Genomic DNA, 112,400 nt, shown 5'->3' with positions numbered 1-112,400 from the left:
AACCCGGTCCTTGATGGCGTTGAGGTCCCGCTGTGCGCCCTTTGCGAAATCATGGAGGGCGTCGGGCATGTTGGTCAGATAGTCCGGGTCCATCCAGAAATCCCATTCGGATGCGCCGACATGGTAAGTGGCATTCGGATATCGCAGGCCGCCACTTTCGACCAATGTTGCCCAGATGTGGTCGGGATGCGCGTGGGTGAAGACCACCTTGGTGATAGTTGTAGGATCTATGCCGGCATTCTGGAGGTCCTCCGCGAGGCGGCCATCGGTTGCTTGGTATTTGTGACCTCCGCCGATATCGACGAGGATGAGGTCGTTCCCCCTACGCAGGAGCGGAATATTGGTCTTGGCGCGAACAACTCCGCCCGGAGCGTCGATGCGACTGAGGATGGCCGCTCTTTCCTCCGCCGGGACGTCGGGCACGAGGATCTCGCCGGGAACAGAGATGAAGCCGTCGCTGAGCATCGTGATCTGAAATTCGCCATGGGAAAAGCCGTAAGCGGGTGACGCGTGTGCCGCTTTCGGCAGAAGCGACGACATCGCCAATGCGCTGGCGGCACCGAGCACCTGCCGACGGGTGACGAGATCGAGGTCCATGGCAATCAATCCCCTTTTCGTTCCTTAACCCCGCCGCCGACCCCGGGCGCTACGGCGTGCCTGGCTTGGCCGGCACGTCGAAGCTGACAGCCTTGCTGTCGATGACGTGATGCGTCGGATCCGCCAGTTCGACAAGAACCTTATGCGCACCGGGCTTCAGCCCGACCACGATGATGGTCTCCCCGCTGGCGTCAACGAAATGCCAGGGCGCGTCATCAACGGTGATGTGCACATGGCCGATGCGCGGCGACACATCGAGCGCACCTTTGCCGAAAACCGGCACGATGCGCAGGTTTTCGGTTCGGTACTGGATGAAGACGAGTCCCCGCGACAGCGGCTCGGCCAAAGGCGGGTCGACGACGAGCTTCGGCGCTGGCTCGTTTTCGATGGCAACGAGCGGCGACGGACCGACGATGTCCTTCGCGCTTTGCGCAGAAGCGCCCGTGGCGCCGACTGCAGCGGATACGGCCATGGTGATCAGACCCTTGTGAAAGACATTCATCGGGAGTCTCCAGCCAGAGATGGCGACCTTCTAGACCTGCGCCGATCCGCCATCGACGAAAAGCTCGCTGCCGGTCACGAAGCTGCTGTCGCTCGAAGCAAGGAACAGTGCAGCGCCCGCCGTTTCGTCCGGATCGGCAAGGCGACCCAAGGGTGTCGCCGCCCTCAGGGCGCCGAACAATGCGTCCCTCGCTGCCCCGGCCGGGGCGAGTTCAGCTAGGCCGGGGGTGGAGGTGGAGCCAGGCGAAAGGACGTTCACGCGAATGTTGCGACCGGCGAGATCGAGGATCCAACTGCGGGCGAAGTTTCGGATTGCGGCCTTGGTGGCGCTATAGACGCTGAAGTTCGGCGTGCCTGTCGTTCCCGTGGTCGATCCGACGAGGATGACCGACGCATGAATATTCAAGAGCGGCAGCGCCTTCTGAACAGTGAAGAGCGTACCCTTTACGTTGGTCCGGAAGGTGTTGTCGAAATGCTCTTCCGTGATCGCCCCCAATACGGCGAACTCGCCGCTGCCTGCATTGGCGACGAGAACGTCGATCGATCCAGCGTCCTCGCGGACGATCGCATAGAGGCGGTCGAGATCGGCCATGTCGGCCACATCGCCCTGGATGCCGCGCGCACCATTGCCAACCGCCAGGACGGCGTCGTCGAGTTCCTTCTTCCGGCGCCCGGTGATGAAGACACGCGCTCCTTCGCGTGCGAAACGCGTGGCAATGGCTAGACCGATGCCGCTGGTGGCGCCGGTGATGACTGCGACCTTTCCGTCGAGCCTGCCCATCACACGCCCTCGTAGACCAGTCTGGTGAAGAACGCGGGGTCGATGACGAAATTGCCCCATATAGGGTCGAAAGCGGCCGTCGGCTTGGCCGCAACAGCCTCGTCGCGGGTGCGTCCTTCGCGTTTGAGTTTCGCGACGTTGTCCCTGATCCCGACCAGCATGTCGCGAAAAGCCTGGAGCTCGGCGCGGTTGCTGACCGGTTGGCCGTGGCCGGGGATGATGATTGTCTTGTCGGTCGTCGCCGCGAGATTAGCATCTGAGGCCGCGATCATGCCGTCAATGCTGCCGCCGGTCGAATAGTCGATAAAGGGGTAGACGCCATTCCAGAACGTGTCGGCGACATGGACAATGTCCGCCTCACCGAAGGTGACGGAGATGTCGCTGTCGGTGTGAGCCGCACCGAAGTGCTTGAGCACGATGGACGCGCCGTTGAGTTTCATGTCGAGGCTGTCGGCGAACACTTCCGTCGGCAGGCCGTCGGCGGCGAGCGGCAGGAAATTGTAGTCCCACTCCTCCACCCGCTGGACCTGCGACAGGTATTTCCGGGTGTTGTCCTGCGCGATGATCTTTGCACCCGCCGGCCCCAGCCAGGAATTGCCGTCGGCATGGTCGAAATGCCAGTGCGTGTTGATCAGGTGGGTGACAGGTTCCGCGGAGATGTCCTGCAGTGTCTTGGCCATTTGCGGCCGCGACATGCTGATCCCCGCATCCACAAGCACCTTGCCATCCGGGCCGGTCAGCACGGCGACGTTTCCGCCGGAACCTTCCAGCACACTGATGTTGTTACGCAGTTTGTGCACCGTGATGGGCGATGCGGCTGCACTGTCCTTGATCAGACTGACAATGCCCCTGGCCTCCGCATAGGCTTGGCGCGGGCTGAACCAGCCGCCGCCGGCGGCGATGGCCGAGGCGCCTATGCAGCAGAGGCAGAAGCCGCGGCGCGAAAGGAGATGCTGGCGGGGTGCGGGCATTGTCATAGTCCCAGGATGTGCGTGAAAAGTCATGGCCTTGCTTGTGTCGGGGTGCGCCTGACACGGGCGTTAGCCAAATGGACTCAGTTGGTGGCCACCTTGCGGTCCAGGAAATTCCGGATGAGGGGCACCATCTCGTCGAGCTTGTCCTCGAGCGCAAAATGTCCGGTGTCGATGAGATGGAGTTCAGCATCGGGCAGGTCGCGTAGATAGGGACCGGCCCCGTCCGCCGGAAAGATCTTGTCGTTCTTGCCCCAGACGATCAGCGTCGGCGGCTTCCGCTCCCGGAAGAACGCCTGGAATGCCGGGTAGAGCGGGACATTGCTGCCATAGTCGTGGAAGAGGTCGAGCTGGATGTCCTTGTTGCCCGGTCGATCGAGCAACGCCTGGTCATGCGCCCAATTGTCCGGATCGATCCGTGACAGGTCGGACACGCCGTCCGTGTACTGAAACTTAGTGGTCTCGGGCGCGACCAGGAAGCTCAGCGCCTCGCGATGGGCATCCGATCCGTCCGCCCAATACGCCTTGATCGGATCCCAGAACTCCCTGAGCCCTTCCTCGTAGGCGTTGCCGTTCTGGATGATGAGGCCGGTCACGCGCTCGGGGTGCTTGAGCGCGAGCCGGTAGCCGACCGGCGCGCCGTAATCCATGACGTACATCGCATAGCTCTTCGTCCCGAGGTGGCCGAGCAGGCCGTCGACCACGTCGGCGTAGTGGCCGAACGTGTAGGCGAATTCTTTGTGGTCGGGCGCGCCGCTCTGGCCGAACCCGGGATAGTCCGGCGCGATTACGTGGTAGCGATCGGCCAGCAGCGGGATCAGGTTGCGAAACATGTGCGACGATGTCGGAAAACCGTGCAGCAGCAGAACCACGGGCGCGTCGGCGGGGCCGGCTTCGCGGTAGAAGATGTCGACACCCTCGACCTTGGCGGTGCGATAGTGAACCGTTGGCGGAACAACCTGCTCTGCGGCGTATGCGGCTTGGGCGCCAATCTGCATCGATGCCGTCGACGAAAGCAGGACGGATGCGACAGCCAGGGCGGCAAGCCTCGAATTGAAGGTCAACATTTCTGCTCCTTTGCCGGCCAGCCGCCGGAGTTACGGGGAGGGAGCGCTACGCGGAGGGAGGGCCGCGTAGCGCGGCTTCGGACCAATGCCGGGCGGTGGCAAGTTCAGGCCGAAGCACGGATGAACGAGAGAAGCGCGGCGTTGATTTCGTCCTTGCGGGTGGTGCACATGCCGTGCGGCGCGCCCTTCAGGATCTTCAGCTCCGATCCCTTGACCAGCTTGGCCGTAAGCAGGGCAGAGTCGGCGATCGGCACAAGCTGGTCGTCCTCGCCGTGGACGATAAGCGTCGGAACGTCGATCTTCTTGAGGTCTGGCGTGAAGTCCGTTTCGGATTGGGCCTTGATGCCGAGATAGCACGCCGGCATGCCGGCCATCATGCATTGCAGGACGAACTGCTCGCGCACGCCCTCCGAGATCTTGGCGTCCGGCCGGTTGTAGCCGTAGAACGGCAGCGACAGTTCGTTCCAGAAGGCCGACCGATCCGCTTGAACCTGTTGGCGGAGCCCGTCAAAGGCTTCGATCGGCGCCCCGAGGGGATTCGCTTCAGTCTTCAGTCGAAGCGGCGGTATGGCACTGATCAGCACAACCTTGGCGACGCGCTTCGTCCCATGCCGGCCGACATAGCGCGCCACTTCACCGCCGCCGGTGGAATGGCCGACATGGACGGCATGCTTCAGGTCGAGCGCTGCGACCAGTTCGGCCAGATCGTCGGCATAGGTATCGATGTCGTTTCCCTGCCATGGCTGGCTCGAGCGTCCATGGCCGCGACGGTCGGCGGCTATCGCGCGATAGCCGTTCGAGGCGAGGAAGAACATCTGGTCTTCAAAGGCATCGGCGGACAGCGGCCAGCCATGGCTGAACACGACCGGCTGCCCGGAGCCCCAGTCCTTGTAATAGATCTGCGTGCCGTCGCTGGTCGTAAGGAAGCTGCCGGACAGCGCTCCCTTGCGGCGCCCTGTGGCGGCTTCGGCGTGGTCCGCACCGTCCAGGCCTGGCAGACCCAAGGCCGAGGCGGCAAGCAACCCAGTCGTTCCCATCAGAACGGTGCGGCGCGAAGCCATGCGATGAGGCGAGTACAAAGTAGTCTCGGTCACAGCTTTATCCTTTCGATTGTGTCGATCGCTTGGAACCGGTAGACCAGCACCCACAGCGCCGTCGTGCGAAGCGATCAGGATTTGATGAAGGCGAGCAGCTCGTCGTTAACGCGATCCTTAAGCGTGGTGCACATGCCGTGGGGGGCGCCCTCGTAGACGACGAGTTTCGCGTCTTTGACGATCTTGGAGGACAGGAGCGCGGAGTCGGCGATCGGCACGATCTGGTCATCGTCGCCGTGAAGCACCAGCGTCGGGACATCGATCCGCTTGAGGTCCTCCGTCAGGTCGGTTTCAGAAAACGCCTTGATGCAGAAATAGGAGGCCGGGAAGCCCGCCATGATGCTCTGCAGCCAGAACGACTGGCGGACTCCCTCGGAGACTTTCGCGCCGGGGCGGTTGTAACCGTAGAAGGGAAGGCTGAGGTCCTTCCAGAACTGGGAGCGATCAGCGACGACCGCAGCCCGCAACTGATCGAACGCCTCCATCGGCGTGCCGCCAGGGTTCTTTTCCGACTTGATCATGACCGGCGGGATTGCTCCGATCAGCGCAGCCTTGGCGACGCGCCCGGTGCCGTGCCGGCCGATATAGCGAGTTACCTCGCCGCCTCCGGTCGAATGGCCGATGTGGATCGCGTCCTTCAGATCGAGCGCCGCGGTCAGTTCGGCGAGATCGTCCGCATAGGTGTCGAGGTCGTTGCCTTGCCATGGCTGGCTTGAGCGGCCATGACCTCGACGGTCGTGTCCGATGCATCGGTAACCACGGGAGGCCAGGAAAAACATCTGGTCCTCGAAGGCGTCGGCGGTGAGCGGCCAGCCGTGGCTGAACACGATTGGCTGCCCGGATCCCCAGTCCTTGTAGTAAATTTCGGTACCGTCTTTGGTCTTGATCGTGCTCATGGCCTTGTCCTCTCATTTCCTGCAGCTTACGCAAGGGCATCGCGTCGATCGAACGAGAATCCGAGAGAGGGCGTTAGAAGGTGTGAGACGAAGCGGAACAAAGGTCGGGCGGCGTTCTGTTGCAACAACAGGTGCCTTAGTTTTGCAAAAGCATTGAAAGCCCAACGACGCCTTCCCAAACGCTCGGACAATGCCGTTAGATCTCAATGACAACGTGCTGTGGAAATTGGTCCGAAAGACAGGCGCTGAATCGCAGCATTACTTTCACCGTCACGAAGAAAGAACTGGTCGTCGGGGGCGTAAGCAGAAGTTTGTAGGGTTGGCAGTGGGCGGACGGCAGCTTTAGTCTGCTCCATGCCGATAGCCGACAGTCCGAAATCGGCCCCTGCGGTCATTCTGGAGCATGGCTCCGAACGTTCGCAAACGAGGTTAGCTATAGCGGACTGCGTGGCGTCACGGGAGCATACGGAACGATACGGGAAGATTTCTGATTTTTTGCCCACGAAAAAGTCAATAAAATCAAATTCTAATACGCCCTCCGGCTCCACCAAATTGTTACAAATCAGTGGCTTGCACTTAACTCATTGAGTTTGAATTGAGCGTCATCGGGTAAGTCTCTGCCTTTTGAGTGAAATGGTTTGGGCCCGTTCGTCAATTTTCTCCGTCTCGTCGATGGCACCCGTCACACGTAGCTCGACACTCCCGGCTTCGAAAGACCCTTCGGCGATGCATGCGGTATTCGGCGGCAACGACGTGGAATTAGGCGGGGTTCCGAACTCGGCCGTGCACGTCCCCCGCCAGTACTGGCCGTTGATGGCCAAAATCATCGGGGAAATCTTGGTACCTAGCGCGCAACGCTCGCTTGAGATCCTCATACTTGAGGGCTCGGCGAGAACTGACTATCCCGCCTTCGCAAAAAGGGCCATCGTTGCGCGGATGTCGACAGCTACACCTTCAGGCTGCGCGGCCGAAGCGATCGACCCTGAAATCGTCGAGCGGCGTTTCGCAACGGTCGGTCATGATGAGCTCGGCCATGGCATCGCCCACGCCCGGACCGAGCTGGAAGCCGTGTCCGCTGAAGCCGAAAGCGTGGAACAGGCCTGGCGTCGTCGCCGAGCGTCCCATGATCGGCAGCATGTCTCTGACATAACCCTCGCAGCCGGACCAAGTGCGAATGACCGTAGCCTGCGCGATCGCCGGCAGCAGCCGCGCGACGGCGCGCAACTGCAATGGAAGGCGCATGGGATCGGCGCTGGCGTGGCCTGGATCGAGATTCACCGCTACTCTTTCGGCCGCTCCGCCGAAGACGATGTTGCCCCGCTCGACCTGACGCAGATAGGCGCCATGGTCCTTGTTGCGCGTCCAGATGCCGACCACCGGCAAGATCTGATGCGGCAGCGGCTCGGTCACGCCCATCTGCGGGCCATAGGCGTCGAGCGGGACCTCTTCGCCGAACTGCGCTGCGATGCGCGCGCCCCAGGCTCCGGCGGTGTTGAGCAGGCAGCCGGCGGCGAATTTACCTTTCGAGCTGGCGACAAGGAAACCGGAGCCCATGTGAGTGATCTTCTCGACCTCCGCTCTTTCGATGATCTCCGCACCGAGCTTACGGGCTGCCTCGGCATAGGCAGGCGCGATGAGCCGCGGATTGCCGCTGCCATCTTGCGGAGAGAACGACGCCGCGATCGCTTCGGGACCGAGGCCGGGAAAGCGGGCACGAATCTCGCGTGGACTGAGTTCCTCCAGTTCAAGCCCCTCGGGGCGCGCCGCCTTGGCGTAGGCCCGCATGTCGGCGAGGCCATCTCCATCGAAGATCAGCCGGATATGGCCGGTAGCGCGGAATTCCACGTCGCGGCCAAGCATCTTCTCGGCCTCGCCCCACAGCCTGAGCGAGCGATGGGCCAGCGGAAGCTGGGACAGATGACGCCCCGTACGCCGGATGTTGCCAAAGGAAGCGACCGTTGCTCCGGTGCCGATCCGGTTGCGCTCGATAAGCGTCACGCGCGCCCCGCGCCTGGCGAGGAAATAGGCCGAAGCCGTCCCCATCAGGCCGCCGCCCAGCACGATCACATCCATAGTCGTTCCTTAGCGTAGAGCAGCTGATCCTTGGATGTATCCATCTTGTCGGTGCCCCGGCATTGCGTCAAAGATGGGTTTGGACAGAAGCCATAAGCTTTACCTATGGAGTGGCCATGCGGGCCCGGCAGCTCGAAGTGTTCATCGCCGTCATGCGCGCGGGCACCGTGACCGCCGCGGCGCGGATGCTGAACATCTCCCAGCCCGCGCTCAGCCAGATCCTGCTCCACACCGAAGACGAACTCGGCTTCACCCTGTTCGAGCGGGTGAAGGGTCGGTTACGACCGACCCCGGAGGCGCTCGAGATCTTCCCTGATGCCGAGAGGTTGTCGGCGGGGCTGGAGGGCCTGCGCCGCAAGACCACCGACCTGCGTCTGGGCCGGACCGGGCTGGTGCGGGTCGCGGCTTCACCGCCGCCGGCCATGGCTATCTTGCCGCGTGCGTTCACCAAATTCCGGGTCCAGCATCCCAACATAATGTTGCGTGCTCATAGCGCGCCGATCTCCGCCATCATCGACATGCTGCGCGCCGGCGATGCCAGCCTCGGCGTGGCCATGGACGACCGCCTGCCTCCCGACATCGAGGCGGAAGTGATCGGCAGCGTCGGCTTCTCATGCCTGCTGCCCGCCGGGCATGCGCTGCAAAAGAAAGCCGAACTGACGCTCGCCGACCTCGTCGGGGAGGAGTTGATATCGTATCGCGGCAACACCCGTCCCGCCGACGAACTGGCCCACGCTGCCCGCGCGCAAGGTGTGACGCTTTCGCCGTCGCTCGAGATCGACGTATCCATCTCCGCGGTCGGTTTTGTCCAGGTCGGTCTGGGCATCGCCCTGGTCGACGCGCTGCTGCCTTGGCATCAGTTTGCCGGGCTTGCGGTCAGGCCAATGACGGCAGGGCCGGAATTTCCGATCGCGCTTCTCACTTCGCGGACGCGGGCCCTTTCACGCGCCGATGAGACGATGCGCGATGAGATCCGCGCGGCCTGTGCCGCCGTCCTGAATGAGCATCGCGCGAAAGCATAAGCAAGACTTATATCCTTGCTCATCATACGTCTTGGACCCGCACCATCCGGCATGCCAATTTGCTTGGCAGACAGGAAGGGACGCATCATGGATGGTGTCATCACGGCGGATAAGGCGCAGAACAGAGCCGACTGGAAGGTTGGCGTCGATATCGGCGGGACATTCATCGATTTCTGTGCGCTCGAAGCAAATTCCGGACGCCTCGTCTCGCTAAAGGTGCTGACGACGCCAGAAGATCCGGGCGCCGAACTGATGACCGGTCTTACCCTTCTGGCCGAGCGCGAAGGTTTTGATCCTGCCCATATGACGCGCTTCGTCCACGGCACCACCGTCGGCATCAACACGATCATCCAGCGCAAGGGCGCGCCGCTGGCGCTGTTCACCAATGCCGGCTTCGAAGACGTGATCGAACTCGCGCGGCTGCGCATGCCGGACATGTATTCTCTGTTCTGCTCGCGTCCGGACCCGCTGATCTCGCGCGACATGGTGTTCGGCATTCCGGTCCGCATGCGCGCCGATGGAAGCGAATCCCAGGCGCCGGATATGGCGGTGGTGGCCAGCGCGGTGGCAGCGGCGAAAGCAAATGGAGCGCAGGGGATCATCGTCTCCTTCCTCCATTCCTGGCGCAACGCCGCGCAGGAGGCTGCCGTCAAGGCGACGATCGCGCGTCTCGCTCCCGACCTCTTCGTCTTCTCTTCGGCCGAGGTGTGGCCTGTCATCCGCGAATACGAGCGCAGCTCGACCGCCATTCTCAATGGTTATGTCCATCCGCGCGTTTCGGGCTATCTGACGGCGCTGGAAGAGCGGCTGAAGGACCGCGGCGTGCCGGCCCGCCCGATGCTGACGAAGTCGAACGGCGGGCTGATGAACGCCGCCGAAGGCAAGCACGCCTGCGTCAACATGTTGCTGTCGGGAACGGCCTCCGGTGTCATCGGCGCCTCGTGGCTGGCCCGTCAGGCTGGCGAAGACAAGATCCTTACCCTCGACATCGGCGGCACCTCAGCCGACTTCGCGCTCATCATCGACGGCGAGCCGCAGTTCGGCACCGGCGAACTGATCGGCGAATTTCCGCTCCATATCCCCTCCATCTCGGTGAGCTCTATCGGCGTCGGCGGCGGCTCGATCGCCAGCGTCGACGCGCAAGGGGTGCTGCGCGTCGGGCCGGAGTCGGCGGGTTCGACGCCGGGACCGGCATGCTACGGCCGTGGCGGCGAGCGGGCGACGGTGACGGACGCCATGGTGGTGTGCGGATGGCTCGGTCACAGCGAGATGGCCTACGGCCAGCTCAGGATCGATACCGGACTGGCGCATCGCGGGGTCGGCGAGCTTGCCGCCCGGCTCGACCGACCGGTCGAGCAGACCGCGCAGGCGATCCTCGACATTGCGGTGTCGGAGATGTTCGTCGAGGTCGAGAAACTCGCCTCGCGCGCCGGCGTCGACTTGCGCGATTTCACGCTGATGCCCTTCGGCGGCGGAGGCCCGATGCTCGGCGCCTTCCTGGCCCGCGAACTCGGGATGAAGCGCGTCATGGCGCCCCGCCGTCCCGGCGTGGTGTCGGCGCTGGGCGGGTTGGTGGCGGATCTGCGCGGGGACTTCATCCGCACCATCTTCAGCCCGCTGTCGAGCATGTCGCTTACCGGAATTCGCGAGGCCTTCGAGGCCCTGGCACGTGAGGGCCGCGACTGGCTCGCGGCGCAACGTCATGACGGGGAGGCGGAGCTCAATTTGTCCTGCGACATGCGCTATGTCGGACAGAGTTATGAGATCGAGGTCGTCCTTTCACCGGAATGGCTGACGGACGGCAATGCGGCCGCCATCGCGCAGGCCTTCCACCTCACCCATCAGCAGCTCTACGATTTCCACGACCCGGACGGCGAGATCGAACTTGTGAATGTCCGGCTATCCGCCGTAGGCGCGGGGCCGAAGCTCTCCTTCCTGGAGACAGACGAGATCCGTGCCGCCGCCGTTCCGGCGCGCCGGCTCCCGGTCTATACGGGCGCTGGCGTCGAGACCGTCGACCTCCACGACCGGCAGGCCCTGGTGCCGGGCAGCACGTTCCACGGGCCTGCGGTGGTCGTGCAGGAAGACACCACCTTCGCAATTCCCGCTGGAGCACAGGCACGAGTCGACCGTCACCTCAACCTTTTGCTGACCTTCCCGGAGTGATGCCATGTTTGACCGGACAAATCTGCAGGTTCTGGCGAACCATGCCCGCGCGGCGGCCGAGAACATGGCCCACACGCTGCACCGCACTGCGCACTCTGCCTTCGTCAAGGAGACGCAGGACTTCACCGTGATGCTGATGGATCGTTCGGGCGCGACCTTCGCCGTGCCGATGGACCTCGGCGCCACCTGGTATCCGGGGCTTTCGTATCACCGCGCCATCGCGATGGTCGACGACTACCGGCCGGGCGACGTTGCGTTCACCAACGATCCCTATTCGGGCCACGTCGCCACGCACGCGCCCGACACGCATCTGTGGAAGCCGGTCTTCGTCGATGGCGAGATCGTCGCCTGGACCGGAGGGCATATCCACAACACCGACATGGGTGGCGCGGTGCCGGCTTCGCTCAGCCGGGCGCTGACCGAGATCCATCAGGAAGGCATCCGCTTTCCGCCCATGAAGCTGGTGAACGAGGGCGTCTTCGATGAAACGATCCTTCGGATCATGAGCACCAATGTGCGCAAGCCCGACCTCAACATCGGCGACATCAAGGCGCTGGTCGGCGCGCTCAACACCGGCGAGCGCAAGATCCAGGCGATGGTGAAGAAGTTCGGCAAGGCCGGCTTCATCGAGGGCGTTTCCGCGCTTCTCGACCATGCGGAGGCGCAGGCGCGCGACGTACTACGCGCCATGCCCGACGGCACATGGCAGTTCGCCGATTATGCCGACGAGGATTCGGTCGAGGCCAATCCCTGCAGGCTGAAGCTGACGCTGACGATCAAAGGCGACGAGGCGGTGCTCGACTTCACCGGCTCCGATCCGCAGCTCGGCTCCTCGCTCAACGTGCCTTCAGGCGGCGACCCGCGACACACCATGCTGCTGGTGGGCGTCTACTACGTGCTCTACACGCTCAATCCGAAGATTCTGCTCAATACGGGCCTCACCCGGCCTTTTACCTGCATCGCACCCACGGGTTCGGTGCTGAATCCGGTATTCCCCGCTGCCGTGGGCATGCGCTCGCTCACCTGCGCCCGGCTGCGGTCGGTCATCTTCGGCGCCTTCTCGCAAGCCGTGCCGGAGCGCCTGCCAGCAGCACCTGCCGGCAACAACTGCATCGTCAACGTCATGACCACGGACGAGCGGACCAGCAAGACTGTCATCACGGCGGTGAATCCCGTGGTGGGCGGCGGCGGCGCCATGCCGCATCGCGACGGAACCAATGGATCGGGCGCCGACGCCGCCTATCTCAAGAACACGCCGATCGAGATCACCGAGACCGAGATCCCGGTCGAATTCGTGAAATACGGGCTCGCCAGGGACAGCGGCGGTGCGGGCCGCTGGCGCGGCGGGCTGGCGACCGAGATGGCCTTCCGTGTCTTCGCCCCCGACTCCAGGATCACGGCGCGCAACCGCGATCGCAGCTTCTTTCGTCCGTGGGGCGTGCTGGGCGGCAAGGCGGCCGGCCTATCGGACATGGTCGTCAATCCAGGGACCGAGCACGAGTGGCGGCTGGGCAACATCGACACGGCGGTGCTGCAGCCTGGGGACGTGCTCGATATCCGCTCCGCCGGAGGCGGCGGGCGCGGCGATCCGCGTACGCGCGAGCCCTGGCGCGTCGCACAGGACGTGCGGCGTGGCTATGTGTCGCCAACGGCTGCCGAGCGCGACTATGGGGTCGTCATCCGCGACGGCGAGGTCGACGTGCAGGCGACGGAAAGACTGCGCGCGCGGCAGGGGCCAGCCGCCGGCCATTTTCATTTCGGTCCGGAGCGCGATGGCTACGAAGCGCAGTGGACGCCGGCGGCCTATGACCTGCTCACAGCCATACTGAGGGACTTGCCGATCCACTGGCGGTTTTTCGCCAAGACGGAGATCTTCCGTCGCATGAAGGGGCGCTCGGGACCGGAAGGCGTCCAGGCGGCGTTCGATGCGGTCTGCGAACGGTTCCCCGAACTGCCCCGTCCTCGCAGCGTGCGAGAGGCAGCGGAATGATCACCGCCGGCCGCATCGTCCGGCTGGCCGAGCGCAACCGCGCAGTGGTGCATTTCTTTCTCGACGGTGAGATGCGCTCTGCACTTGCGGGCGACACCGTGCTGACCGCCATGCTGGCATCAGGGCATGCGTTGCGAAAGTCCGAGTTCGGACCGGAGCCGCGCGCCGGCTTCTGCCTGATGGGAGCCTGCCAGGATTGCTGGGTATGGCAGGACGAAGGACCGCGCCTGCGGGCGTGCTCGACATTTGTCAGCGAAGGCATACGGTTGCGCACGATGCCACCGGAGGGCTGGCCGTGAGCGGGACCATGCCGCCGCGGATCGTGATCGTGGGCGCCGGTCCGGCTGGCATAAGGGCCGCCGCGACGCTTGTGGAGGCCGGGCTCCACCCGGTGGTGATCGACGAAGGGCAGCGCGCAGGCGGACAGATCTATCGCCGCCCGCCCACCGGGTTCACCCGCACCGCGAAGCAGCTCTACGGGTCGGAGGCGGCGAAGGCGGACGCGCTGCATGCGCTGTTCGACCGGCTGGCCAAAGACGGGCGGCTCACCCATTGCGCGGCGAGTTCGGTTATCGCTGTGCAGGACGGGCGACAGCACGTCCTGGGGGAGGGCGGCGTGCAGGTAGTCTTCCATGACCGCCTGATCCTTGCCACCGGCGCGTCCGACCGTGTCGCCCCGGTGCCGGGCTGGCAAAGCGCCGGCGTCTACAGCCTTGGCGCTGCGCAGATCGCGCTCAAGGCGCAGGGCGTGGCGCTTGGGCGGCGCATTGTGCTGATCGGGTCGGGGCCTTTGCTGACGCTGGCCGGCGCCCAGCTCGTCAAAGCTGGAGCCGATGTGGCGGCGGTGCTGGACACTTCTCCCTGGCATCAGCAGATGCGGGGGCTCTGGCAGCTTGCCGCCCGGCCGCTCGTCACGCTGCGCGGTCTGGCCCTGCGAGCAAGGCTCGGCGGCCGCTACCATGCGGGCGTGACGCTCGAGCGGATCGAGGCTGACGAAAAAGGTGTCACGGCGATGCGTTGGCGCGACGCCGGCGGCCAGGAGCACCGCACCCCTTGCGACATGATAGGCATGGGCTGGCATCTGCGGGCAGAGACGCATCTGGCCGACCTTGTGGGGTGCGCCTTCACCTATGACGAGCAGTGGCGGCAATGGCTGCCGAAGACCGACGAGATGGGTCGGGCCGGCAACGGCGTTTATCTGGCGGGCGATGGGGCTCGTCTTCTGGGAGCGGACGGCGCGGAGATCGCGGGGCGTCTCGCGGCGGCGGCATGCCTTGCCGATCTCGGAATTCCGGCGCTGTCCACCGGCGGCGATCTGCGCAAGCTTGCGCGGCTCGAGCGCTTTGCCCGTGGCCTGGCTTGCGCCTTTCCCTGGCCGGCAGCGATGGCGCGGGCACTCCCCGACGACGCGGTCGTTTGCCGCTGCGAGAACGTGACTGCCGCAGCTGTACGCGAGAGCGCGGGTTTCGGCGGCGGCGAGGCCAACAGGGTGAAATCGCTGTCGCGCGTCGGCATGGGGCGATGCCAGGGGCGCTACTGCCAGTTGGCTGCCGTTGAACTTGTTGCGGCGCAAGCCGGCTGTGCGCCCGGCGCTGTCGGCCGGTTTCGCGGGCAGGCGCCTGTCCGCCCGGCACCTATCGGTGCCTTTCTCCGGGACGGTTGATGCAATTCCGGAGGCCACACCGGGATGGCATGGATCACATCCTAGAAGTCGGCGACCTTCCCCCAGGCCGAAGCGTCGAAGCGTCGGGGATCATAGGATGTCGCATCGACGACCGGTTCCGAGCCGGTCATCAGATCGGCGACGAGATGCCCGGCGCCGGGTCCGATGCCGAAGCCGTGTCCCGAAAATCCGGCGGCCAGGAAGAAACCCGGAACACTATGGATCTCGCCGATGGCAGGCACGCCGTCCGGCGTGCTGTCGATATAGCCGGCCCAGGCTGCGCTGATCCTGGTCTGGCGCAGTGCCGGCAGCAGCTCGAGTGCCCGGGCGTGGGTCAGGCGGATGGTCGCCTGGTCCGGGGCCGGATCGAGGATGCGCATCCGCTCCATTGGCGTCGGCTGGTCGAGCCGCCAGTGCCGGAGCGTTTCGTGGCCCGAGCGCACGCCCTGCAGACCGCCGGGCGCGAGGCTTCGCCACCGCTTCAGGAACATAGGCAGGAACTGCGACGAGAAGCGCAGCTGCTGCGGCGTGACGTCCACGCGGCCGCGTCCGCTTATGGCGAGCGTGTAGCCGCCGTCGCCGCGACGCGTGGCCGAGATCCGTGCCGTGTGCAGCGCATCCGGCAGGCCCTCAGCGCCGGGCGAGACGGACAGGATGGAGGATCGGACCGACGCCTGCGGAAAGCGGAAGCCGAACTGATGGCAGAAGGAGGACGCCCACGCGCCGCCGGCCAGGACCGCCAGCTTCGTCCGGATCGTTCCGCTTTCGGTGACCACGCCGCTCAGGCACCCGCCCTCGGTCTCGATACCGCGCGCGGCGCAATTCTGGTGCACGGAGCCCCCGAGCTTGAGGATAGCGCGGGCGACCGAGGGCGCGGCCCGCGACGGGTCGGCGGTGCCGTCGGTCGGCGAGAAGACGCCGCCTTTCCAGGTCCGGCCCGTGGCGCGGCCCCGTTCGCTGGCTTCGGCGCCGTCAAGCATGTGCGTGGTGATGCCGGCCGTTTTGGCGAAGTCACGCCAGCGCGCCCAGCCGGCCAGTTCCGCGTCGTCATTGCTGAGATAGAGCAGGCCGCAGCGCCGAAAGCCGGTGTCCTCGCCGGTTTCTGCCGCGAAGCTGTTCCACAGATCGAGGCTTCGGGTTGCCATCGGCAGCTCGCGGGCGTCGCGGTTCTGCTGGCGGCACCATCCCCAGTTCCTGGAGGATTGTTCGGCGCCGATGCGTCCCTTTTCGACGAGAGCGACCTGCATGCCGCGCCTGGCCAGATAATAGGCCGCGAAGACGCCGACGATGCCGCCGCCGATCACCACCGCGTCCGCGGACTGTGGCAGTTCGCCAGATGTCTCGATTTGCTGCAATTGAGCGCGCATGGTCTCTCTGCCTCGATACGCCAATCTAACGCGTTGCGCAGGCAGCCGCTGCTGCAGTTGAGGCCGATGCAGAATTTTATTCCGGCTGTTCGATTGAAATCGGGAGACGCTGCGTTTCAAAGCGGTATCCGCTTGGATGGACAGGCCGGCGGGCTGTGGTAGTGTCGATGGCTATGGGTATGGCAGCATTTTGTGCTGCGGCATACGATCTTCGGAGACGGCCGTGAAACTGGATCGGATCGACATCAAAATTCTGCACGAATTGCAGAAGAACGGCCGCATCACCAATGTGGAACTGGCCGATCTGGTGCATCTGTCGCCGAGCCCGTGCCTGATGCGGGTCAAGAAACTCCAGTCGGAAGGCTACATCGAAGGCTATTCGGCGCAGATCAATATCGGCAAGCTTGGCCAGACGCTGACCGTTTTCACCGAAATCACCTTGAAGAACCACCGTCAGATTGACTTCGCCCGCTTTCTCGCTGTCGTGGAGAAGATCGAGCAGGTCATCGAATGCCATCTTGTGTCGGGCGGCTACGACTATTTGATGAAATTCGTGACCTCCGGCATTAGTGAGTACCAGACGATCATGGAGCGACTGACCGACATGGATATCGGCATCGACAAGTATTTCAGCTTCGTGGTGCTGAAGTCTCCCATCGTCAAGGCGCACATGCCGTTGCCCAGCCTGTTTCCGATGTAGTCGGAGCAATTCCAGGAAAGGTGTGAACGGTTTTCCCGGGAAAAGCGCGCAGCGCTTTCCCTTGGGAATTGCCTCAAAAACAAAGAGATAGTGCGGTTCGCCGTTTCCTTGAAACGGTGAACCGCTCTATCGATGGCCGTACTGGCTGACGAGTTCGGGGTCGCGGACGAGGCCATCGAGCCACGTTGGGTCAAGCTTCGGCACGGAGGAAAACAGAAGCTTGGAATAGGGGTGGGTGGGCGCCGTCAGCTTGTCGGGCGTGATCTGCTCCACCCGCTCCCCGTTGTACATGACCATGATCTCGTCGCAGATGGCCTCGACGACGGAGAGGTCGTGGCTGATGAAGATGTAGGAGAGTCCCAGCTCGCGCTGTAGTTCCTTGAGCAGCTCGATCACGGCCGCCGCCACCACTGTATCGAGCGCCGAGGTGATTTCGTCGCAGATGATGAGCTTGGGGTTGGCCGCCAGCGCGCGTGCGAAGTTCACCCGCTGCTTTTGCCCACCAGACAGTTCCGATGGATGACGGTAGCGCAAGCCCCTCGGCAGGCGCACCATGTCGAGCAGTTCGTCGACGCGCTTCGAGCGCGCCTGCCTGTCGAGCCGATGATAGAAGGCCAGCGGGCGAGAGATGATGTCCTCCACGGGCTTGGCCGGATTGAGCGCGGTATCGGCATACTGGAACACGATCTGCATCTCGCGCAGCTGGTCCTGGCTGCGTTTCCTGGCGGCGCGCTGCAGTTCCTCACCGTCGAAGACGATGTCACCGGCAGCCGCCGGATGGATGCCGGCGATGACGCGCGCCAGCGTCGATTTTCCGCAGCCGGATTCGCCGATGACGCCGAGATTGCGCCCTTTCTCGACAACGAGGCTGACGGAATCGACGGCGCGGATAAGTGGCAGTCCGTCATCCCGCACCGCGCCATAGCCAGCCGTCACATTGTCGATACGCAGCAGCTGTTTCGTCCCGGTATCCGCGTCTGCATGTGCTTGCCGCGGCTTTGGTTCGAAGGCGGCCAGCAGTTCGCGCGTGTAGGGGTGCTGGGCGGCCGAAAGGATTTCCGCCGTGGTGCCGGTCTCCTGCACTTCGCCGCCTTTCAGCACCACGATGCGGTCGGCGATCTGGGCGACGACCGCGAGGTCGTGGGAAACATAGACACCCGCTATCCCGCCCGCCCGCATGACCGACTTGAATGCCTTCAGCACGTCGATCTGCGTCGTCACGTCGAGTGCTGTCGTCGGCTCGTCGAAGATCATCAGCTTGGGATCGCCGATGAGCGCCATGGCCGCCGCCAGCCGCTGCAACTGCCCGCCCGAAACCTGGTGCGGATAACGGGCGCCGATCCCTTCCGGGTCCGGCAGCGACAAGGCCTTGAACAGCTCGACCGCGCGCTGGCGCGCTTGCTCGGGTGGCATAAGCTGGTGGATGCGCGTGACCTCGATGACCTGCTCCATGATCGTCGACGAGGGGTTGAAGGCAGCGGCAGCACTTTGCGGGACATAGGCAATATCGGTGCCGCGCAGCCTGGCGCGTTCCTTCTCGGAGAGCGCAGCCATGTTCTTGCCGTTGACGTTGATCTCGCCGCCGGTGATCCGGCAGCCGGGCCGGGCATAGCCCATCAGCGAGAGCGCTACCGTCGTCTTGCCGGAGCCGCTCTCGCCGATCAGGGCAACGATCTCGCCGTCGGCGATGTCGAAGCTGACGCCCTTGATGATTTCGACAAGCCGTCCGGAGTCGGTCTTCGCCTCGATCCTCAGGTTTCTGACCTCGACGAGATTGCTCATGCGTCCCGGTCCCTGATCTTCTGCGGCAGGTTGTCGATCAGCAGGTTGACGCTGATGGTGAGGCTGGCGATTGCCAGCGACGGCACGATGACGGCGGGGGCCGCGAAGGGCAGGCCGCCGATGTTCTCGCGCACCAGCGCGCCCCAGTCGGCGAGCGGTGGCTGGAGGCCGAGTCCCAGGAAGGACAGGCCGGAGAGCAACAGCACGATGAAGACGAAGCGCAGGCCGAAGTCGGCCAGCACCGGGCGGATGATGTTGGGCAGGATCTCGGAGCCGATAAGGTAGGCGGTGCTCTCGCCACGGACACGGGCGACGGTGATGAAGTCCATGGTGTTGATGTTGACGGCGAGCGCGCGCGCGAAGCGGTAGGCGCCGGGGATATAGATGACGGCCAGCGTCAGGATCAGCACCGGGATCGACGAGCCGACCGCAGCGACGACAACAAGGCCGAACAGCTTGCTGGGGATGGAGTTCATGGCGTCCAGGAAGCGGCTGAGGCAGGTGTCGAGCCAGCCGCCGGTGACGGCCGCGATCATCCCCAGCACGACACCTGAAAAGCAGGCGATGGAGACGGCGGCGAGCGATATGCCGACGGTGTAGCGGGCGCCCATCAGAACCCGCGAGAGCATATCGCGCCCAAGATAATCCGAGCCGAGCCACAGTCCCTGGCGCATCGGGCCGAAATAGTCGTCGTCGACAATGTCGCCGATCGAATGGGGAATGACGTAGGGCGCCAGGATTGCGATGACCGTCCAGGCCAGGATGACCAGCGCAGCCACGACGCCGACGAGGCTGTAGCTGTGACCCAGGAAGGACCGTTGGGAGGTTGTCGCGCGCGCTATCGTCATCTGAGCCTCGGGTTGGACATGATGGCGACGATGTCGGCGGCGGTGATGAGGAAGAGGTAGCCGAGGCAGAAGATCATCGCGCAGCTCTGGATAAGCGGCAGGTCGCGGGTCGCGACGGCATCGACCATCAGCTTGGCGATGCCGGGATAGTTGAAGATCGTCTCGACGATGATGACGCCGCCGACCAGATAGGACAGTGAGAGCGCGACAGCGTTGACGATTGGCCCAAGAGCATTCGGAAGTGCGTGCCTCAGCACCATGCGGCCGCGCGAGGCGCCTTTCAGAAGTGCCATCTCGACATAAGGCGTAGAGAGCGTTTCGATCACCGCGGCGCGGGTCATGCGGATCATCTGGGCGGAGATGACGAAGGTGAGCGTGATCACCGGCATTGCATAGATGCGCACGAGGTCGGTCAGCGAATGCGCCTCGTTGACCGATGACAGCGCCGGCAGCCATTTGAGATAAACGGCGAAGAGCAGGACCGCGAGTGTCGCGACCATGAATTCCGGTACGGAGATGATGCCGATCGACAGGATGGTGATGGTGCGGTCATAGACGGAGCCTCGTAGCATGGCGGCGGTGATGCCGAGCGTCAGCGCCAATGGCACCGAGAGCAGCGTGGTGATGCCCGCGAGTTTCATCGTGTTGACCAGGCGTCCGCCGATCAGTGTCGCGACCGGCATCTCATTGGCATAGGAGGTGCCGAGGTCGCCGTGGAGCAGTCCCACAAGCCAGAGCAGGAAACGTAGGATCGCCGGATCGTTGAGATGCATGGCCTCGCGCAGGCCGGCGACCGCTTCCGGAGTCGCCGCCTGGCCGAGCAGGATCGATGCGGTGTCTCCTGGCAGCATGCTGGTGGCGAAGAACACAGCGAACAGCACGATCAAAAGCGTGACGGCCGCGATCCCCAGCCGCTTCAGCACGAGGTTGAGAACCCCAGACGTCATGGAAGCGCTCCCTGCGGTTGTTCGGCCAAGCAATCTTGCGTAATGAAGTGCCGGGGGCTGGCTGACCGGCCCCCGGCTGGCTTCTCTCAGGCTTCGAGCCAGAGATATTCCGCCATTGCATAGCCCATCATGCCACCGAGCGGGTTCGCTTCCAAACCCTTCACCTTGCTGGAGAGGGCGTCGACGTTGGAAATGTAGGCCGGGATGATGGTGCCGGCCTCCTCGGAGACCATAGCCTGCATCTGGCCGTAGATCTCCTTGCGCTTGGCCTGGTCGAGCGAGCCGCGCGCCTCGATGAGCATCTTGTCGAACTTCTCGGACTTGTACTGGCTTTCGTTCCACGGCGCGTTGGAAGCGTAGAGGAGCGAGAACAGGATGTCCGGCGTCGGGCGCGGATTGATGTTGCCGAAATGGATTGGCGCCTTGAGCCAGTAATTGTCCCAGTAGCCGTCGGCCGGGACGCGCTGGACGTCGAGCTTCATGCCGATATCCGCGCCGGCGGCCTGGATGATCACCGCCATGTCGATCGACGAGGTGGCGGCGTCGGAAGCGATCACCGGGATGGACTGGCCGAGCAGGCCGGCCTTCTGGAAGTGGAACTTCGCCTTGTCCGGGTCGAACGCCTTTGGCTTGACGTCGGGATTGTGGAAGATATTCGCCGGCGAGACAGGCTGGTCGTTGCCGATTTCGCCGAGGCCGCGCAATGCCGATTTGACGATCTGCTCGCGGTTGACGAGATACTTCATGCCCGCCACGAAGTCGGCCTTGCTGCCCGGATCCATGTCGAGCCGGATGTTGAGGTCGGTGTAGTTGCCCGAAGTCGTCTTCGACAATTCGAAGCCCTGCTGGCCGCCGATGAGCTTCATCGCACGCGGATTGATCGAGGCCGCAAAATTGATGTCGCCGGAAAGCAGGGCGTTGACGCGGGCGCTGTCGTCGCTGATGGCGATGAACTCGAAGGAGTCGAGATAGGGCTTGCCCGACTTCCAGTAGTTCTTGTTCTTGGTGACCACCGAACGCACGCCCGGTTCGAAAGTTTGCAGCACGAAGGCGCCGGTGCCTTTGCCCTTGGAGAAGTCCGTGGTGCCGTCCTGGACGATCATGAAATGGTGCAGCGCCAGGATGGTCGGCAGGTCGGCATTCGGGTCGGCGAGCGTGATTTCCACGGTCGACTTGTCGACCGCCTTGAAGCCGGTCATCTGTGCGGCGATCTTGGCGACCTTGGAGCCGACCGCCGGATCAAGATGACGCTTCAGCGAGAAGACGACGTCGTCGGCGGTGAGATCCTTGCCGTCGTGGAAGGTGACGCCCTTGCGCAGCTTCACGGTCCAGGTCTTGGCGTCCTTGCTGTCGAAGCTCTCGGCGAGCTCCATCTGCGTGACGCCCCCCTTGTCGAGGAAAGTCAGGCGGTTGTAGAGCGAGCAGCAGCGGACATAGTCGGTGGAGAGCGACGCCTTTGCAGGATCAAGCGTGTCGGCGGTCGATGACGACCAGCCGGCGGCTTTGAAATTTCCGCCGGAAACCGGCTCGGCGGCGACGGCTTGAGTGGCGCGGCCGAGCACCAGGCTGCCCGCGGCAACCGCGGCGCCGCCAGCCAACAGCATCTTGAGAAGTTCGCGGCGGCTCGCGCCCCGCCTAATGGCGCTTTCGACCATGGCATCGTCTGCGCTGGTCCAGTTCGTGATCTTGTCGGTCATGTTATTCCCCTTTCTGTTTGTCTGGTCGGGATGCTCGTCTTGCTGCGGCTTTCCGGGCTTGGGCTCAGGTTCGTTCCTTCAGGCTTTCCCGCACGGCCGCCGCCAACGCGGCCATTGAGGTGAAGTGGTGGTCAGGCACGGTGAAGCGCTCGGGTTCGATCGTGCCGCCATAACCCTTCTGCGCGTGCCGGCGCTCGATCCAGCAGTTGGTCATGCCAAGCGCCCGGGATATGCCGATGTCGTGGTACTGGCTTTGGGCGACGTGCAGAATGTCGTCCTTGCTGTCGCCGCGAGAGGCGACGTAAGCGAACACCATCTGGAAAAAGGCCGGGTCCGGTTTCTCCGTGCCGGTGTCGTCAGCGGTGAAGGTAGCGAAGAACGGCGATCCCAACTGCTTCTCGAAATGATCGAGCGCCCAGCGCCGGGCATTGGTCATGGCAATCAGCTTGTGGGATTTCGCAAGCTCGGCCAGTGCCGCCGCGCTGTCGGGAAAGCCTTGCCAGGCGCTGGCGGAGTCTCGCAGCCGGACGCCGTATTTCTCCTCGGTCGGCAGGCCGAGTTGCGGCGCGATAACCATGTAGACACGCACGAGATCGTCGGGAAACAGGGCCGCATCGGGCATGTAGCGGGCCTGCCGGTAATGGGCCAGCGCGGCTTCGCCATCGACGGAAACGCCAGCGTCGGCGGCAATCCCGGCCAGGCAGGTCGTGATGCCGCCTTCGAAGTCGATCAGCGTGCCGACGACATCGAAGGTCATGTATTTGAATTCGCTAAAGCCCCTGGCCAAGACTGGCTCTCCTCTGCGCGGCCGAATTGCATGGTGCTGAACAGAACAAAATTTCGTGCTGTCCGGGGCATCGGCCTTTTCAAGAGCCCGAAAATTCGAGCCCTCTGGCCTTGTCTTAAGGACAGTCTGGCACTTCCCCCGCGCTGGATTCGCCGAAAAGGCGCAGGGCTGCGGCACAAAATTGCGAAATCGTTTGCCCCGGCGCTATTTCGAAACACGTGGTATTCGTCGCCCGTCATGCCAGGGCCTGGCGGACATCCGCATCGTCCAGCGTCTGGTCAAGCGTCCGGCGCGTGCGCTCGATAATCGCATCGATGTCGTCGTCAGTGCAGCAGAGCGGGGGAGCGTAGCCGATAACCCCATGCGCAAACGCACGGACGATCAGGCCGTTGTCCCAAGCCCTGTCGAAGACGCGCCGCGCCGCCATGGCCGAAGCCGGAAGCGGTGTCTTCTTCTTTTTGTCGACCACCAGTTCGATCGCGGCAAGCATACCGCGACCGCGCACATCGCCGACAAGAGGGTGGTCGCTCAGGCCTGCCAGTCCCGCCATCAGGCGAGCGCCGGCCCTGATGCCATTCTCCAGAAGGCCGTCTTCGTAGAGCCTCAACACCTCGAGCGCGACGGCGGCGCTGACGGGATGGGCGGAATAGGTGTAGCCGTGGCCGACCGCAGAAGCGCCCGCGCCATCGGCGATGACGTTGTAGACATGATCGGCCATGAACACGGCACCCATAGGAACATAGCCCGAGGTCAGCCCCTTCGCGGTCGTCATGAAGTCGGGAACGATGTCCTCCTCCGTGCAGGCGAACAGGGGGCCGGTGCGGCCGAAGCCGGTGATCACCTCGTCGGCGATGAACAGGATGCCGTACTCCCGGCAGAGTTCGCGTATCGCCTTGATCCAGCCCTTCGGCGGGACGATGACGCCGCCTGAGCCCTGGATCGGTTCGGCATAGAAGGCGGCGACCCGCTCCGGTCCGAGATCCTCGATCTTGGCCTTCAATGCGGCGAGCGATGCGGCGATGATCGCGTTCCCGTCCTCGCCTACCGGGTTGCGATAGGGATAGGGGGAGGGGATCTTGTGTTGCCATTCGAAGGGAATGCCGAAACCGGCGTGAAAGGCGGGGAGCGCGGTCAAGCCGGCACCGACCACCGACGACCCGTGATAACCCTGCTCGATGGAAATGAACTGGTCGCGTTTCGCCTCGCCCTTGGCATTCCAGTAGTAGCGGACGAAACGGATCGTGCTGTCGACCGCGTCCGATCCGCCGAGCGTGAAATAGACGTGATTGAGATCCCCGGGCGCGCGCTCGGCCAGTTCCGAGGCGAGCCGTATGGCCGGCTCCGAGCCGAGGTCGAAATAGGCAGTGGCGTAGGGGAGCTCGCGCATCTGCCGGGCCGCCGCCTCGACGATGCTGTCATGGCCGTAGCCGGCATTGACGCACCACAGCCCCGCGAAACCGTCAACGAGTTGCTTGCCGGACGCATCGGTCACGGTCGCGCCCTTCGCCGATTTCAAGACGCGCACGCCGAGCGCCTCATGGCCGCGGTATGATGAGACCGGATGGATGAGATGGGCGCGGTCGAGTTCGATCAGGGAATTGGCGAGCATTGTTGTCCTCCTAGCCGAGCGCCTGGTTGGCGAGGGCGTAAACTTTTGGCCTGGCCTGTTCCGCGCCGTTCTTGGGTGGACGGTCCATGGCCACGCCGCCGCCGACATGGGCAAGGCCGATGTCTTCGAGCCAGCCGGCAAGGCCGGTCCTGCTGTCGGTATCCACGCGCAGAAAGGCGCCGGGGCGGCTCGCGGCGAAGAAGCCAATCAGGGCCTTCGCGGTGTCAGCGCTTTCCGCGATGACCGGTCCGATCACCTCACCGCGTCCAAACGGGCGGATCGCGGCATAGGCCTCGATGGTGCCGTTGCGGCGGATAACGGCGAATTGGCCGCGTTCGGCCAGCGCATCGATCAGGGCTTCCCGGTCGGCGCCATAGGCGTCGCGGTCCAGCGTCTTGATGTCAGGCAAATCGCCGGCGCCTGCTGCTTCCACGCCATCGGGTGCGCCGAGCGCTGCAACCGTACCTTGATGCTGCCGGATCGTGCCGGAGGATACAAAGCCGAGCTTCTCATAGAGAGGCATGCCGTCAGTCGTCGCGACGAGCCGCAGCGGACGGTCGCCGGCAAGGGCGAGGGCCTGATCCATGAGCCGGCGCCCGAGCCCCTTTCCACGCACGTTCCTGTCGACGATCACCATGTTGATCATGGCGCAATCCGTGCCGTAGGGCGTCACCAGGATGGTTCCGGTGACACGGCCCTGGTCGTCGAGCGCGACCACGCCCCTTGAGAGCCGCAGCGCCATCTGCCAGTCCTGCGGGCGATGCGGCCAATTCTCCTGGCGAGAAAGCGCCACTGCTCCCTCGATATGGTCCGGCCCGAAGTCCTGAATCTCGATCTCGCCCTGGTGCATGAGGCATCCTTCCATCTGAGCTCAAGTCTCGACCATTGGCGCGTCGCAAATCGTCTGAAGGCTTCGGCTTCGGCGGTATCTTTCGCCGTAGCGCGAGGGGTACGCCGCATCTTGTGCTGGCGCCTGCCACGGCGGACGCGCGTCACGTCACGCGCGGCGCCGCGTTCGGCACACCAGATGCTACAGCGTGCCAAACCGGATGGTGGATACGGAACTTTCTGCTTTCGGGAGGGCGATTTCGGTCAGGTGGGTCGCCGCCACCCGTCCTATGATGAAATTCATCCCAACGCGGATGTGGTTCCACTGGAGATCGACGGACATGGCTTCTTTCAGGCCCAAATACATCACCTTCGACTGCTATGGCACGTTGACCAATTTCCAGATGGCGGAAGCGGCGCGAGACCTTTACGGCATCCGGCTCGACGAACCGCGTATGCAGGAGTTCATCAAGAACTTCGCCGCCTATCGGCTCGACGAGATCATGGGCGACTGGAAGCCCTATGCCGACGTCGTCCACAACGCGCTCGAGCGCGCCTGCAAGCGCAACGGCGTCGCCTTCAGCCCTGACGACGCAAATATGGTCTACGAGCGTGTCCCGACCTGGGGACCTCACGCAGATGTTCCGGCCGGCCTGGCGAAGGTGGCCAAGGAAATTCCGCTGGTCATCCTGTCCAACGCCATGAACGCGCAGATCATGTCCAATGTCGAGAAGCTCGGCGCGCCGTTCCATGCCGTCTATACGGCCGAGCAGGCGCAAGCCTACAAGCCCCGGTTCAAGGGGTTCGAATACATGCTCGACATGCTGGGCTGCGGTCCGGAAGATATTCTTCACTGCTCGTCCTCGTTCCGCTACGACCTGATGTCGGCCCACGATCTCGGCATCAAGAACAAGGTCTGGGTCAATCGCGGTCACGAACCGGCCAACCCGTACTATGGCTATGTCGAGATATCAGACATTTCCGGTCTTCCGGGAGTGGTCGGGCTTTGAAGCAGGCGGATCGTCGATGAAACTGATCTCCTACTGGCACGACACGGCCCCTGTCTTTACCGGCGGGGCGCTAGACCCGGTCGAGGGGCACTACGATGCCGCCATCGTCGGTGGCGGCTTCACAGGTCTTGCGGCCGCGCGCCAACTGGCGAAGGCCGGCGCGAAGGTGGCTGTGCTGGAGGCGGAGCGGGTGGGCTGGGGCGCTTCCGGGCGCAATGGCGGGCACCTGAACAACGGTCTTGCTCACAGCTACCTCTCTGCCAAGGCGGAACTCGGCAAGGAACGCGCGATCGCGCTCTACCGGGCGCTGGACTCCTCGGTCGACACCATCGAGGCGCTGGTCGCAGAGGAAGGCATCGACTGCAACTTCCGCCGCGCCGGCAAGCTGAAGCTCGCCTCCAAGCCGCAGCATTTCGAAGCGATCGCCCGCAACTTCGAAGCCCTCCATGCCGAAGTGGATCCGGATACCGCACTGCTGTCTGCGGCCGATCTCAAGTCCGAGATCGGCTCGCCCTTTCACGGCGCGATGCTGTCGAAGAAGAGCGCCATGATGCATATGGGCCGCTACGTGGCAGGCCTGGCCACGGCCGCCGCCCGTCATGGCGCCGCCATCCATGAGAACGCGGCGGTGACGGATCGAAGGCAGGTCGGCAGCAAGCATGAGATCACCACCTCCCGCGGCCGGATCAGCGCCGACAATGTGCTGGTGGCGACCGGTGCCTACACGACGCCGAATTTCAGCTATTTCCGCCGCAGGATCATCTCCGTCGGCAGCTTCATCATCGCCACGCGGCCGTTGAGCGACGCCGAGATCACTGCCACCATGCCCGGCAACCGGACATGCGTGACATCAATGAACATCGGCAACTACTTCCGGCTTTCGCCGGACCGGCGTTTGATCTTCGGCGGCCGCGCCCGCTTTTCGGCGACATCGGACCAGCGCTCCGATGCCAGGAGCGGACAGATATTGCAGGCGGGCCTCGCGGCGATCTTCCCGCAGCTCGCCAAGGTCGAGATCGACTATTGCTGGGGCGGGCTGGTCGACATGACCAAGGACCGTTTTCCGCGGGCCGGCTACCATGACGGTGTCTGGTACGCGATGGGCTATTCCGGTCACGGCGCGCAGCTTTCCACCCATCTCGGCATGATCATGGCCGATGCCATGCTCGGCCGCGAGGATCGCAATCCGATGAAGGGGTTCGAGTGGCCTGCCATTCCCGGCTATTCCGGCAAGCCGTGGTTCCTGCCGATGGTCGGCCTCTACTACAAGGCGCTCGATCGGATTCAGTGATCGTCGATCCGTTGTAGTCGGGCTTCAGCCATTTGCCTCAACTGAGCCCGCCCATGTGGAAGCTCTTCATCTCGAGATATTCCTCGATACCGGCCTGCGCACCCTCACGGCCGAGGCCCGACTGCTTGACGCCGCCGAAGGGGGCGACTTCCATCGAGACCGAGCCGGTGTTGAGCCCCACCATGCCGAACTCCAACGCCTCGCCGACGCGCCAGGCGCGCTTCAGGTTCTCTGTGTAGAAGTAGGAGGCAAGGCCGTAGGGTGTGCCGTTGGCGAGCGCGATCGCCTCCTCTTCCGTCTCGAAGCGGAAAAGCGGCGCGACCGGACCGAAGGTTTCCTCACCGGCGAGCTGCATGTCTTTTGTGGCGCCGGTCAGCACCAGCGGCGCGACATACTGAGGACCCTCCGGCAGCGCCGGCTTTTCGGTGATGATCGCCGCGCCTTTGGCGAGCGCATCCTCGACGTGGCGGTTGATCTTCTCGACCGCCGCCATGTTGATCATCGGCCCGATGGCGACACCGGGTTCTGTGCCCGGCCCCACCTTCATGGCGTTGACGCGGGCGGAAAGCTTCGCGGCGAAGGTTTCGTAGACTCCGGCCTGGACGAGGATGCGGTTGGCGCAGACGCAGGTCTGGCCGCCGTTGCGGAACTTCGAGACAAGCGCGCCCTCGACGGCGAGATCGAGATCGGCGTCGTCGAAGACGATGAGGGGCGCGTTGCCTCCGAGTTCGAGGCTGAGCCGTTTGACGGTATCGGCCGCTCCACGCATCAGCAGCGACCCGACCCGCGTCGAGCCGGTGAAAGAGATCTTGCAAACGGTCTCGTTCGCCATGATCTCGTTGCCGATCTCGGCCGGCATGCCGGTCACGATGTTGATGACGCCGGCGGGGATGCCCGCGCGTTCGGCAAGCACGCCGAGGGCCAGCGCCGAATAGGGGGTGAACTCGGATGGCTTGATCACCACCGTGCAGCCGGCGGCCAGCGCCGGCGCGACCTTGCGGGTGATCATCGCGTTGGGGAAGTTCCACGGCGTGATGATGCCGCACACCCCGACCGGTTCCTTCAGCACGATGATGCGCCGGTCCGGCGTGGGCGAGGGGATGGTGTGGCCATTGATGCGGCGTGCCTCCTCTGCGAACCATTTGACGAAGGACGCGCCGTAACGGATCTCGCCTTTGGCCTCGTCCAGGGGCTTGCCCTGTTCGGTCGTCAAGATCAGCGCGAGATCGTCCAGATGCGCGAGCATCAGGCCATGCCAGGTCTCCAGGAGGCCAGCGCGCTCGGCGTTGGTCTTCTTCTTCCAATCGCCATAGGCGGAAGCTGCGGCGTCTATCGCAGCGCGGGTCTCCGGACCGGCCATGTCGGGCACCGTGCCGATCGTTGCCTGGGTCGCCGGATCGACGACATCGACCGTCTTTCCGGAAGAGGCCGCGACCCATTTGCCGCCGATCAGGCCGGCCTCGCGGAACAGACTTTTGTCTTTCAGATTTTTCATCGAAAACGACCTTGCAATCAGGTGAGCGCCGCGACGACGGCGGCGGTGATGGCGTCCGTGCGGTCTTTGCCGGGAACGGTGCCTATGCCTGTGGCGGTTGCGGCCTCGACCGCCTGCATGACGCGGCCGGCCGCAGCCTTTTCGCCGAGATGGTCGAGCATCATGGCGCCGGACCAGATGGTGGCGATCGGATTGGCGATGCCCAGATGCGCGATATCGGGCGCGGAGCCGTGCACAGGCTCGAACATCGACGGCGCCGAGCGGTTGGGATTGATGTTGGCGGAGGCGGCGTAGCCGAGCCCGCCCTGGATCGCTGCGCCGATGTCGGTCAGGATGTCGCCGAACAGGTTGGAGGCGACGACCACGTCGAGGCTCTCCGGCGCCATGATCATGCGCGCGGCGAGCGCGTCGACATGATAGCTGGTCACTTCGACGTCCGGATAATCCGCAGCCAGCTTTCGCGTGATGTCGTCCCAGAACACCATCGAGTATTTCTGCGCGTTGGACTTGGTGACCGAGGCGAGCTTCCGCCGCCGCGACCGCGCCTGCTCGAAGCCGAAGCGCAGGATGCGCTCGACGCCAGCGCGGGTGAAGATCGAGGTCTCTACGGCCACCTCGTCCAGAGTTCCCTGATGCACGCGCCCGCCGGCGCCCGAATATTCGCCCTCGGTGTTCTCGCGGATGCATAGGATGTCGAAGCCCTCGGCCCGCAGCGGGCCCTTCACGCCCGGCAGCAGACGGTGCGGCCTGATGTTGGCATATTGCACGAACGCCTTGCGGATCGGCAGCAGCAGGCCGTGCAGCGAGACCGAATCCGGCACCTCCGCCGGCCAGCCGACCGCGCCGAGAAGGATGGCGTCGAAGCCGCGCAAGGTGTCGATGCCGTCCTGCGGCATCATGCGGCCGGTTTCCTTGAAGAAGCGGCAGGACCAGGGGAACTCGGTTCCCGTCAGCGCAAAGCCGAAGTTTTTGGCCGCGGTTTCCAGCACCGTCCAGGTGGCGGCGGTCACATCGCGGCCGATGCCGTCACCTGGGATCAGGGCGATCGAATAGGACTTCATCGGCTTCTCTTCACAGGCTGATCAGGACGCTCTTGGTCCTGCGGTTGGCGAGATAGGCCTCGCGGCCGAGATCCTTGCCGATGCCGGAGCGCTTGTAGCCGCCGGTTGGCAGAATATGGTCGCGCGAGCGGCTGTAGCGGTTGACCCAGACGGTGCCCGCTTCGAGCTTGCGCGCGAAGCGGATGGTACGGGACAGGTCGGAGGTGAACAGGCCGGAAGCCAGCCCGTAGGTCGGATGGCTCGACAGCGTCAGCGCTTCTTCCTCGGTCTCGAACGTCTGGACGGTCAGGACCGGGCCGAAGATTTCCTCGATGATTGCAGGATTGGCCTGATCGACATTGGCAATCAGCGTCGGCTCGTAGAAATAGCCGGGGCTGTCCATGGCGGCGCCGCCGGTCAGGCATTCGCCGCCGGCCTGGATTGCGGTCCGCACGATGCTATCGACACGCGCCCGCTGCCGTTCAGAGATGATCGGCGAATAGTGGGTTGCCTCATCCCAGGTCGGGCCGGGCCGCACCGCCTTCATCTTCTCCAGGATGGCGGCCGTCAGCCTGTCGGCTACGCTCCACTCGACGATCAAGCGTGTGCCGGCCACACAGGCCTGGCCGGCATTGAAGGTGACGCTGCCGGCGATCGCCGTCGCCGCCTTCTCCAGGTCGGCATCGGCAAAGACGATCTGCGGGCTCTTGCCGCCGAGTTCCAGTGTCATCGGCTTGACGCCGGCGCGGGCAACGTTCTCCATGATGGCCGAGCCGGCGCGGGTCGAGCCGGTGAAGCTGACCTTGGCGATCTCGGGATGACCGGTCAGCGCCGTGCCGGTCGTCGGACCGTCGCCGAGCACCACGTTGATCAGCCCGGCAGGCAGGCCGGCCTTGACGGCGAGCTCTGCCATATAGACGGCCGAGAAGGGTGTCATTTCCGACGGCTTCAGCACCACCGCATTGCCCGCGGCCAGTGCCGGACCAAGTTTCCAGCCGGCCATGGAGATGGGAAAATTCCAGGGCGTGATCGCGCCGACCACGCCATAAGGTTCGCTCATAATCATGCCAAGGGTGGCATCGTCCGTGGGCACGAGCTCGCTGCCTTCCTTGTCGGCGAATTCGGCAAAGAAGCGGATCTGCTCGGCGGTCACGGCGATGTCGCCGGCGACGAGCTGGCCGACGGGCCGCGTCGAGCACAGCGCCTCGATTTTTGCCAGCGTTTCGGCTTCCGCCTCGATCAGGTCGGCCCAGGCCTGGAGTGCCCGGGTGCGCTCGCGTGGCCGGACGCCGCCCCAGTTGCTGGCCTTCAACGCCGCCTTGGCGCTCTCCACCGCACGGTCGACCATATCGACATCGGCTATGGGGCTGGCGGCGTATGCCTTGCCATCCGACGGTCGGCGCATCTCGATCGCACCCTCGGCCACGATCAGTTCCCCGCCGACAAAATGGCCGACGGGAAGGGAGACGGTATCCGGGTCGAAGCTCAGGCCCATGGGCGCCCACTCTCAGCTGTTCTGGAGGAGCCTAGCGCGAGCAACAGCGCAGCAGGCACCGTTCGAGGATCGGTCGCGGTTGATTGTTGCGTGCTGGCGATGAGGGACGGCAAAATCTGTTGCGGGGCCAGCGCCTCACCCGGACGCCATTACCCTACGGTCACGTAGATCTTGCGCACCGTTTCAATGGTCTTCCAGACGCCGGTGAAGCCAGGCTTCATCACGAAGCTGTCGCCGGCGCGGTAGGTCACCGCCTTGCCGCCATCGGGCGTGATTTCAATCACGCCGGTGAGGATATGGCAGAACTCGAAAGTTTCGCCCTTGATCGAGCGCGTCTCGCCGGGCGTCGCTTCCCAGACGCCGGTATGGGCGAGATCGTCCTTGGCGGCGTCCTGCGCCCAGGTCTTGAAGGCGGGATTGCCCGCAATCAGCCGTTCGGGCAGAGCCCTGGATTCGCGCGGCGGGGAGGCAGGGCTGGTGTCGACGGTCTTGAGCAGGGACAAGGGATGGCCTTTCAGGTTGGACTTCAATAGCCGCGCGACCGGTCGACGAGCCCGATGGGGTCGAGCCCGGCGCGGTGGCGCCTGATGTTTTCGATGACGGCCCGCGCGGCTGTCGCCGGCTGGGTGACGCTTGCGACATGCGGGGTCAGGATGATCTTCGGATGCGACCAGAACGGATGGCCTGCGGGCAGCGGTTCGGGATCGGTCACATCGATCATTGCCGCCGAAAGGTGGCCGCTGTTCAGTGCGGCGACAAGGGCTTCATGATCGAGCTGCGACCCCCGGCCCGCGTGGACGAGCGCCGCGCCCTTGGGCAGCTTCGCCAACAGGTCGGCATTCAGAAAACCGCGCGTATCCTCGGTCAGTGGCAGCAGGCAGATCAATATGTCACTGGCCGCGAGCATCTCCTCCAGCCCAAGCTCGCCATGATAACAGGCCACGCCCGCGATCTGTCGAGGCGAGCGGCTCCAGCCGGCGAGCGGAAAGTCGAAGGGCTTCAGCCGGTCGAGGACGGCCTGGCCGAGTTGCCCGAGGCCAAGCATGCCGAGCCGGCGCGACCCGGCCTGGAGTTGTGCGATATCGCTCCATTCGCCGGCGCGCTGCTGCGCCAGATAGGCAGGTAGGTTGCGGTGCAGCGCGAGCACGGCCAGCGTCACATACTCCTGCATCATGCGCACGATGCCTTCCTCGACCGTACGCACGATCTTCACCTGTTCCGGCACGGTATCGAAGCGGAACTGGTCCACGCCAGCGCCCATCGAAAACAGGATCTCCAGGCTCCTGTAGCGCGCGAGGTCTTCTGGCGCGGTCCAGGTGATGAGATAGCGTACCGCGTGGGGATCGACCGCTGCAGCATCCATCGTGAAGGGGACGTCTGGCAATTCTCTAGCGAATGCATCGGCGAAGACCGCCCCGCGCCCCGCATCGGAATTGAACAGGAACGTCATCCGGTTTCCTTCAAGCCGCGCAGCGGGCGCCCAGCGCCTCGATCAATCGCTGGCAGGCTGCGAGTTCGCTGGTGAGAATGTACTCATCCGGCTTGTGGGCGCGGTCGATGTCGCCCGGTCCACAGATGATCGCATCGAACCCAGCGGCCTGGTAAAGTCCGGCCTCCGTACCGTAGCTGACGGCGGCGAGCGGCGCTTCGCCTGTCAGTTCGCGCAGCAGTCCCGCCAGCCCAGAGTCTTGCGGCAGCGACAGCGCCGGATAGGCACTCATCGGCGTCCACTCGACCAGAAAGCCATCGCCTGCGAGGGCCTCGGCCCGCGCCTTTACCGGCGCCAGCAGGCTCGCCGGGTCGATCCCTGGGATGGCGCGTGCCTCCAGGTCAAGCCTGCAGCTGTCGGGGATGATGTTGACCTGATGTCCGCCCGCGATCACCCCGGCCTGCAGCGAGGAATAGGCAGGCTCGAAGGCAGGGTCGAACGGACCGTGCGTCAGCCGTTCGGCCTCGTTCACGGCCGCCCTCAGCGCATAGGCCATGGCATGGATGGCGTTGAGTCCGAGATCGGGCCGCGAGGAATGGCCCGATCGCCCATTGATGATCACGCGGGCGGCCGCCTTGCCCTTGTGGCCGCGCACGGCGCGCATACCGCTCGGCTCGCCGACAATGACGCCGAGCGGCTTTGCGCAAAGCTCAGGAAGGCGGGCGATCAAATGCGGCACGCCGCGGCATCCCACCTCCTCGTCATAGGAGAAGGCGAGGTGGATTGGCCTGGCGAGGCGCAGTCCCGCCAGCGTAGGCACGGCCGCGAGTGCCGCGGCAAGAAACCCTTTCATGTCCGTGGTGCCGCGTCCGTAGAGCCGTTCACCCTCCCGGCGTAGCGCGAAAGGGCTCGAACTCCATTGCGGCTCACTGGCGGGGACGACGTCCATATGGCCGGACAGTATGTAGCCCGGGACATCGGCAGGGCCCATCGTTGCGAAAAGATTGGAACGATCGCCTTCCGGCCCTGGAAGCACGGTGACCTGGGTTCCGTGTTCCGCGAGATAGGTCTCGATCCAGCCGGCGATATCGCCGTTCGGTCTGCCGGCGACCGATGGAAAGGCGACGAGACGATCGAGGATGTCGAAGACGTCCATTCCAGCCCTCAAAACATTTCGGGTTCGCCGGATCGATGCCGTCGACCATATGCTGCTAGATTTCCAGAGAGAGTGTGCGCGTTCTTTCGCGATTGCGTGCCGAAAGCGGAAGTGTTTCAGTCGAATCTTGCGTTGGCGCGCGGCTTTCGAGCAAATCGTACCGGGCTGCTTGTTTAGCGTTGGCGGGACAGTAGGCGGTCGCCAATAGGTCGCCCTCCCTCGTGGTAATCTTTCAGGGGCATGGACTTGAAGCCGTCCGAGAGCTTGAAAATCGATACTTTCTCGATGCGCATCGACGACATCGAAGGCGTCGATCTTGACCGGTTGCACGCACTCTCGCTCTCCGTGGGATGGCCGCATCGCGCCGAGGATTGGCAATTCCTGCGCCAATCGGGAGAGGGGTTCGTAGCGCTCGACGAGATCGGCCGGGTTCTCGGCTCGGCCATGTGGTTCGCGCATGGCACGGATTTCGCCACCGTGGGGATGGTCATCACCTCGCCGCGACTCCAGACGCTGGGGGCGGGGCAATGGCTGATGAAGCGGGTCTTCGACAGGGTAGCCGGCCGCGACTTGCGCCTCAATGCGACCAGGGCGGCAAGGCGGCTCTATCTTTCGCTCGACTTCCAGCCGGAGAAGACTGTCTATCAATGCCAGGGCATCGCCCGCCTGGAGACGACGGGTAGCCCGGGAGACATACGCGATGTCAGGACCTTGGGCGCAGGGGACATTCCCGCAGCTATCGCGCTCGACGCGGCAGGATTTGGCGTGAGGCGGGCGGCACTCATCGAAAGGCTTTTCGCACACTCGGCCGGCTATGGTCTTTTCAAGGATGGCAGGCTGAACGCATTCGCGCTCTGCCGGCCGTTCGGGCGAGGCCACGTCGTGGGGCCGGTCGTGGCGGAAAGCGATGCCGACGCCGTGGCGATCGTGCGGCCGCATGTGGACGACCATTCGGGGTCTTTCCTGCGGATCGACACCCACATGGACAATGGCGAGTTCGCCGCCTTTCTGTCGCACAGCGGCATGCCGGTTTTCGACACGGTGCTCACCATGTCGATGGGCAAACGCCTCACCGATTTTGCCGTCGGCGCCTCAGCTGAACCGGTGACCTATGCGCTTGCCAGTCAAACTCTCGGGTAGTTCAGTCCATGACGCGGGCAGCTGCGGCTATCCGTAACTCGCCGGCACCCTTGCGGCGCTTTCCGCACTCTTTCAGGCGCCGTTGGTTCCTACAAAAACCTCATCAGCCACCGAACGGTGGCGCTGGAGGATGCGACAGAGGCTGGCGAGATGCTGGTCCTAGCCAGCCACCTGCTGCGCATCGTTGAGGCGAGAAATACCAAGCGCCTACGCCGGGAGGTGGAAGCAAGCGGCGCACCCAAAGGTGACAGCCTGCGAAACTGCTGTTCACCAACGGCGACAATCCAACATGAACGCATACGTCGAGACATCGTGCCGCCTTCAGAGGATGGCCGGCTGGGGCGACCCCTGCCGAAGCATTGCCCCATCGCTAGCGCGGTCATGCGCGGCGATTCAGTGTCGGCGGGCGAGGCCGACGGCACAGTTTTCCTCTACGGCCGACATTTGCGGCACCCAAGGAGACGCATAGCCATGTGAAGGCGCAGGCATTGATGCACTCTCAATGTTTCGTCGAAGAGCTCTGCCATACAGGGCCGTTGTTTAGCCGAGTTTAGGCTTCTTCTTTAGCCGCCAGTTTAGGCTTCGAAAACAGCGTCAGACTGGATATAGATCGCGCTTTGCCGCCCCGCTAACAGTTTTGAAGCTGGGAGGACCCGCCGCATCAGGCAGGACACCGTTTCATCTACCGTTATTTTTGTTCCCTCAGATTTTCGATATCGCGCCTCGGCGTTCCGCGTCGTCGCCCTCAGATACCGATCCCACCGCGCGCAGGTAGGCTTCGTTGCGCTTCACCGGATCCACGATTGACTGGATATCGCGAGCGATTTTCCAATCGGACGCGGCCTGTGCTGCCGCGCGGTGGGAGGTGTCCCGTCTTCCTGCCGCCAGTGTATTGCCTGGGCAATGCTGGGTTCGCGCAGATGCGGCCTCTTTCCCAAGCCTCTTCCCTGATTTCGGGACCGACTCATTCCCCCGTGAGGTTCTTTCGGACGGTTCTTTCGGAAGGTTTGTTCCGCCATCTGGCGAACATCATTTTCGCCGATTGGCGAACCGTGACTTCGCCGTTTGGCGAAATTGTTAGGCCCCGTGGCGTGAGGTGGCGCGAGGTTTCGCATTCGAGCGTTCCAGTCGGGGACAATCGACCGAAATTTGACGAAATTGGGGATATATGCAGCGGTATGATGCCGGCCGCCGTGGCTTATCTTGGTGACTAAGCCAGCTTTGCTTGGCGCAGTTGTCGCTTCGCTGACTGTCGTCCTGGCGAGCCCTAGCAACGTGGCGAGGCGATCCAGACTTGGGTCACAGCGGCCCGTCTTTTTATTGTAGTGATCGAGAATACCACCTGCGACCTGACAGTAGCCGAACGATGTTTGCCGCCTGCTGGTCGTCCAACTCCGCCAATGCCGAGGTCAGCTTGGCCAGTTCGGCAGGGGACAGATAGCGATGCCGCTTTTCCTCTTGATTGCGTTCGACGCCCGTGGCTGGATTGTTGGTGGTATCTGAAAGCTTAGCTGGCATGATCAGGAGCGCTCCCCCGTGTCCACACTGTGTCCGTCAAATCAAAGGTCCCTTGTGCGCGGTCAGAGTCGCACGATGTCCTGATTTGTCCAAACATGTCCCTTTCGAATCAACCACTTATTAGTGGATATGGTCAATTGTTAAACGAAAGCAAGGGCTTGGGTAAGTGGCGGGAAAACGACTTTTAATCAGTAGGTCATGGGTTCGAATCCCATCGCGCTCACCAACAAAATGTAGGTACACGAGGTCAACCGGTCAGTTGTTGTATCCGCAAATCTGTGGCCGCACAGTGGCTTTCGCAGAGGAACGGAAGGCCGGAAAACTACGGCGCAAACTCCCCTTCACGCGATGAAACTCGGGCAAAACTGAAATCAGATCTGGACAGCAGTGCGTCTGCCGGTGCCCGCGTACATGGATATCAGCCCATCATTGACGAGACGCCACAATGCTCGCGCTGTTGGATATCGCGAGCAAAGCAGGAGCCCATGGCCGATCAAGCGAGCGGTGGCGCGTTTAAGTGCCGTCAGTGTGGGTATGAGCCACCCTTAAAAAGCCCGTCACCGAGGCAGCGGGCCAGACTTAGCAACGTGATAAATTACAGGCCTTGCAGGCCCGTGATGGTGCACCAGTGGTCTGCCTATTTTGCCGGGGATTTGTAGGAAGAAGCGATTTTTCCCGCCTTCTCTTGGGCCGCCTTGAACTCTGCGCCCGTGTATGCTCGCACGGTTTTGACATTCGATACTGCTCCCGATGCGCCGACGACGAGAAGTGCGGGGATCAGGTCAGCACCGTCGCCGAATTCCGTGATTGCCATCCAGTCAGTTTCGCCCGTCGTGACGTAGAAAGAATGCAGTTTCCCGCCCGCTGCTTCAAAGATGGCACGGGCCGCCTTTTCTCGGTTCGACGGATTGTCAATCATTCCACTCGCTGCCGTGGCTGAATAGGACCCTGTGACTATGAACGTTGGCATGTGACATCCTCCCTCGATAGTCGGCAGATCTGGTGATCTGCCGAATTTTCAATTTATGGATACAAGGGTCGGTTCCTTGCGGGAACATAGCCCGTTGCTGAACATTCAGTGCGGGGCTTCTTCTGTTGGACTAAGGTCTGACGTTATCCTTTTGATTCCGGAAGCGTCGATTGGACGTTCCGCATTTTAACCAATCGACATGTAACGTTAATCTAAATCATTTTCGGCGCTAACTCAGCCGCAACTCCTTCATCGCCTCGATGCGATACCTACTCAGCATAGGTCCCCAGAAAGTAGAAATGGCCGGTGCGGGGGGTGCTTGGGCAAGCGAGGCGCACCGGCCATTGCGGGTTTGGAATTCGGGGGTCCCCCGCACTGCCTAAGTTATAGGCATATTAGGAATGACTCAATTACGACTGAAGTCCCTGGGACTTGGCCCGCTTCTACAAGCGGTTGCGCAACGCGTTTTCCTCGAAAATGACTGAGAGGTCTATCTCATCATGAAACTGGGCATGAGGGTCGAAAGCCAGCCAAGACGCATGAGATCGAAGCTCTCGGAGCCGTGCGCTCTTTGCGAGTCGGGCTTGGTGTTGTTCCTCCTCAAACGGAGAAACAGCGTTGTCACGAGGGTTCATGGGCACTCCCGATTGGCGCCATACCCTAGTTCAACGATTGAGTTTTGAATTGGTTTCCTGTGGCCCGCCAGAGCGCGCTGCCGTTGGCCGTTGCCTGGCACCCGTACGCCGCCCGTGCGTCCCCAGCCTTTCGTATCGTGGTCACCCGGACCTTGTCCAACCCTTGCCAGGGCGTTCAATAGGTTCGTTGTCACGCATTGGGGCGCGGCTAGTGCGGCAAGACGCTGAAGACGATGGCCGCCAGCGCCACGGCCATCACTGCGACCACGATCGCCGCAAGCCGAAAACGCTTCGCCCACACTTTGCGCCCAGGGCGAGCCACTGTCGCGGCATCGTAAGCGCTGTAAATGCGCCGACCATCCTCCTCAAAACGGTCGCTGTTGGGGTATGCCTTTTTGGGCTTTGGCCTAGGACGAAGAAAGCTCACCGGTCCCTCCCAAGAAACCGCTTCCAGCCCGTGTCTATTAGCACATACTTGTATTTATATTGAAGCGGGAGCATGCTTGCAGAGGCGCGCGGAGGAGGCCGCCAGGATAACGGTGGAAAGGGGTAGTTCATGGAAACAGTTTGCTCCGTCCCCGGCGGGATCTGTCTCTTGTCGGTTTTCGTCAGTGTCGTGATGGCGTTTATCGCCATGGCGCCATTCGCGGCCACGCGCCTGCTGGTGTTGAGGATGCGCGAGCGCTCGGTCGGGCACCTTCAACCCGCCTGAATGTGTCGGCAGCGTCCCTCTCGTCTGCCGCGAGCCGCTTGAACCTTGCGTTTTGCTCCCGGATCTCGGCATCGGCCCATGGCTGGCGAGGGATAGCCTTGCCGTTCGCCGCGTCGAAGTCGTAGTGCTTGCATTCGTTTGGCGTTGAGACCCTGACTTTAATCAGCAGGTCATGGGTTCGAATCCCATCGCGCTCACCACCACCACTCGCAAAATGACAGGACGACCTTGGGGCCTGCATCGGCGCGGGCGCGGCTCCAACCTTGTCGCTACGTCCGCGGCTGGCTAAACTCAACCTTCCCAGGGGAGGGTTCGAACATGGCACTTCAGCTTTCGGCGGATGCTGTAGCTCCTAAGGCGGCGACACCTCAGAAGTATCTCTTCGGCCCGGTCGCAGATTTCCTGATGCTGGGCGGCAGCGCTTTTCTCATCCTGCCGGTGCTGTTTCTCGTTCCGCTCGAGTATGAGGGTCCGGTAGCCGCGACGATGGTCTTCGTGGCCTATCTCGTGAACTATCCTCACTTCGCCCACTCCTACCAGCTTTTCTATCGCAATTTCACGCGCAAGGTGTCCGGCGACGGCTACGACCGGAGCCTGCAACTCCGCTACATCTTCGCGGGCATCGTCGTGCCCCTGGTCATGGCCGGGTTCTTCGCCTATGGCGCGGCGGCGGCGAACACGCGGCTGCTCGGCTATGCAACCAACGCCATGTTCTTTTTTGTCGGCTGGCACTACGTCAAGCAGGGCTACGGCATGCTGATGGTGGACGCGGTGCTCAAGCGCAAATTCTTCGACGACCGCGACAAGAAGGTGTTGCTGGTCAATTCCTACGCCGTGTGGATCCTGGCGTGGCTGCAGACCAACACCGCGGTCACCCGGGGCAAATATTACGGGCTGGACTATTACACATTCGCCGCCCCTTCCTGGATTGCCGACATTGCCCTGCTGGCGGCCGTTGCGTCGACGGCGGCCACGCTTTTGATGTTGGTCAATCGCTGGCGAAAGAACGGTGGCGGTCTGCCCTATAACGGCCTGGTGGCCTATGTCGCGTCGCTCTATCTCTGGATCCTGATTGCCAGAATAAACCCGCTCTGGCTGCTGATCGTGCCTGCGCTCCACTCGCTGCAGTATCTCGCCGTGGTCTGGCGCTACCAGACGAACGTCGAGCGTGACAGCTCCGATGCCGAAAGCGATCCGCAGCCGAAGGTCCTGTCCTTTCTCGGCCCTCTCTACAGGTTCCGGCTCCTCGGCTTTATCGTCGGCGGCACCGCCCTTGGCTATCTCGGTTTCTGGCTGATCCCGTCCGCGCTGACGGCTTTGATCCCCTATGACAGGCAAGTCCTGGGATCATCGCTGTTCTTCTTCATCGTGCTGATCTTCATCAACGTGCATCATTATTTTCTGGACAATGTGATGTGGCGCCGTGGCAATCCGGAGGTGTCGCGGTATCTGTTCCGCTAGCCGTCAGGAGCCGCCGAACACCAGCGAGACATTGCCGCCGGCGTGGCGCTCGATGCGGCCGGCAAGGTCGAGTTCAAGCAGCACCATCGACACCTGGGCGGCGTTGAGGCCGGTGTGGCGGATGATTTCATCCACCGCCACCGGAGTCGGCCCCAACACTTCGAGCACGCCGCTGCGCTCGTCCTCGCCGGGCGGCGGCGTTGCCGAAAAGTCGGGCGCCTTTTCCGAGGACGCCGCCCTGGGCGGCCGCGTGCCGGCCAAGGGCGCGATCGCGCCGGAAACATCGGATGCCTCGGTCACCAGCGTGGCGCCGTCCTTGAGCAGGCCGTTCGAGCCGGCGCAGCGTGGATCGAGTGGTGAACCCGGCACGGCAAAGACCAGCCGGCCCATTTCGCCGGCCAGGCGCGCGCTGATCAGCGAGCCCGAGCGTTGCGCCGCCTCGATCACCACAAGTCCGAGGGCCGCACCCGCGACAAGCCGGTTGCGGCGCGGAAAATCCTGCGCCCGCGGCTGCCAGCCGAACGGCTTCTCCGAAACAACGGCACCGCCACGTTCGGCAATGTCGTCGCACAAGCCGGCATTTTCGGGCGGGTAGGGGACGTCGAGCCCGCCGGCCAGCACCCCAATCGTGCCTGTCGAGAGACTGCCCTGATGTGCCGCCGTGTCGATGCCGCGCGCCAGGCCCGAGACAATGGCATAGCCGTCGCGGCCAAGATCCGCCGCCAGCATGCGCGCCATCTTGATCCCGGCCAGCGAAGCGTTGCGGGCGCCGACAATGGCAACGGCCGGCAGGCGAAACACCGCGGCTTCGCCCTTCATGGCGATCAGCGGCGGCGGATTGTCCATGTTTTTCAGCATCGGCGGGTAGTCGGCCTCGCCGATGCCGACGAAGCGGGCGCCGTTCTCGCCGGCCGCCTCCAGTTCCGCTTCGGCCTCGGCGATGGAGGGAATGCGGACGATTTTTCTGGCGCCGCCCGAAATCATCAGCTCGGGCAGCATCTCGAGCGCTGTCTCGGCCGAGCCGAAGCGGTTGATCAATTCGCGAAACGAGGCCGGGCCGACATTTTGCGTGCGGATCAGCCGCAGCCAGCTCAGCCGCTGCCGGTCGCTGAGGCGCGGCCCGGCGGCAGGCTTGCTCATCCCTTGGCTCCAATCTTACCCTCGGTGCCGGCAAGCAGGCGCGAAATGTTGGCGCGGTGTTTTACAATGACGATCAGGCTCATCACCACGAACAGCCCGGCGACCTCAGGCGTGCTCCAGAAATAAAGCGCGATCGGCACGACGACCGCCGCCGTCAGCGCTGCCAGCGAGGAGTAGCGAAACACGAAAGCCATCACCAACCAGACGACGATGAAGATCAACGCCACATGCCAGCCGAGCGCGATCAGCACGCCGAGATAGGTCGCCACGCCCTTGCCGCCCTTGAAACCAAGCCAGACGGGAAACAGATGGCCAAGGAAGGCGCCGAGGCCTGCCCAGAGTCCAAGGCCGGCCCACGGTCCGAAGTCGTGCCCGTAATGGCGCGCGATCATCACCGCCGCCGTGCCCTTCAGCGCGTCGAGCACCAGCGTCGCGGCGGCCAGGCCCTTATTGCCGGTGCGCAGCACATTGGTGGCGCCGATATTGCCGGAGCCGATCTTGCGCACGTCGCCGAGACCGGCGGTGCGGGTGATCAGCAGGCCAAAGGGAATCGAGCCGAGGAGATAGGCGAACAGCAATGCCAGGATGACGTTGTAACTCATTGTTTCCCCCCGCATTTCCCTGGCAGCAAATCGACGTGCAATGGGCCGCGATCGCCCTAGGCTGAAAACACTGTGCGGCCCGCCACCAGCGTTTGCAAGACCATGCCCTGCAGCCGCGCACCTTCGAAACAGGTGTTTTTCGAGCGCGAACGGATACCGCTTTCGCTGACGATCCAGGGTTCTTCCAGATCGACGACTGCAAGATCAGCCGGAGCGCCCGGCTTCAGCGTGCCGCCCGGCAGGCCAAACAGTTTGGCCGGTGCCGTGGACAGCGTCTCGACCAGCCTGAGCAGCGGCACATCGCCATTGTGGTAGAGCCGCAGTGCTGCGCCCAGCAACGTCTCCAGCCCGATGGCGCCGGCAGCGGCATCGGCGAAGGGCAGGCGTTTGGTGTCGACATCCTGCGGGTCGTGCGAGGAGACGATGATGTCGATCGTGCCGTCCTTGACCGCTTCGATCATCGCCAGCCGGTCCTCCTCGGCGCGCAGCGGCGGCGTCAGCCGGAAGAAGGTGCGGTATTCCCCGACATCGTTCTCGTTGAGTGACAGATTGTGGATCGCGACGCCTGCCGTGACATTGGCTTGGTCGGCTTTCGCCCGCCTTACGGCTTGCGCTGCCATTTCCGTCGAAATCTTGGCCGCGTGATAGGCGCCGTGCGTCAGCCGCGCCAGGGCCAGGTCGCGTTCCAGCGGGATGGACTCGGCCTCGCGTGGAATGCCGGCTAGGCCGAGCCAACTGGCATAGAGGCCTTCATTCATCACGCCTGCCGAGGCCAGATCGCCATCCTGCGTCTCATGCGCGATGACGCCGCCGAAATCGCGGGCATAGGTCAGTGCCCGGCGCATCACCAGCGCGCTGGGTATGGTATGCCGGCCGTCGGTAAAGGCGACCGCGCCGGCCTCGCGCAGCAGGCCGAACTCGGTCATTTCGCGACCGGCAAGGCCCTTGGTGATCGCCGCCGCCGGGAAGATATTGACGATTGCGGTGTCCCTGGCGGTGCGCAGCACGAATTCGACCAGTGCGACATTGTCGATCACCGGGTCGGTGTCGGGCATCATGACGGCGGAGGTGACGCCGCCGGCCGCCGCCGCAACGCTTGCCGATGCAATCGTCTCGCGGTGTTCGCCACCGGGCTCGCCGATAAAGACGCGCGCATCGATCAGGCCGGGGATGATCGTCTTCCCGGCGCAGTCGACGACTGTGGCTCCCGCCGGCACCCCCTGGTTCAGGGCAGCCTTGCCGGCAGCAACGATCTTGCGGCCCTCGACGATGACGGTGCCGACTTCATCGATGCCCCGCGACGGGTCGACGATACGGGCGCGCTCAAAGACCGTCGTGCTCATGCGCCACGGCCCTCTGCGTTGCGGCGGGGATCAAGCAGCGCTTCCATCACCGCCATGCGCACGGCGACACCCATTTCGACCTGTTCCTGGATGACGCTTTGCGGGCCGTCAGCGATTTCGGACGCGATCTCGACGCCGCGGTTCATCGGTCCGGGATGCATGACCAGTGCGCCGTCCTTGGCCGCCTTCAGTTTTTCGGCATCGAGGCCGAAATAGCGGAAATATTCGCGCACCGACGGCACGAAGGCGCCTTCCATGCGCTCGCGCTGCAGGCGCAGCATCATCACCACGTCGGCGCCTTTCAGCCCTTCAGCCATCGAGCGCGAGACGATGACCCCCATTTTCTCGATGCCGGACGGCAACAGCGTGGACGGCGCGACGACCCGCACCTGCGCGCCGAGCGCGTTCAAGAGCATGATGTTGGAGCGCGCCACGCGCGAATGCAGGATGTCGCCGCAGATCGCCACGATCAGCTTCGACAGCTGTCCCTTGGCGCGGCGGATGGTCAGCGCGTCGAGCAGCGCCTGCGTTGGGTGCTCATGTGCGCCGTCGCCCGCATTGACCACCGAGCAGCCGACTTTCTGTGCCAGAAGCGCGGCGGCGCCCGCCGACTGGTGGCGGATGATGAGGATGTCAGGGCGCATGGCGTTCAGCGTCATCGCCGTGTCGATCAGCGTTTCGCCCTTCTTCACCGAAGAACTCGCCACCGACATGTTCATGACGTCGGCGCCAAGCCGTTTACCGGCCAGCTCGAACGACGATTGCGTGCGGGTCGAGGCTTCGTAAAAGAGGTTGATCTGGGTACGGCCGCGCAGCGTCGAGGTTTTCTTCTCGGATTGCCGGGAAATGGCGACGGCGCGATCGGCCCGGTCGAGCAAAAGCTCGATATCGGCGGGGGAAAGATCGCGGATGCCCAGAAGATGGCGATGAGGATAAAGCGGCAGGGACGAAACGTCGGTCATCTCAAGGCGCTGCTATAGGGGGGAGAATTCCTTGCCGCAAGCGCCAGCTTGGGATTGCGGCCTTTCTCCCCGGTATTTTCGTCGCGCGCTCCGGCAAGCTTGGGCTATATCTAGCCGATGGCTTCGGATTCGAAGCCTTCGTAACGTAAGGACTGTCCGTGACCGACGACGTGACCAACCAGCCGCCGCCGCTGACGGGCGGCAACGCCTGGCGGGGCGATCCGTTGCTGATCCAACTCGCCGAACGCTTTTCCGATCCGGTGCGCAAGGATCTCGACGGGCTTGGCCGCTTCGTCCTGACACAGGAAGCGCAGGAGCTGGCGCGTCTTGCCAATGTCGAGACGCCCAAGCTCCGCACGCATGACCGCCAGGGCCGGCGGATCGACCAGGTCGAATTCCATCCGGCCTATCATGCGCTGATGCGGCGCTCGGTCGCCGGCGGGCTGCATTCCTCGATCTGGGAAAACGGTGACAACGAGATCGGCCGCCGCCATCAGGTCCGCGCCGCGCGTTTCTACCTGACAGCCGAGCTCGAAACCGGGCACCTGTGCCCCATCACCATGACTAGCGCTTCGCTGGCCGCGTTGATGGCCAGCCCAAAGCTGTTTCGCGAATGGGCGCCGCGCGTGACGACGCGCAAATACGACCAGAGCCAGAAGCCGCCGGTCGAAAAGACCGGGCTGACGCTCGGCATGGGCATGACCGAAAAGCAGGGTGGCACCGACGTGCGCGCCAACACCACAAGGGCCGAGCGCGCCGGCAGCGGTTTTTATCGCCTCACCGGCCACAAATGGTTCATGTCGGCGCCGATGTCGGACGCTTTTCTCGTGCTTGGACAGGCGCCGGAAGGGCTTTCCTGCTTTCTCGTCCCGCGCATCCTCGGTGACGGCTCCGGCAACGGCTTCCGTTTCCAGCGGCTGAAGGACAAGCTCGGCAACCGCTCCAACGCCTCCTCGGAAGTGGAGTTCGTCAATGCCATCGGCGAGATGGTCGGCGAGCCCGGCGCCGGCGTGAAGACGATCATGGACATGGTCACCTTGACCCGGCTCGACTGTGCCGTCGCATCGTCGGCGATCATGCGCGCCGGGCTGGCCGAGGCCGTCCATCATACCCGCCACCGCCAGGTGTTCGGTTCGACGCTGATCGAACAGCCGCTGATGCAGCGTGTGCTGGCCGACATGGCGCTCGATGTCGCCGCCGCCACAGCGCTCTCGTTCCGGCTGGCGCGTTCTTTCGACGAGGCGGCCAGCGACCGCGGCGAGGCGGCTTTTGCCCGCGCCATGACGCCGGTGGTCAAATACTGGGTCTGCAAGATCGCGCCGCCGCTGCTCTACGAGGCGATGGAATGCCTCGGCGGCAATGGCTATGTCGAGGAAGCGCCGCTCGCCCGCTACTATCGTGAAGCCCCGGTCAACGCGATCTGGGAGGGCTCCGGCAATGTCATGGCACTCGACGTGCTGCGCGTGCTTGGCCGCGCGCCCGGCCTGTTCGAGGAGGTGCTGGCCGGCATCGATCGCGATCTCGGCGCCGGCGGACGCGGCACCATCGGCGTGCTCAAGGCCGCCATGCAGGTCGCAGGCACCGATGAGGGGTCGGCCCGCCTGCTCACCGAGCAACTGGCGCTGTCGGCGGCAGCGGCGGAATTGCGCCGGCTGGGGGCAGGGCGGATTGCCGATGCCTTTGTCGAGACGCGGCTCGCCGGTCAATGGCGCAACACCTATGGCATGCTCGATTCACGCCATGACGCGCGCATGATCATCGACACGCTCTATCCGCCGGTCAACTGAGGTCGGCTGCACAGCCTGTCACCGCGAATTTACCGCGGCCTGTGGATGGACGTTAACCTTAACAAATGGTTTCCATTGCAGCGGCGGGCCGCAAAGCCCACTGTCTTTGTCACCAAAGCAGGAATGCCATGCGTGCCATTTTGACCTCTTTTCTGGCCTTGCACTGGGCAGTGGTTTTCGCCCTGCTGGCGTTCATCTGTATGGATGGAAACCGCGGCGTTGCGGGCGCTCTGGCGGTGCTCGGCGTCGTCGTGGAAAACACCCGTCTGGTCGATCTCGACAACGCTGCCGTCGTGGCGCCGCTGGCCATTGCACTGCTGGTCGTCGCGGTGTTGTTTTGCTGGGTCTTCGTCGAGAGTTTGGTTAACGCCTCAGCGAGCCCCGACGGAGCCGATAGCGTGGCGCGGACCGCCTTTATTTCCGCATCCGCCGTCCTGTCGCTGATACTGATCGGCGGCGCCGCGCAAGGCATCAACGGCCTGTTCATGGTTGTGGCAGTGCAACTGGCGGCACTTCTGGCCTCTTACGTCGCCATGCATGCCGAGCGGAGGTCGGTTTTGGCCGTCGCAGTTTCGCGCGAGGCCGAGAGCCGCGCCACTGCGCACGCTATGGCACAAGGCGCCGCGCACGGCTCCTTGCTGTCGCGCATTTCCGGCCGGCCGGACATTGGTCTCAGGGATGGCGGTCACAGGGATGGCGGCCATAGAGGCGGCTCCAGCCGCAGGGACGGTCACTGATGCGCACGCTGTTCGCATTGTGGGCCGCCCCACTTGCTCTGTTCTGGGGCTGGTTCTTCCTATCGCTCAACGACATCAATTTCGGCTACGTCATGCTCAGCCGCCAGCTGCACGACGTCGTGTTTCAGCTCTACGGCCAGATGCTGGGCATCGACCCGGCAATCATTCCGGGCATGGTGGCAAGAGCCTGCGTCTTTGACGGATTCCTGTTGATGGCATTGTGGGCGTTCCGGCGCCGCCGCAACATCGCCGCCTGGATCAGGCGCCAGACGGGAAGTCCGGTTCCGTCCGATCGGATGAGCCAAGCGACTGGAGTCGATCTAAAGCTCCCTGCAGAATAAAGGCGGCGGCCGCCGAATCGATCTTGCCGGCGCGCTTGGCGCGCGAGAAATCCATTTCGATCAACGTCCGCTCGGCGGCGACCGTCGACAGCCGCTCGTCCCACAGCACGAAGGGCAGGTCGGTCACGCCTGCCATGTTGCGCACGAAGGCGCGCGATTTCTGGGCGCGGGGACCTTCCGACCCGTCCATGTTGATGGGAAGGCCGAGCACGAACGCGCCGATATTGTCCTTCTGCAGTTGGGCAAGCAGCGCCGCCGCATCCAGCGAAAACTTCTTGCGCAGGATCACCGGGCGCGGATGGGCGAAGGACAGGCCCCGGTCGGAAACGGCGACGCCGATCGTCTTGTCGCCTAGATCCAGCCCGGCCAGCGTCCTACCGCCTTCCAGGCGTGCCGGCAGATCCTCGATCGCTATGATGCCCAACGGCTTTCCCCAAACCAGTTCTACCGTGACAAAGCACCTGACACGTTCTTTTGAACCAGGACCACACTATGTCACTTTAATTTCGCAGCCGGCGTTCTATCTTCCGGCGCAACCAAAATCGAGGAAAACGATTGATGAAATTGACCTGGTACGGACATTCGGCCTTTCGCATCGAGACATCAGGTGCGACCATCCTGATCGACCCCTATCTCATCGGCAATCCGTCATGGACGGGCGGCTGGGAGGGGCCGGCGGAGGGCGTCACCCATGTGCTTTTGACCCACGGCCACAATGACCATGTCAGCGGCGCGGTGGAGGTGCTGAAGAAGAGCGGTGCCCAGCTGGTCGCCAACTACGAGATCTGCATGTACCTGGTCGGCGAGGGCGTCGACGGCAACAAGATCAATCCCGGCAATCTCGGCGGCACCGTCGATTGTGGCGCGTTCACCACCACCTTCGTGCAGGCGCTGCATTCCTCGTCGTTTGGCCTCGATGGTGGCCAGAACGTCTATCTCGGCAATCCGGGCGGGCTGGTCCTGCACTTTCCGGAAGACAAGACGCTCTACCACATGGGCGACACCGACATCTTCTCCGACATGGCGCTGATCAACGAATTGCACGAGCCGAAGATCGGCATCGTGCCGGTCGGCGACCGCTTCACCATGGGCGGTGCGGTGGCGGCCCTTGCCTGCCGGCGCTTCTTCCACTTCGACACGGTCGTGCCCTGTCACTTCGGCACGTTCCCGATCATCGACCCAACGGCGGAAAAGTTCGTTGCGGGCCTCGAAGGATCGGGTGTTGACGTGGCCTTGCCAGCAATCGGCCAAACGATCACACTGTAGAGCGATCGCTTGGACGATCCCTTGTCGCAAAAGGGAATGAAACCATGGGTTTGAGAAGGACTCTTTGCGTGTCGATGCTGGTTGCGGCGTCACCCGCATCGGCCGCCGAGGACTTCATCAAGGGCGTCTATCTCCAAACCCAGGAGCTGTGTGCGCAAGCAAAAAAGGATACGCTGCAGACGCTGATCGACGCCGGCAATGTCATCCTGTCGGCGGACGGACTGCAAAGCGTCGAGTACAATTGCGAGTTCGTCCAGGTCACCAAGGCGACGCGCTCGCCGAGCTGGGCGGTCACCGCCATCTGCCAGGAGCCGGGCTTTCTTTTTCCCGACGTGCTTTCGATCACGCAGATGAACGCGACGCAAATCGACATCGTCTCGGTGCGCCCGACCGCCGACGAAGGCGAGCAGGCCGGCAATGGCGGCAGCTATTACCTGTGCGAAGGTGTGTCCCTGCCTTAGAGCAATTCCAGGAAAAGTGTGGAGCGGTTTTCCCGGGAAAGCGCATAGCGCTTTCCCTTGGGAATTGCGTAAAACAAAGAGCTGAAATTTGCCCTCGGCGGCAGATGCACCGCACACATCCGCATGCTAGCGTGACCCTATGGGGATGCTGAAACGGATGGGATTGCTTTTGCGGGGAGAGCAGCCGGTGTTCCGGAAGCTCGAAGTGCATGTCGCACATGGCTGCAATCTGGCCTGCGAAAGCTGCTCGCACTATTCCAACCATGCCCATTCCGGCACGGTGTCGCTCAAGGATGCCGACCGCTGGATGGGGCTGTGGAGCCGGCGCGTCTCGGTCACCCGGTTTTCCCTGCTTGGCGGCGAACCCACCATCCATCCGCACTTGCCGCAATTTGTCGGTCTGGTGCGGCGGCATTGGCCGCACACACAGATCGAGATCGTCTCCAACGGCTTCTTCCTGCATCGCCACCCGACGCTGCCAACCATCCCTGCGGCTGACCCGGACGCCCGCCTTGTCATATCCGTGCATCATGATTCCGAAGAGTACCGCGACCGGTTGAAACCGGTCTTCGCCTTGCTGGAGCAATGGCGGCAGGAACACGGATTCGTCGCCAGAGTGCGTCCAGCGCACAAGAACTGGACCCGGCGCTACGAAGGTTTTGGCGACACTATGCTGCCGTTCGAGGATGGCGACCCGCGCGCCAGCTGGGAGGCCTGTCCGGCTCGTCACTGCAAGCAGCTTCTCGATGGGCGCATCTGGAAATGTGCTCCCTTGGCTTATCTGCCGATGCAGAAGGCAAAATACCGGCTTTCCGACAAATGGAATGGCTATCTCGCCTATCGCCCGCTCGAACCGGATTGCTCCAACGCCGAGCTGAAAGACTTTGCCGCGCTCGAAGATGAGGCCGCCTGCGGTATGTGTCCGGCGAAGGAGCGGCTGTTCGAATTGCCGCTTCCGCTGCGTCAGAGGAGGTCCGGGCCGGCACTGCAGCGCAGCCCTGAGCACGATCGATGTTGCGCGGCACGCGCCGCGCCGCTATAGCGCCATCTGGTTTTCCCAAAGGCTAAAGACATGTCCGTTGATCTGCAGACAGTGAAGCGCGTCGCGCGTCTCGCCCGCATTGCGGTGAGCGAGGAGGATGCCGAGCGCATGACCGGCGAGTTGAACGCCATTCTGGGCTTCGTCGAGCAGCTGAACGAGGTCGATGTCTCCGGCGTCGAGCCAATGACCTCGGTGACGCCGATGGAGATGAAGAAGCGCGAAGACATCGTCACCGACGGCAACAAAGCCGCCGATATCGTCGCCAACGCGCCGGCCACCGAAGAGAATTTCTTCCTCGTGCCGAAGGTCGTGGAGTAGGCGGCCGATGGCAATCGAGATCGCCATCGAAACGCCGTTGCAGGATGATGTCCGCGCCTTGGTCGAGGAGCTCAACGCGACGCTGCTCGAACTGACGCCGCCGGAGCACTGTTATCACCTGACGGTCGAGCAGATGGCCGGCGCAGACACCACCGTCTTCATAGCCCGCGACGACGGGCAGGCCATCGGCTGTGGCGCGCTGAAGCGCCATGATGCGACCGTCGGCGAGGTGAAGCGCATGTATACGCGGCCCTCGCATCGCGGCAGGAAGATCGGCGCCAAAATCGTCGAGCGGGTCGAGACGCTGGCGCGTCAAGAAGGATTGACGCGCCTGGTGCTGGAAACCGGCGACCGCCATCCCGCGGCATGGACCGTCTACGAACGCGCCGGCTTCTCGCGCTGCGGTCCGGTGCTGGATTATCCCGATTCCGAGTGGTCGGTGTTTTACGAAAAGAGCCTTTGATGAGCGAACTGACCCATCTGACGATTTCGCAGGCCCGCGCCAAGCTGCGCGGCAAGGAGATTTCCGCCGCCGAGATCACCGAGGCCTATCTCTCGGCCATCGAGCGCGCCAATTCGGTGCTCAACGCCTACATCGTCGTCACCGGCGACAAGGCGCGCGATATGGCCAAGGCCTCCGACGCCAGGCTGGCCAAGAGCGAGGGCGGTGCGCTGGAAGGCATCCCGCTCGGCATCAAGGACCTGTTCGGAACCGAGGGCGTCCACACCCAGGCCTGCAGCCATGTGCTTGATGGCTTCAAGCCGCGCTACGAATCGACCGTTACCGCCAATCTGTGGGCCGATGGCGCCGTCATGCTGGGCAAGCTCAACATGGACGAGTTCGCCATGGGCTCGTCCAACGAGACCTCCTATTACGGCCCGGTCGTCAATCCGTGGCGGCGCTCGCGCCTCGACACGGTGGTGATGCCGACCACGCATCAGGGCGATGGTGGTTTTGTTTCGGCCGGCGGCACCAAGACCGCGCGCACACTGGACAACGCGCAGCTGGTGCCCGGCGGCTCGTCGGGCGGCTCGGCTTCGGCCGTCTCGGCCTTTCTGTGCGCCGGCGCCACCGCCACCGACACCGGTGGCTCGATCCGCCAGCCCGCCGCCTTCACCGGCACCGTCGGCATCAAGCCGACCTATGGCCGCTGCTCGCGCTGGGGCATCGTCGCTTTCGCTTCGTCGCTCGACCAGGCCGGCCCGATCGCCCGCGACGTGCGCGACGCCGCGATCCTGTTGAAGTCGATGGCCTCGGTCGATGCCAAGGATACCACTTCGGTCGACCGTCCGGTGCCGGATTACGAGGCGGCGATCGGCAAGCCGATCAAGGGCATGAAGGTCGGCATTCCTAGGGAATACCGCGTCGACGGCATGCCGGAAGAGATCGAGGCGCTGTGGCAGAAGGGCATTGCCTGGCTGAAGGATGCCGGCGCCGAGATCGTCGACATTTCACTGCCGCACACCAAATATGCTTTGCCGGCTTATTATATCGTCGCGCCCGCCGAAGCGTCGTCCAACCTCGCCCGCTACGACGGTGTCCGCTACGGCCTGCGCGTGCCAGGCAAGGACATCGTCGACATGTATGAAAAGACCCGCGCCGCCGGTTTCGGCCGCGAGGTCAAGCGCCGCATCATGATCGGCACCTATGTGCTGTCGGCCGGCTATTACGACGCATACTATTTGCAGGCGCAGAAGGTGCGCAATCTGATCAAGCGCGACTTCGAGACCGTCTTTGCCGCCGGCGTCGACGTCATCCTGACGCCAGCAACGCCGTCCGCCGCCTTTGGCATCGCCGACGAGGACATGGCCGCCGATCCGGTGAAGATGTATCTCAACGACATTTTCACGGTGACCGTGAACATGGCCGGCCTGCCGGGCATCGCGGTACCAGCCGGCCTCGACGCCAAGGGCCTGCCGCTCGGCCTGCAGCTGATCGGCCGTCCCTTCGATGAGGAAACCCTGTTCCAGACGGCTGCCGTCATCGAGCAGGCGGCGGGAACCTTCCAGCCGGAGAAGTGGTGGTAGCATGCCGCCGCCGTCTCGCATTTCCATCGTCGAGACGGGAAACGAATTGCTGATCACAAACCCACCACGCACCTCGGATTTCAGGACGGGCTTTGTCCTGATCGGGGCCGCGATCGTAGCCTACACCGGCTATATGGGATTGAGAGACACGTCGCCCGCAACGCTCACCAGCGGCACTCTCGGCCTGCTGTCGTTCGTGGCGATCATTGCCCTGTTCACCTATTTCCTCGGCAAGGATTTCACCTGGCTGGTCTTCGGCAAGGAAACGCTGCGGCTGACCGCAGCCGCCGGAGCACGCGACATCAGGGGGTCTCTAGGAAATCGTTCGTCATTGCCTTTGAAGGGGCACCTTAACGTCGAAATCTTCGATCATACCTATCCGACGGACGAAGTCGGGCTGTTGGAAGTCATCCGTTTGACCAACACGAACGGCACCCTTGTTTTCGGCAGGGAGTTGAGCCGTGAGGAGGCGGAGGTTGTGGCGAATGCGATCCAGGATTTCATCGGCCGTCAAAAATTCATGCTGGCGATAGGCAGGTAATGTTCTTCTATCTTTCCAAGATCTTCTGGTTCTTCGTGCAGCCGCTCAACCTGGCGATCTTCCTGCTGCTGGCTGGTTTGCTCGCGGCGCTGATCGGCCGTCGGCGGCTCGCAGCCACCGGCAGTGTGCCCGCCTTCCTGATTCTCGCGCTGTCGGCATGGACGTCGCTCGGCGCTATGATGCTCAATCCGCTGGAGGAGCGCTTCCCGAGGCCACCGCTGCCGCAGAAGGTCGATGGCATCGTCGTGCTCGGCGGCGGTTTCGAAGGCGCCATCAATCTGGTGCGCGGCGGCTATGAGCTGAATTCCGGCGGCGACCGCATGGTCGAGACCGCAATCCTTGCCCGGCGCTTTCCTGAGGCAAAGGTGGTTGTCTCCGGTGGCACCGGCGAATTGTTGCTGGAAGGCGAGGGCGATGCGGCCACCGCACCACGCCTGCGCGACGCGCTCGGCGTCAGCGCCGATCGGCTGGTGCTCGAGAACAAATCCCGCAACACCTATGAGAACACAGTCTTCAGCAAGGAATTGGTGACCCCGAAGCCGGGCGAGACCTGGCTGCTGGTGACCTCGGCCTTCCATATGCCGCGCTCCAAGGCGCTGTTCGACAAAGCCGGCTTTCCGACGATCCCGTGGCCTGTCGACTATCGCACCTCGGGAAAGGAAGGCTTTGGCCTGTTTCGCGACAACGCACCGGATTCGCTGCAGACCACCACCACGGCGATCCGCGAATGGATCGGGCTTGCCGCCTATTGGCTGTCGGGCCGGATCGACCAGCTTTTCCCTGGCCCGGGCGGCTGACCGATGACTGCTTGTCTGGCGGCCGAGAAGAACTGGCGCCGCACCAGAACCGCCAGAAGCAGCAGCGTTGACAAAACGAACACGACCGGGTCGACGAACCAGCCGAGATAGCCGATCGAGAAGAACACGGCGCGCAGGCCTGAGTTGAAATGCTTGCCTGCCAACATGTTCATACGCGCCGCGCGCCACACCGCCGTTTCGCTGACCGGGTTGCGCGAGGCCTCGCCATGCGCGATCGGCACCGCGCCGATCAGGATCGTGCAGTAATTGAAGAGACGATAGGCCCAGCCGAACTTGAAGAAGGCGAAAGCCAGGATCAGCACCAGGCCGAAGACCTTCATCTGGAAGGCCGAGCGCGACGAGGTCGCGTTCAACGGCAGGTCGTTCAGCACGTCAAGCACCCGGTCGGAGGCGCCGAGCAGCGCGAAGCAGCCACCGAGCGCAATCAGCGACGAGGAAGCGAAAAAGGCGGTGCCTTGCTGCAGGCCGCTCATGATGGCGGTGTCGACGATGCGGATCTCGCGCTCGGCCATGGTCCGCATCCAGGCCTCGCGCTGCACATTCATCGCCATCGTCAGCGACACCCGGCTGACGAGCTTCCCGTCGGACGCCAGCGTATGCAGCACCCATGCAAGGAGGAAGAAGGCCAGCGCCGCGAGATCGGCCGTCGAAAGATGGAAGGAATCGCCCATGCAGTCCTTTTACCACAGGCCAGGCGCCCGTTTCGACGGCTGACTCAGGCCGGTAAAGGCGCAGCCATGTGCAACGCCTCGATGACGCTGTCAGTCCTCGTGATCCATCCGAAAGCGTGTTCGAAGTTCCACAGCGTCGACTGGCGGTTGAAATCGGGGCCCGAATGGTTCATCGCGTCCTCGACCAGGATCGGCCAGAATTCCAGCATGTAGGCGTCGCGCGCGATTCAACGAAAGCACGGTTCTCTCCCTCGGCAGACGAGAAACAAACGCTGCGGGCGCACCCCCCGGGGCGCGATGTTCAGAATAGCCGCGCCGTCATGGTCGAGCAATCAATGTCGCTGCCGGAGCAAACAAGGTCGGCGGGTGCAGCGCTGCGTTTGTCAAAACAGCACAAACATCGTGGAAGTCCTATATGTAGGTCTTGATCCCACTCCCGGAGACGGCGCAGCGTGTTCCTTTCGGTTTTCGACCTGTTCAAGATCGGCATCGGGCCGTCGAGTTCGCACACGATGGGGCCGATGACGGCGGCGCGGCGGTTTCTCGACGAGGTCGCCGGCGATGACTGGCCACGCCCGGCCGGCGTCAAGGTCGATCGGATCGGCGCCAGCCTGCACGGCTCGCTCGCCTATACCGGCATCGGCCATGGCTCGGACCGCGCTGTTGTTCTCGGCCTTGCCGGCCTGACACCGCAGACAGTCGACCCCGATCAGGCCGATACCATCGCCACGCGCATCGCCGCCGAGAAGCGGATTTCGCCGTCCGGCCATCCCTCTTATCGCTTCGATCCGGCGACGGATCTGGTGCTCGACAGGAAGACGCCGCTCACCGGCCATGCCAACGGCATGGCGTTCTACGCCTACGACGCCGGCGACCGGTTGCTGCTCAAGCGCATCTATTATTCGATCGGCGGCGGCTTCGTCGTCTCGGAAGAAGAGCTGCAGCGGATGAAGGTGAAGGGCTCGGTGACGACCGAGGGCAAAAAGGTGCCTTACCCCTTCAAGAACGCTGTCGAGATGCTGAAGATGGCCGGCAAAAGCGGGCTGTCGATTGCCGACATGAAGCGCGTCAACGAAGAGGCGCATATGTCGCGCGAGGAGCTCGACAGCGGCCTCGACGCCATCTGGGGCGCCATGAAGGGCTGTATCGACCGCGGCCTGTCGCAGGACGGCATCATGCCGGGCGGCTTGAAAGTGCGCCGCCGCGCCCGCATGCTGCACGACAAGCTGCAGGAGCAGTGGCAGCAGAACAAGCCCAACCCGTTGCTCGCCAATGACTGGCTGTCGATCTACGCCATGGCGGTGAACGAGGAGAATGCCGCCGGCGGCCGCGTCGTCACCGCGCCGACCAATGGCGCGGCCGGTACGCTGCCGGCCGTGCTGCGCTACTGGCTGCATTTCCATCCCGAGGCCGACCAGCCCAGCATCCGCGACTTCCTGCTGACCGCCGCCGCCGTCGGCGGCATCATCAAGACCAACGCTTCGATCTCCGGCGCCGAAGTCGGCTGCCAGGGCGAGGTGGGTTCGGCCTCGGCAATGGCCGCGGCAGGCCTCTGCGCCGTCATGGGCGGCACGCCCGAGCAGGTCGAGAACGCCGCCGAAATCGCGCTCGAACACCATCTCGGCATGACCTGCGATCCGGTCGGCGGCCTTGTGCAGGTGCCTTGCATCGAGCGCAATGCGCTTGGCGCCGTCAAGGCGGTGACCGCCGCCTCGCTCGCCATCAAGGGCGACGGCATCCATTTCGTGCCGCTCGACGCCGCGATCGAGACCATGCGCCAGACCGGCCTCGACATGAACGAGAAATACAAGGAAACCAGCCTTGGCGGCCTCGCCGTCAATGTCGTGGAATGTTGAAGGCTCAACGCCACTGGCACTGTGGAGAAGTCGGGCAGGGCCGTTGACGCAACCGCGCGCCGGACTAAACCTTAAGCGATGGCACTCAATCTCCTAAAACTCTGCGTCGGCTGCGACAGCGTCGAGGATCTCGAAGAGTGGATCGCCTTTCGCCTCGACGAGCGGCGGCGCGCCGGCGAGCCGGCGGAACACTGGCACACCACGCGCATGGTGCCGACGCGTGGCGCCGAGATTACCGATGGCGGTTCGCTCTATTGGGTGATCAAGGGCAGCGTCCAGTGCCGCCAGCTGATCACTGATATCAGGCCCTTCACCGATGACGAAGGCATTGGTCGCTGCCGCCTGATGCTCGGTCTCGAAGTCGTGCGCACCGACTGGCAGCCGCGCCGCGCCTTCCAGGGCTGGCGCTACCTGAAACCGTCGGATGCGCCGGCCGATATCGGCAAGGGCAAGGCCGTCGAGATGCCGCCGAAGCTAAAGCGCGAGCTCGCCGATCTCGGTCTGCTCTAGCGCCTGGGCCGGGCGTCCTGCCCACTGTGCGATCGCTGGCCCTTTATCTTGTCCGAGACTGGACTTGCAAGCGGCCCGGCAACGCCACATCTTGCTTCTTATGAGCGACAAGAAGCAGCCAGTGCCCGCAAAGGCCAGTTCTGCGCCGGTCAAGCCTCAATCCAATGCCGGCGAGATCGACGCCTTTATCCGCCAGGCGCGGTCGCTTACCGCGTCCGCGACCGGCTCCGGGCGGCTGATCCTGGCGCTCGACGCGACGATGAGCCGCCAGCCGACCTGGGATCTCGCCACCAAGCTGCAAGGCGAAATGTTCGATGCCGCCGGCAAGGCCGGAACCCTCAGCGTCCAACTTGCCTATTTTCGCGGGCTGGGCGAATGCCGGTCATCGGCCTTCGTTGCCGATACCGATGCCTTGAAGACGCTGATGACGCGCATCGTGTGCCGAAGCGGCACCACCCAGATCGGAAAGGTCCTCACCCATGCGCTGAAGGAGACGGCGAAGGCGAAGGTCAATGCGCTGGTCTATATCGGCGACGCCATGGAAGAGAATATCGACGACCTGGCGCAGAAGGCCGGCAGCCTAGGCCTGCACGGCGTTCCCGTCTTCGTCTTCCAGGAAGGTCATGATTCCGGCGCAGAAAAGGCGTTCAAGGAGATCGCGCGGCTGTCCAAAGGGGCCCGGTTCCGGTTCGACCGGCGGGCTGCCGCGACCCTGGCCGGACTGCTTTCAGCCGTCGCCGTCTATGCGACCGGCGGATTGAAGGCGCTCGAGGCAAGGGACCGGCCGGGAGACCGGCTGTTGATCGAGCATCTGCGGGGCGGCGGGAATTGATGGGCGCTATCATTGCACTTGTTGCACTGTTTCTGGTGCTGCTTGGCGCGGTGACGATCTTCGTCCGCGCCGACCCGCAAAAACTGGCGAGCGGCATGCGCACGCTCGGACCGGTGCTTCTGGCGCTGGTTGGCCTCGCCGTGCTGGTGGTCGGCCGCGAAGGCATTGCCGGCCTCATCCTGGCCGCGGCCCTTGCCTGGTATGGTTCGGTGCGGATGAAGCGGCCCACGGTCAGGCCGGCGCGCGGCAAGCGCTCAACGGTGCGCACAGCGGCGCTGGAGATGGAACTTGATCACGATACGGGCGGACTTGAAGGCCTGGTTCTGGCGGGCCGCCATGAAGGCAAGATGTTGGGCGCGATGGGCCTGCCCGAACTGCAGCAGCTTTACCGCGAACTCCCCGGCGATCCGGAGAGCCGCCAGTTGCTAGAGACGTATCTTGACGGCCGTTTTCCCGTCTGGCGCAAAGACGCTGAGGCGAACGGTGGCGAAGGGCTGGGTGTTGCGCCAGGTGCGGGCGCCATGACTAAGGAGGAGGCCTACAAGGTCCTTGGTCTTGAAGCGGGGGCCGCCGCGGCGGATGTCCGCAAGGCGCACCGCCGCCTGATGCAGCGCCTGCACCCCGACATCGGCGGCACGTCTTTCCTGGCGGCGCGGATCAACGAAGCCAAGGACGTCTTGCTCTCCAATCACAACTAGTTCTCCTTCGACGCAGTAAATTTCCGGGAGATGGTCCCTCGACGCCGCCCTACTGTTGGACGGCGTAGCAGGTAATTTTCTTCTTCTTCAAAGCGTTGCAGGCATTCCAGGCCGCATCCTTCGAACCGAAACCGCCGAAGCGGGCGCGGTAATAGGTCTCGCCATCCTTGTCGAAAGCGACCGTAAAACCGGAGGCAGATGCAAGGATCTTCGGCGCCTGCTTGGCGGTCTTGTCGAGCAAAGCCTGGGCTTCGGACTGTTTGGGCGAAGACGCCACCTGTACCGCCCAACCGGACGGCACCGAGGCGGTGTTGACCGGATCGACCGCCGGAGGCGATGCCGGCATGGGCTCGGCGTAGGCCGCGACCATTTGTGCCGTTTCGACCTTGGGCGCCGTCACGATGACGGTCTTGACCTTCCTGGTCTTGACGACGGGTGCGGGTTCTTCGACCGCGGCCACCGTTTGTTCGTCAGCAGACTGCTCGTCAGCAGATGTCGGATCGTCGTTGGACGCTACGGCATCGTCTTCAACCATCGGCTTGTCGTCGGGCGTCGGCGCGTCATGCTTGGGCAACAGCACCTTGGCCAACGCTTTGATCGGATTGTCGCCACCAGACTTGGCGATCAGGGCGCCGCCGCCGCGGGTGGAGGCGCGCGGCATATAGGCGTTGATCAGCCCGGCCATCTGATTGTCGCGGCTGCGGCCCGAGGTCCCGCCCATGACGACGGCAACGAGGCGGCGGTTGCCGTCCGAAACCGATGAGACGAGGTTGAAGCCGGAGGCGCGGGTATAGCCGGTCTTGATGCCGTCGACGCCCTTGATGCGTCCTAGCAGGCGGTTGTGTCCGTTGATACGCTGGCGTCCGTAGAGAAAAGAGCGCTGCGAGAAATAGCCGTAATACTGCGGGTAATGTTCCCGGAGCGCGATGCCGAGCATCGCCATGTCGTGGGCGGTGGTGAACTGGCCGGGATCGGGCAGGCCGTTGGCATTGCGAAACACGGTGCCGTCCATGCCGAGCTGCCGCGCCTTGGCCGTCATCATTCGGGCGAAATTGCTCTCGCTGCCGCCGAGCAGTTCGCCGAGCGCGGTCGCCGAATCATTGGCTGACTTGGTCACCATCGACAGGATGGCGGTCTCGACCGAAACCGCTCCGCCGGCCTTGACGCCGAGCTTGGTCGGTGGCTCGGCCGCCGCTTTTGCCGAAAACGGCACCGGCGTGTTCTTGCTGATCCTGCCCTTCGCCATGGCTTCGAAGGTCAGATAGAGCGTCATCATCTTGGTCAGCGACGCCGGGTAGCGCCGGCCATTGGCATCGGACGAATAGAGCACCTTGCCGGTCTTGGCGTCGACGACGATCGCCGACGATCTGGCGGCCATCGACGATGCGGCATCCGCAACGACAAATGACATCGCCAAGGCGAGGATCATGATCGTTTTGAGGGGAGATGCGGATTTTGAACCGAAGACCGACAACGCCTGACGCACTGATAGTTCCTTTGAAACTCATTGCCCTGGAGGCGGCAAAGGGATCCGGCCTCACTTGCCGTCAAACTATCGCGGCCTGCGTTACCAATCCGTTTATGGTAACCGGCGCGTTCACCATTTTCCTCGGGCTTGAGGCTTTCTTTATTCGAATTTTAGTCGTTGCCGACGCAGCGCGGCCCCGACGCCGCGGAAATCTTGACTTTTGTGCAGCGCACAATATACTCTCCTGCATTGCACAACGCGCTCAGGCAAGGGCGCTTCAAAACCGTCAAGGGAAACGTGAAATGACCCAGACCTATGAGGACTTCTCGAAATACGGCAAAGAGTTTGCCGACACCGGATTGAAGAGCTTCGCTTCGCTCTCCAAGGGCGCTCAGGCGATCGCCACCGAAGCTGGCGAATACACCAAGAAGAGCTTCGAAGCCGGCAGCGCCGCTGTCGAAAAGCTGATCTCCGCCAAGTCGCTGGAGAAGGCGATCGAGATCCAGTCCGACTTCGCCAAGCAGAGCTATGAGAGCTTCGTTGCCGAAGCCACCAAGTTCGGCGATCTCTATGCCGAGCTCGCCAAGGAGGCCTACAAGCCCTTCGAATCGATTGTCGCCAAAGCGAAGTAATTTCGCTCCAAAATACCAGGCACGGCCTTTCGGGCTTGCAAAACAGACCCGGTCGCGGATCCGCGGCCGGGTTTTTTCATGCCGGTTTCAATTCCGGGGCTTTGGCGGTTCACGATTTTGAAAATCGCCTCGGTTTGCCCACCTAGCCATATTGTCAGCTAACAAGAAGGGCTTAAAATCGTCCATCGAACACCTACATGTCGAACTCGCATGGGGATTCGAAAGAGGCAGGATTACGTGACGATCGGTTTGACTGCCACGGCAAGCGTGGTGCGGATGCAAAGTGACGGCGACGGCAATGAGGTCGGTCGCGGCACGGCCGTCATTACGCGCACGAAAACCAAGACCAAGAAGCCCAGCCTTTATCGGGTCCTTATCCTCAACGACGACTACACGCCCATGGAGTTCGTGGTTCACGTCCTGGAGCGTTTTTTTCAAAAGGACCGCGAAGCCGCCACACGCATCATGCTTCATGTTCATAATCATGGAGTGGGCGAGTGCGGGGTCTATACATTCGAGGTGGCCGAGACCAAAGTGTCCCAGGTCATGGATTTCGCCCGACAGAATCAGCATCCGCTGCAATGCGTGATGGAGAAGAAGTGAGGTAACATGCCGGCTTTCTCCCAAGGCCTGGAAAAGGCGCTTCACCAGGCGCTGACGCTCGCCAATGAGCGGCACCATGAATATGCAACCCTTGAACATCTGCTGCTCGCGCTCATCGACGACACCGAGGCGGCCGCCGTTATGCGCGCCTGCAACGTCGATCTCGACGAGCTGAAGCATACCGTTCTCACCTATATCGACACCGAGCTCGACAATCTCGTCACCGGTTACGATGAGGATTCCAAGCCGACCGCCGGCTTCCAGCGCGTCATCCAGCGCGCCGTCATCCATGTGCAGTCATCCGGCCGCGAGGAAGTGTCCGGCGCCAACGTGCTCGTCGCCATCTTTGCCGAGCGCGAGAGCCATGCCGCCTATTTCCTGCAGGAACAGCAGATGACCCGTTACGACGCGGTCAACTACATCTCGCACGGCATCGCCAAGCGCCCCGGCGCTTCGGAGACGCGCTCGCCGCGCGGCGCCGATGACGAGCAGGGCGGCCAGAACGGCGCCGAGCCGCAGGAGGAAGGCGGCAAGAAGAAGCAGCAGCAGGATGCGCTGACGGCTTATTGCGTCAACCTCAACAACAAGGCCAAGGCCGGCAAGATCGATCCGCTGATCGGCCGCGAGAGCGAGATCAACCGCACGATCCAGGTGCTGTGCCGCCGCTCCAAGAACAACCCGCTCTATGTCGGTGACCCCGGCGTCGGCAAGACGGCGATTGCCGAAGGTCTGGCCAAGCGCATCGTCGAAGGCGATGTGCCGGAAGTGCTGCAGGACGCCACCATCTTCGCGCTCGACATGGGCACGCTTTTGGCCGGCACCCGCTATCGCGGCGATTTCGAGGAGCGGCTGAAGCAGGTCGTCAAGGAGCTCGAGGACTATCCGGGCGCCGTGCTGTTCATCGACGAGATCCACACTGTCATCGGGGCCGGCGCCACCTCAGGCGGCGCCATGGATGCGTCTAACCTGCTGAAGCCGGCGCTGTCTTCGGGTGCGATCCGTTGCATCGGCTCAACCACCTACAAGGAGTTCCGCCAGTTCTTCGAGAAGGACCGCGCTCTGGTGCGGCGCTTCCAGAAGATCGACGTCAACGAGCCGACCATCGAGGACGCCATCGAAATCATGAAGGGCCTCAAGCCCTATTATGAGGAGTTCCACAAGGTGAGGTTCACCAACGAGGCGATCAAGGCCTCGGTGGAGCTGTCGGCGCGCTACATCAACGACCGCAAGCTGCCGGACAAGGCGATCGACGTGATCGACGAGACAGGCGCCTCGCAGATGCTGGTGCCGGAGGCCAAGCGCAAGAAGACGATCGGCATCAAGGAGATCGAAGCCACGATCGCCACCATGGCGCGCATCCCGCCGAAGACGGTCTCGGCCGACGACGAGAAGGTGCTGCAGGGTCTCGATATCGAGCTGAAGCGTGTCGTCTACGGTCAGGATACCGCGATCACCGCGCTGACCTCGGCGATCAAGCTGGCGCGTGCCGGCCTGCGCGAACCGGAAAAGCCGATCGGCTCTTACCTGTTCTCGGGTCCGACCGGCGTCGGCAAGACCGAAGTCGCCAAGCAGTTGGCTGCCTCGCTCGGCGTTGAACTGATCCGCTTCGACATGTCGGAATATATGGAACGCCACACCGTTTCGCGGCTGATCGGCGCGCCTCCCGGCTATGTCGGCTTCGACCAAGGCGGTTTGCTCACCGACGGCGTCGACCAGCATCCGCACTGCGTGCTGCTGTTGGACGAGGTCGAGAAGGCGCATCCCGACCTGTTCAACATCCTTCTGCAGGTCATGGACCACGGCAAGCTGACCGACCACAACGGCAAGCAGATCGACTTCCGCAATGTCATCCTGATCATGACCACCAATGCGGGCGCATCCGATGCGCAGCGCGCGGCGATCGGTTTCGGGTCGACCAAGCGTGAAGGCGACGATGTCGAGGCGATCAACCGGCTGTTCACGCCGGAATTCCGCAACCGTCTCGATGCGATCATTCCGTTCGGCTCGCTGCCGGTCCCGGTCATCCATCAGGTGGTGCAGAAGTTCGTCATGCAGCTCGAAGCCCAGCTTTCCGAGCGTGGCGTCACCTTCGACCTGTCGCCCGACGCGATCGCCTGGCTCGCCGACAAGGGCTATGACGAGCGCATGGGTGCGCGGCCGCTCGGCCGGGTCATCCAGGAGCACATCAAGAAGCCGTTGGCCGACGAGGTGCTGTTCGGCAAGCTCAAGAAGGGCGGCACCGTGCGCGTCACCGTCGAGAAGAAGGAAACCGGCGAAACCGGCCTGAAGCTCGAATCGCTGGCCGACGAAGCCCCGGTGCAGCCGAAGCAGGAGCCGGAAGAGGCGCCGAAAGCCCGCAAGGCGGTAGCCAAGAAGCCCGTCGCCAAGAAGGCGGTGGCGCAAAAGCCGAAGGGCAAGGACGAGCCTGAGCCCAAGGGCAAGGACGGCGGCAAGCGCAGCCTGGTGCCGCAACTGCCACGCAAGGGCTAAAAAGTTCGCCAATGAAAAGGCCCCGGTGACGGGGCCTTTTTTCATGGCTGGCCGGTTTGCCGAAACAGCACCCCTGCTTTTCAGGGTCAGATGCTGTCAGGTCAGGCGGCGACGCCGTCGGGTGCGAAGCGGGCCAGGAAATGACCGCATACCTTCCAGATGGCGATCGAGATCAGCACGCTCGCATAGCCGTCGACAGCATAGTGCCAGCCAAGGACAACCGAGCCGACCATGATGATTGCGGCGAATGCCCACATCAACAGGCCAACCAACCGTGAGCGGCGTGCTGCATAAAGAGCGAAAAGCACCGCCATCGCCACATGCATGGACGGGAAGGCGGATATGCCGAGACTGCCTGGGGTCGCCCCGATGTAGCCGCTCCACAAAATGTCCTGCGTGCTCAGCGCCCAGATCGGATAGATGCGATCGGCAGCAGCGAGTGCTTGCAGTAGGGGATGGTAGTCGCTGCCCAGCCCCAGTCGCTCGTAAAAGCACGGCCCTGCCGAAGACAGGCCCATCGCCAGGAAGACCCCCCCCAGTATCCATACGAGCATGAAGCTCATCAGGAACTGGTGGCGCAACCTCGTGTCCTTGCGCGTGATGCAAGCGATGAAGACCGAGGCGATAAGGACGACGAACCAGGAATTGTAAGCCAGGTTGAACAGTCTTACGGCGAGCGGCGACTGCACGATAAACCAAAGCCATTCATGGGGGGCTCGACCGAAATGCAGCGCCCGGTCGGCCTGGGCCAATGCGTGGTCCCATGCGAATGGCGAAAGGATCGCGACCGCGCCTTTCAAGACACCGAAAGCGGATATGAGCGCAATGCTCGCAGCCAGGCCATTGAGGCTGTTGGCGTTGCGCTCGGCGTCGCCGAAGAAGCCACCCATCGATCTCAGAAAAGTTCCGAGCGGTCTAGGATCCCGCTTGATGAGCGCAAGGTGAAAAAAACTGCCGAGTGCGAAGGCACAGCCGCCCATCCAGAAAGTGAAGAGAAGATATAGGGCGTAGTCTTCCAGCACGCTGAAATCCGGCATGTTTCCGGTACGCAGGCCGACCGCGGCTGCCAAGAGCAAGGCGGCGATGGCCATCACGTGCAGCAGCCGGTGTCGCCGGTATGCGTCCGCCAAGATGCTCAGAAAGACCCGCCCGGCACCTGCTTTTGCCAACGGTTCTGATGCCGCAACCGAATTTCCCACGATTTTTGAAAACCCAAACGCACCACGGTACGGCAAGTTACCATGGCGTGGTTTGATACTTTCCTAACCGACGCGGTGGAATTTGCCCAAGCGCATCGCCTTGAGGCACCCCGGCTTCAACCGTTCAGCACTGCCCGGATCTTGGCCGCGTTCTCAGCCAGCACTTCGGGCTTCTCCATCTGTCCCGTATGCGGCTTGAGCGCGATGCCTTCGAAACGCGGGATGACATGGACATGCAGGTGATAGACGGTCTGGCCAGAGGCCGGTTCGTTGAACTGCAGGACGGTGACGCCGTCGGCGCCGAATGCGTTTTTGACCGCCAGCGCCACCTGCTTAACGACCGTGAACAGCGGGCCGAGCGTCGACGGATCGGTATCGAGCAGATTGCGCGACGGCGCCTTCGGCACAACCAGCGTGTGCCCGGGCCCCTGCGGCATTACATCCATGAAGGCAACCACCGCGTCATCCTCGTAGACGCGGTGCGAGGGGATTTCGCCGCGCAGAATTTTTGCGAAGATATTGCTGGGGTCGTAGCTGGCTTCAGCCATGGCGGTGCTCCGGAATTGTGCCTCCCCGTGTAGCGAAGCCTCCCCAAACCGGCAAGTCAGTCAGGTGAGATCGGCCATGCCGGCTTGGAACCAGCGCGCGACGGAAACGCCGTCCTTTGTCGACGCGATGTCGAAACAGGCAGCTGGATCGTCAAGGCGGCACGGTTGGCGAGACCGGATCGAGACCGCTATTCCTCGAGGTCCTTGCGGAAAGGCGTGTGCTCTTCCAGAATTTCGCCCATTCGCTCGACCTCGCGCCGCTCACGCCGGAGATAATCTGCCACCGCATTGCGCAGGCCGGGATGCGCAATGTAATGCGCCGAATGCATGGTCACGGGACGGTAGCCGCGGGCCAGCTTGTGCTCACCCTGCGCACCCGCCTCGACCACCTTCAGCTTGCGTTCAATGGCGAAGTCGATGGCCTGGTGGTAGCAGACCTCGAAATGCAGGAAGGGGTGGTCCTCGATGCAGCCCCAATTGCGCCCGTAGAGCGCATCGGAGCCGATGAAGTTGATGGCGCCGGCGATATAGCGGCCGTTGCGTTTGGCCATCACCAGCAGGATGTCGTCGGCCATGCGCTCGCCGATCAGCGAGAAGAACTGGCGGTTGAGATAGGGCCGGCCCCATTTGCGGCTGCCGGTATCCATGTAGAAGGCAAAGAAATCGTCCCAGGCCTTTTCGGTCAGGTCCTTGCCGGTCAGCCGGTCGATCGAGATGTCGTTGGCGAGCGCCTCGCGGCGCTCCTTCTTCATCGCCTTGCGCTTGCGCGATGCCAGCGTGGCGAGGAAATCGTCATAGGTCGAAAAGCCTTCGTTGAAGAAATGGAACTGCTGGTCGGTGCGGTGCAGGAAGCCGGCTGCTTCGAGGGTGGCGACGTCGCTTTCCTGCGCGAAGGTGACGTGCGCTGAGGACACACCGAGCTTTTCCGTCACCGCCTTCAGGCCTGCCGCGAGACCAGCTTTAACAGTCGCGCTATCCTCGCCCCTGCTGACCAGCAGGCGAGGGCCGGTGACAGGGGAGAACGGCACGGCGCACTGCAATTTTGGATAGTAGCGGCCCCCGGCGCGCTCGAATGCATCCGACCAGCCATGGTCGAAGACATATTCGCCCTGGCTGTGCGATTTGAGATAGCAAGGCATCGCACCCAGCAGCCGGCCTTGCGCATTTTCCAGCCTGAGATGATGGCCCTGCCAGCCGGTGCGCCGCACGGCGCAGCCGGAATCCTCAAGCGCGCTCAGAAAATCGTATGAAATCAGAGGGTTATAGCCGTTCTCTGTGCCGCCGCGCGTGGTGCCGGCAAAGCCGTTCCACTCATCGCATGTGAAGGCATTAATTCCGGCGGCGATGCGGATGGAAAACTCCGCATTCGCCGTTTGTCCATCGCCTTCGTCACCCTGATCCATGAGACTTATTTAAGCTCTGTGCGGGCCGCTACAAGTCACGTTTGAGGCACTTGGCTCAAGCGACTTTGACCAGATCGGGTTCGAACCCTTCGAAGGTCATCTGGTCTGCGTATTTGAAGGTGAGATCGACTGCCGGCTGGTCATGCACCGTCCAGGTGATGACAGGCATTTTCAGCTTTTCACGCACGAAGCTGACGAACGGGTTCGGCAAATCGCCCGCGGCATAGGAGGCGAAGGCAAGGTCGTGCGCCAGCATGGCGAAATGCGCCTCGATCAACTGGTTGTCCCGGCCATAGGCCGTGAGCCCGCCCGGAATGCCAGGTGCGTCTTTGGGGAAATCGCGGACCAGCCAATGATCGAACGACATGATCGCGGCCTTGCCCCTGTAGCGCTTAAGCATCTTGCCGACGCTGGCCACCAGGCCTTCGTCATAGCCGGGCACGCCCTTCAGTTCGACGACCAGCGGCACGCGGCCGTCGACCAGGTCGAGCACTTCCTGCAACGTCGGCACATGGTCCTTGGTGCCGCCGATCCTGAGCGCCGCCAGTTCCGCCGCCGTGCGTTGCCAGACGAAGCCGTCCTGACCGGTCAGCCGCTTGATGTCGCCGTCATGCATGATGACGGGAACGCGGTCGGACGACAGATGCACGTCGCATTCGATCGCATAACCGCGCTCGGCGGCTGCCGCGAAGGCCGACAGCGTGTTTTCCCAGCGCGTCTTGTTCATGTCGTGGAGGCCGCGATGCGCGACGGGGCGGGCGGTCAGCCAGGAAAGGTCGGTCATGGTCGTGGCTCTGCTCATACGACTTCGAAGACGGCTTCGATTTCCACTGCGGCATTAAGCGGCAGCGAGGCGGTGCCAACGGCAGAGCGGGCATGCTTGCCGCGTTCGCCAAGGACGGCGACCATGAAATCGGAGGCGCCGTTGGCGACCAGATGCTGCTCGACGAAATCCGGCACTGATGCGACGAAGACGGTGATCTTGACCAGACGCTGGATCTTTTCGAGATCGCCAAGCGCCGCCTTGGCCTGCGCCAAGATGTTGACTGCGCAGTATTTTGCACCTTCCTTGCCGGCTGCCGTGTCGATGTCGCGGCCGAGCAGGCCGCTTGCCTGCAGCTTGCCGTCCTTGAGCGGCAACTGCCCGGCGGTGAACAAGAGATTGCCAGACCTGCAATAGGGCACATAGTTCGCGGCGGGTGCTGCGGCGGCCGGTAACGTCACGCCGAGATCGCTTAGCCGCTTTTCGATTGTTTCACTCATCGTATTTCCCTATTGCTTGGAGACGCTGCGCTGGCCGGGGCCGAAATTGCTATTTTTGCCTCGCTTCCGCCACGACTTTTTTTAAGCTGGACCATCTTTCCCTGCGGCCTGCCACCAGCCGCGACGATCGGAGCCCCCTATGCGCGCAACGCGCCTTGCCTTCCACGCCGTTCTTGTCCCGGCGCTGTTCTCGATGGCTCCCGCCTTTGCCGTGCCGGCATTGCAGGCGCATCGCGCCGTCTACGATCTTACGCTCAGCAAGGCGTCGGATCGTTCGGGGATCACCGGCATCTCCGGCCGCATGGTCTATGAGTTCAATGGCTCTCCCTGCGAGGGCTATACGGTAAAATTCCGTTTCGTCACCCAGATCGTCACCGGCGACAACACCAGGCTGACCGACCAGCAGACCACTACTTTCGAGGATGCGGAAGGCAAGACCTTCTCGTTCGTGACCAAATCCTTCGTCGACCAGAATCTCGACAAGGAGGTCAAGGGCACCGCCACCAAGGAGACCAAGGGCCTCAAGGTCGACATCGACAAGCCCGAGAAGAACAGCCTCGAACTTGCCGCCACCCAGTTCCCGACCCAGCATCTGGTCGAACTGATCGGCAAGGCCGAGAAGGGCGAGAATTTCTACGAAACCAGCCTGTTCGACGGTTCGGAAGACGCCAACAAGGTGATGACGACCACCGTCATCGTCGGCAAGAAGACCGAGGGCGACAAGGCCGATCCCGAAGCGCCGGCGCTGGCCAAGCTTGCCGGCGACAAATACTGGCCGGTTGACATCGCCTATTTCGACGAGACTGACAAATCCGGCGAAGAAGTGCCGGAATACCGCATCAGCTTCAAGCTGCATGAGAACGGCATCACCCGCGACCTCACCATGGACTATGGCGAGTTCTCGATGACCGGCAAGCTGGTCAACCTGTCGCTGTTCTCCCAGACAAAGCCTTGCCCGGTCTCGAAATAACAACAGTGCGGAGCTGGCTACGGCAGGCTTGATGGCGGTGTATGTCGATGCGGCGATCTGGAAGTGGGCCGGCCATCGCTGGTGCCACCTGATGGCAGACGATACCGACGAGCTGCATCGTTTCGCCGCCGTGCTTGGCGTCAAGCGTTCGTCCTACCAGGGTCCGCCCAGGACATCGGCGCCGCACTATGACATAACCGGGTTCGAGCGCGACCGCGCGGTGCGGCTCGGCGCCATCGAATGCAGCCGCGAGGAGATCGTCGCGATCTTCCGGCGCGTGCGGGTACCCAACGGAAAGGGCCGATCGTGACTTTAACGGCATTCCTGGCCTACTGCCTTGCCATCACGCTTGCCGCCGCAACGCCGGGTCCGGCGATGTTCACGGTTATCACCAACGGCGTTTCGCGTGGGTTCCTGCGGGCCTTCGTCGCCGGAGTTGGTATCGCTGCCGGGGACGCCGTGTTGGTCACCCTGGCCCTGCTCGGACTGGTGGCGCTGGCCCAGACTTTCGAATGGGTGTTTCTCGCCTTGAAATATGCCGGTGCGGCTTACCTGATCTTTCTTGGCGTCAAGATGTGGCGTGCCGCCGCAGCGCAATCGATCGCGCAGGAGATGCCTCAAACCAGATTGTCGCGGTCGTTCCTGCTCGGCGCCTCCGTGGCGCTCGGCAATCCGAAGGCGATTCTGTTCCATGCTTCGATCATGCCGCTGATCCTCAACCTCGACACCATGACATTTGCCGATGGCCTGCTGGTGGTGGCCGTCGTCGTCAGCGTCAACATCCTCACCATGGGCACCTACGCCGCGCTGGCGGGCAGGGCATCCGGCTGGTTCAGGACGCCCAAACGCATGCGGCTGATGAACCGGTTCGCCGGTAGCGCCATGATCGGCACCGGAGCGCTGATTGCCGCACGCTGAGCGGTGAAGTGCCATACGGCTTGCGTTTGCAGCACTTCCCCTCTATATGCGCGCTCATTCCACACACGGACTTTGGTGTCTGCCCGGGAGAAATCCGGCTGAAACCTCCGGTGGCGTTCGAGGACAAAGTCCAAAAATGCCTGTGTCCGTGGAGGCTAACCGGAAAGGAAATGAGAATGGCACTGCCTGATTTCAGCATGCGCCAGCTTTTGGAAGCTGGCATTCACTTCGGCCACCAGACCCACCGCTGGAACCCGAAGATGGCGCCCTACATCTACGGCGCCCGCAACAACATCCACATCATCGACCTCTCGCAGACGGTGCCTTTGCTGCACCAGGCGCTGAAGCAGGTTTCGGACACCGTCGCCAAGGGCGGCCGCGTGCTGTTCGTCGGCACCAAGCGCCAGGCGTCGGACATCGTCGCTGACGCGGCGCAGCGTTCGGCCCAGTACTACGTCAACTCGCGTTGGCTCGGCGGCATGCTGACCAACTGGAAGACGATCTCGAACTCGATCCAGCGCCTGCGCAAGCTCGACGAGATGCTGGCCGGCGAAGCTCAGGGCCTGACCAAGAAGGAGCGCCTCAACCTCGACCGCGAGCGCGAGAAGCTCGACAAGGCGCTGGGCGGCATCAAGGACATGGGCTCGACGCCCGACCTGATGTTCGTCATCGACACCAACAAGGAAGCGATCGCCATCCTCGAGGCCAAGCGCCTCGGCATCCCGGTCGTCGCCATCATCGATTCGAACTGCGATCCGGACAAGATCGACTTCCCGATCCCCGGCAATGACGACGCGGCGCGCGCCATCCAGCTCTATTGCGACCTGATCGCCAAGGCTGCCATCGACGGCATCGCTCGCCAGCAGGGCGCGCTCGGTGTCGACATCGGCGCCTCGGTCGAAGCTCCGGTCGAGCCGGCGCTCGATCCGACCCCGGCGGCCGAGACCCCGGAAGCCTGATAGCGGAGGCCGGTCCCGGCCTTCATCTTTCTAATATTTTGGCACGCTAAACGGACGCATCACCGAGTACCGGTGGTGCGTCGGTGCATTTAAAACAAAGAGGCGACAATGAGCATTTCGGCTGCACAGGTCAAAGAACTCCGTGACTTGACGGGCGCGGGCATGATGGACTGCAAGGCGGCGTTGACCGAGACCAACGGCAACATGGAAGAGGCCGTCGACTGGCTGCGCAAGAAGGGCATCTCCAAGGCCGACAAGAAGGCCGGCCGTACTGCTGCCGAAGGCTTGATCGGCGTTGATGCCGGCGTGCGCGAGGCCGCGATCGTCGAGGTCAATTCCGAGACCGATTTTGTCGCCCGCAACGAGCAATTCCAGGAACTCGTCCGCAACATCGCCAAGGTGGCGCTTGCCTACGGCACGACAGAGGCGGTGGCTGCCGCCAAATATCCTGGTTCAGACAAGTCTGTCACCGAGGTGATCAAGGACGCTGTCGGGACCATCGGCGAGAATATCAGCTTCCGCCGCTCGGCGAAGCTCACGGTGCCGCATGGTGCCGTGGCGACCTATGTCCACAACGCGGTCGCCGACGGCCTTGGCAAGCTCGGCGTGCTGGTTGCGATCGAAACCACGGGCAATGAGCATGCCGCCAACGCCTTTGGCCGCCAGGTCGCCATGCATGTCGCCGCCACCAACCCAATGGCGCTGACGGCCGAGCAGATCGATCCGGCTGCGGTGGAACGCGAAAAGGCGATCTTCTCCGACCAGGCACGCCAGTCCGGCAAGCCGGAAGCGATTATCGAAAAGATGGTCGAGGGCCGCCTGCGCAAGTTCTACGAGGAAGTCGTGCTCTTGAAGCAGGCCTTCGTGCTCAATCCCGACATCACTGTCGAGAAGGCGCTCAAGGATGCCGAGAAGGAAATCGGCGCTCCGGCGAAGATCTCCGCCTATCTGCGCTTTGCGTTGGGCGAAGGCATCGAAAAGGAAGAGACCGATTTCGCGGCGGAAGTCGCGGCTGCGGTGAAGAAATAATCCTTGGAAATAGTCCCTGAAAAGGGGCTTCTCAGCTCAGGCAACTCGGCCGGGTGTCCGCAAGGATGCTCGGCCGATTTCTTGTGCGGTATCGATGAAGGCCCTGAGCTTCGGCGCCATCGACGCCCGGCGCGGGAAGTAAAGGAAGAGGCCGGGCTCTTCGATCGCCGTTTGCGGCAGGATCTGCACGAGGCGCCCAGCGGCCAATTCCGCGCACACCAGCGGCTCGAACACATAGGTCAGCCCGACGCCGGCAAGCGCAAGGTCGATCGCGGCGAGCGAATCCGTAACGATGACATTGCCCTTCGCCTCAACCACGACATCCTTGCCGTCTTCAGTCAGGTCCCAGCGGTAGAGCGCGCCGGAGCGGACGAGCCGGTAGCCGATGCAATTGTGATTGGCGAGATCGGCCACGCTGCGCGGGCGGCCATGCCGGCCGACATAGGCGGGAGAGGCAACGATGACGGCCTTGAATGGTGGCGTCAGCCGGACCGTCACCATGTCTTGCGCGATCATCTCGCCCAGCCGGATGCCGGCATCGAAACCTTCGCCGACAATGTCGATGAGTCCCTGGTCAGTGAGCAATTCGACAGTCACGTCCGGATAGCGCTCCGCCATCGCAGCGACCACAGGCGTGACGGCAAGCGGAATAGCGATGTTGGGGACGTTGAGCCTGAGCAGACCCGAGGGTCGGCCCTTGATGGCGCGGATGCGGTCCATCCGTTCGGCAATGTCCTGAAGGGCAGGGGCCGCCGTCTCCACCAGCGCCTTGCCGGCTTCCGTCAATGAAACGCTGCGCGTCGTGCGTGCAAACAACGGCTGACCGATGCGCTCCTCGACGAGGCGCACGGCATGGCTGACCGCGGATGGGGACATGCCGAGTTCGGCCGCGGCAAGCGCGAAGCCGCCGCGCCGGGCAACGGCGACGATGACAGGCAGATGAGTGAGCAGGTCGCGGTCCATTCATGAATGATATCGCATAGTCCTTGCGAACAATTCAATCTTCTCGGTGTCGGCTGCACGGCCCACATTGTCGCCAACAGGTCGGCGGTGGCCGATACACCAAGGAAAAGAAGCATGAACGCCCTGAAACACATGACCTTCGCCGCGGGCCTTGCTTTGGCGCCGGCCGATGCCGGCGGCGCCGAGCCGTCCGGCTGGCGCGCGCTCGCCGACGAACGCGCCGTCATCCGCATCGCCGACGCCATTGACCGTGCCGTCGATGCGCAGGACTGGAAGCTTGCCCGTTCCTATTTCGCCGACCGTGTCACTGTCGACTTCAGCAGCCTGTCGGGGCAGCCCGCGGCCACCATCGCCTCCGACCATCTGATCGGCACCTGGGCCGGCAACCTCCGCGGCAGCAAGACCAGCCTGCACCTGCGCACCAACCACCAGGTGGCTCTCGAGGCGGATGCGGCCACCGTCTCCTCGAACGGCTATGCCTGGAACCGGATGGAAGGCAATGGCGACCCACTATGGGAAGTCTGGGGCACCTACGAGCATCATCTGGTCCGCTCAGGCGCCGGCTGGAAAGTCGACGGCTTCATTTTCCGCGCCACGCATGAGCGCGGCAATCCCTGGGTCAAGGCAACCCCCGGCCAGTAAGTCGGCAGCATTCAGATCAGCATCGGAAGAAACATCATGACCATGACCTATTACACGCTCGGCAACAGCGGCCTGCGCGTCAGCCGGCTGGCGCTGGGCACCATGACCTTCGGCACCGAATGGGGCTGGGGCGCGGACAGGGAAACGGCGCGCGCCATGGTCGACGCCTATGTCGAGGCCGGCGGCAATTTCTTCGACACTGCCGACCTTTACACCGGGGGCACCGCCGAAACCTGGCTCGGTGAATTCATCGCCGAACGAGGCTTGCGCGACAGGGCGGTGATCGCCACAAAATTCACCTTCAACGCGGAACCCGGCAACCCGAACGCAGGCGGCAATGGGCGCAAGAACATTTTGCGCGCCGTCGATGCTTCGCTGAAGCGGCTAGGCACCGACTATATCGACCTTTATCTCATGCACGTCTGGGACGGCTTGACGCCGGCCGAGGAGGTCATGCGCACGATGGATGATCTCGTGCGCGCAGGCAAAATTCGCCATGTCGGCCTGTCCGATGTGCCGGCCTGGTATGCGGGTCGCGCGCAAACGATCGCCGAATGGCGCGGCTACGAACCGGTGTCGGCCCTGCAGCTCGAATATTCGCTGGCCGAGCGTTCGATCGAGCATGAATTCGTGCCCTTCGGCACTCGCCATGGCGCCGGCATCATGGTGTGGAGCCCGCTGGCCAGCGGCCTGCTCAGCGGCAAATACCGGCCGACGCAGGATGGCAATGCCGGCCGGCTCGACGGCTTTCGCAACACCACCCATCCGGGATTCCAGAAATTCACCGACCGCAATTGGGCGATCGTGGCGGAACTCGAAAAGGTCGCCGCCGAGCTCGGGCGCAGCATGCCCCAGGTCGCTGTCAACTGGGCGGCAACGCAGCCGGGCATTGCCACCGTGATCCTTGGCGCCACCAAACTGGGGCAGTTGCAGGACAATCTGGCTGCGCTGGATTTCGAGATCCCCGCCGAGTTGCGCGCGCGACTGGATACGGTCAGCAAGATGCCGCCGCCATTCCCCTATTCCTTTTTCGGTTCCGAGATTCAGGCCCGGGTTACCGGCGGCGCCGTGACCGGCGATAAGCCGTCTGGCTATGCGCCGCCGTTGGTGGTCGAAGGCGCCGCCGTCAGCATCACCAGCAACTGACAGGCCGCGACGATACGGGCGGAATTGGCGAGGGGCGCCGCGTGACATCGCGGCGCCCTTCGTGTATCGGAACTCGGCATCGCGCCAGCGGCGGCGCCCGCATTAGGGCGGCCTGCCCAGGCGCGCCACACGCAACAATGACGAGGTCCAGATGACGGCAAAGCCCCTCTATCGACGTGTCTTGCTGAAAGCGTCGGGCGAAGCGTTGATGGGCGAGCAGCATTTCGGCATCGACGTCTCGGTCGTCGACCGCATCGCCGCCGATATCGCCGAAGCCCGCGCGCTCGGCATCGAGGTCGGCGTTGTGATCGGCGGCGGCAACATTTTTCGCGGTGTGGCGGTAGCGTCCAAGGGTGGCGACCGCGTCACCGGCGACCATATGGGCATGCTAGCCACGGTCATCAACTCGCTGGCGCTGCGCACCTCGCTGAACAAGATCGGCGTCGAAGCCGTCGTGCTGTCGGCGATCGCCATGCCAGAACTGTGCGAGAGTTTTTCCCAGCGCCAGGCCACCGCCTATATGAACCAGGGCAAGGTCGTCATTTTCGCCGGCGGTACCGGCAATCCGTTTTTCACCACCGATTCGGCCGCAGCCTTGCGCGCCGCCGAGATCGGCGCCGACGCTCTGTTCAAGGGCACCCAGGTCGACGGTGTTTATTCCGCCGATCCTAAGAAGGATCCGAATGCGACCCGCTTCGAGCGCATCAGCCACGCCGAAGTCATCAACAAGGGCCTTTCGATCATGGATACCGCCGCAATTGCACTTGCGCGCGAAAACAACATCCCGATAATCGTCTATTCGATCCACGAAAAAGGTGGTTTCGGCGATATTCTGAGGGGCGGCGGCCGTTGCACGATCGTCGCCGACGAGTGATCCGGAGTATACTCTCCGGAAAGGGGATCAGTTTTTCGAAAGCGGGCTATTCGGGCCCTAAGCAGTGAACCCGGGTCAAACGGGTCGAGGAGACTAAGATGAGTGGTGAGTTCGACGACCTCAAGCGGCGCATGGATGGCGCGATCGCAGCCTTCAAGCACGACCTGGCTTCGCTGCGCACCGGCCGCGCCTCCAGCAATCTGCTCGACGCCATCCAGGTCCAGGCCTATGGCACCACCATGCCGATCAACCAGGTGGCGAACGTGTCGGTGCCGGAGCCGCGCATGATTTCGGTCTCAGTCTGGGATAAGTCGATGGTCGGCGCCGTCGACCGCGCTATCAGAGAATCCAATCTCGGCTTCAATCCGATCGTCGATGGCACCAATCTCAGGATTCCGCTGCCTGAGCTCAACGAGCAGCGCCGCAAGGAACTGGTCAAGATTTCGCACGGCTACGCCGAGAACGCCCGCGTTGCGGCGCGCCATGTCCGCCGCGACGGCATGGACTTCTTGAAGAAGGCGGAAAAGGACGGCGATATCAGCGAGGACGATCAGCGCAAGCGCTCCGATCAGGTCCAGAAGCTGACCGACGAGACGATCAGCACCATCGATCACCTGCTTTCCGATAAGGAAGCTGAAATCATGCAGGTTTAGGGTCGGCCCACACCGGCCCGAAAGCGAGACCATGGCAACGCCCGCGCATGTCGCGATCATCATGGATGGAAACGGACGCTGGGCCAAGGCGCGCGGCATGCCGCGGCTTGCCGGCCATCGCGCCGGCGTCGAGGCGTTGCGCAAGACGGTGCGCGCTGCGCCCGGTCTCGGCATTTCCTTCCTGACCGTCTACGCCTTTTCGTCGGAGAACTGGTCGCGTCCAAAATCCGAAGTCAGCGACCTGATGGGGCTGTTGAAGCTGTTCATCCGCCGCGATCTGGCCGAACTGCACCAGAGCGGCGTGCGCGTCAGGATCATCGGCGACAGGGCAGGGCTGCAGCCGGACATCAGAGGCCTGCTCGAAGAGGCCGAATCGCTGACCGCCCGCAATGAGGCGCTGACGCTTATCATCGCCTTCAACTATGGCGGGCGCGACGAGATCGTGCGCACGGCGCGCAAGCTCGCAGCCGCCGTGGCGCGCGGCGAGATCGACAGCGAGGCGATCACGGCGGAATCTTTTGCCGGCGCCCTCGATACCGCGGGCATTCCCGACCCGGAGCTGGTCATCCGCACCAGCGGCGAGCTTCGGCTGTCGAACTTCCTTTTGTGGCAGGCAGCCTACAGCGAACTGGTCTTCCTGCCCTGCTATTGGCCCGATTTCAGCCGCGAACACCTGGCCGACGCACTGCGCGACTTCGCCGGCCGCGAGCGCCGCTTCGGCGGGCTCGCCGCCCAAGATGTCGCCGCCTCGTGACCGGCGGGATGAACAATCTTCAGCTTCGCATCGTCTCGGCACTGGTGCTGGCTGCAATAGCACTTGGCCTGACCTGGTTGGGCGGGCTGTGGTTCCGCTTGCTTTGCGCCGGCATGGCGGCAGTCATCTTCTATGAATGGGCGCGCATGTCGCGCCCTGCGGCCGGTGCGGCCCTCGGATTCGTTCCAGAGGCGTTGCTTCTGGTTTTCGTCGGCGCCCTGATCGCCGGCGTGCCGGCGTCGTGGCTGCTGTCTCTTGTCCTGGCCATGGTTGTCGTTGCGGCGGTCGGCGCACGCATGCGCGGAACCGCGCAATGGGATGCCGCCGGCCTTGCCTACGCAGCGCTGTCCGGCCTGTCGCTGGCGCTATTGCGCGACGGCGACCGTTCCGGCCTGATCGCGATCCTGTTTTTGTTCGCCGTGGTCTGGGCGACCGACATCTTTGCGTATTTCGTCGGCCGCGCCGTCGGCGGGCCTAAGCTTGCGCCATCGATTTCACCCGGTAAGACGCAAAGCGGCGCGCTTGGCGGTGCGGTCGGCGGCGTGGTCGCCGGCGTGCTTCTGGCCGCCGCCGCCGGGGCCGGCAATCTTGGCGTCCTCGCTTTGGTCGCGTTAGTGTTGTCTATTGTCGCCCAGGCTGGCGACCTCTTCGAATCCTGGGTCAAGCGCCGGCACGGCCGCAAGGATTCCAGCGCGTTGATACCAGGGCACGGCGGCGTCATGGACAGGGTGGATGGGCTTGTCGCGGCGGCTTTTGCCCTATACGTCATCGGTTGGATTTCGGCGGGCGCCGATCATCCGGCGCAGGGGCTTTTTCCGGCTTGAGCGGCATTTGATGGCGAAGAAATGGCGCGTGCCACGGATTCGCCTGGATTGATGTCACAGTCGCGGCGTCACCTTTTCGCCGTGGGTGAATTTGAGGGCACGACTTGAACGAGATACTTCACGCGTTTTTCAGCACGCAAGGCTTTGTCCTCGGCACGCTGGTGCCGTTTCTGTTCGTGCTGACCGTCGTCGTCTTCGTTCACGAAATGGGCCACTACCTCGTCGGCCGTTGGTGCGGCATCGGCGTAAAAGCCTTCTCGATCGGCTTCGGCCCTGAGCTTTTCGGCTTCAACGACAGCCACGGCACGCGCTGGAAGCTCTGCGCCATACCGCTCGGTGGCTATGTCAAATTCGTCGGCGACATGAGCGCCACATCGAGCCAGCCCGGCACGGAAGAGCTGGAGAAGCTGACCGATGCCGAACGCGAAGTTGCCTTCCACACACGGCCGATCTGGAAGCGCGCGGCCACGGTGGTTGCCGGGCCGCTGTTCAACTTCCTTTTGACCATCGCCGTCTTCACCGTGATGTTTTCTCTCTATGGCCGCCCGGTGCTGGAGCCGATGGTGGCTCAAGTCACCGCCGGTAGCCCGGCGGAAAAGGCCGGCATTTTGCCCGGCGATCGATTCGTCGCCGTCAACGGCAGCAAGGTTGAGACCTTCGCCGACGTCCAGCGCCTTGTGCAGGGTCGCGCCGGCGACTCGCTCACCTTTACGATGCTGCGCGATGGCAAGGAGATCACCGTCACCGCAACGCCGGAGTTGATGGAACAGCAGGACGCGCTGGGCAACAAAACCAAGGTGGCCGTCATCGGCGTCGTCAACAACAAGGAGCTCGGTCAGCCGAGGGTGATCACCTACAGTCCGATTGGCGCGCTCGGAGCGGCGGTAGAGCAGACGGGGCAGGCCATTCAGGGCACTGGCAACTTCCTGCAACGTTTCGTCGTCGGCCGCGAAGACAAATGCCAGCTGGGCGGTCCGATCAAGATCGCCAAGATGTCGGGCCAGGCGGCCAAACTCGGCTTCGAATGGCTGGTGCAACTTGTTGCATTGCTGTCAGTCGGGATCGGAATTCTGAACCTTTTGCCGATTCCCCCCCTCGACGGCGGCCATCTCCTGTTCTACGCCATCGAAGCCGTTTTCCGGCGTCCGGTATCGGAGCGGATGATGGAAATGGGGTACCGGGCCGGCCTCTTTCTGGTGCTGGGATTTATGGGCTTCGTTTTCTGGAATGATCTGTTTGGGTGCTGAAATCATGAAGAAATTCGGCTTCGGCACCGGCAATGTTGAGACGCCGTTTACCATGCGCGGGGGTATGCGTGACGCGAAAGCCACGCATCAGGGTTAAGTAATTACAAATTAACCAGAAGCCTTGCGTGTAGGGAAAATCCGGTTAATACGGTAGGGGAAATTACCGCACGTCCGGTTTTCTCGCCGTGGGGACTTCGAGAAAAGGTACAAAAGCCCGATGAAGGCAGCATCCAAGTTTTTGAGCGCCGCGTCCGCGGTGGCTATGTCCGCCGCTCTGGTTGTGCCAGGCGCGCTCGCCGTGCAGTTCGTTGCCACATCTGCTGCGCAGGCGGCCGTTGTCTCGAGAGTCGAGGTCAGTGGCAACCAGCGTGTCGACGCCGACACCATCCGCAATTACATCACCATCAAGCCGGGCAAGGCGTTTTCCAGCGCCGATATCGACGATGCGGTCAAGGCGCTGTTCGGCACCGGGCTGTTCTCGGACGTCCAGATCAACCAGGTCGGCTCGGCGCTGGTCGTCAAGGTGTCTGAATATCAGGTGGTCAACCAGGTCCTGTTCCAGGGCAACAAGAAGCTCAAGGACAACGCGCTGGCAATTGCGGTGCAGTTGAAGCCGCGCAGCACCTTCTCGCAGGCAACGCTCGATTCCGACGTCGAGGCGGTAAAGGCCGCCTACAGGCGCATCGGCCGTGACGATGCCGCCGTGACGACGCAGATCATGGATCTCGGCGACAACCGCGTGAACGTGGTCTTCAACATCAACGAAGGCGGCCGCACCAAGATCGCTGCGGTCAATTTCGTCGGCAACAGCGCTTATTCGAGCCGCCGCCTGTCCGACGTCATCGCCACCAAGCGCTCAAGCATCCTGTCCTTTGTGCTGCGCGACGACGTCTATGACGAGGACAAGCTGCGCGCCGACCAGGAGGCGCTGCGTCGCTTCTACTACAATCACGGCTATGCCGACTTCCAGGTGGTTTCCGCTGTCGGTGAGCTCGACGACACCACCAACCAGTATACTGTTACCATCACTGTGCAGGAAGGCGATCGCTACACGTTCGGCGATGTCAGCGTCGAGAGCACCATTCCGGAAGTCGATTCGAAGTCGCTGGAATCGGTGGTCCAGACCCACAAGGGCGATGTCTACAACGCCAAGGATGTCGAGGACACGATCATCGCTCTGACCGAGAAGGTCGCGGGTTCGGGCTATGCCTTCGCCCAGGTCACGCCGCGCGGCGACCGCAACTTCGAGAACCACACCATTTCGGTCGTTTATACGATCGACCAAGGTACCAAGGCCTATATCGAGCGCATCGAGATCCGCGGCAACGATCGCACGCGCGACTATGTCATTCGCCGTGAGTTCGACGTCAGCGAAGGCGACGCCTTCAACCAGGTCCTCATTCAGCGCGCGAAGAAGCGGCTGGAAGCGCTGGATTATTTTGAGAAAGTCGACATTTCGACTATTCCCGGCTCCGAGCCTGACCAGGTCGTACTCGTGGTTGACGTGGTCGAGAAGTCGACCGGCGAATTCTCGGTCGGCGCCGGCTATTCGACCGGTGGCGAGACCGCAGGTCCGTCCGTCGAAGCATCGATCGCGGAGCGCAACTTCCTCGGTCGCGGCCAGTTCATCAAGGTCGGCGCCGGCGGTGGTAAGAACTCGCGCGACTACAGCCTCTCCTTCACCGAGCCCTATTTCCTCGGACGCCGTATCGCCGCTGGGTTTGATATCTTCCAGCAGACGCGCAACTACGACCACTATGACAGCGAGACGCTCGGTGCAACGGTCCGCTTCGGCCTGCCGATCACCGACAATATCTCGACGCAGCTGGCGTACAATATCGCCCAGGAGAAGTACAAGCTCGACGACGGTTGCGATAACAATCCTCCTATCCCGGGCAACGCACCTGGCGACGGGATTCCGGATGCCGACTGCAATATATCTCCGGCGATCGTCGAGGGAATTGACGAAAGCCCGTGGATCAAGTCGTCGGTCAGCCTTGGGCTGGTCTACAACACCATCGACGACATGAAGAGCCCGCATGAAGGCATCTACGCCACCTCGACGGTGGAAGTGGCCGGCCTTGGTGGCGATGCTAAATTCGTCAAGGTTACCGGTCGTGGCACCGTCTACCAGACCTTGTCCGAACAGCTGGATCTGGTCGGCCTAATTTCAGGCGGCGCTGGCCATATTGCGGGCTATGGTGATAACGGCCTGCGTATCTTCGATCAGTTTCAGAGCAGCGACCGCATGATCCGCGGTTTCGAGTATGGTGGCATTGGCCCTGCGGACATCAATACGGGTGACCATCTCGGCGGTACCACCTATTTCAATGCGTCGGCGGAAGCCCAGTTCCCGGTACCGGTCATTCCGGAAAGCTTCGGCCTGCGTGGCGCAGTGTTTGCAGATGCCGCCACATTGTATGGCAGCAATATTGACACCGCTGGTGTCACCCAAACCTCAACTGACATGAAGCTGCGCGCCTCGGTTGGTGTCGGCTTGTTGTGGTCGTCGCCTTTCGGCCCGATCCGCATCGACTACGCGATCCCGGTCAAGAAAGAGTCGACCGACGACGTGCAGGAATTCAACTTCGGCATGTCGAGCCGCTTCTGACGTTCGGGTAACGATGCTTCCGGGCCGTTGGGGTCCGGAAGAAACTGATCCGACCTAGCTGGATATTGCTTCTGGAATGACCGATCCGGTGTTCTTCGCGCCATCACGCCGGTATACGGCCGGCGAAGTCGCGAATCTGACCGGCGCTGCGCTAGTCGATTCCGACCTTGCCCACATATCGATCGACGCCTTGGCGCCAGCCAGTGAAGGCGGCGAGGGTGCGCTCGTCTTCGTCGACGGCAAGCGAAATTTCGCGCTGATGCAGTCGCTGAAGGCGGCGGCGGTGCTTTGTCCCACCGAATTCGCCGCCAAGGCGCCGGCCGGCATCGCGGTTCTGGTCCATCCTCGGCCGCAACAGGCTTTCGCCATGGTCGGCCGGCTGCTGTTCCCGATGGCGGCCACCCCTGGACCGATGACCAGCGAAACCGGGGTCTCCCCGCAGGCTCATGTCGATGCCTCGGCGCATATCGAGGCCGGCGCGATCATCGAAGCCGGAGCGGTCATCGGCCCACGCGCTTCCATCGGCGGCGGAACGGTCATTGCGCCCCACGCCGTTATCGGCCCCTCCTGCCAGATCGGTCGCGATGGCTATATTGGTCCAGGCGTCAGCGTCCAGTATGCGCTGATCGGCAACCGCGTCATCATCCATGGTGGCGCCCGCATCGGCCAGGACGGGTTTGGCTTCGTCGGCGGTGCCAAAGGGCCCGAGCGTGTGCCGCAGATCGGCCGCGTCATCATCCAGGACGATGTTGAAATCGGCTCGAACACGACAGTCGATCGCGGCGCCATGTCGGATACAATCATCGGCCAGGGCACCAAGATCGACAATCTGGTGCAGATCGCCCATAACGTTCGCATCGGCCGCAATTGCATTATAGCAGGGCTTTCGGGTATCTCCGGCTCCGTCGTCGTCGGCGATGGTGTCACCATGGGCGGTGGCGTTGGCCTTGCCGATCATTTGACCATAGGATCGGGGGCCAAGCTTGCGGCGAGAAGCGGGTTCATGAGCAACGTGCCGGCCGGCGAGATCTGGGGAGGCTATCCGGCACAGCCGATGGCGGAAGCTATGCGCGAGATCGCCATGCTGCGCAAGCTCGCCAGGACGCGCAAGCAGGGCGAGGGGGGAAGTAGCTGAGATGGTGCCGGCGACGCTCGAAGCGGTCGATATATTGGGGTTGATGAAGCTTTTGCCGCATCGCTATCCCTTCCTGATGATCGACCGCATTGTCGAGATCGATGGCAACGACTCGGCCATCGGTATCAAGAACGTGACCATCAATGAGCCGCATTTCCAGGGCCATTTCCCGGACCAGCCGGTGATGCCGGGCGTGCTGATCGTCGAGGCCATGGCACAGACGGCCGGGGCGATCTGCATTCGCAGTCTCAACACGGAAAAGCCGTCACTGGTCTATTTCCTGACCATCGACAACGCGAAATTCCGCAAACCGGTCGTTCCGGGCGACCAGTTGAAGATTCACGTCAAGAAAATCAAGATGCGCGGCAACCTGCTCAAATTCGCCTGCGAGGCCATGGTGGAAGGCGCAAAGGCCGCCGAAGCCGAGATCTCGGCCATGATGGTTACCGGCTGACGGTTCGACATGCTCATGAAAATACAGACTTCAATCCATCCCTCGGCCGTTATCGAGGCCGGTGCCCAAATTGGCGAAGGCGCCTCTATCGGACCTTTCTGCTTTGTCGGCGCTGACGCCGTGATCGGTGACCGGGTCGAACTGGTCAGCCATGTCTCGGTGCTGGGTGCGACCACCATCGGCGTCGGGACCAAGGTCTATCCGATGGCGATACTGGGCGGGCCGCCACAAAACACCAAGCACAAGGGTGGCCGCACCACATTGGTTATCGGCCAGAACTGCACGATCCGCGAAGGCGTGACCATGCATCTCGGCACCGATTCCAGCCGTGGCGAGACGACCGTCGGCGACAATGGCAATTTCCTTGCCTATGCCCACATTGCCCATGACTGCGTCGTCGGCAACAACGCTACCTTCGCCAACGGGGCCACGCTGGGCGGCCATTGCGAGGTCGGCAACAATGTCTATATAGGCGGCCTGACGGCCGTTCATCAGTTTGTCCGTATCGGCGACAACGCCTTTCTCGGCGGCTGCTCGGCGATTGTCGGCGATGTCATCCCCTACGCCATTGCCGTCGGCAACCGCGCCAGCCTGCGCGGCCTCAACATCATCGGCCTGAAGCGCTCAGGCCTGTCGCGCGCCGAAATCCAGGTGCTGCGCAAGACTTACAAGACGATCTTCGACCGCTCCCGCACCGTCGGCGAAAACATTGAATTCGCCAAGGCCGAGTTCGCCTCGTCGCCGACCGCAATGAAAATCATCGATTTCATCACCAGTCGCGGCAAACGGCACTATGCCGTCCCGTCGCTTAAAGGTGGCGCCGGCGACGATGCCGATGACGAAGACTGAGGCCAGGACAACGGGCCTCGATCTCGCGCCGGACGCCAGGGTCGGCATCATCGCCGGCGGCGGCAGCCTGCCGGTCGAAGTTGCCGCCGGCCTGGCAGAGGCCGGACATCCGCCGGTCATGATCTTGGTCGAAGGCCAGGCCGACCGTCAGTCCGAGCTCACCATCTATGAGCATGAAAGCCTCGCCCTGGAAGACATTGGCTCGCTGGTTGCGTTGCTGAGGCGACGACGGATCACCCATCTTGTGCTTGCCGGCGAGATCAGGCGCAGGCCGCGGCTGGTCGACATGCGCCCGAGCCTTGGCCTGCTGGCGCTGATACCCTCGGTGGCGATGGCGCTTGCGCGCGGCGATGACGGCCTGTTGAAGATATTGACCCGCGGCCTGGAGGCGCGCGGCATCAAAGTTGTCGGCGCGCATGAGGTCGTGCCGAAACTTGTCGCGGCCGAAGGGCCGCTGACCAAGGCAGTGCCGCGAAAGTCTGACTGGCGCGATATCGAAGCGGCGCATGCGGCGGCAAAGGCCATCGGCGCGCTCGACATTGGTCAGGCGGCCATCGCCATCGGTGGCCGCACTATTGCCCTGGAAGGCGTCGAGGGCACTCATGGACTGCTCGAGCGGACGCAGCAGCTGCGAGGCCATGGCAGGCTCGCCGGCAAGACGCGCGGTGTCCTAGTCAAATGTGCAAAGCCCGGCCAGGAACTGCGCGCCGATCTGCCGTCCATCGGCCCGCAGACGGTCGAGGCAGCACACGCCGCAGGGCTTGCCGGCATTGCCGTCGAGGCCGGCCGTTCGCTGATCCTCGAAGGTCCCGTCGTTGTCGCGCGCGCCAACGCGCTTGGACTGTTCGTGTATGGCCTGCCGGCCGCGGGGCCTGGCCATGGCAACTGAGAAGCCGCTGAAGATCGCCATCGTCGCCGGCGAAGAGTCCGGTGACTTGTTGGGCGCCGACATCGTCCAGTCGCTAAAGCGCATGACCGGGCGCGATATCAGGCTGGTCGGCATTGGCGGGCGGCATCTGCAGGCGCTCGGGCTGGTGCCGCTGTTCGACGGGACCGAGATCGCGCTGATGGGACTCAGCGCCATTCTACGCGACCTGCCGCGCCTGATGCGGCGCATCAGCCAGACGGCTAGTGCGGTCGCTGCTGAGAAACCCGACTGTCTGATCACCATCGACAGCCCTGACTTTTCTTTGCGCGTGGCCAAAAAGGTCCGCGCCGCCGATCCTTCCATCCCGATCGTCCATTATGTCTGCCCGAGTGTCTGGGCATGGCGGCCGGGCAGGGCGGTGGCGATGAAGCCCTATGTCGACCACATACTGTGCATCCTGCCTTTCGAGGTGAAGGAGCTCAGCCGTCTCGGCGGCCCGCCCGGCACCTATGTCGGACACCGCCTCACGCGTGATCCGGGTGTGCTCAGCGCGGCAAGGGCGCAAGGCCAGCCGCGCGATCTCTCGGCGGACCGCGTCAAGACATTGCTTGTGCTGCCCGGATCGCGGCGCGGCGAGGTAAGCCGGCTTATCGATCCCTTCGGCCAGACAATCTCGGCGCTGCGCGCGCGCGGGCACCGCCTGCGCCTGCTGTTGCCCACGGTGCCGCATGTCGCCGACTTGGTCAAAACATCGGCCGCACGCTGGGACGAGAAGCCTGAGATCATCCTCGATGCCGAGCGCAAATGGCAGGCCTTCGGCAAGGCCGATGCGGCGTTGATTGCTTCGGGAACGGTATCGCTCGAACTGGCGCTGTCTGGTGTGCCGATGATCTCATGCTACCGGCTCGATCCGGTGATGCGCATGGTCCAGGGGCTGGTCACGGTGTGGAGCGCCGCCTTGCCCAATCTGATCGCCGACCAGGCGATCGTGCCGGAGCATTACAACCAATATGTGCGACCGCGCTATCTGGCGCGGCAGCTCGAGGCTCTGTTTTCAGACACAGCCTATCGCACCTGGCAAAAGGACGGTTTTGCCGAGGTTGCCAGGCGCATGGCCACTGACAAGCCCTCCGGCGATATCGCGGCGGATATCGTTCTTCGCCACATCAAGCTTCGTCACTCCAACTAAAAAGCGCCCTTGCGGGCGCTTTTTGCAATATCATGGCGAAACCGCATGCGGCTTCGATTACCGCTTTGCGATCGGCACGTAGTCGCGTTCCGGCGCGCCGGTATAGAGCTGGCGCGGGCGGCCGATCTTCTGGTGTGGATCCTCGATCATCTCCTTCCACTGCGCGATCCAGCCGACGGTGCGGGCGACCGCGAACAGCACGGTGAACATGGTGGTGGGGAAGCCCAGCGCCTTCAGCGTGATGCCGGAATAGAAGTCGACGTTTGGATAGAGCTTCTTCTCGATGAAGTAGGAATCGGTCAGCGCGATCTTTTCCAGCTCCATGGCGATGTCGAGCAGCGGATCGTCCTTGATGCCAAGTTCGCCCAGCACCTCATGCGCGGTCTTCTGCATGATTTTCGCGCGAGGATCGTAGTTCTTGTAGACGCGGTGGCCAAAGCCCATCAGCCGGAATGGATCGTTCTTGTCCTTGGCGCGGGCGATGAATTCCGGGATGTGGTCGACATGGCCGATCTCGCCCAGCATGTTGAGCGCGGCCTCGTTGGCGCCGCCATGTGCCGGGCCCCACAGGCACGCGATGCCGGCGGCGATGCAGGCGAACGGATTGGCACCAGACGAGCCGGCAAGACGCACCGTCGAGGTCGAGGCGTTCTGCTCGTGGTCGGCATGCAGGATGAAGATACGCTCCATGGCGCGCGCCAGCACCGGGTTGATCTTGTATTCCTCGCACGGCACGGCAAAGCACATGTGCAGGAAGTTGGCGGCGAAGTTCAGCTCGTTCTTCGGGTAAATGAAAGGCTGGCCGATATGGTATTTGTAGGCCATGGCCGCGATCGTCGGCATCTTGGCGATCAGCCGCATCGAGGCGACCATGCGCTGATACGGGTCCGAAATGTCGGTGGAGTCGTGATAGAAGGCCGACAGCGCGCCGACCACGCCGCACATCACAGCCATTGGGTGCGCGTCGCGGCGGAAGCCGGTGAAGAAGCGCGACATCTGCTCATGCACCATGGTGTGGCGCGTCACCCGGTAGTCGAAATCGTCCTTCTGCGCCTTGGTCGGCAGTTCACCGTAGAGCAGCAGGTAGCAGACTTCGAGGAAGTCGCCGTGCTCAGCCAGCTGGTCGATCGGATAGCCGCGGTGCAGCAGGATGCCGGCATCGCCGTCGATGAAGGTGATCGCCGACTCGCAGCTCGCCGTCGAGGTGAAGCCAGGGTCGTAGGTAAAGGCGCCGGTGGTGTTGTAGAGCGCACCGATGTCGATGACGTCAGGCCCGACCGAGCCGCTTCGCACCTTGAATTCGTGCGTCTTGCCGGCCAGTTCGAGCGTGGCAGTCGACGGGTGCGTCGTCTTGCTGCCGGTTTCCAGTTTTGTCGCAGCTTCGCTCATTCTCAAACTCCTTCATGTTCCTCATGCCGGCAAGGCAATTCCTGCTAACGACACGTCGAAATCACCGGAATGCGCGAACTCGCCACCGCATTTTGGGAGGTGCGTGCCAGATTGGGCCAGGGCCTAATGTTGCACTGCGAAACGCGCCTTTCAATGCCAATCTTCTTGGGCCAGTTCGCTCCTAATCGATTTGATCCGCAATCCGCGCCAGGCTTTCGTCGCGGCCGAGCACGGCAAGCACGTCGAAAACGCCGGGCGAGGTGCTGCGCCCGGTAAGGGCTGCCCTCAGCGGTTGGGCCACGGCGCCAAGCTTGTGGCCGCCGGCCGCCGCGAACTCGCGCACCGCGGCTTCCGCAGCAGCGGCCGTCCATTCGCCCGAAACCGTCTGCAAAGCCGCGTGTGCGCCACGCAGGATCGCCCGCGCGTCGGCATTGAGCAGGGCTGCCGCCTTCTCGTCGATCGGCAGCGGCCGCTCGACGAACAGGAAGCCGGCGCCGTCGGCAAGCTCGACCAGTGTCTTGGCGCGCTCCTTCAGGCCGGGCAGGGCGGCCAGCAGCTGCGCCTTCCTGGTGTCGTCGAGGCGGGCGGCCAGCGCCGGACCGCCTTCGAGATAGGGAAGAGTGGCGACGAAGATGTCGAGAAGTGCCTGATCATCCATTTTGCGCATATGCACGCCGTTAAGCGCGTCGAGCTTGGCGAAGTCGAAGCGCGCCGCACCCTTGTTGACGTCGCCGATGTCGAACCATGAGATCATGTCCTTGATCGACATCACCTCGTCGTCGCCATGGCTCCAGCCGAGGCGGGCGAGATAATTGAGCAGCGCCTCGGGCAGATAACCCATGGCGCGGTAGGCCTCGACGCCGAGCGCGCCATGCCGCTTCGACAGCTTGGCGCCGTCGGCGCCATGGATCAGCGGGATGTGCGACATGGACGGCACCTCCCAGCCCATGGCGTTGTAGATCACCGTCTGGCGCGCGGCGTTGGTCAGATGGTCGTCGCCACGAATGATGTGGGTGACGCCCATGTCGTGGTCGTCGACGACGACGGCATGCATGTAGGTCGGGACACCATCCGAGCGCAGGATAATGAAATCGTCGAGATCCTTGTTGGGGAAGCGCACCTCGCCCTGCACGCGGTCATGCACCACGGTCTCGCCCTCGGTCGGCGCCTTGATGCGGATGGCGCCTTTGACTCCGGCGGGCGCCTCGGAGGGGTCGCGGTCGCGCCACGCACCATTATAGCGCGGCGGCAGGCTCTTGGCGCGCGCCGCCTCGCGCATCGCCTCAAGCTCAGCCGGTGTTTCGTAGGCGTAATAGGCCTTGCCCAGGCGCACCAACTCCTCGGCCACCTCGCGGTGGCGCGGCGCACGCTCGAACTGCGAGACGGCCCCGCCATCCCAGGACAGGCCGAGCCAGGTAAGCCCATCGAGAATGGCCTGGGTTGCCGCTTCCGTGGAACGCTCGCGGTCGGTGTCCTCGATGCGCAGCAGCATCGTGCCGTCGGTGTGCTTGGCATACAGCCAGTTGAACAGCGCCGTGCGCGCGCCACCGATATGCAGGTAGCCGGTGGGCGAGGGGGCAAAACGGGTGACCACCCTGTTGGACATGGCAATTTTGTTGGACATTGCAATTCTCGGGCAAGGCTAGAAAACGGGGGGCGTGATCGCGCGGACTTTCGCGCTTTGCGCGTTCATGTAGCATAGGGGGTCTGGGGCGCAAGGGGCAGACCCGATGGCTGGACGTGGCCGGGGCGAGGATCAAGGCGAGGGCGCTGCGACAAGCGTCAACGAACGCTCCTTGTTTGCCGATAGTCCCAACGCCGAGCCGATGCCCGTCGCGCTGCCCGAGACGCGACCTGGCCTCCGGCCTTTGTCTCCGAATGACACTGCGTCGGTGCCGGTCGCTGTGCCCGGATCCGCCATCCGTTTGCGTAGGCTGCTGCGCCGTTCGACATGGCCAGCAATCCGTCGCAGCCTTGCCGTGGCCGCCGGCACCGAACTCGACCGCGGCGTCGCCTTCCTGCTTGTGCCGGTTTTCCTGGCGGCCGGCGTCATCATTTATTTCTCGCTGGCCAGCGAGCCGGGCTTTGCCCAACCAATCGCGATTGTGCTGCTCATGGCCTGTTGCGCAGCCGTCGCGCGGTCCTGGCCGAAGACGCATCTGCTCTGCGTGGCCGCGATGCTGTGCGCGCTCGGCGTCGTCGCCGCCAAGGTCGAGACCTGGCGCGCCGGAACGCAAATGCTGGGCTCCGAGATCCAGACACGGCTGACCGGACGCGTCGTCAGCCTTGAGGAGATGGAAAACGGCCGCGTCAGGCTGACGCTCGACATTATTTCCACCGCTCACCCCAAGCTGCGCTACGCGCCGGAGCGGGTCAGGCTCTCGGCGCGTGGGATTCCGGCCGATATGACCGCCGGCTCCCTCATCGCCGGCTATGCCAGGCTGTTGCCGCCGACGGGTCCGGTGCGACCGGAGAGCTACGATTTCTCCTTCGACAGCTATTTCGCCGGTATCGGCGGCAGCGGCTTCTTTCTCGGCAATCCGAAAACCATTGCTTCGCAGGGCCCGCCGCCGCTGACCGCACGGCTCTCTTCGGCAATCGAGAATGCGCGCGAAAACATTGCCGACCATATCAGGGGCAAAATCGGCGGCGCCGAAGGCGAGATTGCCGCGGCGCTCATAGTCGGCGTGCGCGCCGGCATTCCGGACGAGGTCAACGAGGCTATGCGGCGCACTGGCATCTACCACATCATCTCCATTTCCGGCCTGCACATGGCGCTGGTCGCCGGCACCATCATGGCATTGTTGCGCGGCGCCTTCGCGCTGTTTCCCGATTTCTCCTCGCGCCGGCCTGTCAAGAAATATGCCGCCGCAGCGGCACTTGTTTCCATCGCCGCCTATCTCGTCATTTCAGGCATCGTGGTTGCCGCCGAGCGCAGCTTCATCATGCTGGCGGTCATGCTTGTCGCGGTGCTGTTTGATCGCGCAGCGCTGACCATGCGCAATCTGGCGATCTCGGCCATCGCCGTCATCCTTGTGTCGCCGCATGAGGTTGTCGGCCCGAGTTTCCAGATGTCGTTTGCGGCCACCGCCGCCCTTGTCGGCGCCTATGCCGGCTGGGCCGACTACCGTGCCGACAAGGTGAGAACGCCGCCCGCAAGGCGCTCGTTCGTCGGCTTTCTGTCGCGAAGATTCCTGCTGGCCATGGGCGGCCTCGCCATGACCTCGATCATTGCCGGAAGTGCCACCGCGCTATTCGCCATCTGGCATTTCCAGCGCGTGTCGCCACTCAGCCTGCTCGCAAATCTGGCCGTGATGCCGATTGTGTCGTTGATCGTCATGCCCTTCGCCGTGCTCAGCGCGCTGGCGATGCCGTTCGGCGCCGATGGACCGTTCCTTTATGTGATGGGCAAGGGCCTGGCGGCGATGATCGCCATCTCCGCCTGGATTTCCGAACGTTCGCCGGTCGATGCCGTCGGCCTGATCTCTATCCGCTCGGTGCTGCTGGTGGCGGTCGCCCTCGTCATCGCCACCATGGCCACCACGTGGCTGAGGCTGGCGGCCGTGCCTTTCGCGCTGGCCGGCCTGTTGACTGTGCCACAGGTGCGCACGCCCGATCTGCTTATCTCGGAAGATGCGCATCTGGTGGCATTGCCGATCGGCGGCGGCGAACTCGCGCTCAACCGGGAACGCTGGAACGAATTCACCACCGATAATTGGAAACGGGCATTGAGAGCCGAAACCATTATCCCGCCTGAGATTTTCGAGGCAACGGACACGCGGTTCGATCTAGACCCGCTCGACCTGCCGCCAGGCTCGCCCTTCTATTGCACAGGCAATCTCTGCATTGCCCGGCATCCGGCCGGAGCCATCATCGCGCTGGCAAAAGACCGCAACACAGCGCGGCCAGCCTGCGCTTTCGCGAGCCTGATCGTCATCGACGACGCCACCGCCTACAATCCGTGCCGCGACCCGCTGGTGCTGGTCGTGACCAAGAAGCAACTTGCCCGCGATGGCAGTGCCGCCGTCTTCTTCGACCCACAATCGGCCGCGACAGCGCCAATGATCCGTTTCGCCGTCGACAAGCCCTATCGTCCCTGGCACGAGCAACGCCGCTTCTCACGCGAAGCACGCGGTCTGCCGCCTTACAAGCGGCTCGAAAAGTAAGCCGGCTCAGTAGCGCCGGATCAGGCCGACCAGCTTGCCCTGCACCTTGACCCTGTCCGGCCCGAAGATGCGGGTTTCGTAGGCCGGGTTGGCGGCTTCCAGCGCGATCGAGGCGCCCTTGCGGCGGAAGCGCTTCAACGTCGCTTCCTCTTCATCGACCAGCGCCACCACGATCTCGCCGGGGCTCGCCGTATCGGCATTGCGGATGATCACCGTATCGCCGTCGAAAATGCCGGCCTCGATCATCGAGTCACCCTTGACCTCGAGCGCATAGTGTTCGCCGCCCATGATCATGTCCGGCGGCACCGAGATCGAATGCGTCTGGTGCTGGATTGCGTCGATCGGCACACCGGCGGCGATGCGGCCCATCACCGGGATCGACACCGCGGAAACGGCGTCGTCATTGCCGGCCGACATCGAACGAGACGAGGAGGCCGGCTTGATCTGGCGGCCGAGACCGCCTTGGCCCTGACCGCCTTGGCCGAGACTGCCCTGGATGATGCTTGGCGAAAACTTCTTCGCCGCATTGAGGCCGGGTGCGATCGAGTCGGGCAGCCGCAGCACCTCGAGCGCGCGCGCCCGGTTCGGCAACCGGCGAATGAAGCCACGCTCCTCAAGCGCCGTGATCAGGCGGTGAATGCCGGACTTGGACGCGAGGTCGAGCGCCTCCTTCATCTCGTCGAAAGACGGCGGGATTCCGCTCTCCTTCAGGCGTTCATGGATGAACATCAGAAGTTCATGTTGTTTACGCGTCAGCATCGCGGCCCCCACGGGTTCTGAAACCAGAATCGGAAAAAACAAACCCAGAACAAACACTATCTGTTCCAGTTGTGTTCCGCAACCTTTTAAAGTTTAATGAATGTGTTGACGTTTTGTTCAGCGTAACATCAGGACGCTGCAGGCGGCACCCGCGGCGGCGGCCGGAGCGAAGGGCTCGCGCACGATCAAGCCGTTGGCGTCGGCCAGCATTCTCAGCATCGAGGAATCCTGGATGCCGAACGGCGTCGCCACCCGTGCGCCGGTTTCTTCGCTCACCACGGCGCGCACATAGTCTTGCCTCAGATCATTGGCCGCCATCGCGGCGCCAAGCTGCGCCGGGCGGATGTCCTGCCGGTACGTGCGGCCGCCGAGCTGCGCCAAAAGCGGCTTCAAGAACAGCTGCGAACAGACCAGGCTCGCCACGGGATTGCCGGGCAGGCCGATGCACCTGATGTCGCCGAGACGCCCGAACATCAGCGGCTTGCCCGGGCGCATGGCGAGCTTCCAGAAATCGAGCTTCATGCCTTCGCCGGTCAGCACGTCGTGCACGAGGTCGTGGTCGCCAACCGAGGCGCCGCCGAGCGTGACGATGACGTCGGCCTTTGCCGCGACCGCCTTGCGCACCAGCGCCGCTATGTCGGCCTTGCGATCTGCCGCGATGCCGAGATCAAGCGCTTCGGCGCCGACAGACTGCGCGGCGGCCGCGACGCCGTAAGCGTTGGAGGAGATGATCTGATCCGGACCGGGGTCACGCCCCGGCGGCAGCAACTCGTCGCCGGTGGCGATGATGGCGACCAGCGGCCGGCGCACGACGTTGAGCAGTGGATGATTGGCCGACGCCGCAAGCGACAATGCGGCCGGATCGAGCACGCGACCTTGTTGCAGGAGCAGGTCGCCTTGCGAGAAATCCAATCCACGACGGCGGATATTACAGTCTTTTGCGGTCGGCTCGGTGACCTCGATATGGCCATTGCCAAGGTCGCGGACATTCTCCTGGATGACGATCGTGTCGGCACCTTCGGGCAGCGGCGCGCCGGTAAAAATGCGGACAGCCTCCGCCCTGCCGACTGAGCCGGCAAAGCCGCGGCCGGCCGGCGCCATGCCGATCACCGAAAGCCGCGTCGGGGCGGATGCCACATCCTGCGCCCGCGCGGCATAGCCGTCCATGGCTGAGGCGTTGAAGGGCGGCTGGGTGCGTAGCGCCACGACAGGCTCCGCCAGCACCCGGCCGGCCGCATCGGCCAGCGCGATGCTTTCACCCGGTAGCGCCGCAGCGCCGTCGAGGAGGCGTTGAAGCGCCTCGGCGACCGGAACCAGCGCCATTTACGAACCCGCCTTGTAGTCGCCGGACTTGCCGCCGGTCTTTTCCACCAGCCTTATGCCGGAAATCACCATGGCGCGGTCGGCCGCCTTGGCCATGTCGTATATGGTCAGGCAGGCCACGGATGCCGCGGTCAGCGCCTCCATCTCGACCCCGGTCTTGCCGGTGACGCGGGCGAGCGCGGTGACCCTGAGGCCGGGCAAAGCGGGGTCCGGCTCGATGTCGACCGACACCTTGGTCAACAGCAGCGGATGGCAGAGCGGGATCAGCTCATGCGTCTTCTTGGCCGCCATGATGCCGGCGATGCGCGCTGTGCCCAGCACATCGCCCTTCTTGGCGTCGCCATCGAGGATCATCTTCAGGGTTTCAGGCCGCATCGAGACAAAGCCCTCCGCGATTGCCGTGCGCGTCGTCTCCTCCTTGTCGCCGACATCGACCATGTTGGCCTCGCCCTTGGCGCCGAGATGGGTGAGGGCGGCTGTCATCGTCAGATGGCCTCTGCCGTCGCCTTGCCTGTCAAAAGCAGGCGCGTTGCCGCCGCGACATCCTCTTGCCGCATCAGGCTTTCGCCGACGAGGAAGGTTTCGATGCCGGTCTTTTGCATCCTGAGGCAGTCGTCGTGGCTGAAAATGCCGCTCTCGCTGACCAACAAGCGGCCTCCCGGCACCATCGACGCCAGACGCTCCGAAGTTTCGAGACTGGTCTCGAATGTCCTGAGGTTGCGGTTGTTGATGCCGATCAGCTGCGATGACAGTTTTACCGCGCGCTGCGTCTCGGCCTCGTCATGCACCTCGATCAGCGCATCCATGCCGAGTTCGAATGCGGTCGCTTCCAGTTCGCTTGCCAGCGCATCATCGACGCTGGCCATGATGATCAAGATGGCGTCGGCGCCCCAGGCGCGTGCCTCGTAGACCTGGTAGGGATCGAACAGGAAATCCTTGCGCAGCGCCGGCAGCGACACCGCCTTGCGCGCGTTGGTGAGAAATTCCGGCGCGCCCTGGAAGGACGGCGCATCGGTCAGCACCGAAAGACAGGCAGCGCCGCCTTTCTGATAGGCTTGCGCCAGCGCCGGCGGGTCGAAATCGGCGCGGATCAACCCTTTGGAAGGGCTCGCCTTCTTGATTTCGGCGATCAGGGCAAAGTTGCCCGACCTACGCTTCGCCTCGAGCGCCCTGAGAAAGCCGCGCGGCGCGTCCGCGTCCTTGGCCCGCGCCTTGATCTCGGCCAGCGGGATCCGCGCTTTCGCAGCCGCGATCTCGTCACGCTTGTAGGCCTCGATCTTGCGCAGAATGTCAGCCACGGCTCTATCCGTTCGAAATCTCGACCAGCCTGTCGAGCACGCCGAGCGCCCGGCCGCTGTCGATGGCTTGTGCCGCCGCCGCCATGCCGTCGGCCAGCGTTGTCGCCTTGCCCGCCACCACCATGCCGGCGCCGGCATTCATCAGCACCGTGTCGCGATAGGCGCCGGCAGCGCCGCCCAGCATGTCGCGCAACGCCTTGGCGTTGTAGGCGGCGTCGCCGCCGCGCAACTCGTCCTTGGTGTGGCGCTGCAAACCGACCGCTTCGGGGGAGAGCGTAAAATGGCGGATCTCGCCGCCGGCCAGTTCCGCAACTTGCGTCTCGCCAGTGGTGGTGATCTCGTCATAGCCGTCGCCATGGACGACCCAGGCGTGGTCTGTGCCCAGCGCTTTCAACGTCTCGGCCACCGGCACGATCCATTCCGGCAGGAAAACGCCGACCATCTGGCGGCTGACGCTGGCCGGATTGGACAGCGGGCCAAGCAGGTTGAAGATGGTGCGGGTGCCGAGCTCGACGCGGGTCGGGCCGACATGCTTCATCGCCGGATGATGCGCCGGCGCGAACATGAAGCCGACGCCGGCCTCATGGATGCAGCGGCCGATCGTCTCCGGCGGGATATCGATCTTGACGCCGAGCGCAACCAGCACGTCGGCGGCGCCCGTCAGCGACGACAGGCCGCGATTGCCATGCTTTGCCACCGGCACGCCGCAACCGGCGATGACGAAGGCCGAAGCCGTCGAGATGTTGACCGAATGGGAGTTGTCGCCGCCGGTGCCGACGATGTCGATGGCGCCTTCAGGCGCTTCGACGCGCAGCATCTTGGCGCGCATGGTGGCAACGGCGCCGGAGATCTCGCTCACCGTCTCGCCGCGCACGCGCAGCGCCATCAGGAAGCCGCCGATCTGGCCCGGCGTCGCGTCGCCCGACATGATGATGTCGAAGGCTTCGCGCGCTTCCTCGAAGGTAAGCGCGGTCCCGGTGGCGACCTTGGCGATATGGATCTTGAGGGCGCTCATAGGGCCAAAACGTTCATTGGGCTACGGCTTGTGCAACGGCGGCCTGGTCGATGCTGACGGCGTATTGCGTCTGCAATTGCGCCACCAACTGGTCGAGCAGATCGTCGGACATGCCTTGCGTGAAGGATTTCTGCGCGTCGTCGGGAACCGAACTGGCGTCGGCTCCGGCCGGCTCGAACACTTCGGCCACCTTGAACAGAATCTGGCCTTCGCCGGTGGGCGAGGGGATCAGCCCTGTGCCGCCTTCGCCGACGCCGAACATCGCTGCAGCGCCGTCCTTGCCGAAATCGACGTCGTCGGCCTCGCGCTTCACGCCGCGCTTGGTCTGCTTTTCGAGCTTCAGTTCGCGGGCGATGACATCGAGTGTGGTGCCGGCCTTGAGGCGTTTGTCGAGTTCGTCTGCCTTCGCGGTCAGCCGCTTGGTCGTTTCCTCGGTCGTCCAGTCGGCCACCACCCTCTGGCGAACCTCGTCCAGCGTGCGGTCGCGAGCCGGCGTGATCGATGTCAGCTCGTAGAATACGAAGCCATTGTTGGTCGTGGTCAGGGCTTCATTCTCGGTGTTGGGCTCAGCCTCGAACACCGCCTTGATCAGGTCAGGCGATGCCGGCAGGTCTTTGATGATGGTCCCGTCCGGCTTGAGGCCGGTGCGGTCGATGGCCTCGACGGTGACGTCCTTGAGCTTCAGTTTGGCGGCGGCTTCGGCGAGCGTGCTGCCGGCGGCGCGGGTGTCTTCGTAATTGTCGTGCACGTCGAGCAGGATGCGGCTTGCTTCGCCCAGTGCCAGATCCTTGCGGATCTGGTCAGACACTTCGGCCAGCGGCTTCACCACTTCCGGCTTGATCTCGGTGACGCGCAAAAGCACCGGGCCGAACGTGCCCTGGACGACCGAGCTGACTTCGTTGACGGCAAGCGCGAATGCGGCATCGGCGACCGCCTTGTCGCTGATCTTGTCCTTGGAGAGCGTGCCAAGCAGCGTATCGGCCTGGGTCTTTCCTTGCGCGGTGACGATCTTGTCGAAGGTGGCGCCCGTCTTCAGCGAATCGGACGCGGCCTTGGCGGCGTCCAGCGTCGGAAACACCAGCTGTTCGATGGTGCGCATTTCCGGCGTGGTGTAGCGCCCTTTGTTCTTGTTGTAGTCGTCGCTGACCTGCTGGTCGGTCACGGCGCTGATATCCATGATGTCTTCAGGCTCGAGCCGGACATAGGAGAATTTGCGGTATTCCGGCGCCGCGTAGGTTTTCTTGTTGGTCTCGAAATAGGCCTGAAGCACGCTGTCGGATGGTGCCTGGATCGGCTCGACCAGCGCCTTCGGCAAGGTCAAATAGTCGATGGTGCGGTCTTCGCCGCGATAGAGCGCGACCGCCTTGAAGAAGGTGTCCGGAGCCTTGAGGCCGTCCGAAACCGCCTCGACGATCTGCTGGCGCACCGCCACCTGAGCCCGGTTCTTCAGATAGTCCTCCGGCCGCATGCCGAGTTCGCGCAGCCGGGATTCGAACAGCCGGCGATCGAACTGGCCATTCGGGCCCTGGAAGGCAGGTTCCTGGCGCGTCAGTTCGGCCAGCCTGTCCTTGGAGAAGCCAAGTCCGAGCTTGCGCGCCTGTTCGTCGAGGACGGCGCCCGACACAAGCTGCGCCAGCACCTGGTTGTCGATGCCATAGGCCTTGGCCTGCTCGCGGCTGATGCGCTGGCCGATCTGCTGCTGCAGCATGTTGATCTGGCGATCGTAGGCGAGGCGGTATTCGGTGATCGACACGGTGGTGCTGCCGGCGGTTATGACCGCGTGATGGCCGGCCATGAAGCCGCCCGCCAAGCGGGTGGTAACGCCCCAGGCGGCAAAGCTCGCCACCAGCAGTAACAGCAGGGTCTTCGCGACCCAGGTCCCCGCCGCGCTTCTCAATATACCAAGCATTGTTACTTCCGATTTTTCCGCACTTTCGTGTGCGCCCGAGTCTGAAACAAGCGCAATAGCGCCCTTCCGGCTCACTGTCGATTGCTTTGTGGCCTGATTTTGGTAGGGAGGGCGAGACCCCAATGTCGCCCGGAGAACCAGATCCCATGACGCCAGGAATTCGACCGCTCGTTGCCGGCAACTGGAAAATGAACGGCACCAGCGCCTCGCTGAACGAGCTCAGGATGATCGGCAACGGCTTCATGAGCGGGCTCGATGCCGAGACAGAAGCATTGGTCTGCGTGCCGGCGACCTTGCTGTCGCGCGCGGCCGAAATCCTGTCGCGCACGCCGGTGCGGGCCGGTGGCGAGGATTGCCACATCAAGGAAAGCGGCGCCTTCACCGGCTGTATCTCGGCCGAGATGCTGAAGGATGCCGGCGCCAGCCACGTCATCGTCGGCCACTCCGAGTGCCGGGAACAGCGTGGCGAGGACGATGCGACTGTCCAGGCGAAGGCGTCTGCCGCATGGCGCGCCGGGCTTGTGGCCATCATCTGCATCGGCGAAACCAAGGCCGAGCGCGAAGCGGGCGCCGCGCTCGACGTGCTGTCGCGCCAGGTCGCCGGCTCGGTGCCGCCAAGTGCAACGCCGGCCAATACCGTCATCGCCTATGAACCGGTATGGGCGATCGGCACCGGCCTGACGCCAACCGCCGACGACGTGGCCGAGGCGCATGCGCATATTCGCGAAAAACTGTCGGAGGGGCTCGGCACCGCAGTGGCCGGCAAGATCCGCATCCTCTATGGCGGCTCGGTCAAGCCGTCCAACGCGGTCGAACTGCTCGGCGTCAAGAACGTCGACGGCGCGCTCGTCGGCGGCGCCAGCCTGAAGGCGGCGGATTTTCTCGCCATCGCCGAAGCCTACGAGAATATCGCGTAGGCTCGGCCGCTCCCTCGCCGACTTATGAAACGCCGCGCCGCGGCCGAAATCGTTGCAAAGGGCGCATTGCTTCCCATATTCCGGCCACGGGCTTGGAAATGCCGTTAAAGCATTGTATGGAGCCGCCTCCACATCACCGGCCCTGATCGCCAGGGAGCGGCAGGGCTTGCCAGGATAAAATATGGAAACCGTACTGATCGTCATCCACCTCATGGTCGTGCTCGCCCTTGTCGGCGTGGTGCTGCTGCAGCGCTCCGAAGGCGGTGGTCTCGGCATTGGCGGCGGTTCCGGTTTCATGACCGCGCGCGGTGCGGCCAATGCGCTGACGCGGGCGACGGCGATCCTGGCCGCGGCTTTCTTCGTGACGTCGCTGACACTCTCGATCGTTGCCCGCTACGGCGAAAAGCCGATCGACATTCTCGACCGCGTGCCGGCCGACAGCGGCAACGGCGTGCTCAACCAGTTGCCCGGCACGACGGCGCCGACGCCACCTGCCGGCACCACCGCACCGGCTGCGCCTTCGGGCAATGGCGCCGCCACGACGCCGCCGACGACCGCTCCTGCTACAGCCCCGGCGACGGCTCCGGCCCCAGCTCCGGCAACATCGCCTGCGACCGATTCGGCCACGCCGCCGGCTGCCAACGGCGTCACCTTGCCGGTCACGCCGCAGGTTCCAAACCAGTAGTCGGATAGGGTCAAGTGCCGCGATCTGTTGTTGTTTCAACACAGTCGCGGCAAATGCACTTGATCACGAAGATTCGACCATGCGTTCCGCTTGAGGCCGCTCCGGCACTTCGATTATAGATTGCGCGCGGCACTTTCTGCGCCCTTGGGGGGCGCCGGGCGACGCCGTGGGCAACAAGCACTGAACGATCGGATCTTCGCTATGCAGCTTCGCAGCTTCATTTTCATGGGGTTTTGTGCCGTATTCGGCATGAGCTCCGCGGCCTTCGCCGGCACTCCGGCAATGACCTCACCGCAGGCGGTTGGCAACACCGCTGTCATCAACGTCGCCGCCAAGAGCGATGCGGCGCAGCTGAAGCTTCTCAAGAAGAAGAAGAACCCGAGCTCGGATGATCTGGCTCAGATCAGCAAGCTCGAAGACAAGATCGCCGCCGACAAGGCGGCAGCCGGCGCCAAGGCGCTCGAGGCCCGCAAGCTGGCCATGCGCGAGGCGGCGAAAGCCAAGGCCGACGCCCAGCGCCAGGCCTTCCTGGCCAGCAAGGGCAAGCCGGTCGTGGTCGCCGACGCCAAGCCGGCCAAGAAGACCACCAAGATCATCTCGCCAGTTGACCCGATTGCGTCGCTCGTGCCGATCGAGTCGGCCGAACCACTCCCGACCGAAGCGATGAACGTCGCGCTGACCGGCAACAATGGCGAATTGCGCAGCGAGGCCCCGGGCCAGAAGCCGAGGAGCGGGGGGCTCTTCGCCGGCCTGTTCGGCGGCACATCGTCTGCCTCCTCGATTGCCTATCTTCCCGAGACGCGGGCACTCGATCAGGCGCTCGCCAAGCGCGAAGCCAAGAAGCAGTTCAAGGTGAAGCCGGAATTCGTGCCGCAGGACGTCGAATTCACCGGTTATGAGCCGGGAACCATCGTCATCGATACCAGCGCACGCCGTCTCTACCTCGTCGAATCGGCTTTCACCGCCCGCCGCTATGCCATTGCGGTCGGCCGCGAAGGCCTGCAATTCAAGGGTACGGTTGCGGTTGGCGACAAGCAGGAATGGCCGCGCTGGATCCCGACGCTGGACATGCAGAAGCGCGAGCCCAAGCACTATGGCCAGTACAAGGACGGCATGCCCGGCGGCGGTCAGAACCCGCTCGGCGCCCGCGCCATCTATCTCTATGACGGCAAGAAGGACACGCATCTGCGCATTCACGGCACCATCGCGCCGCAGTCGATCGGAACCAGCGCCTCCAATGGCTGCTTCCGGATGATCAACGAGCACGTCATGGACCTCTACAGCCGCGTCCGGGTCGGCACCAAGGTCGTCATCATCTGACGTTCTTCCAATTCTGCCGAAAGGGCCGGCTTCTGCCGGCCCTTTTGTTTTGACCAAGAACTACAGTCTCGAACCTCGGGACTATCGCGCCTTCTCTGGAAAAAGCCTCAGCGGCGGTTTTTTCTCTGGCGGAATCAATTCGGCCGCGTTAAGCGATGACTCCCATGGCGCGATATGTATTCATCACAGGCGGCGTGGTTTCCTCACTTGGAAAAGGCATTGCCGCAGCGGCCCTTGGGGCTCTCTTGCAGGCGCGGGGCTATCGCGCACGCATCAAAAAGCTCGATCCCTATCTCAATGTCGATCCCGGCACGATGTCGCCTTACCAGCATGGCGAGGTCTTCGTCACCGATGACGGCGCCGAGACTGATCTCGATCTGGGCCATTACGAGCGTTTCACCGGCCGCTCGGCCAACCAGCAGGACAACATCACCACCGGCCGCATATACAAGAACATCATCGAGCGTGAGCGGCGCGGCGACTATCTCGGCGCGACCGTCCAGGTTATTCCGCACGTCACCGACGAGATCAAGCATTTCGTCCTCGACGGCAATGACGACTACGATTTCGTGCTGTGCGAGATCGGCGGCACGGTCGGCGACATCGAGGCGATGCCTTTCCTGGAGGCGATCCGCCAGCTCGGCAACGACCTGCCGCGCAACAACGCCGTCTATGTCCATCTGACCTTGATGCCCTACATCCCGACGGCCGGCGAACTGAAAACCAAGCCGACCCAGCATTCAGTCAAGGAACTGCGCGGCATCGGCATTGCGCCCGACATCCTGCTGGTCCGCGCCGACCGCGCCATCCCCAAGGAAGAGCGCAGAAAGCTGTCGCTGTTCTGCAATGTCCGGGAAAGCGCCGTCATTCAGGCGCTCGACGTGCCGCACATCTATGACGTGCCGATGGCCTATCACAAGGAAGGGCTCGATTCGGAAGTGCTGGCCGCCTTCGGCATCGACCCGGCGCCCAAGCCGCGCATGGAGCCCTGGCAGGCGGTGTCCAACCGCATCCACAATCCGGAAGGCGAGGTCACCATTGCCGTCGTCGGCAAATATACCGGCCTCAAGGACGCCTACAAATCGCTGATCGAGGCGCTGTCGCATGGCGGCATGGCCAACCGCGTCAAGGTCAAGCTCGACTGGATCGAAAGCGAGATCTTCGAAAAGGAAGACCCGACGCCGTGGCTGGAAAAGGTGCATGGCATCCTGGTGCCCGGCGGCTTCGGCGAGCGCGGCTCCGAAGGCAAGATCCTGGCGGCCAAATTCGCCCGTGAGCGCAAGGTGCCGTATTTCGGCATCTGCTTCGGCATGCAGATGGCCTGCATCGAGGCGGCGCGCTCGCTGGCCGGCGTCGAGCATGCCTCGTCGACCGAATTCGGCCCGACCGACGAGCCGGTCGTTGGCCTGATGACCGAATGGCTGAAAGGCAACATGCTGGAGAAGCGCCGGGAGACCGGCGATCTCGGCGGCACGATGCGGCTCGGCGCCTATCAGGCCGAGCTCACCAAGGGATCGAAGATCGCCGAGATCTACGGTGACACCCAGATTTCCGAGCGCCACCGCCACCGCTACGAGGTCAATGTCGACTACAAGGAGCGGCTGGAAGATTGCGGCCTGGTGTTTGCCGGCATGTCGCCCGACGGCGTGCTGCCGGAAACGGTCGAATACCCCGACCATCCCTGGTTCATCGGCGTCCAGTATCACCCGGAACTGAAAAGTCGGCCGCTTGAGCCGCATCCGCTGTTCGCCAGCTTCATCTCGGCTGCGGTGGACCAGTCGCGGCTGGTATAGGCCGCTGGCGGCGCCGGTGAAGACCTATGTCGCGCTGCTCTACAGCATCATCCTCGGCGAAGGTCGCCGGGTCGTCATGTCCGACCTCAAGGCGATGGCCGAAGGCCTCGGACTGAAGAACCCGCGCACACTGGTAGCGACCGGCAATCTGGTCTTCGAGGCGCGAGCGGCGGATATCACCAGGCTGGAACAGCGGCTCGAAACGGCCTTCGAAAAGACCTTCGGCCGCCATGTCGTCATCATCGTGCGCACTGCCGAGGACTGGCTGAAACTCGCCGCCGGCAATCCATTCCCAGTCGAGTCGGCCGAAACCGGCGATCAGGTGGCGGTGCGGATCATGCGCAAGCCCGCGCCCATGGACGGTGTAGCAGCGCTCCAGGCCTATGCCGCCGAGGATGAGAAGGTGGCTTCGGTCGACGGCGACATCTGGGTCGTCTTTTCGCGCGAGCGGCCAAGCTCCCGCCTGCTTGCGGCGATGAACCACAAACGCATGGGCATCGGCACCGCACGCAACTGGAACACGGTGCGGAGGTTGGCTGAGATGGTGGGAAGAATAGGCAGTAGCGCAGTAGGGCAGTAGGGCAGTAGGGCAGTAGGGCAGTAGGGCAGTAGGGCTCCTATTTCCCTACTCCCTTACTGCCCTACTGCCTTATTCCCTCCATTTCATGCCTTCGCCGTCTTCGCTCCAGCACCCAGAGCCATCGTGCGCAGCACGTAGTAGATGGCGCCGGCAATCGCCACGCCGAAGAACCAGCCATAGACGCCCCACCAGGCCGGCAGCCAACTGGTGAAGTTGGGCAGGATCGACGAGAAGATGGCGCCGATGCCGGCGGCGATGAAGGCATTGACGTGCCAGCCGCCCTGGAAGCGGAACTCGCCTTCCTCGCGGTAGAGCGCCTCGACGTCGACCTCGCCTTTGCGGATCAGGTAATAGTCGACCATCATGACGCCGAAGATCGGCCCCATCGTCGCGCCGATGATGCCGACAAAATGCGCGGCACTGCCTTCCCACGGTGCGAAGGGATAGAGCACCAGCGCGATCACCGCCGCGATGTAGCCGCCCTTCTTGAAGTCGATCTGGCGCGGGAAGACGTTGGAGAAGTCGAAGGCCGGCGAGACGAAATTGGCCACCACGTTGATGCCGAGCGTCGCCACTGCAAAGGTTAACGCCGCAAGGGCTGCCAGGAACCAGCTGTCGAACTTGGCCGAGATCTGGTCGGGATGCAGCAGCACTTCGTGGTAGACGTCATAGGCAGCGATCGTGGTGACGCCGGCGACCAGCGAGAACAGGATCAGGTTCACCGGCAGGCCCCAGATGTTGCCCTTGCGCAGCGCGGCCTTGTCCGGCGCGTAGCGGGCGAAGTCGCAAAAATTGAGATAGAGCGCCGAGAAATAGGTCACCCAGATCGCTGCGACCCCGAACAGTGCCGTCCACGACCCGGGATCGCCCGGAATGCCGGCATCGGCGGTCTTTTCGCGCAGCACGTCCATCGGAATATCACTGGTGAAAGCGAAGGTTCCTGATTTGATGCAGAGATAGATCGCCAGGAGCAGCATCATCACCCACACCGCAGGTCCCGCCCAATCCTGGAAGCGGCGCACTGTCTCCATGCCCTTCTGGATGATCAGGAGCTGCAGCGCCCAGATGACGACGAAGCAGATCACCTCCAGGGTGGAATGGCCAAGAAGATGCGAGGTCTGGTTGAACTCGTTGAACCACGGCAGCCGCGTCAGAAGCGCCACGATGGCGCCGGAGGCCGCGGCAGTCTGCGCGCCGTACCAGAAGCACGCGACGATGGCGCGCACCAGGGCCGGGATGTTGGCGCCCCAGATGCCGAACGAGGCGCGCGCCAGAACGGGGTAGGGCACGCCGGTCTTCACGCCGGCATAGCCGACCATGTTCATCAGCACGTAGATGATCAGCGAACCGATGCCGATGGCGATGATGAAATTGACGAAGCCGCCGCAAAACAGGAACAGGCTGGCAGCGAGGTAATAGCCCCACAGGCTGTGGACGTCCGACGTCCACACGTTGAAGATCGAAAATGGCCCCCAGTTCCGCACCTTCGCCGGAGCGAGGTCCTCATTGTACAGGCCAGGCGATGCGCCTTGTATTGTCACGGTGTAATCCTCCCCTTTTGCCAAACGCGCCTCCACGCGATGCAGCGCAGGTTATGCCTGACGCAAGGGAACCGGCAAGCAATCCATTTGGCGGCTTTGGCCTTAAAGATATTCAACGAGAATCGCGCTTATCGATCGGCGTTTGTCGGAGACGGGGCGCAGCCGCTGTGGGTTCGATTCGATCCGACAGTGATCGTGATCAAGATGCTTTGCGGTCGAGGCCCGCTGACGCTTCGAAATTTGCGGCAAGCCAAGCTATGGCGCGGGTGACATCGTCGAGCCGGTATTGAGCTGCGGTGGGACCGCGCGGCCTGACCCGGATCGAGATGCCGCCGGCTTCGTTGATCGCCTCGAAACCGTTTTCATCGGCGGTGTCGTCGCCGAGGAAGACCGGCCGCCGCCCGGCAAAGGGCGGGATCGCCATGAAACGCCGCACGGCAGCGCCCTTGGCCGCCTCGAGCGGCATCAGCTCGACACCGGCATTTCCCGGAATGACGCGGTAGCCCTTGGGGAGCCCGGCCAATGCCTGCTCGACAAGCTGGGTAGCCCTGGCCAGTAGATGCGGCGCCGCACGCGTATGAATGGCAAGGATCGGACCCTTGCGCTCGATATGAACCAGGCCGTCATCCAAATCGGCCTCAATGGCGTCGGCGAGGGCAGCTATATCGGCGGGAGCATCCGCCACAACGATGGGACCATCAGGTGTCAGCCGGTGTTCCAGCCCATACAGGCCAGCAACGCGCAGCTTCAGCGGATGGAACAGGCGGTCGGCGACTTCCACCGAGCGGCCGGTGATGAAGGCGACTGCGCCGCCCAGCCGTTCGTCGATGGCGCCGAGCAGACTGCGCAACTCGTCGCTGACGGACACCGCGTCCGGGTGGGCGACGTGTTCGAGCAAGGTGCCGTCAATGTCGAGGAAAAGTGCCCATTGTCCTTCCGGCAGGTCGGGTGCTGCTGGCAGGCCCAATGCCTTCGGTAGACTATTCATGACGCCACCCTCCGCATGCGATCGAAAAGCGAGACGATGTTGCTGTCGGTGGTTGCAGGCCGTTCGGTGACACCCGTCGCCCGGTCGAGATCGCTGCGTTTGCGCAGCCGCGCCGCGTCCAGCAGCATGCTGCCGGCCCAGCGATAGACATTGTTGTCGCGCACCATCTCGCGCATCGGGCGCATGCGCTCGCGCTGTTCGTCCGGCGACATGGTCAGCGCCTGCAGCAGTGCATCGCTCATCATCGCCGCATCGTAGGGATTGACGATCAGCGCCTCGAGCAGTTCGCGCGACGCACCGGCAAATGTGCTGAGCAACAGCACGCCCTGCTCGTCGTCGCGCGCGGCGACGAATTCCTTGGCGACAAGATTCATGCCGTCATGCAGGCTGGTGACCATGCAGATGTCGGCAGCGCGATAGATCTCGTAGACCTGTTCCTGCGAGTGATGTTCGGCCACCATGATGACCGGCTTGTAGCCGTCGCTGCTGCCATAGCGCTGATTGAGCTCGTCGGCATAGCGCATGCATTCGTCATGCAGTTGCTGGTAGGCCGGCAGCGTGCCGCGGCTGGGCGCCGCGAACTGCAGGAAGACCAGTCTGCCGATCCATTCGGGATGGCGCGTGAACAATTCGTCCAAAGCCTGAAAGCGGTCGAGAATGCCCTTGGTGTAGTCCAGTCGTTCGACGCCGATGCAGAGCTTGACGTCGGCCTTGAGGCCGAACCTGTCGCGCAGACGGGTTCGGCATTCCTCGACTGTGGGCAGCTTCGACAGAAGTTCGGCCGGCCATTCGATGGAGATGGGGTAGGCGTGCACCAGCGTCGTCTGGCCACCGTAGGAGATCGCCGCATCGGCGCGCTCGATACGGCTTTCCAGGAAGCGATCGACGCTTTCGGTAAAATTGTTGGCGTGGAACTGGGTGTGGAAGCCGATGATCGAGCTGCCGAGCAACCCCTCGAGGATGCGTTCGCGCCATGGGCAGATGCTGAAGACTTCGGAGTTCGGCCAGGGGATATGCCAGAAGGTGATGACGATCGCCTCAGGCAGGCGCTCGCGGATCATGCGCGGCAGCAGCGCGAAATGGTAGTCCTGGACCAGCACGATCGGCCGCTCGTTGCGCGCCTCTGCCACAACCGTATCGGCGAACTTGCGGTTGACGGCCTCATAGGCTTCCCAGTCCGAGGCGCGGAAGATCGGCCGGGTGAAGGCGATATGGCAGAGCGGCCACAGGCCTTCATTGGCAAATCCGAGATAGTAGCCTTGATATTCGTCCTCGCTCAGCCATACGCGGCGCAGCGTGTAGGACGGCTTGTCCGGCGGCACTGGCACGCGGTCGTTGTCGTCCACAGTGAGGCGGTCCGCGCTACCGCCGCCATAGGCGATCCAGGTGCCGCCGCACGCGCGTGTGATAGGCTCCAGCGCCGACACCAGCCCGCTGGCAGGCACGACAAGCTCGACGCCATTGTCCTTGACGTTGTGGATATAAGGTTCGCGGTTGGAGACGACGATGACCTGGGCGTCCGGAAGGTCGTCGGCGAGGATCTTGCGCAAGGTCTCGGGTGACCATGTCACCAGTGCGGCATCGGCGGACTGGCCGTTCTTTTCGAACTCGCGCATGACCTTGCGCGCCGCTTCCGCCGCCACATCCTCACCAGCCGCGCGGGCAACGGCCGGTGCGTGGCTGTCGCGGCGCCGGGATATCGAAAACAGGACGGCGAGGGCGGATAGGCCGAGGCTTGCCAGGATCACGATCCAGAGCATGTCGACGCCATAATTTGTCATTGAAGTGCCAATCTCCGCCTTTGGCGGTCATTCTTCTTCGTTGAATTCGAACACGCTCGCCCGCGGCAGGCCGCCGGCGGCTGTCATTTTGCAACGCACAAAACTGCGATCGGTTCCCGCGAAAATGACCCAGTTCAGCTTCGCACGATCAGCGGAACCAACCCTTCATGGCGGTCGGCGAGAAAGGCGACGACGCGGTCGCCGACGCGCTGGAAGGTAAGATCCACCTTCTTTTCGCCGACGCCCAGATGCCTCAGCGTCAGCGTGTCGATGCCGATCGGCAGCCTTGGGCGGGTGACATGGATTTCGCCATTCCAGCCGTCGATTTCCAGACCGAGGCAAGCCTGCATCAGCATGAAGGCCGAACCCGCCGACCACGCCTGCGGCAGGCAGGCGACGGGATAGGCGATCGGCGCTTCGCCGACCGAGCGGGTAAAACCGCAGAACAATTCCGGCAGCCGCATGTTGAAATGCACGGCGGATTCGAACGTGCCGCTCATCAGCCGCACCACATTGTCACGCTCGCCAAACCGCGCCAGGCCGGCGCCGCAAATCGCCGTGTCGTGCGGCCAGATCGAGCCATTGTGGTACGACATCGGGTTGAACAGCACCGCATCGTCGGCAAGCGTCCTCACCCCCCAGCCCGACTGGAAGGACGCCGATAGCAGCTGGTCGGCGACCATCTGCGCCCGCGCCGGCTCGGGCAGCCCGACATAGAGCAGGTGACCGGCATTGGAGGTGCGCACCTTGCAGGGTTCGCCGGCGCCGTCGATGGCGAGCGCATAGAAACCCAGATCGTCGAGCCAGAAATCGCGCTCGACGGCGATCCGCATCTCTTCGGCGCGGTTTTCCCAGTGATCGGCTTGCGCGAACTCGCCCCGGCGGCGGGCGAGCGCCGCCAGGCCCCTGAAGGCGGCAAAGACATAGCCTTGCACTTCCACCAGCGCGATCGGACCCTTGGGAATGCGCCCGTCGGCGTGGAAGACAGAGTCGAAACTGTCCTTCCAGCCCTGGTTGGCAAGGCCGGATTCGGCGGCCCGCTGATAGGTGACGAAGCCGGTCGCCCGGCTTGCATCTTCCGTCCACTCGGCGGCGGCGCAAAGCGATGGCCACAGGCTGGCGATGAAGTCCATGTCGCCGGTGCGCTCTGCATAGGCGCAGGCAAGGTGGATGTAGAGCGGCGTGGTGTCGACGCCGCCATAGTAGCGGCCGAAGGGCAGCTCCTGCAGTGCCACCATCTCGCCCTTGCGCGTCTCGTGCATGATCTTGCCGGGCTGCGAGTCGCTGAACGGTGATGTCTCGGTCGCCTGGTGCTGGGCGAGGAAGGTGAGCACGCCGCGCGCCAGGCCGGGATTGAGCCACAGCATCTGCAGCGCCGAGATGACGCCGTCGCGGCCGAAGGCGGTGGAAAACCAGGGTATGCCGGCATAGGGGTAGGGGCCGGTCGACAGCTCGGTGGTCAGCAAGGCCACATCGGCGCGGGCACGTTCCACCCAGTCGTTGAAGACGCGGCCCGAACTGTGCACCGTCGCGCCATGGCGGCGCTTGGCCCGCATGCCGAAGCGGGCGCGCGCCGCAGCCGCCCGGAACCGGTCGCGGTCAGGCGGCTCGGCCAGTTCCGGACCAACCTCGACATAGAATACCTTGCTGCTGCGCTTGGTCACCGCGATGAGGAAATCCGCGCGCTCGGCGCTGAGCTGGTCCGGCGCCTGCGAGAACGAGATCGCCGACATACGTGCCAGCCCGTCCAGCCCGTCGTAGCGCAACACGACGGAGGTGGGCTCGATCTCGGCCGCATGCGCCGTGCCGCGTTTTGGCCTGGTCGAGCCGCGCACCTCGAACATGTCGCGGAAATCGGCGGCGAAGTGCAGCGAGATGCGGATCGCCGAATGCTCCTGGCTGTAGTTGGACAGGGTGATGCGTTCGAACAGCCGGTCCTGCCACAGCAGCCTGACGCGTTCGATGTGGATTGCGCCCTGAGGGATGTCGCGGCCCCCGACGCTTTGCATCGGCAGGTTGGTCAAATTGCTGGTGAACAGCACATTGTCCTGGCTGAGCGAGGCGCCGAGCAGCGATGTCTGCCGGCCGCCAACGGTGAGCCGGAACTCTGACAAAACGCGCGTGTCGTCACGGAAGAAGCCGTCACCGGCGCCTCGGATGTCGCCATAGGCATCGGCCACCGCAAAGCAATCGCCTTGTTTCAGGGCGAACAGCCGGTGCGGCTCGCGCGGCGCGGTTTCGTCGAGGGAGGCGAGGGCCACGGCAGGGTCGAGCTTGCGCTCGTCAAGTTCAGTCATCAGTCACAGATCTCTGTTTTCGGGTTCGGAGCGTCGGCCGTCGTTCAAGACGCTTTCTTTTCCGCTGAATTGCCGATCAGGCGCACATACGCAGAGAGATAGTCACGGGCCATCCTGTTGGCGGAGAACCGCTTTTCGAAAACGGCGCGCACCTTTCTCCGGTCGAGCTGCAGCAAGGCTGGCAACGCGGCGACCGCGCCGTCGAGTGAATCGACGATAAAGCCGGTAACGCCATGGTCGATGACTTCCGGCAACGCACCGCAGTTCCAGCCAATGGTTGGCGTACCGCAGGCCATCGCCTCGATCGCGGCAAGGCCGAACGGCTCGGGCCAGTCGATCGGAAACAGGAGCCCGGCGGCATTGCCGAGGAATTCAGCCTTTTCGTCCTCGGCGATCTCACCGACATAATCGATGCGGTCGCCGTCGATCAGTGGTTCGATCGTCTCGTGGAAATAGGCCCGGTCGTCATCACCGATCTTGGCCGCCAGCTTGAGCTTCATGCCCGAGCGCAAGGCGATGTCGATCGCCCGGTCCGGCCGCTTGTCGCGCGACAGCCGGCCGAGAAAGGCAAGATATGGTTCGTCGGCCGCCGGCTCGAAGGTCGGCTGGTAGAGGCCGATCGGCAGCCCGTGATGGATGGTCGCCAGCCAATTGGCGTTGGCAAGCCCGCTTCTCTGGCTGCGCGAGATCGAAATCAGGGGAAAGCGTGGAAAGCGCTCATAGGCCGGCGCCAGATCGACATAATCGAGTCGGCCGTGTGGCGTCGTCACCGTTTTGTCCGGCATATGCTCGAAGAACGAAAAATGCAGGAAGTGGCTGAGGTGAAAATGAATGATATCAAAGTCCTGAGCTCGGTTCCTCACAGCTGCTAGCATCGCGAGATGCGCCGCGGTGTCCGACTTGAGCGGGCGCGGATCGAGGCGCAGCGCGCGTTCGCGGCCCGGAACCAGTCTGGCTGATGTGTGGCTGTCCCCGCTGGCGAACAAGGTCACCTCATGGCCGAGTTCGACCAGCCCTTCGGTGAGATAGGAAACGATCCGCTCGGTGCCGCCATAGAGCTTGGGCGGCACGGATTCGTGCAGGGGGGCGACGTGGGCTATGCGCATGATTTGGACTGTCCCTCAAAGGCGAACACGAGAGCGAAATGCGTCAGCGGGCGTAACGTTCCGGATAAAATCCGGCCGCCGACAATCCCAAGCCAACCCTCGCAAATTTTCTTGCAAGAAGCGGAACCAACTCGCTGTTCGCGAATTTAACAAGGTTGGTTCGCGCTGCGGCCGACCAGGGAGAGAACAAAATGGACCGCTTGCATTTCTTTACGCCGGTGCGCATTGCGCGCGGGCAGGGACACCCCGTCGAGGAAGTCGATAGCGTTGCCGAAGCGATGGTCTTTCTGCAGAAATGGCCGTTGGGTCGGCGTGGGCCTGTGTATCAATGTGCCCTGAATTGCTGCTCCGCGGCCCTGTCGGGCCGGATGTCGCCTGAGGAGGCAAGGAAGGCCTTCACCGGTTTTGCCCGTATCACCCGCCTGCTCGACGACGACATGGCGCTGCCAATGGGCGGCGAAAGCATGGCCGAAGTCTACGCGCTGAGACGTTAGGGACCTGGTCCAGTCATTTTGTGATTGAACGCCTGCGCCGTAGTGGCTCGGGCCGCTGTTTCGCGCACCAGCCTATTCCCGCCCGGCCCTTCACCTCACGGGCTATACTGTGCTTTCATGCTGCGCGTGACCGGTGGTTGATGACCAATCCACGGACGGCCGCACGTGGAGGGGCAGACATTGCCGAGACTGATCCTGGGAACACTCGGCGCTATCGTCATCGCTCTTGTCTGGGCGGTCCTCGCCAGTTTGATGGGCGCACCATCGATCGTGATCACGGTCGGTGCGGTCGCCATAGGGGCCGGCGTCTACACCTACGTCGACAGACGCTCGAATTGAGCCGTTCCGGTCTGTCGGGCGGCCTGATCACGGTCCGCACGGTCGCCGTCGGCGTCTACAGCTGCCTCGACAAAGCTCGCGCTAATCCGGGCCTTAACCTGCCTGAGGCGGACGCGGTGTTGAGGGTAGGAAAACACCACGAAATCGCCTATGTGAGCGGCAAGTAGCAGCGGCAAAGCCACCACGAATGCAAGATAACGACTACAAAAGCGTCCGGATTTCAGTCGCCCCGATGATGGACTGGACGGACCGGCATTGCCGGTTCTTCCATCGCCAACTGACGCGTCGCGCGCTGCTCTATACCGAGATGGTGGTGGC

At 63.3% G+C, this 112,400-nt stretch carries 108 protein-coding genes (2 of these 108 only partly in view); 56 read left to right on the top strand and 52 right to left on the bottom strand.

Translation table 11 applies throughout. From position 1 onward, the window contains the following. The 8 genes from AC1D1L_RS07425 to AC1D1L_RS07390 all read right to left on the bottom strand — a co-directional run. Positions 1–597 carry the 5' portion of an MBL fold metallo-hydrolase gene (locus tag AC1D1L_RS07425; protein ID WP_477340134.1) on the bottom strand. The gene continues 333 nt to the left of window position 1, outside the view, so 597 of the gene's 930 nt are visible here — the first part of the coding sequence; its start codon is at positions 595–597; the stop codon falls past the left edge of the window. Between the two features lie 49 nt (positions 598–646). Next, a complete protein-coding gene (locus tag AC1D1L_RS07420; protein ID WP_477340132.1) occupies positions 647–1,099 on the bottom strand; it encodes a DUF6130 family protein in 453 nt (150 codons plus the stop codon). A gap of 30 nt (positions 1,100–1,129) precedes the next feature. Beyond that, entirely contained in the window at positions 1,130–1,882 is a 753-nt protein-coding gene (locus AC1D1L_RS07415; RefSeq protein ID WP_477340130.1) for an SDR family NAD(P)-dependent oxidoreductase, read from the bottom strand. After that, complete coding sequence (locus tag AC1D1L_RS07410; protein ID WP_477340128.1) at positions 1,879–2,856, bottom strand: MBL fold metallo-hydrolase; 978 nt, start codon at positions 2,854–2,856, stop codon at positions 1,879–1,881. The genes AC1D1L_RS07415 and AC1D1L_RS07410 overlap by 4 nt, the downstream gene beginning before the upstream one ends. 77 nt (positions 2,857–2,933) lie before the next feature. Next, entirely contained in the window at positions 2,934–3,848 is a 915-nt protein-coding gene (locus AC1D1L_RS07405) for an alpha/beta fold hydrolase (RefSeq protein ID WP_477340126.1), read from the bottom strand. 173 nt (positions 3,849–4,021) lie between these two features. Then, the gene (locus AC1D1L_RS07400) at positions 4,022–4,978 is read right to left on the bottom strand and encodes an alpha/beta fold hydrolase (RefSeq protein ID WP_477340744.1); all 957 of its coding nucleotides are present in this window, start codon (positions 4,976–4,978) and stop codon (positions 4,022–4,024) included. 107 nt (positions 4,979–5,085) lie between these two features. Next, positions 5,086–5,907 carry an alpha/beta fold hydrolase gene (locus tag AC1D1L_RS07395; protein WP_477340124.1) on the bottom strand — a complete coding sequence of 274 codons (822 nt, stop codon included), beginning with the start codon at positions 5,905–5,907 and terminating at the stop codon, positions 5,086–5,088. A 954-nt stretch (positions 5,908–6,861) separates the two neighbouring features. Continuing rightward, a complete protein-coding gene (locus AC1D1L_RS07390; RefSeq protein ID WP_477340122.1) occupies positions 6,862–7,980 on the bottom strand; it encodes an NAD(P)/FAD-dependent oxidoreductase in 1,119 nt (372 codons plus the stop codon). Positions 7,981–8,096: 116 nt separating this feature from the next. Between AC1D1L_RS07390 and AC1D1L_RS07385 the strand changes: the two genes are divergently transcribed. From AC1D1L_RS07385 to AC1D1L_RS07365, 5 genes are all read left to right on the top strand, one after another. Then, entirely contained in the window at positions 8,097–9,002 is a 906-nt protein-coding gene (locus tag AC1D1L_RS07385; protein WP_477340120.1) for a LysR substrate-binding domain-containing protein, read from the top strand. 87 nt (positions 9,003–9,089) lie between these two features. Further along, on the top strand, positions 9,090–11,168 hold the full coding sequence (locus AC1D1L_RS07380; RefSeq protein ID WP_477340119.1) for a hydantoinase/oxoprolinase family protein: 2,079 nt from the start codon (positions 9,090–9,092) through the stop codon (positions 11,166–11,168). 4 nt (positions 11,169–11,172) lie between these two features. Then, positions 11,173–13,158, top strand: a complete 1,986-nt coding sequence (locus AC1D1L_RS07375; protein WP_477340117.1) for a hydantoinase B/oxoprolinase family protein — start codon at positions 11,173–11,175, stop codon at positions 13,156–13,158. Beyond that, the gene (locus AC1D1L_RS07370; RefSeq protein ID WP_477340115.1) at positions 13,155–13,457 is read left to right on the top strand and encodes a (2Fe-2S)-binding protein; all 303 of its coding nucleotides are present in this window, start codon (positions 13,155–13,157) and stop codon (positions 13,455–13,457) included. Before AC1D1L_RS07375 ends, AC1D1L_RS07370 begins: the two co-directional genes overlap by 4 nt. Positions 13,458–13,465: 8 nt before the next feature. Beyond that, the gene (locus AC1D1L_RS07365; protein WP_477340743.1) at positions 13,466–14,821 is read left to right on the top strand and encodes an FAD/NAD(P)-dependent oxidoreductase; all 1,356 of its coding nucleotides are present in this window, start codon (positions 13,466–13,468) and stop codon (positions 14,819–14,821) included. Between the two features lie 41 nt (positions 14,822–14,862). Here the strand turns inward: AC1D1L_RS07365 and AC1D1L_RS07360 are convergent, their stop codons facing one another. Beyond that, a complete protein-coding gene (locus AC1D1L_RS07360) occupies positions 14,863–16,188 on the bottom strand; it encodes an NAD(P)/FAD-dependent oxidoreductase (protein WP_477340741.1) in 1,326 nt (441 codons plus the stop codon). 223 nt (positions 16,189–16,411) lie between these two features. On the opposite strand from AC1D1L_RS07360, the gene AC1D1L_RS07355 reads away from it, so the two are divergent. Further along, positions 16,412–16,888 (top strand): Lrp/AsnC family transcriptional regulator, encoded by a 477-nt coding sequence (locus AC1D1L_RS07355; protein ID WP_192259777.1) that lies wholly within the window; start codon positions 16,412–16,414, stop codon positions 16,886–16,888. 126 nt (positions 16,889–17,014) lie between these two features. Here AC1D1L_RS07355 and AC1D1L_RS07350 read toward each other — a convergent pair whose 3' ends face one another. The 8 genes from AC1D1L_RS07350 to AC1D1L_RS07315 form a co-directional block, all read right to left on the bottom strand. Then, positions 17,015–18,670: an ABC transporter ATP-binding protein gene (locus AC1D1L_RS07350; RefSeq protein ID WP_477340113.1), complete on the bottom strand. Its 1,656-nt coding sequence runs from the start codon at positions 18,668–18,670 to the stop codon at positions 17,015–17,017. Beyond that, positions 18,667–19,518 carry an ABC transporter permease gene (locus tag AC1D1L_RS07345; protein ID WP_477340111.1) on the bottom strand — a complete coding sequence of 284 codons (852 nt, stop codon included), beginning with the start codon at positions 19,516–19,518 and terminating at the stop codon, positions 18,667–18,669. Before AC1D1L_RS07345 ends, AC1D1L_RS07350 begins: the two co-directional genes overlap by 4 nt. Beyond that, positions 19,515–20,465, bottom strand: coding sequence for an ABC transporter permease (locus AC1D1L_RS07340; protein WP_477340109.1), 951 nt, complete (start codon positions 20,463–20,465; stop codon positions 19,515–19,517). The genes AC1D1L_RS07345 and AC1D1L_RS07340 overlap by 4 nt, the downstream gene beginning before the upstream one ends. Before the next feature lie 86 nt (positions 20,466–20,551). Beyond that, positions 20,552–22,162 (bottom strand): ABC transporter substrate-binding protein, encoded by a 1,611-nt coding sequence (locus tag AC1D1L_RS07335; protein ID WP_477340107.1) that lies wholly within the window; start codon positions 22,160–22,162, stop codon positions 20,552–20,554. A gap of 64 nt (positions 22,163–22,226) precedes the next feature. Then, positions 22,227–22,919: an HAD-IA family hydrolase gene (locus AC1D1L_RS07330; RefSeq protein ID WP_477340739.1), complete on the bottom strand. Its 693-nt coding sequence runs from the start codon at positions 22,917–22,919 to the stop codon at positions 22,227–22,229. Between the two features lie 265 nt (positions 22,920–23,184). Further along, positions 23,185–24,558 carry an aspartate aminotransferase family protein gene (locus AC1D1L_RS07325; protein WP_352583416.1) on the bottom strand — a complete coding sequence of 458 codons (1,374 nt, stop codon included), beginning with the start codon at positions 24,556–24,558 and terminating at the stop codon, positions 23,185–23,187. A gap of 10 nt (positions 24,559–24,568) precedes the next feature. Then, positions 24,569–25,408, bottom strand: coding sequence for a GNAT family N-acetyltransferase (locus AC1D1L_RS07320; RefSeq protein ID WP_477340104.1), 840 nt, complete (start codon positions 25,406–25,408; stop codon positions 24,569–24,571). 180 nt (positions 25,409–25,588) lie between these two features. Then, a complete protein-coding gene (locus tag AC1D1L_RS07315; protein WP_477340103.1) occupies positions 25,589–25,729 on the bottom strand; it encodes a hypothetical protein in 141 nt (46 codons plus the stop codon). Here AC1D1L_RS07315 and AC1D1L_RS07310 point away from each other — a divergent pair. After that, a complete protein-coding gene (locus AC1D1L_RS07310) occupies positions 25,728–26,396 on the top strand; it encodes a haloacid dehalogenase type II (RefSeq protein ID WP_477340102.1) in 669 nt (222 codons plus the stop codon). The two genes, AC1D1L_RS07315 and AC1D1L_RS07310, sit on opposite strands and share 2 nt — an antisense overlap. Positions 26,397–26,412: 16 nt before the next feature. Next, the gene (locus AC1D1L_RS07305; protein ID WP_477340100.1) at positions 26,413–27,687 is read left to right on the top strand and encodes an NAD(P)/FAD-dependent oxidoreductase; all 1,275 of its coding nucleotides are present in this window, start codon (positions 26,413–26,415) and stop codon (positions 27,685–27,687) included. 37 nt (positions 27,688–27,724) lie between these two features. On the opposite strand, the gene AC1D1L_RS07300 is transcribed toward AC1D1L_RS07305, so the two are convergent. From AC1D1L_RS07300 to argE, 6 genes are all read right to left on the bottom strand, one after another. Continuing rightward, positions 27,725–29,182, bottom strand: a complete 1,458-nt coding sequence (locus tag AC1D1L_RS07300; RefSeq protein ID WP_477340098.1) for an NAD-dependent succinate-semialdehyde dehydrogenase — start codon at positions 29,180–29,182, stop codon at positions 27,725–27,727. 17 nt (positions 29,183–29,199) lie between these two features. Next, the gene (locus tag AC1D1L_RS07295) at positions 29,200–30,243 is read right to left on the bottom strand and encodes a tartrate dehydrogenase (protein ID WP_477340096.1); all 1,044 of its coding nucleotides are present in this window, start codon (positions 30,241–30,243) and stop codon (positions 29,200–29,202) included. 10 nt (positions 30,244–30,253) lie between these two features. Further along, complete coding sequence (locus tag AC1D1L_RS07290; protein WP_477340094.1) at positions 30,254–31,717, bottom strand: aldehyde dehydrogenase family protein; 1,464 nt, start codon at positions 31,715–31,717, stop codon at positions 30,254–30,256. A gap of 149 nt (positions 31,718–31,866) precedes the next feature. Beyond that, positions 31,867–32,220, bottom strand: coding sequence for a cupin domain-containing protein (locus AC1D1L_RS07285; protein ID WP_477340092.1), 354 nt, complete (start codon positions 32,218–32,220; stop codon positions 31,867–31,869). 23 nt (positions 32,221–32,243) lie between these two features. Then, a complete protein-coding gene (locus AC1D1L_RS07280) occupies positions 32,244–33,167 on the bottom strand; it encodes a 2-hydroxyacid dehydrogenase (RefSeq protein WP_477340090.1) in 924 nt (307 codons plus the stop codon). A 10-nt stretch (positions 33,168–33,177) separates the two neighbouring features. Then, positions 33,178–34,302 carry an acetylornithine deacetylase gene (gene argE / locus AC1D1L_RS07275; protein ID WP_477340088.1) on the bottom strand — a complete coding sequence of 375 codons (1,125 nt, stop codon included), beginning with the start codon at positions 34,300–34,302 and terminating at the stop codon, positions 33,178–33,180. Between the two features lie 240 nt (positions 34,303–34,542). Here argE and AC1D1L_RS07270 point away from each other — a divergent pair, with 240 nt between their 5' ends. Continuing rightward, positions 34,543–35,442, top strand: a complete 900-nt coding sequence (locus AC1D1L_RS07270) for a GNAT family N-acetyltransferase (RefSeq protein WP_477340086.1) — start codon at positions 34,543–34,545, stop codon at positions 35,440–35,442. A gap of 1,317 nt (positions 35,443–36,759) precedes the next feature. Here AC1D1L_RS07270 and AC1D1L_RS07265 read toward each other — a convergent pair. Continuing rightward, on the bottom strand, positions 36,760–36,960 hold the full coding sequence (locus AC1D1L_RS07265) for a hypothetical protein (protein WP_477340084.1): 201 nt from the start codon (positions 36,958–36,960) through the stop codon (positions 36,760–36,762). Between the two features lie 637 nt (positions 36,961–37,597). Continuing rightward, positions 37,598–37,879, bottom strand: a complete 282-nt coding sequence (locus AC1D1L_RS07260; RefSeq protein WP_352586900.1) for a GYD domain-containing protein — start codon at positions 37,877–37,879, stop codon at positions 37,598–37,600. Between the two features lie 1,716 nt (positions 37,880–39,595). On the opposite strand from AC1D1L_RS07260, the gene AC1D1L_RS07255 reads away from it, so the two are divergent. Continuing rightward, positions 39,596–40,738: a hypothetical protein gene (locus AC1D1L_RS07255; protein ID WP_477340082.1), complete on the top strand. Its 1,143-nt coding sequence runs from the start codon at positions 39,596–39,598 to the stop codon at positions 40,736–40,738. Between the two features lie 3 nt (positions 40,739–40,741). On the opposite strand, the gene dprA is transcribed toward AC1D1L_RS07255, so the two are convergent. Genes dprA through AC1D1L_RS07235 form a run of 4 tightly spaced genes read right to left on the bottom strand, consistent with a single transcriptional unit; the run spans position 40,742 to position 44,785 of the window. Then, positions 40,742–41,878: a DNA-processing protein DprA gene (gene dprA / locus AC1D1L_RS07250; protein ID WP_477340080.1), complete on the bottom strand. Its 1,137-nt coding sequence runs from the start codon at positions 41,876–41,878 to the stop codon at positions 40,742–40,744. Further along, entirely contained in the window at positions 41,875–42,480 is a 606-nt protein-coding gene (gene plsY, locus AC1D1L_RS07245) for a glycerol-3-phosphate 1-O-acyltransferase PlsY (RefSeq protein ID WP_477340078.1), read from the bottom strand. Before plsY ends, dprA begins: the two co-directional genes overlap by 4 nt. Before the next feature lie 56 nt (positions 42,481–42,536). Beyond that, positions 42,537–43,823 (bottom strand): dihydroorotase, encoded by a 1,287-nt coding sequence (locus AC1D1L_RS07240; protein WP_477340076.1) that lies wholly within the window; start codon positions 43,821–43,823, stop codon positions 42,537–42,539. Next, the gene (locus AC1D1L_RS07235; protein WP_477340074.1) at positions 43,820–44,785 is read right to left on the bottom strand and encodes an aspartate carbamoyltransferase catalytic subunit; all 966 of its coding nucleotides are present in this window, start codon (positions 44,783–44,785) and stop codon (positions 43,820–43,822) included. Before AC1D1L_RS07235 ends, AC1D1L_RS07240 begins: the two co-directional genes overlap by 4 nt. A gap of 158 nt (positions 44,786–44,943) precedes the next feature. Between AC1D1L_RS07235 and AC1D1L_RS07230 the strand changes: the two genes are divergently transcribed. The 3 genes from AC1D1L_RS07230 to AC1D1L_RS07220 all read left to right on the top strand — a co-directional run bounded on the left by AC1D1L_RS07230 (position 44,944) and on the right by AC1D1L_RS07220 (position 47,650). Continuing rightward, on the top strand, positions 44,944–46,572 hold the full coding sequence (locus AC1D1L_RS07230) for a DNA alkylation response protein (RefSeq protein WP_477232632.1): 1,629 nt from the start codon (positions 44,944–44,946) through the stop codon (positions 46,570–46,572). Between the two features lie 128 nt (positions 46,573–46,700). Next, entirely contained in the window at positions 46,701–47,309 is a 609-nt protein-coding gene (locus AC1D1L_RS07225; protein WP_477340072.1) for a hypothetical protein, read from the top strand. Beyond that, positions 47,309–47,650, top strand: a complete 342-nt coding sequence (locus AC1D1L_RS07220) for a DUF6105 family protein (protein WP_112561608.1) — start codon at positions 47,309–47,311, stop codon at positions 47,648–47,650. The genes AC1D1L_RS07225 and AC1D1L_RS07220 overlap by 1 nt, the downstream gene beginning before the upstream one ends. Here AC1D1L_RS07220 and ruvX read toward each other — a convergent pair. Further along, entirely contained in the window at positions 47,568–48,074 is a 507-nt protein-coding gene (ruvX, locus tag AC1D1L_RS07215; protein ID WP_112561609.1) for a Holliday junction resolvase RuvX, read from the bottom strand. The two genes, AC1D1L_RS07220 and ruvX, sit on opposite strands and share 83 nt — an antisense overlap. A 134-nt stretch (positions 48,075–48,208) precedes the next feature. Here ruvX and AC1D1L_RS07210 point away from each other — a divergent pair, with 134 nt between their 5' ends. The 8 genes from AC1D1L_RS07210 (at position 48,209) to AC1D1L_RS07175 (ending at position 54,103) form a co-directional block, all read left to right on the top strand. Continuing rightward, entirely contained in the window at positions 48,209–48,916 is a 708-nt protein-coding gene (locus AC1D1L_RS07210; protein ID WP_477340069.1) for a metal-dependent hydrolase, read from the top strand. Positions 48,917–48,990: 74 nt separating this feature from the next. Beyond that, the gene (locus AC1D1L_RS07205; RefSeq protein ID WP_477340737.1) at positions 48,991–49,377 is read left to right on the top strand and encodes a hypothetical protein; all 387 of its coding nucleotides are present in this window, start codon (positions 48,991–48,993) and stop codon (positions 49,375–49,377) included. A 187-nt stretch (positions 49,378–49,564) separates the two neighbouring features. Continuing rightward, complete coding sequence (locus tag AC1D1L_RS07200; RefSeq protein WP_477340067.1) at positions 49,565–50,419, top strand: radical SAM protein; 855 nt, start codon at positions 49,565–49,567, stop codon at positions 50,417–50,419. Positions 50,420–50,449: 30 nt separating this feature from the next. Beyond that, positions 50,450–50,737 (top strand): Asp-tRNA(Asn)/Glu-tRNA(Gln) amidotransferase subunit GatC, encoded by a 288-nt coding sequence (gene gatC, locus AC1D1L_RS07195; RefSeq protein ID WP_112561613.1) that lies wholly within the window; start codon positions 50,450–50,452, stop codon positions 50,735–50,737. 7 nt (positions 50,738–50,744) lie between these two features. Further along, positions 50,745–51,200, top strand: a complete 456-nt coding sequence (locus AC1D1L_RS07190) for a GNAT family N-acetyltransferase (protein WP_477340065.1) — start codon at positions 50,745–50,747, stop codon at positions 51,198–51,200. Continuing rightward, complete coding sequence (locus AC1D1L_RS07185; RefSeq protein ID WP_477340063.1) at positions 51,200–52,765, top strand: amidase family protein; 1,566 nt, start codon at positions 51,200–51,202, stop codon at positions 52,763–52,765. Before AC1D1L_RS07190 ends, AC1D1L_RS07185 begins: the two co-directional genes overlap by 1 nt. 1 nt (position 52,766) lies before the next feature. Next, positions 52,767–53,306, top strand: a complete 540-nt coding sequence (locus tag AC1D1L_RS07180; protein ID WP_477340062.1) for a hypothetical protein — start codon at positions 52,767–52,769, stop codon at positions 53,304–53,306. Then, a complete protein-coding gene (locus AC1D1L_RS07175; RefSeq protein WP_477340060.1) occupies positions 53,306–54,103 on the top strand; it encodes a YdcF family protein in 798 nt (265 codons plus the stop codon). Before AC1D1L_RS07180 ends, AC1D1L_RS07175 begins: the two co-directional genes overlap by 1 nt. Here AC1D1L_RS07175 and AC1D1L_RS07170 read toward each other — a convergent pair. Further along, positions 54,052–54,795, bottom strand: a complete 744-nt coding sequence (locus tag AC1D1L_RS07170; RefSeq protein WP_477340058.1) for a DUF599 domain-containing protein — start codon at positions 54,793–54,795, stop codon at positions 54,052–54,054. The two genes, AC1D1L_RS07175 and AC1D1L_RS07170, sit on opposite strands and share 52 nt — an antisense overlap. A 44-nt stretch (positions 54,796–54,839) precedes the next feature. Then, entirely contained in the window at positions 54,840–55,004 is a 165-nt protein-coding gene (locus AC1D1L_RS07165; protein WP_477340056.1) for a hypothetical protein, read from the bottom strand. A gap of 243 nt (positions 55,005–55,247) precedes the next feature. Here AC1D1L_RS07165 and AC1D1L_RS07160 point away from each other — a divergent pair, with 243 nt between their 5' ends. From AC1D1L_RS07160 to AC1D1L_RS07145, 4 genes are all read left to right on the top strand, one after another. Then, positions 55,248–56,651 (top strand): L-serine ammonia-lyase, encoded by a 1,404-nt coding sequence (locus AC1D1L_RS07160; RefSeq protein ID WP_477340054.1) that lies wholly within the window; start codon positions 55,248–55,250, stop codon positions 56,649–56,651. A 78-nt stretch (positions 56,652–56,729) separates the two neighbouring features. Continuing rightward, positions 56,730–57,161, top strand: a complete 432-nt coding sequence (locus tag AC1D1L_RS07155; RefSeq protein ID WP_477340052.1) for a DUF1489 family protein — start codon at positions 56,730–56,732, stop codon at positions 57,159–57,161. A gap of 100 nt (positions 57,162–57,261) precedes the next feature. Further along, entirely contained in the window at positions 57,262–57,993 is a 732-nt protein-coding gene (locus AC1D1L_RS07150) for a VWA domain-containing protein (protein WP_477340050.1), read from the top strand. Continuing rightward, entirely contained in the window at positions 57,993–58,691 is a 699-nt protein-coding gene (locus AC1D1L_RS07145; protein ID WP_477340048.1) for a DnaJ domain-containing protein, read from the top strand. The genes AC1D1L_RS07150 and AC1D1L_RS07145 overlap by 1 nt, the downstream gene beginning before the upstream one ends. Before the next feature lie 49 nt (positions 58,692–58,740). On the opposite strand, the gene AC1D1L_RS07140 is transcribed toward AC1D1L_RS07145, so the two are convergent. After that, positions 58,741–60,120 (bottom strand): SPOR domain-containing protein, encoded by a 1,380-nt coding sequence (locus AC1D1L_RS07140; RefSeq protein WP_477340046.1) that lies wholly within the window; start codon positions 60,118–60,120, stop codon positions 58,741–58,743. A 341-nt stretch (positions 60,121–60,461) separates the two neighbouring features. Between AC1D1L_RS07140 and AC1D1L_RS07135 the strand changes: the two genes are divergently transcribed. The 3 genes from AC1D1L_RS07135 (at position 60,462) to clpA (ending at position 63,884) form a co-directional block, all read left to right on the top strand. Then, positions 60,462–60,791, top strand: coding sequence for a phasin family protein (locus AC1D1L_RS07135; protein WP_112561625.1), 330 nt, complete (start codon positions 60,462–60,464; stop codon positions 60,789–60,791). 276 nt (positions 60,792–61,067) lie between these two features. After that, the gene (clpS, locus tag AC1D1L_RS07130) at positions 61,068–61,394 is read left to right on the top strand and encodes an ATP-dependent Clp protease adapter ClpS (protein ID WP_477340735.1); all 327 of its coding nucleotides are present in this window, start codon (positions 61,068–61,070) and stop codon (positions 61,392–61,394) included. 6 nt (positions 61,395–61,400) lie between these two features. Further along, positions 61,401–63,884, top strand: a complete 2,484-nt coding sequence (gene clpA, locus AC1D1L_RS07125) for an ATP-dependent Clp protease ATP-binding subunit ClpA (protein WP_477340044.1) — start codon at positions 61,401–61,403, stop codon at positions 63,882–63,884. A 101-nt stretch (positions 63,885–63,985) separates the two neighbouring features. On the opposite strand, the gene AC1D1L_RS07120 is transcribed toward clpA, so the two are convergent. From AC1D1L_RS07120 to AC1D1L_RS07100, 5 genes are all read right to left on the bottom strand, one after another. Further along, complete coding sequence (locus AC1D1L_RS07120) at positions 63,986–65,053, bottom strand: phosphatase PAP2 family protein (RefSeq protein ID WP_477340042.1); 1,068 nt, start codon at positions 65,051–65,053, stop codon at positions 63,986–63,988. Between the two features lie 146 nt (positions 65,054–65,199). After that, entirely contained in the window at positions 65,200–65,631 is a 432-nt protein-coding gene (locus AC1D1L_RS07115; protein ID WP_477340040.1) for an HIT family protein, read from the bottom strand. 188 nt (positions 65,632–65,819) lie between these two features. Continuing rightward, on the bottom strand, positions 65,820–67,034 hold the full coding sequence (locus tag AC1D1L_RS07110) for a GNAT family N-acetyltransferase (protein WP_477340038.1): 1,215 nt from the start codon (positions 67,032–67,034) through the stop codon (positions 65,820–65,822). A 55-nt stretch (positions 67,035–67,089) separates the two neighbouring features. Next, entirely contained in the window at positions 67,090–67,818 is a 729-nt protein-coding gene (locus tag AC1D1L_RS07105; protein WP_477340036.1) for a glycerophosphodiester phosphodiesterase, read from the bottom strand. 14 nt (positions 67,819–67,832) lie between these two features. Continuing rightward, positions 67,833–68,297 (bottom strand): RidA family protein, encoded by a 465-nt coding sequence (locus AC1D1L_RS07100; RefSeq protein ID WP_477340034.1) that lies wholly within the window; start codon positions 68,295–68,297, stop codon positions 67,833–67,835. A gap of 139 nt (positions 68,298–68,436) precedes the next feature. On the opposite strand from AC1D1L_RS07100, the gene AC1D1L_RS07095 reads away from it, so the two are divergent. From AC1D1L_RS07095 to tsf, 5 genes are all read left to right on the top strand, one after another. Then, the gene (locus tag AC1D1L_RS07095) at positions 68,437–69,267 is read left to right on the top strand and encodes a cell envelope integrity EipB family protein (protein ID WP_352561550.1); all 831 of its coding nucleotides are present in this window, start codon (positions 68,437–68,439) and stop codon (positions 69,265–69,267) included. A 31-nt stretch (positions 69,268–69,298) separates the two neighbouring features. Then, positions 69,299–69,577 carry a DUF4031 domain-containing protein gene (locus tag AC1D1L_RS07090; RefSeq protein ID WP_192253858.1) on the top strand — a complete coding sequence of 93 codons (279 nt, stop codon included), beginning with the start codon at positions 69,299–69,301 and terminating at the stop codon, positions 69,575–69,577. Then, positions 69,574–70,185, top strand: coding sequence for a LysE family translocator (locus AC1D1L_RS07085; protein WP_477340032.1), 612 nt, complete (start codon positions 69,574–69,576; stop codon positions 70,183–70,185). The genes AC1D1L_RS07090 and AC1D1L_RS07085 overlap by 4 nt, the downstream gene beginning before the upstream one ends. Before the next feature lie 176 nt (positions 70,186–70,361). Next, positions 70,362–71,144 carry a 30S ribosomal protein S2 gene (gene rpsB, locus AC1D1L_RS07080; RefSeq protein ID WP_142865747.1) on the top strand — a complete coding sequence of 261 codons (783 nt, stop codon included), beginning with the start codon at positions 70,362–70,364 and terminating at the stop codon, positions 71,142–71,144. A 108-nt stretch (positions 71,145–71,252) separates the two neighbouring features. Continuing rightward, entirely contained in the window at positions 71,253–72,173 is a 921-nt protein-coding gene (tsf, locus tag AC1D1L_RS07075) for a translation elongation factor Ts (protein ID WP_477340030.1), read from the top strand. A gap of 36 nt (positions 72,174–72,209) precedes the next feature. Here the strand turns inward: tsf and AC1D1L_RS07070 are convergent, their stop codons facing one another. Next, positions 72,210–73,136, bottom strand: a complete 927-nt coding sequence (locus tag AC1D1L_RS07070; RefSeq protein WP_477340028.1) for a LysR family transcriptional regulator — start codon at positions 73,134–73,136, stop codon at positions 72,210–72,212. Positions 73,137–73,250: 114 nt separating this feature from the next. Between AC1D1L_RS07070 and AC1D1L_RS07065 the strand changes: the two genes are divergently transcribed. The 13 genes from AC1D1L_RS07065 (at position 73,251) to lpxB (ending at position 86,382) form a co-directional block, all read left to right on the top strand. Continuing rightward, the gene (locus AC1D1L_RS07065) at positions 73,251–73,778 is read left to right on the top strand and encodes a nuclear transport factor 2 family protein (RefSeq protein ID WP_477340026.1); all 528 of its coding nucleotides are present in this window, start codon (positions 73,251–73,253) and stop codon (positions 73,776–73,778) included. 36 nt (positions 73,779–73,814) lie between these two features. Next, complete coding sequence (locus AC1D1L_RS07060; RefSeq protein ID WP_477340024.1) at positions 73,815–74,924, top strand: aldo/keto reductase; 1,110 nt, start codon at positions 73,815–73,817, stop codon at positions 74,922–74,924. 151 nt (positions 74,925–75,075) lie between these two features. Beyond that, on the top strand, positions 75,076–75,798 hold the full coding sequence (gene pyrH, locus AC1D1L_RS07055) for a UMP kinase (protein ID WP_192253866.1): 723 nt from the start codon (positions 75,076–75,078) through the stop codon (positions 75,796–75,798). Between the two features lie 98 nt (positions 75,799–75,896). Beyond that, positions 75,897–76,451: a ribosome recycling factor gene (frr, locus tag AC1D1L_RS07050; protein ID WP_112561637.1), complete on the top strand. Its 555-nt coding sequence runs from the start codon at positions 75,897–75,899 to the stop codon at positions 76,449–76,451. After that, positions 76,432–77,205 carry an isoprenyl transferase gene (locus AC1D1L_RS07045; protein WP_352586170.1) on the top strand — a complete coding sequence of 258 codons (774 nt, stop codon included), beginning with the start codon at positions 76,432–76,434 and terminating at the stop codon, positions 77,203–77,205. The genes frr and AC1D1L_RS07045 overlap by 20 nt, the downstream gene beginning before the upstream one ends. A gap of 8 nt (positions 77,206–77,213) precedes the next feature. Further along, a complete protein-coding gene (locus AC1D1L_RS07040) occupies positions 77,214–78,029 on the top strand; it encodes a phosphatidate cytidylyltransferase (protein ID WP_477340021.1) in 816 nt (271 codons plus the stop codon). 104 nt (positions 78,030–78,133) lie between these two features. Then, positions 78,134–79,276, top strand: coding sequence for an RIP metalloprotease RseP (gene rseP / locus AC1D1L_RS07035; RefSeq protein ID WP_477340019.1), 1,143 nt, complete (start codon positions 78,134–78,136; stop codon positions 79,274–79,276). 217 nt (positions 79,277–79,493) lie between these two features. Further along, positions 79,494–81,887 (top strand): outer membrane protein assembly factor BamA, encoded by a 2,394-nt coding sequence (gene bamA, locus AC1D1L_RS07030; RefSeq protein ID WP_477340017.1) that lies wholly within the window; start codon positions 79,494–79,496, stop codon positions 81,885–81,887. A 76-nt stretch (positions 81,888–81,963) separates the two neighbouring features. Continuing rightward, on the top strand, positions 81,964–83,022 hold the full coding sequence (gene lpxD / locus AC1D1L_RS07025; protein ID WP_477340015.1) for a UDP-3-O-(3-hydroxymyristoyl)glucosamine N-acyltransferase: 1,059 nt from the start codon (positions 81,964–81,966) through the stop codon (positions 83,020–83,022). Position 83,023: 1 nt separating this feature from the next. Continuing rightward, positions 83,024–83,476 (top strand): 3-hydroxyacyl-ACP dehydratase FabZ, encoded by a 453-nt coding sequence (fabZ, locus tag AC1D1L_RS07020; protein WP_142865736.1) that lies wholly within the window; start codon positions 83,024–83,026, stop codon positions 83,474–83,476. Between the two features lie 15 nt (positions 83,477–83,491). Next, the gene (gene lpxA / locus AC1D1L_RS07015; protein WP_477340013.1) at positions 83,492–84,325 is read left to right on the top strand and encodes an acyl-ACP--UDP-N-acetylglucosamine O-acyltransferase; all 834 of its coding nucleotides are present in this window, start codon (positions 83,492–83,494) and stop codon (positions 84,323–84,325) included. After that, complete coding sequence (locus tag AC1D1L_RS07010) at positions 84,312–85,214, top strand: LpxI family protein (protein ID WP_477340011.1); 903 nt, start codon at positions 84,312–84,314, stop codon at positions 85,212–85,214. The genes lpxA and AC1D1L_RS07010 overlap by 14 nt, the downstream gene beginning before the upstream one ends. Next, on the top strand, positions 85,204–86,382 hold the full coding sequence (gene lpxB, locus AC1D1L_RS07005; RefSeq protein ID WP_477340009.1) for a lipid-A-disaccharide synthase: 1,179 nt from the start codon (positions 85,204–85,206) through the stop codon (positions 86,380–86,382). The genes AC1D1L_RS07010 and lpxB overlap by 11 nt, the downstream gene beginning before the upstream one ends. A gap of 57 nt (positions 86,383–86,439) precedes the next feature. Here lpxB and gltA read toward each other — a convergent pair whose 3' ends face one another. Together gltA and gltX are read right to left on the bottom strand one after the other, a co-directional pair. Continuing rightward, positions 86,440–87,771: a citrate synthase gene (gene gltA / locus AC1D1L_RS07000; protein ID WP_142865733.1), complete on the bottom strand. Its 1,332-nt coding sequence runs from the start codon at positions 87,769–87,771 to the stop codon at positions 86,440–86,442. 181 nt (positions 87,772–87,952) lie between these two features. Continuing rightward, entirely contained in the window at positions 87,953–89,377 is a 1,425-nt protein-coding gene (gltX, locus tag AC1D1L_RS06995; RefSeq protein WP_477340733.1) for a glutamate--tRNA ligase, read from the bottom strand. 124 nt (positions 89,378–89,501) lie between these two features. Here gltX and AC1D1L_RS06990 point away from each other — a divergent pair, with 124 nt between their 5' ends. Continuing rightward, positions 89,502–91,937: a ComEC/Rec2 family competence protein gene (locus AC1D1L_RS06990; protein ID WP_477340007.1), complete on the top strand. Its 2,436-nt coding sequence runs from the start codon at positions 89,502–89,504 to the stop codon at positions 91,935–91,937. A gap of 6 nt (positions 91,938–91,943) precedes the next feature. Here AC1D1L_RS06990 and lexA read toward each other — a convergent pair whose 3' ends face one another. From lexA to AC1D1L_RS06960, 6 genes are all read right to left on the bottom strand, one after another. After that, positions 91,944–92,696, bottom strand: a complete 753-nt coding sequence (lexA, locus tag AC1D1L_RS06985; RefSeq protein WP_436259880.1) for a transcriptional repressor LexA — start codon at positions 92,694–92,696, stop codon at positions 91,944–91,946. 117 nt (positions 92,697–92,813) lie between these two features. Next, entirely contained in the window at positions 92,814–94,019 is a 1,206-nt protein-coding gene (locus tag AC1D1L_RS06980; RefSeq protein WP_477340005.1) for a molybdopterin molybdotransferase MoeA, read from the bottom strand. After that, positions 94,020–94,502 carry a cyclic pyranopterin monophosphate synthase MoaC gene (gene moaC, locus AC1D1L_RS06975; protein WP_477340003.1) on the bottom strand — a complete coding sequence of 161 codons (483 nt, stop codon included), beginning with the start codon at positions 94,500–94,502 and terminating at the stop codon, positions 94,020–94,022. A gap of 2 nt (positions 94,503–94,504) precedes the next feature. Next, entirely contained in the window at positions 94,505–95,317 is an 813-nt protein-coding gene (gene trpC / locus AC1D1L_RS06970; RefSeq protein ID WP_477340001.1) for an indole-3-glycerol phosphate synthase TrpC, read from the bottom strand. 4 nt (positions 95,318–95,321) lie between these two features. Then, positions 95,322–96,332, bottom strand: coding sequence for an anthranilate phosphoribosyltransferase (gene trpD, locus AC1D1L_RS06965; RefSeq protein ID WP_477339999.1), 1,011 nt, complete (start codon positions 96,330–96,332; stop codon positions 95,322–95,324). Between the two features lie 13 nt (positions 96,333–96,345). Continuing rightward, entirely contained in the window at positions 96,346–98,241 is a 1,896-nt protein-coding gene (locus AC1D1L_RS06960; protein WP_477339998.1) for a peptidyl-prolyl cis-trans isomerase, read from the bottom strand. A 146-nt stretch (positions 98,242–98,387) separates the two neighbouring features. Here AC1D1L_RS06960 and tpiA point away from each other — a divergent pair, with 146 nt between their 5' ends. The 5 genes from tpiA (at position 98,388) to AC1D1L_RS06935 (ending at position 103,536) form a co-directional block, all read left to right on the top strand. After that, positions 98,388–99,158, top strand: a complete 771-nt coding sequence (gene tpiA / locus AC1D1L_RS06955; RefSeq protein ID WP_477339996.1) for a triose-phosphate isomerase — start codon at positions 98,388–98,390, stop codon at positions 99,156–99,158. 181 nt (positions 99,159–99,339) lie between these two features. Then, positions 99,340–99,843 carry a preprotein translocase subunit SecG gene (secG, locus tag AC1D1L_RS06950; RefSeq protein ID WP_477339995.1) on the top strand — a complete coding sequence of 168 codons (504 nt, stop codon included), beginning with the start codon at positions 99,340–99,342 and terminating at the stop codon, positions 99,841–99,843. Between the two features lie 201 nt (positions 99,844–100,044). After that, positions 100,045–101,163 (top strand): L,D-transpeptidase, encoded by a 1,119-nt coding sequence (locus AC1D1L_RS06945; RefSeq protein WP_477339993.1) that lies wholly within the window; start codon positions 100,045–100,047, stop codon positions 101,161–101,163. 155 nt (positions 101,164–101,318) lie between these two features. Beyond that, the gene (locus tag AC1D1L_RS06940; protein WP_112561656.1) at positions 101,319–102,956 is read left to right on the top strand and encodes a CTP synthase; all 1,638 of its coding nucleotides are present in this window, start codon (positions 101,319–101,321) and stop codon (positions 102,954–102,956) included. A gap of 16 nt (positions 102,957–102,972) precedes the next feature. Then, positions 102,973–103,536, top strand: coding sequence for a DUF1697 domain-containing protein (locus tag AC1D1L_RS06935; RefSeq protein ID WP_477339991.1), 564 nt, complete (start codon positions 102,973–102,975; stop codon positions 103,534–103,536). Positions 103,537–103,619: 83 nt separating this feature from the next. Here AC1D1L_RS06935 and AC1D1L_RS06930 read toward each other — a convergent pair whose 3' ends face one another. The 5 genes from AC1D1L_RS06930 to AC1D1L_RS06910 all read right to left on the bottom strand — a co-directional run bounded on the left by AC1D1L_RS06930 (position 103,620) and on the right by AC1D1L_RS06910 (position 111,249). Next, positions 103,620–105,077: an NCS1 family nucleobase:cation symporter-1 gene (locus AC1D1L_RS06930; RefSeq protein ID WP_477339989.1), complete on the bottom strand. Its 1,458-nt coding sequence runs from the start codon at positions 105,075–105,077 to the stop codon at positions 103,620–103,622. Positions 105,078–105,276: 199 nt separating this feature from the next. Next, positions 105,277–106,065, bottom strand: a complete 789-nt coding sequence (gene otsB / locus AC1D1L_RS06925; protein ID WP_477339987.1) for a trehalose-phosphatase — start codon at positions 106,063–106,065, stop codon at positions 105,277–105,279. Further along, a complete protein-coding gene (locus AC1D1L_RS06920) occupies positions 106,062–107,846 on the bottom strand; it encodes an alpha,alpha-trehalose-phosphate synthase (UDP-forming) (protein WP_477339985.1) in 1,785 nt (594 codons plus the stop codon). The genes otsB and AC1D1L_RS06920 overlap by 4 nt, the downstream gene beginning before the upstream one ends. A gap of 134 nt (positions 107,847–107,980) precedes the next feature. Then, a complete protein-coding gene (locus AC1D1L_RS06915; RefSeq protein ID WP_477339983.1) occupies positions 107,981–110,143 on the bottom strand; it encodes an amylo-alpha-1,6-glucosidase in 2,163 nt (720 codons plus the stop codon). 44 nt (positions 110,144–110,187) lie between these two features. Then, complete coding sequence (locus AC1D1L_RS06910) at positions 110,188–111,249, bottom strand: glycosyltransferase family 4 protein (protein WP_477339981.1); 1,062 nt, start codon at positions 111,247–111,249, stop codon at positions 110,188–110,190. Between the two features lie 191 nt (positions 111,250–111,440). On the opposite strand from AC1D1L_RS06910, the gene AC1D1L_RS06905 reads away from it, so the two are divergent. The 4 genes from AC1D1L_RS06905 to dusA all read left to right on the top strand — a co-directional run. Further along, a complete protein-coding gene (locus AC1D1L_RS06905) occupies positions 111,441–111,743 on the top strand; it encodes a DUF982 domain-containing protein (RefSeq protein ID WP_477339979.1) in 303 nt (100 codons plus the stop codon). 180 nt (positions 111,744–111,923) lie between these two features. Then, the gene (locus AC1D1L_RS06900; protein ID WP_162712116.1) at positions 111,924–112,082 is read left to right on the top strand and encodes a hypothetical protein; all 159 of its coding nucleotides are present in this window, start codon (positions 111,924–111,926) and stop codon (positions 112,080–112,082) included. Then, complete coding sequence (locus tag AC1D1L_RS06895; RefSeq protein ID WP_477339978.1) at positions 112,079–112,249, top strand: hypothetical protein; 171 nt, start codon at positions 112,079–112,081, stop codon at positions 112,247–112,249. Before AC1D1L_RS06900 ends, AC1D1L_RS06895 begins: the two co-directional genes overlap by 4 nt. A 20-nt stretch (positions 112,250–112,269) precedes the next feature. After that, a protein-coding gene (gene dusA / locus AC1D1L_RS06890; protein ID WP_477339976.1) for a tRNA dihydrouridine(20/20a) synthase DusA crosses the window boundary here: on the top strand, positions 112,270–112,400 show its beginning. Its footprint extends 871 nt past the window's final position; only the first 131 of its 1,002 coding nucleotides appear in the window; it begins with the start codon at positions 112,270–112,272; its stop codon lies off the right edge, out of view.

The sequence above is a fragment of the Mesorhizobium sp. P2_D6 genome, assembly GCF_056404315.1.
The sequence above is the reverse complement of the archived record's forward strand: the minus strand, read 5'-3'. Positions and strand labels throughout refer to the sequence as shown.

What these genes read in the sequence shown, in the direction of transcription:
- AC1D1L_RS07420 (WP_477340132.1), bottom strand. Translation starts at nt 1,099, where the DNA reads ATGAATGTCTTTCACAAGGGTCTGATCACCATGGCCGTATCCGCTGCA.
- AC1D1L_RS07410 (WP_477340128.1), bottom strand. Translation starts at nt 2,856, where the DNA reads ATGACAATGCCCGCACCCCGCCAGCATCTCCTTTCGCGCCGCGGCTTC.
- AC1D1L_RS07405 (WP_477340126.1), bottom strand. Translation starts at nt 3,848, where the DNA reads ATGCAGATTGGCGCCCAAGCCGCATACGCCGCAGAGCAGGTTGTTCCG.
- AC1D1L_RS07400 (WP_477340744.1), bottom strand. Translation starts at nt 4,978, where the DNA reads ATGGCTTCGCGCCGCACCGTTCTGATGGGAACGACTGGGTTGCTTGCC.
- AC1D1L_RS07395 (WP_477340124.1), bottom strand. Translation starts at nt 5,907, where the DNA reads ATGAGCACGATCAAGACCAAAGACGGTACCGAAATTTACTACAAGGAC.
- AC1D1L_RS07390 (WP_477340122.1), bottom strand. Translation starts at nt 7,980, where the DNA reads ATGGATGTGATCGTGCTGGGCGGCGGCCTGATGGGGACGGCTTCGGCC.
- AC1D1L_RS07385 (WP_477340120.1), top strand. Translation starts at nt 8,097, where the DNA reads ATGCGGGCCCGGCAGCTCGAAGTGTTCATCGCCGTCATGCGCGCGGGC.
- AC1D1L_RS07380 (WP_477340119.1), top strand. Translation starts at nt 9,090, where the DNA reads ATGGATGGTGTCATCACGGCGGATAAGGCGCAGAACAGAGCCGACTGG.
- AC1D1L_RS07375 (WP_477340117.1), top strand. Translation starts at nt 11,173, where the DNA reads ATGTTTGACCGGACAAATCTGCAGGTTCTGGCGAACCATGCCCGCGCG.
- AC1D1L_RS07370 (WP_477340115.1), top strand. Translation starts at nt 13,155, where the DNA reads ATGATCACCGCCGGCCGCATCGTCCGGCTGGCCGAGCGCAACCGCGCA.
- AC1D1L_RS07365 (WP_477340743.1), top strand. Translation starts at nt 13,466, where the DNA reads ATGCCGCCGCGGATCGTGATCGTGGGCGCCGGTCCGGCTGGCATAAGG.
- AC1D1L_RS07360 (WP_477340741.1), bottom strand. Translation starts at nt 16,188, where the DNA reads ATGCGCGCTCAATTGCAGCAAATCGAGACATCTGGCGAACTGCCACAG.
- AC1D1L_RS07350 (WP_477340113.1), bottom strand. Translation starts at nt 18,670, where the DNA reads ATGAGCAATCTCGTCGAGGTCAGAAACCTGAGGATCGAGGCGAAGACC.
- AC1D1L_RS07345 (WP_477340111.1), bottom strand. Translation starts at nt 19,518, where the DNA reads ATGACGATAGCGCGCGCGACAACCTCCCAACGGTCCTTCCTGGGTCAC.
- AC1D1L_RS07340 (WP_477340109.1), bottom strand. Translation starts at nt 20,465, where the DNA reads ATGACGTCTGGGGTTCTCAACCTCGTGCTGAAGCGGCTGGGGATCGCG.
- AC1D1L_RS07335 (WP_477340107.1), bottom strand. Translation starts at nt 22,162, where the DNA reads ATGACCGACAAGATCACGAACTGGACCAGCGCAGACGATGCCATGGTC.
- AC1D1L_RS07330 (WP_477340739.1), bottom strand. Translation starts at nt 22,919, where the DNA reads ATGACCTTCGATGTCGTCGGCACGCTGATCGACTTCGAAGGCGGCATC.
- AC1D1L_RS07325 (WP_352583416.1), bottom strand. Translation starts at nt 24,558, where the DNA reads ATGCTCGCCAATTCCCTGATCGAACTCGACCGCGCCCATCTCATCCAT.
- AC1D1L_RS07320 (WP_477340104.1), bottom strand. Translation starts at nt 25,408, where the DNA reads ATGCACCAGGGCGAGATCGAGATTCAGGACTTCGGGCCGGACCATATC.
- AC1D1L_RS07310 (WP_477340102.1), top strand. Translation starts at nt 25,728, where the DNA reads ATGGCTTCTTTCAGGCCCAAATACATCACCTTCGACTGCTATGGCACG.
- AC1D1L_RS07315 (WP_477340103.1), bottom strand. Translation starts at nt 25,729, where the DNA reads ATGTCCGTCGATCTCCAGTGGAACCACATCCGCGTTGGGATGAATTTC.
- AC1D1L_RS07305 (WP_477340100.1), top strand. Translation starts at nt 26,413, where the DNA reads ATGAAACTGATCTCCTACTGGCACGACACGGCCCCTGTCTTTACCGGC.
- AC1D1L_RS07300 (WP_477340098.1), bottom strand. Translation starts at nt 29,182, where the DNA reads ATGAAAAATCTGAAAGACAAAAGTCTGTTCCGCGAGGCCGGCCTGATC.
- AC1D1L_RS07295 (WP_477340096.1), bottom strand. Translation starts at nt 30,243, where the DNA reads ATGAAGTCCTATTCGATCGCCCTGATCCCAGGTGACGGCATCGGCCGC.
- AC1D1L_RS07290 (WP_477340094.1), bottom strand. Translation starts at nt 31,717, where the DNA reads ATGGGCCTGAGCTTCGACCCGGATACCGTCTCCCTTCCCGTCGGCCAT.
- AC1D1L_RS07280 (WP_477340090.1), bottom strand. Translation starts at nt 33,167, where the DNA reads ATGACGTTCCTGTTCAATTCCGATGCGGGGCGCGGGGCGGTCTTCGCC.
- argE (WP_477340088.1), bottom strand. Translation starts at nt 34,302, where the DNA reads ATGGACGTCTTCGACATCCTCGATCGTCTCGTCGCCTTTCCATCGGTC.
- AC1D1L_RS07270 (WP_477340086.1), top strand. Translation starts at nt 34,543, where the DNA reads ATGGACTTGAAGCCGTCCGAGAGCTTGAAAATCGATACTTTCTCGATG.
- AC1D1L_RS07265 (WP_477340084.1), bottom strand. Translation starts at nt 36,960, where the DNA reads ATGCCAGCTAAGCTTTCAGATACCACCAACAATCCAGCCACGGGCGTC.
- AC1D1L_RS07260 (WP_352586900.1), bottom strand. Translation starts at nt 37,879, where the DNA reads ATGATTGACAATCCGTCGAACCGAGAAAAGGCGGCCCGTGCCATCTTT.
- AC1D1L_RS07255 (WP_477340082.1), top strand. Translation starts at nt 39,596, where the DNA reads ATGGCACTTCAGCTTTCGGCGGATGCTGTAGCTCCTAAGGCGGCGACA.
- dprA (WP_477340080.1), bottom strand. Translation starts at nt 41,878, where the DNA reads ATGAGCAAGCCTGCCGCCGGGCCGCGCCTCAGCGACCGGCAGCGGCTG.
- plsY (WP_477340078.1), bottom strand. Translation starts at nt 42,480, where the DNA reads ATGAGTTACAACGTCATCCTGGCATTGCTGTTCGCCTATCTCCTCGGC.
- AC1D1L_RS07240 (WP_477340076.1), bottom strand. Translation starts at nt 43,823, where the DNA reads ATGAGCACGACGGTCTTTGAGCGCGCCCGTATCGTCGACCCGTCGCGG.
- AC1D1L_RS07235 (WP_477340074.1), bottom strand. Translation starts at nt 44,785, where the DNA reads ATGACCGACGTTTCGTCCCTGCCGCTTTATCCTCATCGCCATCTTCTG.
- AC1D1L_RS07225 (WP_477340072.1), top strand. Translation starts at nt 46,701, where the DNA reads ATGCGTGCCATTTTGACCTCTTTTCTGGCCTTGCACTGGGCAGTGGTT.
- AC1D1L_RS07220 (WP_112561608.1), top strand. Translation starts at nt 47,309, where the DNA reads ATGCGCACGCTGTTCGCATTGTGGGCCGCCCCACTTGCTCTGTTCTGG.
- AC1D1L_RS07210 (WP_477340069.1), top strand. Translation starts at nt 48,209, where the DNA reads ATGAAATTGACCTGGTACGGACATTCGGCCTTTCGCATCGAGACATCA.
- AC1D1L_RS07205 (WP_477340737.1), top strand. Translation starts at nt 48,991, where the DNA reads ATGCTGGTTGCGGCGTCACCCGCATCGGCCGCCGAGGACTTCATCAAG.
- gatC (WP_112561613.1), top strand. Translation starts at nt 50,450, where the DNA reads ATGTCCGTTGATCTGCAGACAGTGAAGCGCGTCGCGCGTCTCGCCCGC.
- AC1D1L_RS07190 (WP_477340065.1), top strand. Translation starts at nt 50,745, where the DNA reads ATGGCAATCGAGATCGCCATCGAAACGCCGTTGCAGGATGATGTCCGC.
- AC1D1L_RS07185 (WP_477340063.1), top strand. Translation starts at nt 51,200, where the DNA reads ATGAGCGAACTGACCCATCTGACGATTTCGCAGGCCCGCGCCAAGCTG.
- AC1D1L_RS07180 (WP_477340062.1), top strand. Translation starts at nt 52,767, where the DNA reads ATGCCGCCGCCGTCTCGCATTTCCATCGTCGAGACGGGAAACGAATTG.
- AC1D1L_RS07175 (WP_477340060.1), top strand. Translation starts at nt 53,306, where the DNA reads ATGTTCTTCTATCTTTCCAAGATCTTCTGGTTCTTCGTGCAGCCGCTC.
- AC1D1L_RS07170 (WP_477340058.1), bottom strand. Translation starts at nt 54,795, where the DNA reads ATGGGCGATTCCTTCCATCTTTCGACGGCCGATCTCGCGGCGCTGGCC.
- AC1D1L_RS07165 (WP_477340056.1), bottom strand. Translation starts at nt 55,004, where the DNA reads ATGCTGGAATTCTGGCCGATCCTGGTCGAGGACGCGATGAACCATTCG.
- AC1D1L_RS07155 (WP_477340052.1), top strand. Translation starts at nt 56,730, where the DNA reads ATGGCACTCAATCTCCTAAAACTCTGCGTCGGCTGCGACAGCGTCGAG.
- AC1D1L_RS07150 (WP_477340050.1), top strand. Translation starts at nt 57,262, where the DNA reads ATGAGCGACAAGAAGCAGCCAGTGCCCGCAAAGGCCAGTTCTGCGCCG.
- AC1D1L_RS07145 (WP_477340048.1), top strand. Translation starts at nt 57,993, where the DNA reads ATGGGCGCTATCATTGCACTTGTTGCACTGTTTCTGGTGCTGCTTGGC.
- AC1D1L_RS07140 (WP_477340046.1), bottom strand. Translation starts at nt 60,120, where the DNA reads ATGATCCTCGCCTTGGCGATGTCATTTGTCGTTGCGGATGCCGCATCG.
- AC1D1L_RS07135 (WP_112561625.1), top strand. Translation starts at nt 60,462, where the DNA reads ATGACCCAGACCTATGAGGACTTCTCGAAATACGGCAAAGAGTTTGCC.
- clpS (WP_477340735.1), top strand. Translation starts at nt 61,068, where the DNA reads ATGCAAAGTGACGGCGACGGCAATGAGGTCGGTCGCGGCACGGCCGTC.
- clpA (WP_477340044.1), top strand. Translation starts at nt 61,401, where the DNA reads ATGCCGGCTTTCTCCCAAGGCCTGGAAAAGGCGCTTCACCAGGCGCTG.
- AC1D1L_RS07115 (WP_477340040.1), bottom strand. Translation starts at nt 65,631, where the DNA reads ATGGCTGAAGCCAGCTACGACCCCAGCAATATCTTCGCAAAAATTCTG.
- AC1D1L_RS07110 (WP_477340038.1), bottom strand. Translation starts at nt 67,034, where the DNA reads ATGGATCAGGGTGACGAAGGCGATGGACAAACGGCGAATGCGGAGTTT.
- AC1D1L_RS07105 (WP_477340036.1), bottom strand. Translation starts at nt 67,818, where the DNA reads ATGACCGACCTTTCCTGGCTGACCGCCCGCCCCGTCGCGCATCGCGGC.
- AC1D1L_RS07100 (WP_477340034.1), bottom strand. Translation starts at nt 68,297, where the DNA reads ATGAGTGAAACAATCGAAAAGCGGCTAAGCGATCTCGGCGTGACGTTA.
- AC1D1L_RS07095 (WP_352561550.1), top strand. Translation starts at nt 68,437, where the DNA reads ATGCGCGCAACGCGCCTTGCCTTCCACGCCGTTCTTGTCCCGGCGCTG.
- AC1D1L_RS07090 (WP_192253858.1), top strand. Translation starts at nt 69,299, where the DNA reads ATGGCGGTGTATGTCGATGCGGCGATCTGGAAGTGGGCCGGCCATCGC.
- rpsB (WP_142865747.1), top strand. Translation starts at nt 70,362, where the DNA reads ATGGCACTGCCTGATTTCAGCATGCGCCAGCTTTTGGAAGCTGGCATT.
- tsf (WP_477340030.1), top strand. Translation starts at nt 71,253, where the DNA reads ATGAGCATTTCGGCTGCACAGGTCAAAGAACTCCGTGACTTGACGGGC.
- AC1D1L_RS07070 (WP_477340028.1), bottom strand. Translation starts at nt 73,136, where the DNA reads ATGGACCGCGACCTGCTCACTCATCTGCCTGTCATCGTCGCCGTTGCC.
- AC1D1L_RS07065 (WP_477340026.1), top strand. Translation starts at nt 73,251, where the DNA reads ATGAACGCCCTGAAACACATGACCTTCGCCGCGGGCCTTGCTTTGGCG.
- AC1D1L_RS07060 (WP_477340024.1), top strand. Translation starts at nt 73,815, where the DNA reads ATGACCATGACCTATTACACGCTCGGCAACAGCGGCCTGCGCGTCAGC.
- pyrH (WP_192253866.1), top strand. Translation starts at nt 75,076, where the DNA reads ATGACGGCAAAGCCCCTCTATCGACGTGTCTTGCTGAAAGCGTCGGGC.
- frr (WP_112561637.1), top strand. Translation starts at nt 75,897, where the DNA reads ATGAGTGGTGAGTTCGACGACCTCAAGCGGCGCATGGATGGCGCGATC.
- AC1D1L_RS07040 (WP_477340021.1), top strand. Translation starts at nt 77,214, where the DNA reads ATGAACAATCTTCAGCTTCGCATCGTCTCGGCACTGGTGCTGGCTGCA.
- bamA (WP_477340017.1), top strand. Translation starts at nt 79,494, where the DNA reads ATGAAGGCAGCATCCAAGTTTTTGAGCGCCGCGTCCGCGGTGGCTATG.
- lpxD (WP_477340015.1), top strand. Translation starts at nt 81,964, where the DNA reads ATGACCGATCCGGTGTTCTTCGCGCCATCACGCCGGTATACGGCCGGC.
- fabZ (WP_142865736.1), top strand. Translation starts at nt 83,024, where the DNA reads ATGGTGCCGGCGACGCTCGAAGCGGTCGATATATTGGGGTTGATGAAG.
- lpxA (WP_477340013.1), top strand. Translation starts at nt 83,492, where the DNA reads ATGAAAATACAGACTTCAATCCATCCCTCGGCCGTTATCGAGGCCGGT.
- AC1D1L_RS07010 (WP_477340011.1), top strand. Translation starts at nt 84,312, where the DNA reads ATGACGAAGACTGAGGCCAGGACAACGGGCCTCGATCTCGCGCCGGAC.
- lpxB (WP_477340009.1), top strand. Translation starts at nt 85,204, where the DNA reads ATGGCAACTGAGAAGCCGCTGAAGATCGCCATCGTCGCCGGCGAAGAG.
- gltA (WP_142865733.1), bottom strand. Translation starts at nt 87,771, where the DNA reads ATGAGCGAAGCTGCGACAAAACTGGAAACCGGCAGCAAGACGACGCAC.
- gltX (WP_477340733.1), bottom strand. Translation starts at nt 89,377, where the DNA reads ATGTCCAACAGGGTGGTCACCCGTTTTGCCCCCTCGCCCACCGGCTAC.
- AC1D1L_RS06990 (WP_477340007.1), top strand. Translation starts at nt 89,502, where the DNA reads ATGGCTGGACGTGGCCGGGGCGAGGATCAAGGCGAGGGCGCTGCGACA.
- lexA (WP_436259880.1), bottom strand. Translation starts at nt 92,696, where the DNA reads ATGCTGACGCGTAAACAACATGAACTTCTGATGTTCATCCATGAACGC.
- AC1D1L_RS06980 (WP_477340005.1), bottom strand. Translation starts at nt 94,019, where the DNA reads ATGGCGCTGGTTCCGGTCGCCGAGGCGCTTCAACGCCTCCTCGACGGC.
- moaC (WP_477340003.1), bottom strand. Translation starts at nt 94,502, where the DNA reads ATGACAGCCGCCCTCACCCATCTCGGCGCCAAGGGCGAGGCCAACATG.
- trpD (WP_477339999.1), bottom strand. Translation starts at nt 96,332, where the DNA reads ATGAGCGCCCTCAAGATCCATATCGCCAAGGTCGCCACCGGGACCGCG.
- AC1D1L_RS06960 (WP_477339998.1), bottom strand. Translation starts at nt 98,241, where the DNA reads ATGCTTGGTATATTGAGAAGCGCGGCGGGGACCTGGGTCGCGAAGACC.
- tpiA (WP_477339996.1), top strand. Translation starts at nt 98,388, where the DNA reads ATGACGCCAGGAATTCGACCGCTCGTTGCCGGCAACTGGAAAATGAAC.
- secG (WP_477339995.1), top strand. Translation starts at nt 99,340, where the DNA reads ATGGAAACCGTACTGATCGTCATCCACCTCATGGTCGTGCTCGCCCTT.
- AC1D1L_RS06945 (WP_477339993.1), top strand. Translation starts at nt 100,045, where the DNA reads ATGCAGCTTCGCAGCTTCATTTTCATGGGGTTTTGTGCCGTATTCGGC.
- AC1D1L_RS06940 (WP_112561656.1), top strand. Translation starts at nt 101,319, where the DNA reads ATGACTCCCATGGCGCGATATGTATTCATCACAGGCGGCGTGGTTTCC.
- otsB (WP_477339987.1), bottom strand. Translation starts at nt 106,065, where the DNA reads ATGAATAGTCTACCGAAGGCATTGGGCCTGCCAGCAGCACCCGACCTG.
- AC1D1L_RS06920 (WP_477339985.1), bottom strand. Translation starts at nt 107,846, where the DNA reads ATGACAAATTATGGCGTCGACATGCTCTGGATCGTGATCCTGGCAAGC.
- AC1D1L_RS06915 (WP_477339983.1), bottom strand. Translation starts at nt 110,143, where the DNA reads ATGACTGAACTTGACGAGCGCAAGCTCGACCCTGCCGTGGCCCTCGCC.
- AC1D1L_RS06910 (WP_477339981.1), bottom strand. Translation starts at nt 111,249, where the DNA reads ATGCGCATAGCCCACGTCGCCCCCCTGCACGAATCCGTGCCGCCCAAG.
- AC1D1L_RS06905 (WP_477339979.1), top strand. Translation starts at nt 111,441, where the DNA reads ATGGACCGCTTGCATTTCTTTACGCCGGTGCGCATTGCGCGCGGGCAG.